The sequence below is a fragment of the Pseudoalteromonas sp. 23_GOM-1509m genome (assembly GCF_000518425.1).
Lineage (GTDB): Bacteria > Pseudomonadota > Gammaproteobacteria > Enterobacterales > Alteromonadaceae > Pseudoalteromonas > Pseudoalteromonas tetraodonis.
Genome location: NZ_JADO01000009.1, coordinates 230686 through 346028, shown reverse-complemented (window position 1 = coordinate 346028; position 115343 = coordinate 230686). Strand labels below are relative to the sequence as shown.

The following is a 115343-nucleotide window of genomic DNA, read 5'->3' as shown; positions in this document are numbered from 1 at the left end:
AGTTAAAGTGTTAATGGTGTCGGTTGAGCGCTTTAAAAACGAACGCTTTAGGGAGTTTATAAGCCAAGTGGCGCTTTCTATGTTGGTTGTTGACGAAGCGCATTGTATATCTGAATGGGGGCATAACTTTAGACCCGATTACTTAAAACTACCTCGTTATCGTGAAGAGCTAAATATTCCGTTAGTGCTACTATTAACCGCTACCGCCACTAAAAAAGTAAAACGCGATATGGCCGAGCGCTTTGCTATTGAGCCACAATGTATTGTGCAAACGGGGTTTTATCGCGCTAATTTAGATTTAAATGTGCTGAGTGTTAAAACGGCGGATAAAAACAATGAGCTTACTAAAATTGTCCGTGCGCAAACCGGCCCCGGTATTGTGTATGTCACGCTGCAGCAAAGTGCTGAGCAAGTGGCCAATATGTTAAGCGCGCAGGGCCTGCAAGCGGTGGCGTATCATGCAGGGCTTGAAGACACCCTACGCGGGCAAATTCAAGACGATTTTATGGCAGGCAAAATAAATGTAGTGGTTGCTACCATTGCCTTTGGTATGGGGGTTGATAAATCAGACATACGCTTTGTAATTCACTACGATTTACCTAAATCAATAGAAAACTACAGCCAAGAAATTGGCCGCGCAGGGCGTGACGGCAACCCATCAAATTGTTATACCCTGGCTAATTTAGATGGCTTAAATACAGTAGAAAACTTTATTTACGGCGATACTCCAGAGCTCAGCGGTATTGAATATGTTATTAACGATATTCGCCAAGCTCAACAGCAATGGGAAATGCAAGAATATAGCCTTTCAAGCGAGAGTAATATTCGCCAACTTGCCCTTAAAACCTTGCTGGTACAGCTTGAAATGCAAGGCGCAATAACCCCGCAGTATGCTTATTATGCCGATTTTAAGTATAAATTTTTGGTTGATAAAAATGAGTTACTTAGCCAGTTTGATGAGCAGCGCCAAGCTTTTTTAACACAAATATTTAGTCATACCGACTTTAAAAAAATATGGGGCACACTTAATTTTGACTCCCTAACGCAAGCCGCGCAGGTTGACCGTAAACGTGTGGTAGCCGCGCTTGACTATTTGGCTGAAAAAAACCTTATCACCCTTGAAACCAAACGTATTACTCACGTGTACAAAGTGCATAGCGAGGTGATTAATAATCCTGCACTTGCCCAGCAGTTACACGATTATTTTACTGATAAAGAGCAAGCGGAAATAAAACGGATTGCTGCTTTAGTACGCTTTTTTGAGCTGCAATCTTGCTTAAGCTATAACTTAGCCCGTTACTTTGATGATGCGAATGCGCCACAGCAGTGTGGACATTGCTCGGTGTGTCGTGGGCATTCAGTTAAGCTTGAATATTCAATTCCCCCTGCAACGATTGATACAGCGCTTATTTATCAAAAGGTCGATGAGTTTTTAGCGCACATGGCAACTAAAGGTGTACACAATGTAGGTATTGAAACCCAATGCCGGTTTTTAGCGGGAATGAGCGTGCCACTGTTTGCGCGTAATAAAGTACGTCAACTAAGTGGTTTTGCACTGTGCGAGCAACAGCGCTACAGCGAAATTAAAGGGACATTGCTATCAAGGTCGATGGCTAAATAATATTAGAAATCAGTATAAAAATAAAAGAGTGTTAATTTTTTGTTTCTTTTTCTTGCTTTACTATACTCAATTTGGCTATGACAGCCATTATAATAATGAGGTGATCAATGAAACTGCAAAAAATTATACTATTGGGAGCATTTATATCAGCAAGTAGTTATGCTGAAATTAATATTTCGGGTTTTGCAAGTATTAATGCAGGTAAGGTACTGAGCGGTACAGGTGTCCCGCAATATGGCGTTGAACCAACATTTCTTGCGGACTATCCAAATGTTAGTGCATACACTGAAGATTTATCCTTTTCGCCAGAGTCTTTGATTGGATTACAGGTATCAGGCGATTTGGGTGAAGGTCTTTCTGTAACAGGTCAGCTAGTTGCCAGAGGAGTCAACGACTTTGAGGCAAACTTTGAATGGGCTTATATTTCTTACGATATTAATGATAATTGGACTATTCAAGCAGGTAAGAAGCGTTTACCACTATTTTACTACTCAGACTTTTTCGATGTAGGTTATGCATATGTATGGATGCGAGCCCCTGCAGATAACTATACATGGCAAGTATTTAACTACGAGGGCGTTAATTTACTCTACTCAGGTTCTATAGGTGACTGGGGAGTGTCTGCGAATATTTATACTGGTAAAGAGGACGATGACGATAACAAGCTATTATCAGACTTCTTCTTTCAAGAGCCAACAAGAGAAATTTGGGAAGATATGTTAGGCGGCGTACTGTTACTAAATCGTGACTGGCTCGAACTAAGAGTGACCCACATGCAATACACCAACAAGCGTTTTCGTGCGGGTGAACCGGTTTTGTGGGACGGCAAAGATAGCAGAGATGGTAAATTTTATGGTTTAGCTGCAAATCTTGATTTTGGTGATTTTTTCGTTTTAAGTGAGCTTAACCGTTTAGACTTAGATGGTAATCTCGACACTTATATGATCAGTGCGGGCTATCGTTTTGATTCAATTACACCTTATGTCATGTTTTCAGACTTCGAACAAGAAGGTGATGGTGATACAGAGCAGCATAATACATTTGCTGTTGGTGTGAGGTGGGACTTTCATCCGTCAGCTGCATTTAAAGTGCAATACGATAGAGTCAAAGATGACTCGTTTGATTTAGCTGTGGCCGGTGATAGTAAAGCTATCACGCTTGGTGTCGATGTTGTATTTTAAGGAGAAGTAAAATGAAAAAATTAATATTAAGTGTAATATTCCTGTTTACGAACTTCGCCTATGCAGATTTTGCTATTATCGTGCATCCTTCAAATGAAAGTAGCTTTGATGAGTCTGTTATCAGCCGAATTTATACAGGAAAAGAAAAGTCATTTAGCAATGGCAATAAGATCATTCCAATATCTCAAGAACCAAGTAGTGCTGCAACCGAGCAATTTAATAGTAAATTACTTAATAAAACGTCTTCTCAGTTAAAAGCATATTGGTCAAAACTAATTTTCACAGGAAAGGGCACACCACCTAAAGAGTTAGAAAATGACAGTGAAGTAATCAAAATGGTCGCAGCTAACCCTGACACCATTGGCTTTGTCTCTTCATCAGCTGTATCGGATAACGTTAAAGTGGTTTTCAATTTTTAATCTTAAATAAGCGTGCAGGTTAATCAGCACGCTTTTTTAGTGATTAGTTAATTACAATATAACGATGTTTAATATCTGACGTTATTTTACTGTCACCCTTGCCTCGCTCGTGTATCCTATAGCTTGTATATCATTTATCAAAAGTCTGTATGCCAAACTCAATCATTGCTGTTGAAAATATCAATACCCAACCAGTCACTTGCGCTAACTGCCAAGCGTGTTGCTGCCAATTAGAAGTGCGTATTGTCACTGATACCGGTGTTCCTTTTCGATATATTGATTACGACAAATGGGGCAGTGAGGTTATGAAGCGCGGCGACGATGGCTGGTGTGAAGCACTCGATCGTAACACGCTAATGTGCTCTATTTACGAAAATCGCCCATTAACGTGTCGAGAATTTGAAATGGCATCGGGTGAGTGTATTACTGAGCGGGAGCTAGCGGGTATTAAAACGCGGGCTGATTAACCCGCGTGAATGTTTGTTAGCCAATAGAGAGTTGCGCGCTTGGGTATCTTAGCTTTTTAGTGCGTGGACTTGCTAAAAAATAGGCGATAGTGAGCGGACCTATTCTGCCCATGAACATTAAAAACATAATAATAAACTCTCCCAGTGGTGATAGCGAGGATGTTAAACCACGTGAAAGCCCTACCGTCCCCAGTGCAGATACCGCTTCAAAAGCAACATCTAAAAAAGGCGCATCTTCGACGACCAGTAAGGTAAAAATAGCTAACCAAGTGACTCCTGCTGAAATAATGGTTAAAGCTAATGCTTTATACACAGATTCTTTGTCTATTTCTCGGCGTAATACAGTGACGCCTTTGTCACGTCTTAGGTAGCTATAGGTTGCTAAAATTAAAACGATAAACGTAACGACTTTAATGCCACTTGCGGTACTTAAAGAGCCGCCACCAATAAACATAAGCATCATAGTTAAAGCGGTGCTGGCATTTTTTAATTCTTCAATAGCAATGGTATTGAATCCCGCAGTACGGGGAGTGACAGCTTGAAACCAAGCAGCTAACCATTTACCTACTTCAGACAGTGGTTGCAGTGTTTTTGGATTATCGTATTCAATCGCGTAAATAAGCAATAATGCAATAACGTTAATAATAACTGTGCTGATCAACATTAATTTACTGTAGGGACTGAGCTTTGCCCAACGCTTTGATTTATATAAATCCATTAATACGGTAAAGCCAAGGCCACCAATAATAAACAAACCGGTAATAGTTAAATTCACAACGGGGTCTTCAACATACTGCATTAAGCTGTTAGGACTCAATGCAAACCCTGCATTGTTGAAAGCGCTAATGGTATAAAAAAGAGCATAAAAAAAGCTTTTCTGTAAACCCATTTCAGGTAGCCAATACAGCGTTAAAATAACAACGCCTATAGATTCTACGATTAGTGCAAACAGCAAAACAGACTTAGCGGTATTGACCAACGTAGATGTATCTGTTTGATTAAAAGCAGCTTTGGTGACTGTTTTTTGAATAAAGCCAACTTTATTACCCAGTGCCATTAAAGTTACAACCGCAAAGGTCATTAACCCCAGACCACCCAGTTGAATTAATAACGCAATAACGCCTTGTCCAAAAGGGGTAAACACTGAACCGGTATCCACTACAACCAGTCCAGTTACAGTCACCGCAGAGGTTGCCGTAAACGCACTTTGTATCCATGAAATAGGCTCATAGGTTGCAAAAGGCAGTTTTAATGCCAATGCTCCTAGCGTTATTAATATTAAAAAACTGCAACATAAAATAAGAGGCGGAGCCGCATTGATTTTTTTATGCCCACTGACTTTGCGCTCAATAGGCGTTTTGAGAGGGTGCCATAAAACCATGATTATAAGAGCCTTGGAGCTAGATAGTTTAATTCGACTCGGCTACCTGATAGCAGTAAGGTGTCGTGGGTATGTAACTCAAAGTCGTCATCAAGTTTGACAAACGTTTGCTTGGCGCGCTTTACCAATAGAGGGTCTACAGTGCCTTTTATTTCTCTGAGTAGATGCCCTAGTTTTGTTTTATGTAGGTGAGCTTTTATACTTACTTCAACAACGTATAAGCCATTGCCTAATGAAATATAGTCGTTCACTATCGGGTAATTAAGCGCTTGTGCAACGCGCACCCCCATTTCTTCCTCAGGGTGAATAATGCGTGTTACACCTAATTTAGAGATAATAGTGTGATGGGCTTTAGTACTCGCTTTTACCCATATTTGCTCAACAGCTAAGTTTTTTAATGCAAGCGTGCACAGAATGCTCGATTGCATATCTTCCCCAATCGCCACTAAAACAGCCTGACTACTCGCTAAATCAAGCTCTTTAAGTGCGGCTTCATCGGTGGAGTCGCAAACGACGGTTTCAGATAAATGCTCAACATACTTTTCGGCGAGTTTTGGGTTACTATCTACGCCAGTCACTGTGTGTCCTAAATGAATTAACTCAAGACTTGCTGCAATGCCGAAGCGACCTAAACCAATCACTGTAAAATGTGCCATATTATTCCTCGTTATTTTTTCCAAAAGCTATGAGTAAAAAGTGCAAAAACAGTAAAATATTCTAACCGGCCTACGATCATAGCGACCGAGAGTATCCAAATACCGGTATCTGAAACGGGTTGAAAGTTAGCGCCAACTTCACCAAACCCAGGGCCAAGTACATTGACGCAAGCAGCTACCGCAGTAAATGCACTCCAAAAATCAAGACCCGTTGCCATAAGTAACATTGTAAACAGTAAGCTTGTACCAACAGCAAAGGTCATAAATGCCATAATTGCATGGCGTACATCTTCTTTAACGGGCGAACCTTGATATTTAAGTGTAAATATCGCTCTTGGATGAAGTAGCTGTTTAATATTGTTATTAATCATTCTGCCAACAATAATGTTACGAATTATTTTATTTCCGCCAGCGGTTGAACCTGCGCAACCACCAAGATAGCCAGCAATAACCAGTAAAAACCCAGCCTCAGCTGGCCAGTCAGTAAAGCCTGCTGCGCCATAACCGGTGCTGGTAATAAAAGAAATAATATGAAATGTGGAGAAACTAAATGCTTCAAGTACATTTGAGTAGCTGTCTTTAAGCAGCAACATGGTGGTTAAAAGAACTGATAAAAACACGACGATATAAATAAAATAACGTGTTTCTTCATCGTGATAATAACTAGTAATGGCTCTTTTGTGCGCCACTTTGAAGTGCAAGGCAAAGTTAATCGCACCTGCAAGCATAAAGACATTAGCTATCCACAGCAGTAAATGGCTGCGGTAATACCACATACTGGCATCATGCGTTGAAAACCCCCCAGTTGAAACTGTGGTAAAGGCATGTGCAATCGCATCGTATAAACTCATTCCACCAGCGTAATAGGCTAAAATACAAAGTAGCGTGATTGCAAAGTAAACACCCCATAAATAATGCGCGGTACTGGCAACGCGCGGAGTTAATTTTTCGTCTTTAATGGGGCCTGGGGTTTCTGCTTTTAATAATTTCATGCCACCAATATTCAGCATAGGTAAAATAGCCACTACAAAAATTACTATGCCTAAACCGCCCATCCATTGTAAAAATTGTCGATACAATAAAAAGCTAGCAGGCATGTTATCGAGCCCTGATAGCACGGTTGCACCAGTAGTAGTTAAGGCGCTAATTGACTCAAATACTGCATCGCTAAAGTTAACGCCAGTGACAACCAAAATGGGAATAGCGCCTAACACACCGGCTATAATCCACGTTACTGTGGCGTAAATGAGTGCATCTCTGAATGTTGCGCCGGTATAATCTGTTTTACGTAAATTGATAAGTAGCGCTAAAGCGACTGAGATCATCGTTGCGCCAGAAATAAGAAACGCACTAATAACGCGATCTTTAAAAATAAATAATGAAAGCGCTGCGAATACTAGTTGCACCACTCCCATCCAAATAATAGGAAAGGCGAGTAGTCTTAAGGTGATTTTCCAATTTATCATCAATACGCCTTATCAAATACCTATTGCAGGTAACACGCAATCACTAAAGTTGAGTTGAATATACGGGATCAAATACTAAAGTCAGCGCTGCACTGCAAAGCTTTATAAAGATTTAACGAACGAGATAAAAAACTTTATAAAAACTTTATAGAGGCAATATCGAAAAGGCAGTAACCTAAGTGCTCAAATGTTAGAGGAATAATTAATGAATCAGGTCGAGGCCAAACCAAGGTGGTATAAAGCATTTTTTTTGGCGGTAATAATGCCATTAATTGTGGTTATGGCCATTTTCCCTGTACGTAATTGGTTTACTACAACCGATATTGTAATGCTTCAGTTATTGTGGGTGACTTTGGTTGCTGTACGTAGTAACCGTCGCCTTGCGATACTGACCACTTTAGTAAGTGTCGCATGTACAGATTGGTTTTTTGTTGCCCCTAATTTTACTTTTCATATTGAAAACATAGAATATTTAGTAACTTTTATTGTTATGCTAATTGTTGGTTTTGTGATCAGTCAATTGGCGGGGGAGCTCAGTACTAAAGTCAGAGATGTGCAATTACACGCAAGTAATAGCCGCACCTTGTATGAACTGGCCAAAGACCTAAATAGCCTAGATACGCTGGACGAACAAAAAAAGTACTTTGTACAGCGGATCGGTAAGCATTTAAATGCATCTTGCACATTTATGCCTGCAGCACCGCGAGGCAACAGTGAATTTATATTACTTAGTGAGGCTAACCCGAGCTGGGGCGGGTTTAATTTTACTAAACGGTTAACGCAAGGGCAAAAAGCTTTTGCTGATACCGCTATCTCGCTGCTTTATCAAGTACATGAAAAAACGTTATTACGCCAGCAGTCGGCTGCTATTTCGGTGCAAGCGGAATTAGAACGCGCTAAAAATGCACTTTTACGTAGTTTGTCACATGATTTACGCACACCATTGGCAACTATTATGGGCGCATCCAGCATGCTTGCAGATGATGAAATTACCCTCAGCGACAGCGTGATAAAAGAGCAAGCGAGTAATATTTATGAGCAAAGTAAAATACTTAATCAACACTTTGATAAAGTCATGGAGTTAAGCCGAGTTAATAAAATGGGTGAAAACCTATGTTGGCAAACAATAAACTTACAAGCATTACTCAGTGAAGCCAAAGCTCGCAGACAGCAGCAACTCACTCATTTTGTTATAGATACCAATATAGACGCTCAGTCAAAATGCATAGGGGATGTGACTTTATTAGAAATTGCGCTAGCTAATATGCTCGAAAATGCATGGCGTTATGGTGATGGGAAGGTGAGCGTTGAATTTACTCAAAGTAGCAATCAGCAAAAGGTATGTTATCAGTTACTTCTCACTAATAACGTGATCACTAAAGCGCAAACAAGTAGCGATGAAGGCGTTGGGCTGGGCAGTATTATTTGTGATGTGGTGGCTAAATTTCACCAAGGTACATTTACATTAACAATTAACAACGAGACACAGATGGCGTACGCAAAATTGATCTGGGAAAAAGACAATGACTAAAATCTTAATATTGGAAGACTCTCCCCCTTTACAAAGCTTTTTAAAAACCTTGTTGCAAGCCAGTGGTTACGAGCTAAGTATTTGTGATAAAGGCTTAGATGGTTTTGCACGTTTAAGTGAGCAAAGTTATGATCTTGTGTTATTAGACTTAGGCTTGTTAGATATGGACGGTCAAGACTGGCTGATTGAGTTTCGACAATGGAGTGCCTTACCTGTTTTGGTGCTGTCAGCGCGAGATGGCGAAGTTGAAAAGGTAACCGCGCTTGATAATGGAGCAAATGACTATATTACCAAACCGTTTAGCGCGAATGAGTTACTCGCCAGAATTCGGGTGTTATTGCGCACCCAAAGTCAGCCGAGTGTGGCGTTTACCTGTGGGAATATAAAAATAGATCCACAAAAGCACATAGTAACCACCTCGGGGAATGAGATAAAACTGACTAAAAAAGAGTACGCAATATTATTATTGCTGTTTCAAAATAAAGATAAAGTACTCACTCATAATGCAATTTTAAGCCATATTTGGGGAGCGCAGTACATAGATCGTCCTGAATATGTGCGGGTACATGTAGCGCAGCTCAGACAAAAACTAGAAGCTAACCCTGCTAGTCCAAAATACATATTAACTGAACCCGCTGTGGGTTATCGGTTGGTCGATTAAACAATAAGAACTTTACAGTCTGCTCTACAACTCAGCGAGTCTGATAAATTATATAAATAACGCTTTTGTTTCCAAGCGATACTCTATTTAACAACCTTGTCTGTTATATAGCGGGTATTTTAATACCCCGCTTCTGCATTAATTTCTACACAATTGATTTGCCTAGAAAGTTTTTATAGTCTAATTTTTAAGCTTAATACTTCAGATCCTCAGGATGTTGGCTTGCTTGTTTAAGCCTAAAATTATGCGACTACCACTCATACACTCTTTGCAAGGAAAGATGCTGCTGTATTTGGCATTGCCCGTCATGCTCATTATTGCCAGTATTTTGAGTTATTGGTATTCAACTAGCCTTAATCAGGCTGTTATACAAGCAAAACTAAATTTAAGCCAGACGGCAGATACGATTGCCGCGAAGGTAAATGAAGAAACGCAATTAGCGGTACGCACTACAGAGATTATGGCCTTAGCACAGCAAAATGGGTTGTTTGGTGATAGAGAAGCAAGTATTAATTTTGTTCGTGCAGTGCTTAAAATGAACCCTTCATTTGTGGGGGCTTCGTTTGGTTATGAGCCTAATGCCGATAATCAAGATCAAGCCTATACTAATGCTCCACCGTTAAAAGAGGGCGTTTATGTAGACCAAACTGGCCGTTTTTTACCTTATTGGCATCGTGATTTTAATGACTCTGAACGTTTGTTACTTGAGCCCTTGGTCGATATGGAATCAAGTCTTTATTATGAGGGAGTACGTCAACAGTTTTTACGTGATGGTAATACCGAGACGATGATCACTGAGCCCTATGTTTACGAGGGAAGAATGCTGGTTGAACAAAGTTCGCCAATTATTATTAATGGCGAATTTGTCGGTATGGCAAGTGTAGATAGAGCACTTGCTGATATAACGGAATTCTTACAAACCATAAAGCAGCAACTAAAAATTGATGTTTTGTTACTCAGCCAACGTGACAACGTGATTGCCACGACATTAAATCATTCAGGACTAAAAACGAAAGCCATTTTAGACACAGATTATGCAAGTATAGCCAAACAGCTAAAATCACAGGGGCAAGCAAGAGAAATATTATCTGCTAACGATCCTTTTGATTCTGGAATATTCTATTTTGATAAAGCCAAGGTTGCCACTGGGCATTGGACAGTGATAGTGCGTCGCTCTGAAACCGATATTATTGGGCCTATTCAAGCGCAATTTAGCCCATTATTGGCAGCGGCTTTTGCAAGTGTATTACTGGTGTTTTTACTCTTTTGGTATTTTATTAACCGAACAACCAAGCGTATTAATATTGCGATTAAATCTGTTGAACAGCTAGCTAATGGAGATTTATCTATTCATGTTCAAAAGTATATGACTCAAAAGGATGAGCTTGGCACCATGTTTAGAAGCTTTGAGCGTTTAATTAAAGCCAGTAAAGATATTGATCAGGTTTGCTCTGCGATTGCAGCTGGGGATTTTTCTCAAACAGTTTCTAAGCGCAGCCCTTATGACAGTTTAACTGATTCTATTAATTTAATGTCGAGTAAACGCCATGAGGCAGAGCAAGCTCTACTTGAGCAAACCATAGAGCTTCGTCGCACTCAGCAGGAACTTGTTGAAGCAGAGAAAATGTCTTCACTTGGAAGTTTAGTCAGTGGTGTGGCACATGAGGTGAATACACCGTTAGGTGTTTGTGTTACAGCGACATCTCATTTGCGAGAAATGTTAATCGAAACTAAAAACAAAGTGGCTTCTGGCACCTTAAGTAAAACAGAGTTTAGTGAGTTTATTAGTGAAGTTGATTTAAGCTGTGACATTTTGCTAAAAAACATGCAACGTGCCGCTGATTTAATAAGCAGTTTTAAACGTGTAGCGGTTGATCAAACAACCGAAGAATTACGTAATTTGTATGTAAGTAGTTATTTTAATGAGGTGCTAAAAAGCCTCTATCATACCCTTAAAGCAACACCGGTTGATATTACCATTAGTGCAACGGAGCCTGAGCCAGAAGTGTATACTGATCCCGGTGCCTTAGCGCAAATTTTCACTAATTTAGTAATGAATTCAATTATTCACGGTTTTCAAAATGGTAGAAAAAAAGGGCAGATAAGTGTTCATATTGAGTACTCAGACTCTGTCTGTATTCATTATCAAGACAGTGGTCAAGGCATGACAGATGAAGTTCAGAAAAAAGTGTTTGACCCGTTTTACACTACAAATAGAGCGGGTGGCGGCAGTGGCTTGGGGATGAATATTGTTTATAACCTCGTAGTTCACCGCCTGAAAGGGCAAATTGCAGTAAAGCAAAAAGAATCCACGGGCGTTTATTTTTTCATTCAATTTCCGGTAACGCCACCGAATTAATTAATAGCAGGGTGTGTTTATGGAGTGGTTACAAGATGATGTAGTGACAGATAAAGCGGTTGCCAACAGCAATGCTAAGCCATGGAAAATCTTAATTGTTGATGACGATGACTCGGTGCATCAGGTAACTCAACTTGCAATGAAGCGCTTTGAATTTGAGCAACGCCCTGTTGAACTACACAGTGTGTACAGTGCAACTGAGGCGAAAGAGAAACTACAAAGCTCAGAACGTTACGCATTAATTTTACTAGATGTCGTAATGGAAACAGAACATGCAGGATTAGATCTTGCGCGATTTATTCGCCAAGACTTACAAAATGGTTATAGTCGAATTATTTTGCGAACAGGTCAGCCTGGGGTTGCGCCTGAGCGCAGTGTTATTCGCGATTATGATATTGATGGCTATAAAGCGAAGAGCCAACTGCAAAGCCAAGATCTTGAATTGATTTTTTATACCTCTTTACGAGCCTACCGCGATATTTGTATGCTACAAACTCACCGCTATAATTTAAAAAGACTAATAAAAGCTATCTCTACCATTACCCAAATTGGTGACTTGGTAGAGTTTACCTCTGTTGTCATGGAAGAGTTAAAACTTGTACTGAATATGAGCTCGGCCAATTTATATATTGATGCGCCTAAAGTATTTGGTATTTGTCAGTTAGATGAAAAGTTGCAAATGATTGAAGGGGAAGTCTCAGGTATACATCTGTTCACGGGAAGTGGTATTGATAGTATTCCGAAAAAGCATCAAGAGTACTTTTTAAGGGCGAAACAAACCAAGCAGAATTTTATTGCAGAAGATCATTATGTTTATTTTCATCATTCACAAAAAGGTCTAGATTCAATACTCGCATTTCAATCATTGCAACCGGTTAAAAAAGAAGCGCAACAGCTTGTTGACTTGTTTTTGGGCAATGTTGTTCTCACATTTGAAAGTTTATTATTAGCTAATTCAATTGAAGAAACCCAGCAGCTGGCTATTTCACTGATGGGAGGTGCCATGGAGTCGCGCTCCAAGGAAACGGGATCTCACGTAATTAGGGTTGGCTTATATGCAAAATTACTCGCGCAGCTGCATAATCAAAATCAAGCGTACTGCGATAAAATTAGTCTAGCTGCGCAATTACATGATGTAGGAAAGGTAGGTGTACCAGATCTCATTTTAAACAAGCCGGCAAAATTAGATGCTGACGAGTGGGAAATTATGAAACAGCATACCACTAAGGGCTGGGAAATTCTCAAAGGGACAGCTAATCCTGTTATTGATATGGCTGCAAACATTGCGATTGATCATCACGAGCGTTGGGATGGAGCCGGTTATCCGCACGCAAAAAAACAGCAAGAAATCAGTTTAGAGGGACGAATTACTGCGATTGCTGATGTGTTTGATGCGTTATGTTGTCGCCGTTGTTATAAAGAGCCTTGGAGTATGGATGACGCAAAAGCGGAAATAATTAAAGGTGCAGGTAATCATTTTGATCCAAACTTAGTTGCACTTTTTGAAGCACATTTTAATGATTTTAAACAAATTTATCTTGATAGACCTGAATAGAAAAGCGGGTATCGCTTTGACTGTGAAACCACAATCAAAGCGAAAGGTAAGTTAGTCGTACTTGGCTTCTAACTCGTTAGCGGTATGAAATTTTTCATGAGATTGTAATTGCTCATCGTATTTAACCAGGTTTTTAAAGTGCTCTAACTGGCCTGCATTTTTAACGATTTCAACAATAAACGACATCATAAAATCGGCACCAGTGAGAGTATCTCCCACTAAATAACGCTTGCCTTCAAGACGGCTGTTAAAATAGCTAATCACTTTAGCGGTTTCTGCATCAGCATAGCCCTCTAAAAACTGGGTTTTAGCACCATCTTTTTGCACAAACATTTTGAGTAAAAGCGGTAAAATTGCTGAGCTTTCTGCAAAATGTAGCCATTGCTGGTAGTCAACGTAATCAGGGGTGCCTGCTTTTGGGGCAAATTTACCTTTGCCATATTTAGTGATCAGGTAATCTGTGATAGCGCCAGACTCGGCAATCACTAAGCCATCATCTTCTATAACTGGCGATTTACCCAGCGGATGCACATTTTTAAGCTCATCAGGGGCTAAAAAAGTCTCAGTGTTACGTTGGTAAGCAACAATTTCGTAATCGACCTCAAGCTCTTCTAGTAACCAAATAATACGTTTAGAGCGAGATTTATTTAAATGGTGTAGTTTAATCATTTTCTTCCTTATTGAGCTGTGTTGAATTACAACACAGCCTGAATGTTATTATAGTGGGCTGTTAATCTTTACTACGGTTTTACCAAAGTTCTTCCCACTGATCATGTCGTTAAATGCACTGATGGTGTTTTCAATGCCTTCTACCAGATGTTCGCGGTATTGAATTTTTCCGTCTTGTAGCCATTTTTGCATGTCTTGTGCAAATTCGTCATAGCGGTGGCCATAATCATCAAAAATAATAAAGCCTTGCATTTTGATGCGCTTAGTTAGTAATTGTCCCATTAACATGCCCATTCGGTCTGGGCCCTCAGGCAAACTGGTCGCATTATATTGCGATACCAAACCACAGATAGGCACGCGCGCTGAGGTATTAAGCAAAGGTAATACGGCGTCAAACACTTTTCCGCCCACATTTTCATAATAAACATCAATGCCTTGGTCACATGCTTTTTCTAATTGCTCGGCAAAGTCATCGGCTTTGTGATCAATACAGGCATCAAAGCCTAGCTTTTCAACGGCATGAGCACATTTTTCGCTGCCACCGGCAACTCCAACCACTTTACAGCCTTTAATTTTAGCAATTTGGCCAACCGTTGCACCAACAGGTCCCGTTGCTGCTGCAACGACCACGGTTTCACCTGCTTTAGGGGCGCCAATATCGAGTAAACCCATGTAGGCGGTAAAGCCAGGCATACCCATAATACCCAATGCGTATGAAGGGTTTGTTGGTTCTTTACCTAATGACATTAAGCCTTCGCCATTTGAGATGGCGTAAGTTTGCCAACCTGTGTACGCTAATACCCATTCGCCTTCGCTAAATTTATCGTTTTTAGATGTTTCTACTTGGCACACCGTTGCACCAACCATTACATCACCAATTTCGACAGGGTCGGCATACGATTTAGCATCGCTCATACGGCCACGCATGTAGGGGTCTAATGATAAGTAAATTGTACGCAACAGTACTTCGCCCTCTTTTAACGATGGAAGCTCTTTGCTTTTAAATTCAAAGTTGTCATTGGTAGGGGCGCCATGTGGGCGCGAGGCTAAAGTAAATTGACGGCTAGTTGTAGACATAAAAATCTCCAAAATAAAGTGAAAAAACCACCTATTACCGAATGTTTAAGCTTTAAAACAATACACGGCTCAACAATAATGCGCGGATAGGCAGATAAAATTTGTACCTTGATACACGAGCTTTGGGCGAGAGGGGGTTAATTCAACCTTTGCAAACATTTAATTAGAATAATTACTCTGTTTTTAGCATGCTAAATATATGGCTATCAAAATAGTGACCATTTTTATAAATTGCTTGTTTTAAAATAGCCTCGGTATTAAAGCCACTTTTAAGCAGCGCCTTTATTGAGCCCGCATTACCAGCAAATACAGCCGCATAAATACGGTTTAAATTAGTACTTTTAAACACTTCTTTAGTAATCAACCCAATGGCTTGGGTGATAATACCTTGCCCCCAATATTGCTGACTAAGCCAATAGCCAATTTCGCCACTGCGGCTATACTCAAATTCACCAGGGGTAATACCGATGCAACCAACGCACAGACCGTCAACTTCGATGGCTTTAATGATGCCACATTTTGCTCCCTCGTTTATCCACCAATTCGCATCTGCCTGCGTATACGGAAATGGAATTTTAGAGGACAAATAGCGAGCTACTTGTTGATTGTTCAAAATGGTTACGATTTGAAAGGTATCGTGTTGCTTGAACTCACGTAAAATCATCATATGGTAAATAAGTTTATTATTATCAACCAATAACCTAGCAAGCTTTAGGCGTTTAAACAATGAAACTATCTTTTTAAAATTAAAGTGTATACAGCTATAACTTTGCTTTAAACTCTTTTAAAATATAATAAAAAGTACCTACACAGAGTCACTATGCACCCACACATTGCCGCCCTTTATAATAGCGCTAAAAAGCCTAGTCGTTTAATTATTGGCCTAATGAGTGGCACCTCTTTAGATGGTTTAGATGTGGCGCTATGTAAAATAACCGGAGCGGGTTTGCATACCCAAATAGAGGTATTAAAATTCACCACGGTTGAGTACAACGACGAGTATAAAACTAAAATAAAACAGGTGTTTGCTAAGCGCGAATGCGATTTAGAATTGCTGACTTTGTTACATCCGTGGGTAGGTAAACTCCATGGTGCTATGGTTAATCAGTGTTTAGCACTGTGGCAAGTAAATCCTGCCGATATTGATGTAATAGCCAGTCACGGGCAAACTATTTATCACTGCCCGCAATCCCAACATAACCACCACGATTTTAAAAATGGCACGCTACAAATTGGCGACAGCGATCAAATAGCGGTTACTACAGGCATTACCACGATAGGTGACTTTAGGCAAAAGCATATTGCTGCTGGTGGTGAAGGCGCACCATTAGCTGTGTATGGAGATTATTTGTTTTTTGCCAGCCCAAATGAAAATCGTATTTTACTCAACATGGGGGGCATTGCTAATTTAACATTTTTACCTAAAAACGGCGATACTGGAGCGGTCTTTAGCTCTGACATTGGCCCTGGCAATACTATTATGGATGCTTATGTACAGCATTATTTTAAAGGGCTCCATTATGATGAGGGAGCTAAACTTGCCAAAGCTGGTAAAGTGAATACAAAGCTTCTTGCTGCGCTTACAGATAACGCGTTTTTTAAATTACCTCTGCCTAAAACAACCGGACCTGAGGTGTTTAATTTAGCTTATTTACGGGCGGCACAAATGCATTCAACGACACAAAGACTAAACCACGAAGATGTTTTAGCGACTTTAAATGCCCTTTCTGCCACTACGATTGCTAAGGCATTAAATGACTGTGCTCAACATACCCAAGACTGTGTAGTGTATGCCAGTGGTGGAGGTATTCATAATCCATTATTAATGGAGCAATTACTGATGCACTGCCCAAACATTAAGGCGTTTAAAAACACCGAGAATTTAGGCGTAAATCCTGATGCCAAAGAGGCCGTGCTGTTTGCTATTTTGGCAAATGAATGTTTGGCAGGGCAACGTCAAGGCTTAAATAATAACAACCAAGGGATTTTAGACATAACTATGGGTAAAGTGAGCTTTGCTGATTGAGTAATAAAAAACCAGTGGAAAATTGTGCGCCAATAACTAAAAAAGCGAAAGTAAAGCTGTTCCCATATTAGCGAAATACTGACGTACCCGATGCGGCCTAGGCGGCGCTATATAAGTTGCAGGTGCAGTATAACCACTACCAAATTGGTTAATATGCATATCAAACTGCAAACTATTTTTTAACGTGCCGTGCTTACCATGCAAAATCATTTGCATCACAAAATCATGACTATGTGCTATTTGACTCAAAGTCAGGTTGACTCGCCCTTGTTCTAAATCAGATAAATTGAGTGTTTTTTCTGTGTAGTATTGAGCCGCTCGTGCATTTGGCTCAGTTGCGCTGAGTGAAATAATATCACTTTCATGAGCAGCCTCAGGTAAAACGCATTGCAGTGTGATTTGATGCTGACTGTTAGCATCCTGCGATAGCGTTTCAAATTCCATGCTGTGGCTCATTGCCGCAGACATAGGATCTTCAAATGACGGAAGTGCAAAGGTAAGTTGCACTATAGATTCGCTCATGAGGGGCTTCAAATGCTATTTTTGATTAATAATGCAGCTATTATTACCGATCATTATTGCAAAATTATGACTAAACAAAACGACTTCATACATGAGCTGGTTTAAATTACATTTTACAACTAAAGCTATTGTTTTAAATCAATATTATATTTAATAAATAAACTACAATGGTCGCTTAATAATATCGTTTATTAAATGCAAGGACACAACGAGGCCTTAGCTTAGCAATAACAATAATGCTTTTATCGAGCTTGCTGGTTGTTAATTAATGTTGCCTTTATTGTTAATTAAAGGTGTTTATTTGTGTGTGTTTTCTTAATTTTGCAATAAAATAGCTTGAAAAAAAACCAAGCTAGCCATAAAGTGCTTTTAAGAGCCCAAATACATAACACACTACCAAACAGGTTGTGGCGGGGTTGTGAGAATTAGATGGCACTAATAAAAAATAATTTATGGAAACTCTTCTGTTTTTTGCTGTTGGGTGGCTTAATTTTATTAAGCGTGCTTTTGGTTTACGAGTGGAAAAACATCAAAAAAGATTACCGCACGAGCTCCCAAAATCGTGTGGAATTTTCTGCGCAAGCACTTAAAAGCACCCTTAGAAATAAAGAGCTGATGCTAGATTTAATTGGTAGAGATATTCTCTCTAATAATAATTTACATGAAAAAACGTCGACAATTAAACTTCTTGATAATATTTTGCTAGAAAATCCCGTGTTATTAGGCTTTGGACTGTTTAATCCGCAAGGCGAGATTATTTATTACAGCTCAAACTTAAACGCTTCAACCATGATCAACCTGAAAGAAAATAAAAATACACGCCAAAGCTTTGCGCAAACCCTCGTATCAGACAAAATGGTATTAGGACAGACTTACTTTAATGAATCTTTACAAGAGTGGGTCATCCCAATAAGAAAAGCATTACGCGATAAGAGCGGCACAGTAATCGCGGTTATGACGGCAGGTATGGCGGTGTCGAGAGGGACTAAGTACTTAAATATTTTGCAAAGTAATCGTGATGATTACATCATGCTAGCAAGAGAAATAGATGGCTTTATTCAATACAGCTCGGTTAGAGATGCAGATATAGCAAGTTATATAAAAACCCAGACTAAAGAGGTATTGGGGTTATCGGGTAATGCTTTGATAGAGCAAACAGGTAAAACAAAGCAAACACTTAAATCTTCCGAGGAAGTGTTTAGCATAGAAACGACGGTAAAAGGCAAACCGTATATCACCTCAGCAAAATTTGATAACCGTTATCAGTTGTGGACTCTGTCACAAATGGCGATGCAACCAATAAAAAATCTGTATTATTGGAAAGTTGGCTTGTATGTCCTAGTTTATGTGTTTATTTGTATGGTGCTATTTTTTGGTTTTAGGCTTATTGCACGTGCTGAAAAAAAGCGTATTGATGAGCTATTCCATCTTTCAAGACATGATGATTTGACCAAACTCCCAAATCGAAAAGCGTTACGAGATAGCTTTGAAGAGAAAAAAGAAACATCGTTTAGCTTAGCAATCATTAACATTACCAACTTGCGTTCTATGAATAATCGCTTTGGCATGGAGTTTGGCGATAAAAACCTTTGCTGGCTTTTTAAAAACAACATTTTTATCACCCTATTTAGTATTTAGAAATAGTGGGAATGAATTTTGTATTATTGCACCTCACACTTTTGATGAGCAAAACAGACGTGCATTCGAGCATATTTTAGAGTCAGCAATCCAGCAATATGAAACCAACAATAGTGAACGATTACTTAATATAAGTGTGGGCATAGCCTGTTATCCAGAGCATGGTATAACAAAGAGTAAGCTCGTACGAAGTGCGCATTTAGCTAACCAGTGGGCAAAAGATACCGGCCAATGGCTGTGTCATTATCATGCTGATATTAAACAAGCTTACTTACGTCGTTTAAAAGTAGAAGAGCGGCTTAATATGGCGTTAAACGAGCAGTCATTGTCTATGGCGTATCAGTGCCAAGTAAATGAACAGGGTAAAATCCATGCTATGGAGGCGCTCATTCGTTGGCAAGATGGTGAGCTTGGTATGGTATCACCCGCTGAGTTTATTGCTATTGCAGAGCAAAGTGATTTAATTTTTAAAATTGGTGACTTTGTTTTAGCGCGATCTATTGGTGAGTTTGCAAAAATGCAGCAACACAGCGATACCCCTCTTGAATTGGCAATAAACATTTCAGTAATGCAATTTCAAAGTAGTGTATTTATTCCTACATTATTACACAGTTTAGAGACGCACAATGTTACTGCGCAAAGTATCATTTTAGAAATAACAGAATCCCTCTTTATGGATAATCTTGAACATGTGATTGATACGATTAAGAGCTTAAAGTCACGTGGAATACGCTTTTCAATGGATGATTTTGGCACAGGCTATTCATCACTGAGTCTTTTGAGACGCTTACCGATAGATGAACTGAAAATAGATAAGAGCTTTGTTGATGATATTTTGGTGGACTCTAAATCAAATAGTATGGTGCAAAGTATTATTGCAATTGCAAACAGCCATAACTTAAGTGTTATAGCTGAAGGCGTGGAAGAACAGGCACAGTTTGATATGTTAGTTGATATTGGCTGTAAACGTTTTCAGGGGTATTACTTTTATAAACCAGTGGCAGCAGCAACGGTTATTGAATACCTAACGGTTAATTAACTTATCCTGCAAATACTGTGGTGGCACGGCTAAGGCGGTCATTCACAGCCCCCCACTCACTGCTTACTGGCGGCTTTTCGATATAAATATTCATCGGTGTTGTCTCATCGATATGATGCAGCGTTTTATACATGTTTTTAGCATACTCAACAGGGCAAGCACTTAGCTTAGTAATGTACTGAGGCGAAATGTGATTAGCTAATAACTGTTGCTCTGCCTTGGTTGAATAGATTAAATAATGTGTTTGCAAATGCGGTGTTTTACTCAAAACACTTGGAAAATCTGCGCTATTAATAAGTATTGCAGGAGCATGTGGCTGGTAATGCGCTTTTACATTGCCAGGCACTGCCTCATTGTGTGAAAGCGGTGTAGTGACATTCAGTCCGGTTTTTTGCAAAATATCTGCAGCGGATATAGGTCCTGGGCGTAAAATGCGAAGCTGCTCAGTGGTGGCATCAACAATCGTTGATTCAATACCCACATCACATTGACCGCCCTCTAATACCGCGCTAATTCGGCCATTTAAATCGCGCATAACATGGGCTGTATTTATTGGGCTTAGTTGTTTGTAGCGATTAGCTGAGGGAGCTGCAAGCCCAGTATTTAATTGTTTTAAAACGGCTAAAAATTGCGGATGTGCTGGTACGCGTAAACCAATGCTATTCAAGCCACCTGTTACAGGGCTATTTAAATTATCTTTTGCATTTAAAATAAGTGTGAGCGGGCCTGGCCAAAAGGCTTCAGCAAGTGTAATCGCTGCCTTATTTACATTTTTTGCCCAGTAGTGCACATGTGATAGTTCAGGAATATGCACAATTAATGGGTGGTTTGTTGGGCGCCCTTTAGCGGCAAATATTTTTGCTACAGCATCACTATTGCTCGCATCGGCAGCAAGGCCATATACAGTTTCTGTGGGTAAGGCAACGCATTCGCCCGCTTTTAATAGTGCCACGGCTTGGTTAATACGCTCTTCAGTATTCAATAATTGAGTGGGTTGTAATGATGTCATAATAACTCTTAAGGATTACAAAACTGGCAATATGTTGCATCAGCAACGCGTTTTTTATTCGTTTCAATGTGGCTAAAGCCGCAACTATCACACACTGAAGTAGTTGATTTCATTTGTTCTGTTGGCATATTACATAGCTCACAGGGCAAGCCTTTTGTAACTTGTTTAGCAACAAAGTTAGGGTTTTGGCACTGTGGGCATGTTGATGATAATCGCCTTGCAAGATCTTGTGCAGCTCGGCTAATAATTACTTGGCGTTGCGGGCTATACATGGCCCTCAGATCAGGCGTGATTGTACCTGTGCTTGGCGTTTTTTCTGTATACAAAGCAATAAGCGCTTCTATGCTAAGCCCTTTATGAAGCGTTTGGGTGTCGTCAAGTATCCAATGTTGGTTTTTATAGCGCTGACATGCAGTAGCGATTGATTCAGCACTGGTTTCACTGCTAATGCTTAAGCTGCTGGGCGAAAATGGCCCACTAGCGTATCCATAAATAGTATTGTTATTGTGTTTATCATAAAAACAAATAACTTCTTCGTCCCAGTTCATTAAACCCGGGTACGGCCCACCCCCAAAACTGCCTTCACTGCCAACCCCAAATTGCTCGCCTGTGAGTTCACATGCGCGCTGAGCTTTTGTCAGTGCCGCTGTATTGGCACTACAATGACGTTGTACTTCGTGACTAAACATCCCAAGTGTATCGGTATCAAATAAATCAGTAGTGAATACCTCAAAACCAAGTGGCTCCAGAGCGGGAGCTACTAAAGGCGCCTTTTTATGTTTCGTGGCAATGACTATCTTTGGCATAGCTTATATTGGCTCATTAGAGGCTGAAATAGTTGAGAAATGTCCATTTTCGAACTGCTCGAGAGTATTATCATCGCCCCAGCGAATGAGAGTGAGCCAATGGTTATCAATCAGCTCCTTCACCATGACATGTTTGTTATAAATTGCCGCGATTGCCGATTGCGGCGCAGCAATATATACATTAAGGCGAATTGGTTCGTGCATCCATTTTTCCCCATTGTGCAGTGACTGCATGGCTAAGCCAATACGAAGGTCACCGCCATTACCTTCAAATAATCCAATATTACCGCCGACTGCATTGTGGAGTATTTTATTACCACTGCCGTATTTATGGTTGTCGGTAACCGAGGCATTATATTGACTATTGATCCAATGGGTTACTATCATGGGTGCGGTCATAATCAGTTCTAATACCGCAAATTCGTTATCGTTTTCCCATTCATAATCATGTAAAAAACAGCGTCCTTGTAAGTTAACACTGCGAGTCCAGGCTCGTGGTGCAACAATAAAGGCGGCGTTATTAGCAAGCCCCCATTCTGGGCGTACTTGCGACCAATCACGGGCACGCTGATGATAAGCATGGTTAATTTCATCCGCGGTTTTATTAACTAACTGCGGGTCGATATTTACTAAGCGTTCTTGCTGAGCGGTTTGCGTGGCAACAGTTAGCCATTTTTTCAGATTGTCATTAAGCTCGGTATCGTAAGCGGTGATGACATCCGTGGTTGTGTTATGAATAGCGGCAATAAATTGCGTGCTCTGTGCCAGTGTTAGCCCTCGCTCTTTAAGCGCTTGGCGCACTTGGGTATCGTTTAGTAAGTTAGCCAGCACGCGTACATTAACTTCGCCACTTTGCCCTCCACAGGCTCCACATTCTAGGCCAGCGCTGTGCAAGTTATTAGTTGTATGGCTGGCGTGGCCCACCAACATAACATGCGGCGCAAACTCTTTTATTCCTATGGTGTTAAGCACTTTTTGAGCTAAGTCGGTTTTGTCTTTTAGGGTCAGTTGTTGCTGATTTTGTGTTAATTGCCAGTCGGTGGTTGCGCACTTTTTAGCTTTACCTTTAGATAAAAAGGTATTTTTTATTAATTTAAATGCATACAGCCAGCCTGCTGATTCAACCATAGAAAACGATGAGGGGGCTGATTTTGACCAACTTTGCCATGTAGCACTATTTTGACGAGATGCTTCAAGCGCCGCGTCTTTGTGTGTTTGTGTGGCATGTATGGCTGGTTTGAGTAGCCCGGGTAGTTGAGGACGAGTAATTGCACTACCATTTTCTTGATATTCTAGTGGCAAGCCAAAAAAACCGGCAAAGCCGAAGGTTTCTATATTTTTACTTTGCGATTCAAGCGCGCGGCGAATAACCTCTGAGCGTACATCAATACAAAACACCGCTTGTAATTGAGCGTTGTTCACTGGGGTTTTAGTGGCGCTTTGCAGTGCATGATTAAGCGGGTATTGATAGCTCAGCTCCAGTGCTTTTGCCCACACCCATAATGGCTTTTGTGCTAATTTGTGTGCATGCAGGCGCTCAACTACGAGTGACTTTTCTTGCTGCCACTGACTTTGTAGTTGTTTAAATGAAGCACTATCATGATCTGCCAGATACTGCCAAATAACCAAGTCCCATGCCATTCGCATGGCCAGTAGCTGTTTCATATCATCTTTGGGTTTAGCGTAAAGTTGGCCTTGGAATCGCAAATACGCCAACCACGATGCCCAACCATTAATATCTAAAAGCAGCGAATGAGCATATAACTCTAACGAGTCGTTATCTATATTAAGGGTTGAGAGTGTTAGTGCAATCAGTTCATCAGCGCAAGTGGGCAGTCGCTTAAAGTAGCCATTTAAATGCTTTTCATCCATTACAATACTAATGCCTTTATCCGCTTGAATAACGGTTAACCAATGGCGATATAAAGGTGATTGTGATGATGTGTCATCACCATGAAGCATAGGGCCAAGCTGCTGATAATGCGCGGCACAAAACTGGCTCAATTGATGGGTAATTTCATCATGCCAAGCCATTTTATGTTTATTGCGCTGCTGGTCGAGTAAATCTGCAATGTTGTGCCAATCCACTAAAGGAACATCAATGTGTAGGGTTTTTATGAGTTGCTCATGCGTAAAGTCACTGTTAAGTAACTTGGCTGCATCGGCTAAGTGGTTATCAGTAATAATGCCGTTGTCGTACTTGTGCTGATAAAAGTCTTTAGGCATGAGCATATTGGCATTACATAAGGTATCAATGCGTGCGCTTACATCTTCAATAGGAAGGTGGCGCATTTCCCAAAATGGGTTAACGGCAATCATCTGATCTAAAGGCCAGTTTGGTGCTATGTAACCGCATACTTTATTAAGTATGTTGTTTTCAGTGTCACTTAACGATAATGCCGTGTGATTTGAATGCGTTTGATTGCTCATTTTGATTCCTCAACGGTGATTCCAGCTGCATGATTTTTTAAATCGGTGTGGCCATTATTAGGTAAATTTATCGGCCATATTTTTAGGGTTAACCGCGTAAACCACTCATCTAAATACAAACCTGCAAATAATAGGGTGGAAAGTGATTTAACCTGTGGTCGCCAAGACTGGTAGCGTAAAAAGTAGCTGGCAATCATTAACGTTAAAATAAGGGCTATTACCCAGCTATCGGCGAGGCTAAATGCAGCTTCGCGCCACTGCTCAAGCTCTAGTGCTAAAGTAAATATATTTTTAGCAACCACATAGCTAAAAACTACTAAGAGTGCAATTAACAACTTTTTACTGCGAGTTTGCACGTTAGAAGCGCCATGTTGATTGGCCAGTAAAATAGTTAAAGCCGATGCTAAAAGTAGCCACACACTGACCGCGCCTTGATAGCCGCTAATGAACCATGCAGCGCCAACTAGGGTAATCGACACCAATGCCCCCGTTAACCAAGCAAAGCACGTGGGTGATTGTTTTGGAATGTGGCGGCGAATCAGATCTTCGTTTACACCGTTGCCTGAGTTTAAAAATGCAAAGGCTTTATAGGTTGAATGAGTAACAAGGTGAAGCAGAGCCAGTTCAAATAATCCCAGCGCACATTCTATGAGCATTAATCCCATTTGCGCACTGGTAGACCAAGCAAGCCTTACTTTAACGCTTATTCTGGTAGTCATTATCAAAGCGCTGATCACCGTAGTTAAACCAGCAATAATTAAAATTAACCACTGTGCAGCCGCAGCTTGAATAAACAAAGGCGCAAATAAAATTAATAAAAAGCCACCTAAATTTATCACCCCAGCATGCAATAAGGCACTGACGGGTGTAGGCACCTCAACCACTTTGATTAGCCAGCCATGCATAGGCAACTGAGCACATTTGATTAAAGCTGCAAAAGCGATTAAAAAGGCCGCGAGTTGTTCAGCCAAAGATAGCGGTAGTGTGGTGGTGTGATAAAAAGTAGTGATATCGCTAATGTATAGGCTATTGTGAGTAACCGATAAAATAATAAATGCGACGAGTAATAAGGATTCGGCTACGCGTGCCACAATAAACTTTTTATGAGCGGCGAGTACCGCACGAGGGCGCTCAGGATAAAACATTAATAGCTTGTGCAGTGCTAAACTAATTGCCACCCAGCCTAGCCAAAATAGCGCTAAGTGATTGCTCATAACTACAATCATCACTGCGGTTACGGTTAATAGCAGCCAGCGCCAAAAGTAGTTTACACGTGGCTCACCTTGCATATAGTGTTTGCAAAACCGAATTAATATTAGCGTTATGAACAGGATTAGTCCTAGCATAATAGCGCGGGTCACTGAGAGCGATAGGAAACTCAGTAAATCAAAGGCATAAATACGATAAAGTGCAACGGCACTGATAAATGCAACACTATTAAATAGCATCACTTTAAACAGTACATTGCCATTTGAGGCACAAGGTTGTCGGCCAATTAGCCACGCTGCTATAAATGTACTCAATGGCATCATTAGTAATAACAACGAAATAATATACTCGCTCATTCAGTGCTCCTTATTTAGTTATTGGAGTATGACAAACTAGATAACTAAATAAAAATAGATATAATGCATATAAACGTTCTATAAAAGAGAACTATAATGAGCCGTTTGAACTACCATCACTTGTATTATTTTTGGTCTGTTGCCCGAATTGGTAACTTAACCCAAGCCGCTAAAGAGCTGCATTTATCGCAGTCAGCGCTCTCCACTCAAATTAAACAGCTAGAGCACACCATTAATATTGAGTTATTTGAACGTAAAGGACGTACCTTGGCATTAACCGATATGGGAAAGCGGGTGCAAATGTACGCTAACGATATATTCACTAAGGGCGAAGAACTGTCGTCTTTTATTCATAAAGGGATGATTTCCCAAACTCAGCATTTATCAATCGGGGTGCTTAATACGCTCTCTCGTAACTTTATCGAGGAATTTATAAACCCTTTAATGAGTAACGACGAAGTACGCTTTTCGCTTACTGCAGGGCGTATGGATGGGCTGTTAAATGGTTTGGCAGAGCACGAACTGGATCTAGTTTTAACTAATAAACCCATCGGGCTTGAGCATTACGATCAACTATGGCAAAGCCAGTTGGTATCTCGCCAGCCATTAGCCATAGTGGGTCCAGCAGATAAAAAAACACGCGGCCAGTTTCCTACCGGTTACACGGATGCACAATGGGTGCTACCCAGTAAAACCTCCGCGATTAGAGACTCATTTAATGCTTTGTGTGCCCGCTGGCAATATCAGCCAAAAATAAAAGCAGAGGCCGACGATATGGCTATGCTGCGATTACTTGCCCGTGATAGTGGTGCACTATCGGTATTGCCCTCAGTCGTCGTAAAAGATGAAATAGAACAAGGCCTATTAGTTGAATACCAACGTTTACCTGATGCATTTGAGCACTTTTATGCCATTACCGCACAGCGCAAATTTGTACCTGATATATTAAAGTCGTTGCTTGCCAAAACCTGTTAATTACTTTTAAATTAACGTTTTTATAAAAATATTTTATGCTTGAATAATAAAAAAAAGAATTAAAGGTTTTAATTAGATGGCCGACAAAGTACTTAATTGTACTGAAGATTAAGGATAATCATGGTTAATAAACTACAAGGAAATTATGCTAACCTAAATGCGTTGCTTGCCCAATCAGTCAATAATTCAAACCACAGCAATGTGTCCACAGGCTTACAATCGAGAGCTCACTTAGCGCCAAGCACGGCAACAATCACTGATGAAATGCTCAGTCAGTTTAGTGACGAACAAGTCGATGAAATACTTAATCAGCAATTATCCTCGTTACTCACGATTTCCAGCGCACCCAGTGGCTCAAATTATAAACTCTCCAGTGAAGAGGTTGCGCTGCGAACGGTGATAAGTTCTCAGCAAGAGGGCTTATTAAAAAACGAACGTAGTGATCAGTTAATTGAGCGTTTAAACAGCTCGGTAAAAAATATTCAGGGCGCTTATGCTAACACTAGCGATATTTTATCAAACTTGGGGCAGCTTGGGTTCAATCAAAAAACGTTTTTAGCGTCTAGTCAGCAGCGTGTTGAACGCTCGCTAGACCCCTTTATGGAAAGTTTTAACCGCGAGCGATTTGAAGACGATGATAACTATGGATTTGAGCTGTCGGTAAAAACCAAAGAAGGTGATGTTATTAAAATCACTTTTCATTCTGCGCAAGGTTACGATGAGGAAACAGGCGAAACCACTGACGAATTTAGCGTAAGTTATGAAGTAGATGGCGACTTATCTGAGGCTGAACACCAAGCATTAACGCAAGTACTTTCTGGTGTTGGCGAAATGGCAGATGAATTTTTTAAGGCTAAACAAAGCGCTTACAGTCGTTACGTACCCGCAAACCAAGCTGATTTAGATTTAAGCTTTCTAAGCAATTTTGATAACAAAGAACTTTCGGGTTTTGATTTGTATTTTTCAACGTCAGAGGGAAATACTGCCGATGTTGATGGAGCGCTCCTTGGAAAAGACAATGAGCTTAATTTAAGTTATACCCTTGATGAAGATTCTGAGCAGCAAATACTCGAGTTTGAATCGGTAAACGGACAAAACAACATTGATTTTTCGCTCGATATGTCAACCATTGGCGCTCAAGATAAAAGCCAAATGCAGCAATATATAAAAGCGCTCGATAAGAGTTTAGAAGATAGCCAGCTCAATAGCTCAGAGAAAAGTACGCGTTCGGCGTTTGGTCACAAAAGTGATGAAGTGATGAAACAAGGGCTCGCTGTTTTTAAAAGTGCGTTTAGCAGTATGTCATCAGCCGCTGAGCGCTATAGTCAAATAGAGTCAGTAGCTACACAGCAGTTTACTAACGGACGCGAGCTAGTAGCTGATTTGGTTGACAATATGATCACCCGTGATCCACGTTATCAAGGACTAGGAAGTAGTGATAAAAATTCCCTAGGCGATGGGATTTCTAAGTTAGCTGATTTTGATGCGAAATTTTCTTTTGCAATGGATCAAGGTGATTACATCGCGACAAGCACCACAAAGCTGAGTCAAAATACTGAATACCAAAAGTCAGCAGGATTAACTGGGGTTACTCAAGATAAAGCGGCGAGCACACGTTTTAATTATGAAGAAGGTAACCGCTCTGACATCCCCCCTGATTATTATGATAAACAAGAAAATTACACTATTGGTACCGCTGTAAAAAATAACGAATTGGTTGCCCTTGATCAGGCCCATGAGGTGGATGTAGATAAAAAAGTGTATCAGTTTAATCCCGAAATATCTCAATACGAACTAAAAAAGGAATTAAAAGAAACAACCACCAGTGAGAGCAATATTCGTGTTATTAACGATATTTGGCTCGAGAAAAATGAAGATATTTATCGTATGGATGAAAGAAAACGACTCAGTGGTGTGGGGGCGACAAACGAGTTTAGAACAACATCGAGTTATTCACATACGCAATTAGTAACATTAATCGGTGATTTAGATAAATTAGAACAAAACAAAGAAGCCAAACGTGAGTACTTAGCGGTTTTATCGCAAGTGAATAATTTTATGGATAAAAGTAAGTAAGTGTATTCACTTAAGCTCGATTATGGGTATAGTAGCTAAAAGCTAGTTAGGTATAGGTTTATGTTAAAACAATTAATTTTACTCTTTATTTTGACTCTCCCACTGGCAGCGAATGCAACGTTCAAACCACACTCAGACGCTGTTACTGCTAAGCGTTTATTAAGCGAGCACGATAAATTTGCTAAGCAATACCAAACATTCTCGCCTACACCCCAAGACGTTGCATTGATGCAAAAATTAGCAGGTAAAGAGTTGTTAGTGCTTTTAGGTAGCTGGTGTCATGACAGTGCTCGCGAAGTACCTCGATTAATAAAGTTACTTGATGAGTCTAAGGTTGAACTTTCGAAAATAACCTTTGTTACTGTAGGTTATGACAAACGTGATGAGGCAGGTATTGCCCTGGCGCATGACTTACAATATACCCCCACTTTTATTGTGAAGCATAACGGGGTTGAAATTAACCGCGTAGTAGAAAAGCCCAGCGGCACACTTGCCCAAGACTTAACCTTGGGCTTGTAACGAGAGTCAGCTAGCCAGTATTATGTTCGAGGTTTTATTATTACACAGGCCAGTCGGCGGCGTCTAAGTCATCTAACTGTGCATCGCAGTGCTCATTCCCTTGCCATTTGGCAATATATTCACCGTGTGGGTCGTATTGCTGGGTTTGTTTTGCTAAATTAAAGTGTCGCCCACCGCGCGGATCGACCCCAACCCCAGCAATATATTGCCAGTTGCCCCAATTAGCGGCTACATCGTAATCAATAAGTTGTTGTTCAAAGTAAGCAGCGCCATAGCGCCAGTCTAGTTGTAGTTCGTTGACCAAACAGCTGGCTGCAATTTGTCGTGAACGGTTAGTGATAAAGCCCGTTGCGTTAAGCTCTTTCATAATAGCGTTAACTAGCGGAAATGGGGTACTGCCTTGGCACCATTTTGCAAAACGGTTCGGGCTAAAAGTGGTAAGTGGCGAGCTTTGTTTTTTACCTTTAAAAGTAAATAACTGATGCTTCACATTAATTGCATGCCACTTAAAATACTCACGCCAGAGCAATTCAAACTTGATCCAGTATGTTGATTCATTTTCCCCATGCTGCGCTTCATAAGCATCTACTGCACAAAAAATTTGCTTGGCACTAATACAACCAAAAGCCAGCCAGCTACTAAATTTAGTTGAGTTATCAAAGCCATCCAGCTCATTACGGGTGATTTTATAGCTGCTTGGTAAAGCTGATGAAAAGTACTGCAGACAATGCGTAAGGCCGGCTTTGTGTCCACCTTGGAGTAAAGAGTTTCCTGTTGGCGGCTCTGATATAGGCTGTTTAGCACATAAAATAATAGGCGGTGGAAGTCTTTTTGCTGAGAACGGCACTGCGGATAAAGTAATACCAGTGGCTTCAATTTTTTTTCTAAAGGGTGTAAAGCCGGTTGGTAAATCAGTAAGTTCAAAGGGCAGTTGCTGCTGTTGATATAAGGTGTCTTGCATCACAGATTTAAATACCACAGTGGCGCATTTCGATTTAAGTGCGGTAATTTGGCGTTGCTCATAAACGCCTATTTGCTCGCTATAAACAACTTCATCAATGCCAAGCTCATTAATACGCTGTGTGAATACCTTTACCGGATCGCCTTCTAAAATATGCAAGGTTTGGCCAAGCCCTAAAACAGACTCCTGTAGCTCGTATAGGCTTTGCATTAGAAAGCGTTGTTTATGTACACCATAGGGTTTTTGTTGATAGTTATTGCTTTTGAACCAAGCAGGGTTAATCACAAAGACCAGGTCCAACTCACATTGTTGTTGTGATAAATCATTGAGTATGGGGTTGTCATCAATGCGCAAATCATTTTGCAGCCAATACAGAATACGTTTTTTCATACTTAAGCTCTGGTTTTTAAGATCATTAACTTTACGAAGCAAAAGCGGGTAGGGATTAGTTTTGAGGTGTTTAATAGGGCTTTAAAAAGAGGCGGTAACAATACCGCCTCTCAATTTGTTCTAGCTTTATTTTAAATAGCTGATTTTTGCTGTGCTATCCAGTCATTAATTACATCTTCAAGTACCGCCATAGGGAGTGAACCTTGACCAATAACGGTATCGTGGAAGCTGCGTATATCAAATTGTGCGCCTAGCTGTTTTTCTGCTTTGGCACGTAGTTCGCGTATTTTAATTTCGCCCATTTTGTATGAAAGCGCTTGGCCTGGCCAAGAAATATAGCGGTCTATTTGATCTTCCACTGCGCTTTGTGGCAAAGCGGTATGATCAGCCAAATAATCAATCGCCTTTTGGCGGCTCCAGCCAAAGGCATGAATACCGGTATCAACCACTAAGCGCACTGCGCGCCACATTTCGTAGCCTAAACGGCCAAAGTCACTGTATGGGCTTTGGTAAAAGCCCGCTTCTTTACCTAAACGCTCTGTATAAAGTGCCCAGCCTTCGCCAAAAGCAGAGTGGCTCAGTGTGCGTCTAAACTCAGGAACGTCTAACTCCATCGCAATGGCGTTTTGTAAATGATGCCCAGGTATGGCCTCGTGTAGGCTAAGTGCTTCTAAATTATATAAAGGCTGCAGTTTTGGAGTTGAGGCTAAAAAGTAAGTACCCGGTGAGCGGTTATCAGCAGGTGGCATATAAAACGCACCGCGACTCGCTGAGCCTTTTATAGTAAAGGTGTTACGCGGCAAATGGCCAAAGTAAGTGGGGAGTTTGCCATACATTTTTTGGGTTATAAAAGCGGTCTTTTCTAGCAAGTCTTGGGCGTCTTTTGCGTAAAATTGCTCATCGGTTGCTAAAAATTTTAAAAAGTCACTGTAGCTGCCTTCAAAACCAACTTTATCAATAATACTTTGCATTTGCGCTTTGATGCGTGCCACTTCTTTAAGGCCAAGCTCATGGATTTGCTTGGGGGTCGCATTTGTTGTGGTGTAATAATTTACTGTATATTTGTAATAATCAAGGCCCCCTTTGATGCTTGCAATACCGGGCTGCGCTCTACAATGTGGCATATATTCGTTTTCAAAAAAGTCATAAAAGTGCTGATAAGCAGGCACGACTTTTGAGGCAATTAACGCTTTAGCTTTATTTTGGTAAGTTTCTTTTTGCGCTGCGCTAAATGTATTAGGGATACGGGTAAATGGCTCATATAAGGCGCTATTCTCAGGTTGTTTAACTATATGGGCGCTAATACTTTGGCCATAATTTTTAAACGTTTCGCAGTAGTGGGTAAAACCAGTTTGAATGCCTTGCTTCATTAAATTAATGTTTTGCTGATTAAAGCGCGGGTAATCACCAAGGCTCACTAAAAAGGCATCGTAATCCTCGGCGGTTAAAAAGGCCATGTTAGCCGGCGCTTCTGCAAAGTAAGTATGCCAGCCACTTAAAAAATTAACCGGAAAGTATTTATCTTGGTAAAGGTAGCTTTGCTGCTCGGTTTCTCGCTCATATTTAAACAAGCGGTAGTTCATTAACTGCTCGCTATTGAGCGTTTTAGGATCAATGCTGGCTAAGTTTTTTAGTACGCTGTTGTTGTAAGCTTGGCGCTTCGCAATGGCTTGCTCGCTCCAATCGGGTAGGGTACCGTTGGGCTTCCAACCATCAGGATCGGTTCTAAAAAATATTTTCTCAGCTTTGGCGTTTTGCCAGTGGTTATCAATAATGGTTTTTAAATCGCTGTTACTGTCGGCTAAGCTTGGCAGCGAGGTGGCTGCTAAGGCAATAGCTAAAATTGTTTTTTTTAGCATGTTGAATTTCACTTTTTAAAATTTTAATTATTATTTATGCGCGCTGATTTTATGATAATAACAAGTTCACTCAATTAATGCGTTGTTTTATAACATTAAGGCGTGTGTTTAATTGCTCTCCTTACTTATTTTATTTATATAAACAATGGAGAAATAATTTTTTAAGAATAATGATTTAAACAGTACATAGACAGCTTACCAAGGCTATGTGGGGCAGCCATACGCTTTGCACTTTGACGTCAAATAACCCTTTTACGATTACTATTACTTTATTTTAGATAAAAAAATAGCGTACTTTTATTGTACGCTATTTAATTTTGACCTAGCACCTAGCACCTAGCACCTAGCACCTAGCACCTAGCTTTTATTGCGGTTTTCTTTACTGAACGCACGAATTTTACGTTTTTGCGACAGGGTTACTTTATTAGTACGCCCTGCAAATGGGTTATCGCCTTCTCTAAATTCAATTTTGATTGGCGTACCCATAATCTTAAGTGCTTTACGGTAGTAGTTCATTAGGTAGCGTTTGTAGCTATCAGGTAAATCATGAACTTGGTTACCATGAATGACGATACGCGGCGGATTATAACCCCCAGCATGCGCATATTTAAGCTTAACACGACGACCGCGAACAAGTGGCGGCTGGTGATCCGCTTGTGCCATGTCCATAATACGACGCAGCATAGCGGTGCTTATACGTTTAGTTGCCGACTCATACGCTTCGTCAACTGATTCAAATAAATGACCAACACCCGTACCATGTAGCGCAGAGATAAAGTGCAAGCGGGCAAAATCAATAAAGCCTAAGCGACGATCAAGCTCAGTTTTAATACGATCTTTAACGTAGTTATCTAGGCCATCCCACTTGTTCACGGCAATCACCAATGAGCGCCCTGAGTTAAGGGCAAAGCCTAATAAGCTTAAATCTTGATCTGAGATACCATCGCGGGCATCAACTACTAATAGCACCACGTTACAATCTTCGATTGCTTGTAGTGTTTTAATGACTGAGAACTTCTCAACCACGTCACTTACTTTTTTGCGTTTACGCACACCGGCTGTATCGATAAGAATATATTCTTTATCATTACGGGTCATCGGAATATAGATAGAGTCGCGCGTTGTACCTGGCATATCGTATACAATAACGCGATCTTCACCCAGTATACGGTTAGTAAGGGTTGACTTACCAACGTTAGGACGACCAATAATAGCCAGCTTTACCGGCTTGTCGGCAAACGCTTGGTGATCTGTGTCATCTTCTTCACCTTCTTGATATAAGTCGATAAGTTCTTCATCGTCATCGGCTACATCTTCATCAAGTGCGGCAAGTTCAGCAATAACTGGCTGAAGTGTTTGCTCAAGCAGTAAAGTTATACCACGACCATGAGCGGCAGCGATATGATGAACTTCACCGAGTGAAAGTTGATAAAACTCAGCACAGTTCGAGTCAGCATCAATGCCGTCTGTTTTATTGGCTACCACGAAGCACTTTTTCTCTTGCTTACGTAAGTGGTTAGCAATAGCTTGGTCAGCCACTGTCATACCTACGCGAGCATCAACTAAAAATAAAACAATATCCGCTTCTTCAATGGCTAGTAATGACTGATCAGCCATTTCGGTTTCGATACCTTCTTCTGAGCCATCAATACCGCCCGTATCTACCACGATAAATTCAAAGCCATCGTAATTTGCTTGGCCATATTTTCTATCACGCGTTAAGCCAGGAAAGTCGGCAACGAGTGCATCACGAGTACGTGTTAAACGGTTAAATAATGTGGATTTGCCCACATTGGGTCGCCCTACAAGAGCGATCACGGGAAGCATAAACTACCTCTTTAAAAAACAACAAAAGGCTTCGCAGTGCGAAGCCTTACAAAAAACTATATGACTATTAGTAAGTTAGTTTGGTATTTTTACCGCGCTAACTTCACCATCACGGGTGTATAAAATCAACTTATCGTCAGCAACAACAGGCTCAACAAAAAAACCTGAGCTGTCAAAGTCTTCACGAGATACTAGCTCGCCAGTGTCCTTATTTAACCAATGCAAATTGCCTTCTTGGTCACCTAACGCTAAATAATTACCGGCAACCGCTGGGCCTGTTAAGTACCAGCCACGAAGAGCGGGTTGGCTCCAACGTTCAATACCTGAATCTTTATCAAGTGCATAAACAACGCCGTTACTATCAACAACGTAAATTGTTTGCAAATCCATGGCAATTTCACGGTAGCTGCTGTATTCACGTTTCCATACAACATTACCAGAACGAATATCTACTGCTGATAAGTTACCATTGTATGCAATAGCATAAGCAAATGGGCCACTAATAAGTGGTTGTGTATCTACATCAACTAAACGCTCAAACTCTGATGCGCCTTTTGCTACAGCAATTTCTGCGCTCCACGCTGAGTAGCCGCTCTCAGAAATTAAAACACTGAGCTTACCTGTTTCAAGGCCAACCAACACACCACCATTAGCGACGGTTGGTGAACTTTGACCGCGTAAGGTAAGTGCTGGCACTTCTTGCTCAAAGCTCCAGCGCTCTTCACCCGTATCAGGATGCAGGGCCAGTAACTTACCTGATGCTAAATTAACAAACACTAAACCATCGCCTGCAGCAGGTTTAGACAGTGATTCGCCTGGCACTTTTTTACGCCATACCTCTTTACCTGTCTCACGATCAAGGGCAATGACATAGCCATGTTCTGAACCTAAATAGATTTTACCATAAGCTTGTAATATTCCGCCTGATAATTTTGCACTATCGTTATCGCTCCAAGGCCAAAACGATAAATCATGACGAACATCGGTTTCCCAAAGCGTATCACCATTGGCAAGTGATAACGCTTCTACTTGGCCTTCGCGACTCGCTACATAGACAGTATCTTTATAAACAGCTGGTGATAGGCGTGAGAAGTAATGCTCTACACCGCTACCTATTGATTCTTGCCAAACAACTTCTGTTTCAAACTGATTGGCTATTTCAGGAAGTACCAGTTCTTCTTCATCATCACTTGATGAACAGCCCATAAGTGTTGCCATACAAAGGGCGAGCGTTGCTGTTGTTATTTTTCTCATGCCTAAAACCTTATGCCGCTGGGCTAGTTACTGCTAGGTCATCTAACTTAATTTGTAATAGAGGATTACTGGTTAATCCACCGGCATCAACCGCAGCTTGGTAGGCTACGCGTGCTTGTTCTTTATTGCCTTGCTGAGTGTAAATATCGCCTTTTAACTCTGCAACATTTGCATTAAATGCCTCTGGCAACGGCGAATTTAACGTGGTTAATGCATCATCGTATTGTTGTTGAGCAATTTGCACACGCGCTAAACGCGTAGTGGCAATGGCTTTTAACTGCGCGTTATCGACATTTGATACAATCCAGCTTAGCTTTTCATTCGCTACATCTAATTTTTGTGCATCTACCGCTTCTTTTGCAGCAACAAATGCCGCTAAAGTTGCGTACTGAGTGTCTTTATTTTCACTGATGAAGGCATCAGCAGAGGCTAATACGTCATCACTTTCAACAAGCTTAGTGTAGGCATCAGATGCTTGCTCTGCTGTTGTTATTTGATTTTGGTTGTAGGCCTTCCAACCGTACAAACCACCTAAGCCAACAATTACACCTAAAGCAAGTGATAGGCCGTTTTCACGAAAAAAGCGTTTAATCGCTTCTGCTTGTTGTTCTTCAGTTGAATAAATTTCCATGCTTACCTCTATTAAAGCGCTTTACTCGCTGCGCTTTATGTAATTTTAACTATTAATTAGTTCTGCAAGTAGCGCTTTAGCTTGTTCTAGTTCTAATGTGACTTGTTCTTTACGCTCACGCAAATACTTTATGGTCACAACGCCTTGCTCTAATTCATCTTCACCGATAATAACCGCGACTAATGCATCGCTTTTATCAGCACGTTTTAATTGTTTTTTAAAGTTACCACCGCCAGCATGCACCATAACGCGTAATCCAGGTACGTCTCGACGTAACGTAGATGCAATAATAGGGGCTTGAATGCTGGCTTTGTCGCCCATGGCTGCTAAATATACATCAGTACTACGGCGTATGTCACCTACACATTCAAGTGCTTGAAGTAGTAAAACTAGGCGCTCTAATCCCATCGCAAAACCAACTGCTGGGGTTGATTTACCGCCTAATTGCTCAACTAAGCCATCATAACGACCACCGGCACATACTGTACCTTGTGCACCTAAGCTATCGGTTACCCATTCAAATACAGTACGGTTGTAATAATCTAAGCCACGAACTAGCTTTTCATTAACCGTGTATTTGACGCCTGCGGCATCTAATCGTTCACATAAATTTTCAAAATGTTCTTTTGATTCAGTATCTAAATGTTCAGATAATTTTGGCGCATCCACTAATATTGCCTGTATATCTGGGTTTTTAGTATCCAAAACGCGCAGCGGGTTAGAGTACATACGACGCTTAGAGTCTTCATCTAGTACATCGGTATGTTGTTCTAAGAAGGCAATTAAGGCATCACGGTACTGCGCGCGAGCTTCATTTGAGCCTAATGAGTTAAGCTCTAAGCGTACATGATCGCTTATGCCAAATGCTTCCCAAAGTTGCGCCGTGAGTAATATAACTTCAGCGTCTATATCGGCGCTGGCAATACCAAAGGTTTCTAAACCAAATTGGTGAAATTGACGGTAACGACCTTTTTGTGGGCGTTCATGGCGAAACATAGGGCCCATGTACCAAAGGCGTTGTTCTTGATTGTATAACAGGCCATTTTCGTTACCTGCACGTACACACACCGCGGTACCCTCAGGGCGCAGAGTTAAATTATCACCGTTACGATCGGCAAAGGTGTACATTTCTTTTTCTACAATATCGGTTACTTCACCAATAGAGCGTTTAAATAGGTCGGTTGATTCTACAATTGGAAAACGAATTTCTTGATAACCAAACGATGATACGGTCTCGCGTAAAATGTGCTCTACTTTCTGCCAAACTTGCGTATCGCCTGGCAGGCAATCGTTCATACCGCGAACTGCCTGAATTTGTTTTGCCACTGATAAATCCTAAATCTGTTTATGTGCAGTCTTAGACTGCAACCACGTAAAACTAAAAAAATCGACCGCGCATTATAACCCTAACTACAAGGTAATTGCGAGTATAGCGGTGTGTATGTAATTTGTACTGCGCTGTGAATGCCGCTACTAAAAAAGTCAATTGAATGCATATTGCTGGCGTTTAAATCACTCTACGATTTTTATATCGATTGGTGTTTGTTGCTGCTTTTGCTCGATAAAATCGCGCACATAGCCTTCGAGCTGATCAACAATATTATTGTTATCAATACGGGCTTTTTGGCGTTCGCCATTTATGTATAAGCCTGAGCGACGGTTTGCACCGGCAAGGCCAATATCACTGACTAGCGCTTCGCCTGGGCCGTTAACAACACAGCCAATGACTGACACTGAAACTGGCTCAATAATATCTTCTAAGCGCTCTTCAAGTTGATTCATGGTGCTTACTACATCAAACTCTTGGCGTGAACAGCTTGGGCAAGCAATAAAGTTAATCCCGCGCGAGCGAATACGCAGTGATTTTAATATATCAAAGCCAACTTTTATTTCTTGTACTGGGTCTGCAGCGAGAGATACGCGCAGCGTATCACCAATGCCTTCTGCTAATAACATCCCTAAACCAACGGCCGATTTAACAGAGCCAGAGCGCATGCCGCCAGCTTCAGTTATTCCTAAATGCAGTGGCTGGTCTATTTCTTTAGCGAGCAAGCGATATGCGCCAACCGCTAAAAATACGTCTGATGCTTTTACTGAAATTTTAAATTGATCAAAGTCTAAACGGCGTAATATATCTACGTGGCGCATAGCCGATTCTAATAGGGCTTCTGGAGTAGGTTCGCCGTATTTCTCTTGTAAATCGCGCTCAAGTGAGCCGCCATTTACCCCTATTCGAATAGGAATGTTATGCTCACGCGCTGAATCAACTACCGCTCTAATGCGCTCTTCACTGCCAATGTTACCTGGGTTGATACGCAAACAATCAACACCGTATTTTGCTACTTTTAATGCAATGCGATAGTCAAAGTGAATATCGGCGACAAGAGGTATCGACACTTGCTCTTTAATACTTTTAAATGCCTCAGCGGCGTCCATGGTAGGTACTGACACGCGAACAATATCTGCACCGGCATCTTGAATAGCTTGAATTTGGGCTACAGTGGCATCAACGTCCATCGTATCTGTGTTGGTCATCGACTGCACGGCAATAGGTGCACCATCACCAATAGGAACATTACCCACATTTATGCGTGTGGATTTTCTGCGTTTTATAGGAGATTCTGAAAACATAGCGACTACTCTGCTAAGGGTAATTTAAATTTAGCTAAACGGTTTTTAGGAAAGGCCGAAATATCAACTGGCTCACCATTTAGGGTAATACGAACAACATCATGCTTGCCTAATACCACTGAAAAAGGCGCTACTCCGGTTAGGGTCATTTCGTAGCCTGCTTTTTTTACACCAAAAGCAATTTTTTCATCATTGGCATCGTGAATTTCTACCCAGCTCTCATCGTTAAACATCATAAAAATGGTGCTTAAATCACTGTTTTTTGGCTCACTGGTGCTCTGTGCATTATTAACTGGCGCAGCTTGAATTGTTTGTTGTTCATTTTGTAATGCAGAATCTACTTCTTCTGTAGATTCAATGTCATTTAATAGTGCCTCGTCGGCGGTTTCAGCTAACAGCTTGGTGTTTTCTTGTTGTTGAGTTATGAGCGAGTTATTAGCATTAATAGTTTTAGTTTGTTCATCAATAGGCATTGCATTTTGCCACCACCACACTGCAGAAGAACCAATAACGATAGCTAAAATTAAGTAACTTACGGTCATAAGTCGGCTGTCATGGGCTTCTTTTTCTGTGCGCCTTGAAAAGCTTTGCATATCGACCGGTTTATCTGATGTGCTAAAAGCCGGCAGCATCGCTAAAATAGCTGTGCTATCGATGTTTAGTGTGCGGCAGTAGTTTTTTATATAGCCTTTAACGAACGTTTTTGCACCGAGTAAATGATACTCGTCGCTTTCAATATGCTCAACTTGTGATTCTGTTAGCTTTAATAGCGAGGCGATTTCAGCAATGCTGATATTTGCATTTTCTCTATGCGATTTTAGTATTTGTCCTACAGAGGGTTCGTCGCTCTGCGGTTGTGTATTATCTTCATTCATAATATGTATGAGTCTGGATCCACGAGTAAAAGTTAATGTTTTGGCTTAATAACCAGAGTAAGACTTTGTTTTTATTTTTTAGTGTTCGTTTATTCTTGCTACTAGAATGCACGCTTTTAAAGGGTATCATCAGCTGCGGTTTTATAAAAACGTTAGTATCGCCCTTTTAAAATTTTTGCTGTTTTTATTTTTAAAGCCCTTTAATGCACCTAACATATAGCAGTTTAGCATTGAATTACACTGAAATGCTAAATTGGTTTACAGTAAAACGAGCGATATCAAGCGATACACTCGTTTTTACTCTTATTTATACTAATTTAAAAAGGTATTTGTGTCTCTGTTGTATTTTATGCAGCTTACTTTACTGAATCATCAGAGTTTACAGCAGATGTTGGGCTTTTTTTACGAATAATTTTTATTTTTGGCTCCACAATAATTTGATTGTTATTACTGCTTTCTTGCAATTCATCAAGTTGTGCTTGACGGTACTTTTCTCGCAGCACTTCAAACTCTGTTTGCCTTAATTGGTTGTCACGAATGGCGTTAGCTTGAACACTATTTGGGTACGTTTGCAAAATGGTAGCTGCAATTTTTTCAGCATCTTCTATTCTACCCATGCGTTGTTTAACCAAGTAGCTGAGTAACAATGCTCGCGAAGAAACCTGTGCAGTATCGTCATAACGTTTTATTAAAGTACTGGCTTTATATAAGTCACTTTTGGCGTAATACAAAGCCGCTAAGCTTATTAATGTAGAGGCGCGTTGCGAGCTGTGGTTTAGCGCTTGTTGAAAGTAGCTTTCTGCATTGGTAAAGTCATTAAATTCAATGGCGCATAAGGCTAAATTTTCATAGCTTTGTGCTACACGAATATAGCTAGGAATTTCAATCGCTTTTAAAAATTGATCGGTCGCGCGATCATACTCATCAATACTACATAAAAACGTACCGTAGTTATTTAGGGTGTTCGGATCGTCAGGCTTAATCGCCAACGCTTTTTGATAGGCTTTGTCGGCTAATGCATTTTCGCCAACTTGTTGGTAGTAATAGGCTAAAGAATAATGAACTTCGGGAAGATTTGGTGCATATTCGCTCGCACGCTCAAGGTTGTATTTTGCTTGGGAATTATTACCGGTGTTTAAATATTGTAATGCCAAAGCAATGCGGGTACGTGCTGCGCCTGCGTTGTTTATTTTATTTTCGACGACGGGTTTGTCACTGCCGTTGTAACTATTTTCAGTCACACAACCGCTTAAAAGTAGTGTTGATAGTGCTAAAGCAAGTAAAGATCGCATTACCTTGTCTCTTTATTTATTTCCATAGCCTCTATCTTACCTCAAAGCCTTTGTGTTGCATCATTTATTTAAAAATAAACAATTTATCACAAAGGCACAGAGTTACTTAGTTAGGCTTGGTGAATATTTACTGCAATTGCATTGTCATCACGCATTTTCTTTTTAGCCATACGTTTTGTTCTATCAACCACATCGCCAGCTAACTGACCACAGGCAGCGTCAATGTCGTCCCCTCGTGTACGACGAACAATACAGGTAATCCCCGCAGCTTGTAATACCTTTGAAAAACGGTCAATTCGGCTGTTGCTTGAACGCGTATACTCATTACCTGGGAACGGGTTAAACGGAATAAGGTTTACCTTAGATGGCGTACCTTTTAGCGTTTTAACCAGTTCATGTGCTTGGTCGGTACTGTCGTTTACGCCATTAAGCATAACGTATTCAATGGTGACATCTTTATTGGCTTTTGAGCCATCAATATAACGACGACAGGCCGCTAAAAATTCTTCAATTGGGTACTTTTTATTGATCGGTACTAAAATATCACGCAGTGCGTTATCTGGCGCATGCAGTGAAATAGCCAGTGCTACGTCGATTTTTTCTTTCAATAAATCAAGGGCAGGTACTACACCCGAGGTACTTAATGTTACGCGGCGCTTTGATAAACCAAAGCCCCAGTCGTCCATCATCAGCTCCATCGCTGGTACTACGTTTTTAACATTCAGTAGCGGCTCGCCCATCCCCATCATAACGACGTTAGTGACAGGGCGCTTTTCGCTGTTTCCATCAAGGCCAATGTCTTTGGCTACACGCCATACTTGGCCAATAATTTCAGACACTTTTAAGTTACGGTTAAAGCCTTGTTGTGCCGTTGAGCAAAAAGTACATTCCAGTGCACAGCCCACTTGCGACGATACACATAATGTGGCGCGATCTTTTTCTGGGATCCAAACAGCTTCTACTTCTTGGCCGCCCTCAAGTACGAGTGCATATTTAATTGTACCGTCGCTGGCTTGCTGGCGAACTGAAATTTCAGGTGCAACAATTTCGCATTCATTTTTAAGCTTTTCTTTTAGCTTTTTGTTTACGTTGCTCATTTCGTCGAAATTATCTACGCCAAAATGATAAATCCATTTCATCACCTGATCGCCACGAAATGGCTTTTCACCGAATGATACAAACAACTCTCGCATTGCATCTCGGTTTAAATCTAATAAGTTAATCTTTTTTTGCTCGGTCATGTAACAACCTCAATCGGTGGCGGTGATGGTAAAAATTTACAAGGGCGAATTGTACACAATTCATCCACTATAATCATTAAGTAAAACATCATAAATAAACGGTTAATACTTTACGTAATGACTAAAAAAGGGCTCGAAAGCCCTTTTCATACTTTGCATCACAGGGTTAGCTGTGAACTCGAATTAACGAGTACGTGGGCAAAGTTCTTCGTCAGCGAAGAAGTACGCGATTTCGCGAGCAGCAGATTCAACAGCGTCAGAACCGTGAACCGCATTTTCGTCGATGCTATCAGCGTAGTCTGCACGTAAAGTCCCCGCTAGTGCTTCAGCTGGGTTAGTAGCACCCATGATTTCACGGTTTTTAAGAACAGCGTTTTCGCCTTCAAGAACGGTAACCATTACTGGGCCAGAAGTCATGAAAGATACTAAAGCACCAAAGAAAGGACGCTCGCTGTGCTCAGCGTAGAAACCTTCAGCTTTCTCTTGTGAAAGGTGAACCATTTTAGCTGCAACGATTTTAAGACCTGCAGTTTCGAAACGGTTGTAGATTGCGCCGATGTGGTTTTTAGCAACTGCATCAGGTTTTACGATTGAAAAAGTACGCTCTAAAGCCATCTTTGTGCTCCAATAATTTAAATAAAAGGTTGAATATTAACGGGCGCGAATTATACGCGTTTTAGTCAAAAAAACCTAATTTATTCTACCTTGCTTGCTTTTTTTAATTTGCTAACCCCGATTTATGAACTAAAAACAATGTTTTTACGTTTACTATGTGTTTATAAACATGAGCTATACTTTTGTTTAAGTGGTGAGACTTTTTATTCATAGTACACTTTTTATAGACTCAATATGCATGCCGATACATTTAAACACTAAGGTAACAATATGTTTTTTAACCAATCTTTAAAAAATCAAATCGCTGATTTACAAAGTAAGCTTTCTGTAAGGGAGCAGGTTAAGCAAAGCTTAGACAGTGAAATGCTGGTGTTAGAGCTTGATAAGCAAGGTGCTATTTTAAGACAAAATAAAAATTTTGAGCGAGAGTTTAACTACTCAAATAACAAAATAATTAATAAAAATATTTTAGACTTCATTCCTGAAAATGCTAGAAATAACGCGGATTTTCATGTCTTTAAAAAAGCGCTAAGTAAAGTAGAACATTTTGCCGGCGCTATCCAAGTATCCCACCCAAACGGACAACGAGATTGGTTACGCTGCATTTTACATCCTATAAAAAACGAGCAAGGTCAGCTTGAGTATTTAACCCTGCATTGCACTGTGCTTACACAAATAATTGAGAGTTCAAGAGAAAACGAAGATTTAATCAAAGCATTGCATCGTTCAACAGCGGTTATTGAGTTTGATACTCAAGGTATGGTGTTACGTGTTAATGACAACTTTTTAAAAAGTATGAGTTATTCAAGACAAGACGTGGTGGGCAAGCATCATGGTATGTTTTGTGACGAACAAGAAGCGAGTAGTAAAGAGTATCAGGCCTTCTGGCAACGTTTGCGTAATGGTGAGTTTATTGCGAGCAGATTTAAACGTATTGATAAACACGGCCATGTAGTTTGGTTAGAGGCTTCATATAATCCGATTTTTAATGAAGCAAATGAGCTCTATAAAGTAGTTAAATTTGCCACAGTGATCACTGACCAAGTAGAAAGAGAACTGGCTACAGAGCAAGCGGCGAGTATTGCGCATGGCACTTCTATCGAAACTGATAATAACGCGGATAAAGGTGCTGAAGCGGTACAAAAAACAGTTCAGGTTATGAACGAACTGTCGGTGCAAATGGAGCAAGCTGCTCAAGAAATTTCAGCATTAGATAAACAGTCGCAACTGATAGCGAGCATAGTGCAGAGCATTAGCAGTATTGCTGATCAAACTAATTTATTGGCACTTAACGCGGCTATTGAGGCCGCGCGTGCAGGCGAGCAAGGCCGTGGATTTGCGGTGGTGGCTGATGAAGTGCGTTTACTTGCCTCCAGAACCAGTAAAGCTACCGAAGAAATCGTGGATGTTGTACAGCAAAACCAAAATTTAACTCAATCAACCGTTGCAGTAATTGAGCAAGGTAAAAATAAAGCGCAACAAGGTCTAGCGCTCTCCAAAGAATCTGGTGATGTAATGAGTGATATTAAAAAAGGCGCGCAACAAGTTGTTGATGCCGTTAGTCAATTCTCGAACCAATTAAGCAGTAAAAAATAACTTAAATTTACAGCTCTTTATTTATTAGCGCAGAAGAGAAATTTTGATGATCTTGATCAAGGTTTCTCTTTTGCCATCTCATTATACTTGCGCGCTTTATTTCCCTTAATTATTCATGCAACCGGCTTGAACCCGGTTCGATGTATGGAGCGCACATGTCAGCTGTTTCTTCTTCAACCTTATTTGTACCTGAATTACTTTGCCCCGCAGGCAGCTTAAAAAACATGCGTTATGCCTTTGCCTATGGTGCCGACGCGGTTTATGCCGGCCAACCGCGTTACAGTTTAAGAGTGCGCAATAACGAATTTGATTTAGATACATTACAAATAGGGATTAACGAAGCACATGCGCTGAATAAAAAGTTTTATGTAGTGTCGAATATTGCCCCGCATAACGCAAAAGTTAAGTCGTATTTACGTGATATAGAGCCGGTGATTGCTATGAAACCGGATGCATTGATCATGTCAGATCCTGGGTTAATTATGCTAGTACGTGAAAAATGGCCTGATATGCCAATTCATTTGTCGGTTCAAGCCAATGCAGTGAACTACGCAAGCGTACAGTTTTGGGCAAAACAAGGTATTGAGCGGGTAATTTTGTCTCGCGAGCTATCGCTTGAAGAAATCAGCGAAATTCGTGCTCTGTGCCCAGAAACAGAACTAGAAGTATTTGTGCATGGCGCACTGTGTATGGCTTATTCAGGGCGTTGTTTACTCTCAGGCTATATTAATAAACGCGATCCCAACCAAGGCACCTGCACCAATGCATGTCGTTGGGAGTATGATGTTAAACCTGGTACAGAAAACGAAACCGGTGAAATGGTACATAAAATTGACCCTAAAACGGTTATACCTACGTTAGGTGAAGGCGCACCAAGTAACGATGTATTTATGCTAGAAGAGCAAGGTCGCCCGGGTGAATATATGCCTGCATTTGAAGACGAGCACGGCACTTATATCATGAACTCAAAAGACTTACGCGCCGTGCAATACGTAGAGCAGCTAACAAAAATGGGGGTGCATAGTCTAAAAATAGAAGGGCGTACTAAGTCATTTTATTATGTTGCGCGTACCGCACAAGTATACCGTAAAGCGATTGACGATGCGGTTGCAGGTAAACCATTCGATGCTGATTTATTTAAAACTCTTGAGAACCTTGCACACCGCGGTTATACCGAAGGTTTTTTAAAACGCCACGCCCATCAAGATTATCAAAATTACGAATACGGTCACTCTGTATCTACCAAGCAGCAATTTGTGGGTGAGGTATTAGGGCGTAATGCTAATGGTTTGGTTGAAATAGATGTAAAAAATAAGTTTTGTGTTGGTCATTCATTAGAGCTAATGACGCCGAAAGGCAATATTAGTTTTCCCCTAGAAAGTATGGAAAATAAAAAAGGCGAAAGCATTACTGATGCTAAAGGCTCAGGCCATATCGTAAAAATTCCACTGCCTGACACTATCGATTTAGAGCACGCTATACTGATGCGCAACTTGGATGAAAACCAAGACACCCGCAATCCGTTTAAGCATGCTGTTTTATAATAGAGAGTTTAATCATGGCTTTATTAATAAACAGCAAATGCATTAACTGTGATATGTGCGATCCAGAGTGCCCAAATGAAGCCATTTATATGGGCGCTAAAATTTATCAAATAGATCCTGCAAAATGCACCGAATGTGTGGGTCATTACGACAAGCCAACGTGCGTGAGCGTATGCCCCATTGATTGTATAAAGCCCGATCCTAATCATCGTGAGAGCTTAGATGAACTGGCGGAAAAGTATGTGAGATTGATGGGTTAAGGGCATCGTTTGGTGTATTAAGTTATGGACAGTACATCAAACTTTCTTAGTTTATAAGTTGAGAAAATAGCCATAAGAGTCGTTAATCCTCTGATTTTGTTGACTCACCCACGTAAAGTATTCTTTATTCTCTAGCAAGCTGGCAGCCTCATTATCGACGATTATTATGGCATTTTGGTGCATTTGTAATATAGATGCTGGGCAGCTGGCTGATAATGGACCGTTTACCATATCTTGTATTGCTTGTGCTTTATTTTTACCGGTGGCAATTAATAACACGTATTTTGCTTCCATGATGGTCGCAATTCCCATGGTCATTGCCATATGTGGTTGCGGTTCTTGGGGTGTAAAAAGTCGGCTGTTATCTTGTATTGTTTGTTTTGCTAAAGATTTAATTCGAGTACGCGAAGCAAAGCTGGATGAAGGTTCGTTAAAGCCAATATGCCCATTGCCACCAATACCGAGTAATTGCAGGTCAATTCCGCCCAGCTCTGTGATTTTTTTTTCAAACACCGTCCCTTGTTGTCTTGGATCTTGATGACGATTACAGGTGGGTAAAAAGGTGTTTTTTGGGTCGATATCTATATGATTAAACAACTGTTCATTCATAAAGTAACGGTAGCTATTGATGCTATTTTCATCAATATCGTAATACTCGTCTAAATTAAAGGTGCTGACTTGGCTAAAATAAACCTCTTTGTTTTTATGCTTTACTATTAGCTGTTTATATAAATCAACAGGCGTACTACCAGTTGCAAGTCCTAGATTGGCATTAGGTTTAGTATTGATTAACTTTTTAATAAGCTCAGCGGCATTGTTGGCAACAGCGGCTTTATCATCAAATATAAGTACTTGCATTTTAGTTCTCGCTTAATTGTTTTTTAGCATAGTGATGAACACCAATAACATCGGCATTGGCACCCGATTTAGGTGCTAGTAAATTGACTTGATAAATCTCGGGTGCGTGTTGAATTTTTGCCGCCACCTTGTTAAAAAATAATGGTGCTAAGCCGACACTGCCCCCAATAACAACATTGCTATTACCAAAAGTAGCTTTCATATTAAATATAAGTTCGGCTACGGCTGCAGCGGCATTGTTAATAATAGGCATAATATCTGGGTGCTCAGCGTAGTCTGTAAATACATCTTTTGCGCTGATCGTTTTGTCTAATGCTTGGCTTGCATATTTTGCAATAGCAGTGCCAGAGGCAATCGCTTCCACACAGTTCTCTCGGCCACAATGGCAAGCGTAGTGTTGATTTGATAAGGTTTTAACTGTGGTGTGACCCAAGTGGGCGCAAAAGCCATCGGCGCAGGTTATTATATCGTTGTTAAAAACAATACCTGCCCCAACACCTGTTGAGACGGTGATATAAATAAAGTTTTTATTATTCAGTTGCTCATTTAATACGTACTCTGCCCAAGCAGCTGCAGAGGCGTCATTAATAATGGTGACAGGCAGACCCGTTAAACTGCGAAACTGAGCCTGTAATGGTAATTGTCGACGCACTGATAAAAAATTAACAGCATCAGGACTCACTTGGCCAGTACAGGCAATATTAATTGAGCGTGCTTGTGCCACCCAATGCTTAATTTGTGCATATACATAGGAAGCTAAATCATCAATATTTGTATGAATGATAGAGTCTACTTTTATAGCGTCGACAATTTGGTCGTTATCAATAAGGGCACACGCTATTTTGGTGCCGCCAATATCAATTGCAATATCCATATTTAAGCATCGTCCTGAGCATTGTTGATACTATTTACAAACCAACTGGTGATATGTTCTACACGGGTAATTGCTGAGCCAACCGTCACACACAGTGCACCCAAGGCTATAGCGTTTGCTGCACGTTCTGGTGAGTTATATCGCCCTTCAGCAATAACATTCACACCCGCACTGACCAACTCAGTGACGAGCTGATAGTCTGGCTCATCGGGTGTTTGTGCTAAATTTAAATACCCCGAGAGAGTGCTTCCAATAAAGGTGCAGCCAGCCTCATGCAGCAGTTTACCGTCAGTAAAATCGGCGCAGTCAGCCATCGCAATACAGCCTTGGTTATGAATTTCAGCTAATAACGTTAATCTATCCACTGGTCGCGGTCTGTCTGTACCGTCAAAAGCAATAATGGTGGCGCCAGCTTGCGCAAGTGCAATTACATCTTCAACATAAGGTGTAATTCGAATTTCAGTATCATCAAGATCACGCTTTACAATACCAACAATCGGAACATGTACTACTTTTGCCACCGCACGTACATTCTCTACCCCTTCTATTCTCAATGCTTTTGCACCTCCTGAAAGTGTTGCTAATGCCATAGCAACAATATGTTCAGGTTTATCCATTGGGCCATTATCTACAGGCTGACATGATGCAATTAAGCTATTTTTTAACTGATTAATTAACTCGTTTTCTAATGCGTAATTTTTCATAACTTTCACTCTTGATATTGCTTAGTCTTTCATCGTAAACAAGGTTAATCGGGTTAAATCTTTATTGTGGGCAGGAAATAGTAAGCTAACAAAGTAGCCAACAATTAAGCAGGTTAGAATGCCAATCGTCCCGTACAAGTAGCCGTTAGCCCAGCCATATTTCCAGGCTGAAATCATTAAGCTCACTCCGCTAATAATGCCAACAATAGCGCCAATCGAATTTGCCTTTTTGGTCAATGCACCGAGTATAAAAATACCGCCAAGTGCCCCCATAAACATACCGATAACTTTAAAGTAAGCTTCCATTAGTGAACGGATTTCAGGGTCAATAAATATAAGCCCGACAAGCGTGCCTAAAACCCCCGATACAAATGTTAAAATTCTCGCTAGGCTCATATAAGCTTTCTCGCTTTTAACGAAGTTAAATGGCCTAACAAAGTCAGTAAGTATTGTGGTTGCAATTGAGTTCATACTAGTTGAAACCGTTGATTGCGCAGCTGCAAAAATACCGGCAATAATTAACCCTGCTACCCCAATAGGGAGCTCATTAGAAATAAAAGTAGGGAAAATTTGGTCTATTTGAATACTCGGATCGAGTTTTTCAGGATTAAGTTGATAGAACGCATACAAGCCCGTACCTATACAGAAAAATAATAAGGCGCCAGGGGCAGCAAGAATAGCATTGGCCCAAATAGATTTTGCAGCAGCAGCTGGATCTTTAGTAACCATGTATCTTTGAACAACGGCTTGATCGGCCGTATAACTTGATAAGTTTTGCCCAATGCCACCCAGAATTATTACCCAAATAGATAAAGTGGTAATACTTTCAAAGCTAAAGTCGGTGTTTACAATGGTAAACTTGTCATCTGCAAAGCCTATTTGAATAAAGCTTGTAAAACCATCATCTAACCCAGCAATAATAACAAAAAAACAGACTACAGCCCCAATAAGTAGTACTACTGTTTGAATCGTATCGGTCCAAATAACCGCTTCTACGCCACCTAAAGTGCAATACAATAAGCACAATACGCCCATAATTAACACGCTCTCAGTTGCACTAATTGGTGTCACTGCTGATAAAGCCAGCGCAGTAAGTGCCATTACAATACCCATTCGACCAATATGAAATAATGTGAATAAACCACTGGCAAAAAGGCGTACTGACATATTGAATCGTTTTGATAAAAATTCGTAGGCGCTAGTGGCATCTAGTTGTCTAAAAAATGGAATAGCAACATAAACGGCTATTGGAGCAACGGCAATTATCATCCAAATGCCAATCAGAAGTATCCAGTTTGTTTGATACACAATGGCGGGCAGTGCTATATAGGTTAATGAGCTTAACATGGTGGCATAGATTGAGCAGGCTGCTGCCCACCAAGGAATAGATTGTCCCCCTCTAAAGTAGTCATCGGTATTTTTGTTTTTAAACATAAAATACAAACCAACCATGACAACAGATAGTAAATAAACTACCAATACCAGCATGTTTTGCCAGCCAAATTCACGAGCTGTATTGTTAATTTTGCCTTCGACAAGTGTTGTTTTAGCAGTATTTGTATCGGTGACTAGAGCATAAGTATGCGCTCTATTAGCCACTATGTTATGAAATGTATAATTTGAGCTTTCATAGCTTGACCAGGCTTTTGTGATGGTATTAAACGATTTAGCGTGACCATTTTTTGTAATAATTAATAAATGAGACTGGCCTAAAGCGGAAGCATAAATTAACGAGTTCGTCTCAACAAGTTGGCTAGCTGTACGATTAACGATGGGTGCCCAAGTATTGGTGTCAGGGTTAAATATATGCATAAATAGCGCTGAGTTAGCGTCATAACTTTTAGATGAATAGTTTTCAGAAATGGCATAAATTCGGTCTTTATTTCCATCATTTTGTATTGCTAACTTTAATTGACGAGTCCTACTTGATGTAAATATATCACTGTTCAGCTGAGTCCAATTACGCTGTTCGCCATCAACTGCAATCTTAAAAAAATACCATTGTTGATCGAAGCCAGCTAAATATAAATTGCCTTCGTATATTTGTGCACTGATCTGCTTGAGTGGACGCGGTAAATTAGTAAACTGAGAGGACACTAATTTTTTAGATGACTCATTCCAATGCAACACATTTACCAAGGTCGATTGAATCGAATCTAACTTCCCCCCTAAAATAAACGTTTTCTTGCCATATTGCAGAGTTATTGCTGCAGCTCTATTACCCTCAGTCGGACTAAGGGGGAGCAGTGAGATAACATTATTGTTTTTCAGATCGAATTTAATCAGATTGTTGTAATGACTATTTGAAATAAATACCGAGTCATTATTTGCGAAGTAAACTGTATTTTTATTTACTGTTAAGTGTTCAGCTCCCCCCTTTATGGGGTCCCAGTTTAACTGTGTTTGCGCAAATGAATGGCTTGATGCTAGAAGCAATAAAAATGTAATTATTTTTCTCATAGTGCAACTGTATACCTGTTTGTAGTGTATACCTGTTATACCACTAGGTTTGGCATAAATCCATTGTTTTAACATTTAAGATACAAAAAAAGGCTAAAATTAGCCTTTTTTTAATTTATAAAGTGTACTTATATCAGCCATAATAATTATCAAAAACATAGTCTATGTGAGCTGAAAGTTGCGCATCTGCGCCCTCGACATCACCATTTTTTATACACTCAAAAATAGCCACGTGATCATCATAACTTTTTTTATTTAATTCCGCGGTATTAATGCGATCTGGACGCGAGTCAATTAGCCAATCCATTAAGGCTTGGTGAACAGCTAAAAAGATGGGGTTACCAGGTATAGAGGCTATCACACGGTGAAAATAAATATCGGTCCGTCTAAATTGACTATCATTTTCGATAGACCTTCCATTTAACTCTAGCGCTTCTTCGAGTTCTTTAATTTGGCTCGGTGTTGCTGATGCTGCTGCATGCCTTACTAAGCTTGACTCAAAAAAACGTCTTAACTGATCAAAATACTTTAAACCATTTGGTTGAGCCAAAAAGTCTTTAGACATCCCTGATAGTTCAGCAATTATTGTATCTGCGGATGGGCGGGTAACCCGGGTTCTTTCGCCACTACTTATTTTTACAAGACCTTTGCGTGCAAGTGCTGCGAGTGCATCCCTAATTGATGGTCTACCAACACCAAAAGCAGCCATAAGCTCTCTTTCTGATGGTAAGGCATCACCCTCTGCGATTTCACCTTGCCTGATCATCCGCTCGAGTTCTTCTTCAACGGTTTCAGATAATTTTTTTCGTTCAACTGGGCGAGTAACTTTTAATGTCATTTAAAAACCTATCAACTATTTGGTTATTTACCTATTGTACCATAGCGCGATTATTTCGCTAACTCTACCTAAAATATACCTATTTAAGGGAAAGTTTAATTAATGCAGTCTTTTATCATTGCTAGCGTTTTTTGTATATATTTTATTCTGGTTGCTAACGATTGTTTATTAGGAAGTAATGATATTTTACAGCCGACAAAGTCTAATTTCTTGCCTGCTTGTAATTGCATACAGCGTTTAACTTGTTCTTCATTTAACACAGAGTCTCGATTATTTATACAATCAAAGTCATTGAATTGAGGTGGCATATGGCTATCTTTCCATACACCATAAACATCAGAAGTGTCGCTGGCACCTGAAAATATAAGCCCAGTTAATAAATCAGCCTTAATACACTGCTTTATGTGTTCTACAGGACCATTACAACTTTTAGCCTCTATTGCCGAGCGTCCCCAGTTGATAGAAATGCCGAGCTTCTGTTTAGCATGCTTATTAACCGTTGTGATAGCATCAATCTCATCTTCAATGCGCATAAACCCCTTTTCACTGTGTTGTGTATTTACTTGAGCATCACAATGTTCAATTACTAGTTTAGCACCATGCCAATCCCATTGTTGTAATTCGTTAAGCGACTTAACTAAGGCGCGAACTGAAGAGGGGACTTGCTCATTAATTGTCGGTGCACTATGGATTAAAACATGGGTAACCATTTGTTTATTAAAATAACTATTGAACTGTTGAATTTGTTGATTCGCTTGTTGGTAAAATTTAATGGCTTTACTTCGGCCTACTTCATTGTCTGAAGCAATACCAAAATAGGGATCTTTACTAAGTTCGGCCATTGTCCCTGGGATACAGGTAATTACACTGCGCCAATTTGAATTTAACTGTGCATAAAACCATTCATTACCAAACCTGTTGAGCTGCCCCGAAAATGGAATTTCCAACCCACTAATAGCGACGTCTTCTTTTAATGTTTTATAGAAAAGTTGCTCGGTTTGCTGATCCCAACTTGAGTCAGCGGGAACAGATGCGTATGCGCCTGAAAGTATGTCCATATTAATTCCTTTAGTTGTAGTAAAGCGGTAGCAGCAGAGCATAATCAATTTTTATTAGCCTAATTATTATTCTGTAGAACTAAGCATTTGATGTATTGTGGTGTAGCTGTTATACCAGTGGTGTATGGTTAACACAACTACTGATTTTTTAAATTAATAGATAGGTTTAAAAGTGAATATATATAAATACGGTGACGATTCGCAGCAATATGGCCAATTAATTAGACCAAAAAACAATCATTATTTACCTGTAGTTATTGTGATTCATGGCGGATATTGGAAAGATAACCACAGCTTAGACACTTACCCAACGAAGCATATTGTTCAGTATTTAAAAGACTTCAATATCGCTATTTGGAATTTAGAATATCGAAGGATGAATAGTCTAGGGGCTAATGTAACAGCGCCATGGCCAAGCATACTGAACGATGTTGGCGAAGGGGTCGATTTCTTATCAAGTTTAGCTGAACAGCATAAACTTGATTTAAGCAACGTGACACTTATTGGCCACTCTGCAGGTGGGCATTTAGCAACGTGGGCAGCATCGAGGGCTATGATTAATCCATGCTCGATTTTGTATAGGCCGAACTATTTAACAGTAAAGTCGGTGATTTCAATTGCTGGAGTCCTAGACTTAAGACGTGCAGAAGACTTAGGACAGCCAGAGCAAGTAAGTAAATTGTTAAACAAAAACAATAATATAAAAACAAGTGTGGCAAACAGTAATCCTGCTCAGCTAGTCGATGCCAATGTTAGGTATATCATCGTTCATGGTGATATGGATAAAGAAGTAAATATAAACCAAGCCTTGAGTTTTATAGAGTGCGCTTGCTTGAGTAAAGTGGTGCTGCACATTTTAAAAGAAGATGATCATTTCACGATGTTTCCTGGTTTTGCAAAAAATCAGCGGAGTTGGGAGCAGCTAAAAGAGATAATTTATACGGAGTTGCAGATAATAAAGGCTGGTAATTTCAAAGCCAGTGTACTTCAAAAGTAATGTGTATTTTACGCATATTTTCATGTCTGATTTAGCATGTAAGCCCCTTACTTAATAAAAAAGGTAAAAATAATCCAAAGATTGACTGTTGAACAATTATTACTCGGCTTATTTTTGAGTAATAAATAAAACGTTTTTGCTGTTATTAAGTGCTTACTTTTATTTTTCATCCAACCAAATTATTTATTTAATGTGATTTAAATGTTAATTAAAATCTTGTTGAAGGTGTACTGGTATGATAGGTTGATTGTATAATATTTATTCACCAGTTATATTTACATCGTCATAATGAGAGAAAACCATGAAAAAAAATAAAGTTCAGCATCACTTATCCGCTTTATCGGTCTGTATTGCAGCCGTATTAAGCTCGCAAGTTATTGCGCAAGAGTCAGAGTCAAAAAAAGATATTGAGCGTATTAACGTTACTGGCTCAAATATTTTTAAAGGCAGTGCCAACTTTAGTTCGTCTTCACCGGTTGTTGAGCTAGGTAAAGAAGCTATTGAAGGGGTGGCTGCTATTTCAATTTCCAATACATTGAGCCGATTACCTTCAGTAACTGCCGGTACTAATGATGCATCGAATAATGGCGATGGCGGTGGCAGTTCAGGTATTAGTACCACGTCATTAAGAAATTTAGGCACAGCGAGAACGCTTGTATTAGTTAATGGGCGTCGATATGTGTCGGGTACATCCGCAGGTGATGGCTATGGTGTTGATTTAAATTCCATTCCCACCTCGATTATTGAACGAGTTGATGTACTAACCGGTGGCCAATCTGCAATTTATGGCTCTGATGCAATTGCAGGTGTAATAAATATTATTACCAAAAAGAATTTTGAAGGTGTTGAGGTTAATGTGTTTGGTGCTGATTCAGATGAAGGTGGCGCAGCTAGACAAAACATAGATTTTACTTATGGCAAAAACTTTGATTCTGGTAATGCATGGTTTTCTGTTGGCCTTGCTAATCAAGATGATTTAATGGCTAGGGACAGAGATTTTTCAAGAAATAGTATTAATGTGCATGATGAAGACGGTGATGGTCTGCGTGAAACATTGCGTGTTAGAAACGGACCAATGCACGTAGATGGTGGCGCATTTCAGTTTGCTGATGTGAGTATTTTTGGTAACGGTGATGAGTTTAGCCAATTTGCGCCAAAAATAACCGCAGATGGGCAGCTTGATGGTGAGAGTGATTTTTATAATCAAACTTTTTATCGAAAAGCGATTGCACCTTATAAGCGACAATATGCAGCAGCAGGCATGACATTTGATATTTCAGATAAAGTATTTGCTGAGCTTGAAATTAATTATTCTGAAGTAAACTCTTCTACCAATATTGAAACTGCACCTTTGAGTATAGTAAATGATGTATTTGCTGTTAACCGAGGGGGAGTGACGGGAATTGATGTTGCTGATAGTCCATTTTTTAATGGTAGCAGTGCGCAAAGTCAATTATTACCGGCTTTACAAGCGTCGGGTGGAACGTCATTAGATCGGGTAAATACTTTTAGACGTTTAGCTGAGTTTGATAATTTAGGCGTAGAAAATCATCGTAGCACTTTTCGCATTGCGGGTAATTTAGATTATGAATTTGATAGTGGTCTCTTATTAAGCACCTCAGCGGTATATGGCACAACTAATCAAGTACAGAAAAACAGTGGCGATGTAAATTTAGTCGCACTTCGCTCGGCTTTGAATATTGAAGAAGATGGCAATGGTGGTTATCAATGTGCAGATGCTACAGATAGATGGCAAGGATGTGTGCCTATTAACCCATTTGGCACAACTGACAGTGAGTTAGGTTTAGCGGGTGTGACAGGTTTTTCTGATGAGGCAGTTGATTATATTGGTATTTCTACTGGTCAAACCGGGGTTATTAAACAGTATGTAGTAAATAGTGTTTTATCTGGTGAGTTACCTTTTACTCTTAATGATGAGTTTATCGGTTTTGCTGCAGGTATTGAATACCGCAAAGAAGAGGGAGCAGAAACGCCTGATGCGTTCCGTCAAGCAGGTATCACTCGAAGACTACAAGTGTTTCCAACAAAAGGCAGCTTTTATTCTTATGAGGCTTTTGGTGAAGTATTATTACCCGTTTATGATTGGCTTAATGTAAGTTTGGCGATGCGGGTTGGTGATTATTCGTCAATTGGCAATACCTCAACGTATCGTTTAGGAATTGATGCACCAATTAATGATTACGTGCGTCTTCGTGCAAGCCTTTCTAGTGCGGTAAGAGCACCTAATGTTAATGACCTTTACGCTGCAGGATCTGCAAGTGCAACTGGTGGTCATGATGTGTGTGATGGGGTAACTGCAAATTCTACAGGTAATGTAGCTGATAACTGTCGCTCAATAGATTCTATTGCACAACGTATCGCATCAGATGGCTCGTTTACACTGGTAGGCTCTGAAAGTCAGAATGAACGCTTCTTAAAAATGGGCTCTGAAGACTTACAAGAAGAAACAGCAGATACATATACCTTAGGTGCGGTATTCACGCCAATTGATTCACTTTCGGTTTCTTTAGATTATTACTCTATTGCAATTGAAGATGCAATTTTAAATGTAGGTGCTGGTGAGATCATTAATCGTTGTTACGATGTGTCGCCAACTGAATTTGACGCATCGTGTAATGGTAATGTGGTGCGTGCTGTTAACGGCCCTATTTTAAATATTACCTCCAAGGCAATTAATGAAAGTGAAGTTAGAACAAGTGGCGTAGACGTTGAAGTTTTTTACACCATGGATAAGTTAGACTTGAGTTTATCTGCATCTTATTTAGATGAGTATGTGACAACAAGTAAATCGGGCGTTGAGCGCGACTATAAGGGCGAAGTACTTTACCCTGAATTTAGATATACCTTTAACACGACTTATAACGTGACTGAAGACTTTAATTTATTTGCTCAAGTTACCTTTCGTGATGAAACACAAAATGATGTAAATAATGATGTTAATCAAACGCTATCTGATGACATAAATACATTGGATTCAGTTTATTACGTAGATTTACGTGCATCATATAGCTTTAATGAGTCATTTAATGTGTATGCAGGAACCAATAACTTGTTTAATGAAGAACCGGATATTATTCCTCGAGGCACTGTAACCGGTTCTGCTGCAGGTACTAACACTGAGCCAAGGGCTTACGACATAATTGGTCGTCAATTCTTTGTTGGTCTTAAATATAAGTTTTAATTCACTTTTTGTAAAAAAACCTAATCGCTTAGATTAGGTTTTTTTCATTTTAATTAAATAGTGAGGATGGTATGCATCGATTAATGATGTGGCTTAGTTGCTTAGTGTTAAGTAGTTTTTTTAGTGTGCCACTTGAGGCTAAAACAGATAGTGTGATTGCTAACTGGTCGAAAGTGGCTTCACTACCACTTTCAACTCAAAAAGGAGAACCGACGGGAATATCAGCAGCCTATATCGGTGTAATTGGTTCATATTTAGTTATAGCGGGAGGGGCTAATTTCCCTTATGGGCACCCTTACTTTGATGGTGCTAGCAAATATTACCATGACACTATTTATGTATACGATATTAGTGACAACCAATTTAAGTTAGTGGCTACCTCTAAGCTGCCTATGGCAATGGGTTATGGCGCAACAGTAACTAAAAACAACCACTTGCTTTTGGTGGGCGGTAAAAATAATCAACAGACGTACGACACGGTTATAGAGTTAACGCTAGATGAAAATCACATACCTCAAACCCAAATAGTCGCTAGACTGCCATTTGTTTGGTCTGATGGTGCAGCCGACATACATGATGGTTTTTTATATCTATTTGCAGGTAATGTAGATGGTAAAATTTCAAATCAGGTCTGTAAATTTTCTTTTGTCAGTGCGCGATGTGACAGTGACATACCTGCATTACCCGCCATTGCGCGTACGCAATTTCCGGCGATAAGTATAAACGATGAGTTTATGTTATTTGGTGGGTTCAATCCGCAAGCAATCTCGCATAATTTTGCACTCACAGACGCTTATGCTTTTGATTACAGCACAGCGAGTTGGCGTGCATTACCCAATACCCAACTGAATAATAAAGACGTCACCCTTGCCGGAGGTAGTGCCCTGCGTTTAACCAAAAATAAAATATTATTTTTAGGCGGTGTAAACAAGCAAATATTTGATAACGCAGTATTAAAATTAACAACATTGCAAGGCCAAGCGTTAGCGCAATTTAAACAACAGTACTTTTCTATGTCAGTAGCTGCATTTAAGTTTAACCGTAAACAAATCGTATTTGATTTAAAAAGCGGTACTTGGTCAGCACTCAAACAGCTTGTCCCCTTTGCTGGTGGTGCCGGGCCCCTCCAAACTGCGCAATATCAAGACACCCTATATTGGGTATCAGGTGAAGTAAAAGCCGTACAGCGTAGCCCTTATATATACAGCGCTAAAGTTTCACCCCTTACTGAAAAATAATCGATATATGGCATTCAACTGCTTATTGATGCTTAAGCACATATTGTTGGGGCATAAAACCACAATTTTGCGAACGTTTTGTTCGTTATAAACCTGTGTAACTAATTAAGCAGTTTAGTTATTAGGATCAAACAGGCTCTTGCAAGTTGAGAGCTTTACTAATACAGAGGAAAGCATAGTGAATATCTTAAGAAAAACTCATAAGCTGTTTTTTCTATTTATATTAATATTTAGTGTTTTTGAATCAAAAGCAACAATATTAAAAGAATGGGATACATCAACTCTTAATTTTAATGGAAGTTCTGAGTATTTATCGCTTGATAATGAGTTCACAGAAGTTAAAAACTTAACAACAGGAACGATTTATACAAAGTTTCAAGCAACGGGTTCAACGGGAACTTTATTTAGTATTTCTAGCTCGCTTTATGGCTCCAGTGAGTTTTCGGTTCTTATTAATGGCGATGGAACTTTAAGAGTACACGCAAGAGAGAAAGGCGTTTTTATAAATGATATCAAAACAAACACCTCTTTTAATGATAATTTAGTTCATAAAGCAGCTGTGGTAATAAGTGCGCAAGGCACTAAATTGTTTGTAGATGGTCAGTTATTGATAATAGCGCCGAGTTCGCATTTTTTTAATAGTGTTTCAGAGTTAAATACCATGAGCATTGGTCGCAATGTTGACCAGCAGGGTGGTCAGTGGTTTTTTAAAGGTAAAATTTACGAAACACAAATTCATGATACCGCACTGGATAATGCCCAAGCCTCAACGTTGACGCGTCCAGACAATGTTATTGCCCACTATTATGCAGACTTAAATATTACACCGGAGCAAGCTGGTTGGGTAGATGATTCTTCAATCCAAGGAACCGGTAATTTGATTGATGATGCTGGACAACAAGCATGGTTTGTTAATGGCAGCAATGGCCGTGCTGAATGGCAAGTAACACCTAGTACGCAAAACAATCTAGATGCAACAACGAACGGATGGACTGTGTCTAGTACATTTAAAGTAAAGTCTGGGTCATATCTAACCAATTATTATGCCAATGGCAGTAAACGATTTTTAGTTAATGTCATGCTTGATAGTAATGGCGACTTAATTGCAGATGTGGAGGGGGATACCCAATATACGCTTGTTCAAGGAGGTGGGGATAAACAGTATCATGACTATCAGATAATATTTAATCCACGCACAAATATGGCTACTTTTACCTTTAATAGTATTGAAGTAACAACTTGGACAGGTTCACAGACGAGTCAAAATGTCATTGTGTTTGGTAACGGTTCTACAGGAATTAGTGGCACAGCAAATTATAAATCAGTTAGTTTTAAAATTAAAAATACTGATGAACCCATAACTCAAAGTACTGTATTTGAAGGAGGAGCAGAAGGTATAAATGGTATGTCTAACTACCGAATTCCCTCTCTTATTCAAAGTGGAGATGGCAGTTTACTTGCTTTTATTGAAGGCCGTCCAAATGGAGCGGATCCAGGTGCTAATGGTTTAATAAATATATCTTTAAAGCGTTCATTGGATAAAGGTAAAACGTGGTTACCAGTACAAATACTAGAAGAAAGCACGCAATATGACTTCTCAGACCCTAGACCTGTTATCGATAAAAGCACCAACACTATTTTTGTTTTTTATACGCAATGGCAAGATTTATGTGCTCAAAATGGTAATTGTGCTGCTCCGGGCGATCCAAACTACTTATTATATAAAATGAGCCAAGATAACGGGGTAACGTGGTCTGATACTATTAATGTTAGTGCTAGTGTTAAAGATTCTACTTGGCGCTCTATTAACGCAGGTCCTGGACACGGAATTCAATTAAATAGGCAAATTGCTGACCAACAAATACTTAATGGTAGAATGATTTTCCCTGCAATTGTACGTGCAGCGGATAGTTTATTTTATGTCGCGAGTATTTATAGTGATGATAATGGCGCCACTTGGTTGCCTGGTGAGTTAACTCCTATTTCAGGCCCTACAGAAGCAGATATAGTTGAATTAGTTGACGGTAAGATTTTACTTAGCGCTCGAAATGATGGCGGCACTTCAGGTACTCGTTATCATTTTTTAAGCACCGATGGTGGTATATCATGGCAGCAGACATCGCACGACCTTAACGTATCTAGGGTCGATATAGGTATTACACGTTTTTCCGCACAAGCAGATGACAAAAATCAAATTTTGGTGTCAGGGCCTATTGGTGATCCTGTTGGCAGTAATCGCCAAAATTTAGGAATTTGGATAAGTGAAGATGAAGGTTTAAATTTTAATACACCATACCAACTGGTTTATGGCTACAGTGCTTATTCAGATATTATTACTTTAGAAGATGGCAGCATTGCTGTTATTTATGAGGCTACAGGTAATACACTGATTAAGTATATTAATTTAGAAGTGACTCAGCTACAGCAGTAAAGTTTAGCTATACCTCAATCAACAATAAATAATAGTTTACATTTATTAAAGAAAGGCAATGCAGTAATTAGTACTGCATTGCCTTTTTGTTTATTGCCAAGCGGTAATTGAAGCGCTTTTATTTAGGCAACTTATAACAAGGTGACTTTAGTTAACATGAAGATATCTATTGAATGAGTTAAGCTTATTAGCTATGAAATAGCCGCATTTATGCGGCTCATAGGGAGGTTTAAATTTATTAGTGACTGCTTACTTAAGTTTAGTATGCAGCGCTTTAATAAGTCTTTATGACGGTTGATGATCCATAAAACCTGCGTGGCTCATTTTGGTCACAACATCTTGTTTTTCTTGCTCGCTTAATGCGCGTATTGGTAGACGAGGGTTACCCACATCAATGCCATGTAGTTGCATAGCGGCTTTACCAGCTGCAACACCGCCGTATTGCACTAGCGGGCGGATAATACTAATTACTTTATCCATCAGGGCAGTGACTGTCTCTTGGTCACCGCGTTTAAAAGCGTCAATAATATCGAGGTAAAGTGGTGCAGCATAATTATAGGTACTGCCTACAGCACCAATCGCGCCGACAGCCAACCCACCGGGTAAAAACTCGTCAACACCAAATGGAATATCGAATTTACCATCGCAAGCGCGTTTACAGCGCTGAAATTCGTACAAATCAACATGGTTAAATTTAATCCCTGCAAGATTAGGAATAACCTTGTCGGCTTTGATTAAAAACTGCTCCATATCAAACATCACGCCCGACATGCCTGAGTGATAATAATAAAAGGCTTTGCTAGGAGCTGCTGCTGCAACGCTCGCGCAGTAATTGACTAAATCATCAACAGAACCAGGTTTGAAGAAGCAAGGCGCAATAATTGATGTCGCAAAAATATCTAGTGTTTCAGCGTGTTTGGTCAGTGCTAGCGTATCTACAATTGAGAGTGCGCCGGTATGAACTGTAATGCTTAATTTACCTTTTGCTGCACTTACCCAACGCTGTGCAATTGCTTTACGTTCGTCAACAGAGCAATTAAGGCCTTCGCCAGTAGTGCCACAAATGTAAACGCCTTTAACGCCTTGTTTAATAATTAATTCTGCTAATTGATCAATAACCGGTAAGTTAACATCTCCATTTTCATCAAACGGGGTATGAGGGGCGGCGATCAGTCCTGTTAATTTATTCATAGTAAGCCTCTGAAATTTTAAAATATTGCTCTGCCGCTGATCCATGTATTTACAACATGTGGCGACGAATGTGTTGAAGAAAGTAGGGTTAAATCGGCATTTGAACCAACAGCTAATTGCCCGTAACAATCGGCAATACCTAAGAATTGGGCAGGGTATAAACTGGCCATCTTAAGCGCATCGATAAATGGGATATTTAGCATTTTTACAGCGTTATTTACTGCAGTGATCATATTTAATGCAGAGCCCGCTAATTGACCGGTATTGCTAGTTAGTTTATCGCCGGTTAAGCTTATTTGATGACCATCAAATTCAAGATGTGTTTGTTCACTACCTATGGTCGACATTGAGTCGGTAACCAACATCATTTTATGTGCAGCTTTAACTTTATAGGCTAATTTGGCTGTGCTTGGATGCACATGATGACCATCGAGAATAAGCCCACACCAGCTCTTCTCATCGAGCAAGGCTGCTCCAACCATATTTGGCTCGCGTGACTCCAGTGCAGACATTGCGTTAAATAAATGAGTAAAGCCGCTAGCACCGGCTGCTAATGCCGCTTGTGTTTGTGCAAACGTTGCATTTGAGTGCCCTAGGCAAACGTGTACATTGCTTGCAACTAAGGTTTTGATAGTCTCACAGTCGACACTTTCAGGTGCGAGAGTAACGACTTTAATACCTAAATCGTCACGACAATAAATATCTAATTCTTGCTGGCTTATACCGCGAATTTGTTGACTACTGTGAATGCCTTTTTTTGGCTCGCTAATATGCGGCCCTTCAAAGTGAACACCAATAATGCCGGGTGTATTTTGTGCTAAAGCAGTGCTTATTAAGTTTGCTGTTTGCTCTATCTTATTAACATCGCTGGTAATTAAGGTAGGGAGCAAGCTACTGGTACCAAATTTAGCATGCGCGTTAGTCATTGCCTTTAAAGTGTGTAAATTGGTGTCTTGATTAAGTAAATAACCGCCGCCACCGTTTACTTGTGTATCAATAAATCCGGCAGTTAATAAACCACTTACTTTATTTTCAATGGCGCCTTTTACGGTATCAAACGCAATGATTTTGCCATCCTCAATACTGATAGGGTGATTTTCATATAGTGTTTTACCATCAAACAGTTGCTCGGCTATTAGTGTGGTTCTCATGAGAGGGCTCTCGGTTTTTGCTGAAGTTGAGAAAAAGGGCTGAAAATTCAGCCCTTCTTAAATTGATACGTTAAATATCAAATTATTGGCTAAGTTACTGTTAAAATTAAAAATTCAACTTAACCCCAGCATAATAAGCGCGGCCGACTAAATCATAAGCGGTGCCATTTGTAAGCGTACCTTGCTGCTGATATTTATGACCTGCGGTTAAGTGAGGAGGTTGCTCGTCAAATAGGTTAGTAATACCAAAGTAAGCGTTAATTTGATTAGTAAGGTTATAACTAAAGCGAACATCGTTATAAACTTGTGAGTCAATAGAGTTAAGCTCTTCAGTGAGAACTGTATTGTCGTTACGGTCTTTAGCTTCATCCCAATAACGTAGTTGCCAATAAACATTGAAGTCATTGATGGTGTATGAAGCATTTATATTAAAGCGTAGCTCTGGAAATAATACTTCACCGGCCAGTTCTTGTTTGTCACCTGTTTCAAGGCCTGTAATACTGTAAGTATCTAAAAAATTTGCAGCAAAACCTACGTATAAGTCACCATCACCTAAGTCGGTTATGTATGACACATCAATATCAAGCCCTTTGGTTTCAATTAAGTTCTCATTGCCTGAGGCTGCGTTTACTTCAAGGGCTGCACCTGATCGTCCGTCACGTCGTACCAAGCCACCACAATTAGCGTCAAAGTTACTTGGATCTGCAGAGTAGCAACGATTTAAAATAACGGTACGGTCAGTTTTTGCAATCGCATCATCTATTTCAATATCGTAATAATCGAGCGACATTTGCAGACCAGGAAATGATTCTGGAGTAAATACGATACCGGCTGTGAACGTATCTGCTTTTTCTTCTTTAACATCGGTAGAGCCGCTTAATAAGCCTGAGGTATTTTGACGTTCTACTTGGGTTAAATTGAATGCGCCGTCGCTATCAATACGGTTTTGGATTGCATTTACTGAGCGACAGTTACTGGCAATATTCCCGTTATCAGCATTAGTAATACCATCACAAGGGTCGGTAACTAGTGCAGCGGTGGCCGTTCCGCCAGCGAATAAATCGCTTACGTTAGGTGCACGTACTGCTGTTGCTAAAGCACCACGTAAACGTATGCTATCTGAAATAGGCGCATCTAATCCTAATGTCCAATTTGTAGTACTGCCTACCGATGAATAATCACCAAAGCGGACAGCTGCTGATAGACTTAGTTTTTCGTGTAACGGAATATGTAATTCACCGAACACATCAACAACGTCAAAAGAGCCTTTTGTTTTGGCAATTGCCGCGCCACGTACAATACCAGCTTGGCGTAATGGATCAGGAGTTTCATGGCCTTTCTCTTCACGATATTCAACACCACCTGCAAAACCGATGTTGTCAACGTTATCACTAATTGCATAATCGAGTGTACCGGCCAAAATCGCGGTAACAACCACTTGCTCTATACTGCCCTCAAGGTTAGTGTCAGCCGCTAAGTACTCGACTGCTTCAGCTGAAATACCATCTAGAGCAAATGGATTAAATACAACACAGCCATTAATTCGTGCAATTTCATCTGCACATTGATAACCACCTGCGCCATCGTCTTCTACATTTAAGGCAAAGCGAGCACGGTCTAGGTTTATATCACCATGGTTAGTTTGTTGTTGATCAGTAACGCCATAGGTGCCACTGACGGTTAAATAAATATCATTAGATATATCGTATTCATATTCACCAGCAACTCTAAATGTGCTTCGAGTATTTTCAGCGCCACGATCACCAAACTCATAAAGACGTCTGAACGTTAAGCTTGCATCATCAAGATTTGTTATACCATCTGCAAGTAAGTTATTGCCAAGTTCTGTTCCAGCAAACCAAGGATGGCTGGCGATATCTATACCCGTAGAGCCTCCTTTAGAGAGCTTAAAAATATCATTTCGTGTATCTAGAGGGATTGGTTCAAAACGTGCACGAGAATCTACACGAGCGTAATTAGCAGTGAAGTTCATACGTGATTTATTACTTAGATCAAGAGATAAACCACTGGCAACAAAATGCCGTGTTAGTGGTGCTATCATTGAACGATAATCATGAAAGTTAAACGCATCAGAGGTGGCCGGATCGTCAGTACGAGTGAATAAGCTGCCATCACCGTTATATTTATCTATACGGCCGCCAAAAACATGCGATGAACCAACGTAAGCAGAGGTATCTCTAATACCATCACCATCAGTATCTACAGCATCTTTGTGTACACGAGAGTAATCACGATCACTTGCCATTAAGCCATCGTCTTCTGAGTAGCCCAAAGATAACCATGCATTGCCGTCATCAAAGTTTTTACCAATAGAAAACTCAATATCAGTGGTGTTCTTATCACCTTCGCTACTTTGTCCTGCCTGTGCTTTAAATGCAACGCCATCAAAATTTTTCTTGAGGATAATATTGACGACACCGGCAACGGCATCAGAGCCATAAGCGGCAGATTGGCCGCCAGTAAGTACTTCAATACTTTGGATCATGGTTGTGGGGATTGTGTTTAAGTCTACACCATAGCCAGACCCTACTGACATACCAGATACATAGCGCTTGCCGTCAACCAATACCAGTGTCCGTGATGAACCTAGATTACGCAACGCGACAGTATTTAAACCAGAGTCTTGCTCACTGATATTAGAGCTTGCTGAGGTGGTGTCTCCAACAACTGAAGGTATTTTAGCCAGTAAATCCCCAACATTGACTGCACCTACGCCTTCGATGTCATCTGCGTCTAAAATTTTAACGGGTGAGGCGGACTCAAAATCACCTTTGCTAATGTGTGAACCAGTAACAATTATTTTTTCAACTTTTGTATTTACTTTGATGTCCTGCTCATCAGCAGCAACTGCAGCGGTAGTTAGAGACGCAATACTTATCGCCAGTAGTGTCTTAGCAAACGTTTTTGATTTCATCATGATATCCCCAAGTAATATTTATATTTTTTATATGTTTATTTTTAATCAGATAAATGAATTACCTTGAAATACTTTAACGCAACAATGATGCAGTTAAAGTATACCATCAACCTGTTATACCAACATACCACTCGGGGATTTATATTGTCAAAGCTAAAATTGTTTTTTTACAACCATCCATTTACATTTTTTGCTAGCGTCTTAATTTTATTAATTTATTTGTATTTAAATATGAGAACCGGATTTGCAATGAGTTAGGGGTAAAAAGGAAATTATGATTGGTTTAATTGTGCCTTTGTGTAACATACCGATTAATTGTATTGATTCGAGTCGTAAAATGTTAAGTATTTCTCTTGGGCCTTTAGTTATTTCCATTTCTCAGTTGATCATTTTTTTAGGGTTAGGTGTTTTTTGGGGGCTTACCTATTTATTAACACGCCAACATCCATTACAAAAAGCGATTTTAGACACTGTTTTTAAAGCAATTGTGGTGGGCTTTTTAGTCTCGCGGTTAGCGTTTGTGTTTACTATGTGGGATGCCTATCAAGGTAACTGGTGGCAGCTTTTTAATATTAGCGATGGCGGCTTTATTGGTTATTATGGCTGGCTCAGCGGTATAGTGGTTTTAGCGTTTTATGCACGTGGTAAAAAAGCGGTAATGAAAAACTACGCTATAGCTGGGTTTGTTGGATTTTGTTCAATGATCATTCCTAACTTTGCGCTGTCTATTTATCAAACGGGTGTGCAGTTACCGCAGTCTGTTGTGCATAATATTCAAGGGCAGCAAGTTAACTTACAAAACTTTAAAGGTAAGCCGGTGGTTATTAACTTTTGGGCGTCGTGGTGTCCGCCGTGTCGAAAAGAAATGCCGGTACTGCAAGCGGCTCAAAAAAATAACCCGAATATCACGGTGGCATTTGTCAATCAAGGCGAAGACTTACACACGGTAAAAGCGTTCCTTGATGAACAGCAACTCGACCTAAATCATGTGTTTTTTGATCAAAGTAGTAATGTGAGTCGCGAATCAGGTGCTGCGGGCTTACCAACCACTTTGTTTTATAATAGCCAAGGTGAGTTAGTTACCAGTCATATGGGAGAACTTTCTCATGCGAGTCTAGGCTATTATATTCAGGCTATTAGTGATAAAAAATAACGGTGTATTGCTTTTTAATCGCGTCATTCCTTTTTTATGCTCTTTTAATAAGCAGCTAAATAGCAATTTTGCTGCTTAACTTCCTACCTTTATTCGAGTTGACTATTTTTTGATAAGTTATTCAGTTACTTATCAGTTTGCATTAACAAACTATTAAGTTTGGTTGTGTAAAATACAGCTACTTTTTTCGTATCAGCTTTAGCCGGTACGCTCATCTTTAAGTATTAACTGTATTTTAAATGGAACTGTTAAAACTATGACCGCTCATCGGATAACCCACGCTGCACATCACTCTCTTCCACTTTTTATTAAATCAACGCTATGCGTGTCTATTCTATCTGTTATCAATCATGCATATGCTGATGAAGCAGAAGATAAAACATTAAAAAGCAAAGATATGGAAGTCATTGAGGTGCGTGGTATTCGTTCCAGTATGGCGGCTAATTTAGATATAAAGCGTTTATCGAGCTCTGTGGTTGATGCCATAACAGCAGAAGATATTGGTAAGTTTCCTGATAAAAATGTCGCTGATTCATTACAACGCGTACCTGGCGTGGTGATTGACCGTGACGGAGGCGAAGGCTCATCGGTAAGTATTAGGGGGTTATCATCTGAGCTAACCTTTTCTCAGCTAAATGGTAATTTTATTGCGTCATCACCAGGTGAGCCGTCTCGCTCATTTGATTATGCATTACTGCCCTCAGCCATGATTGAAAGCGTGGAAGTGTATAAATCGCCAGAAGCGCGTTTAGATGAGGGGGGCGTTGGCGGTACAGTATTAATGCATAGCCGCAAACCGCTGAGCATGGAGGCAAACTCTGGGGTAATTAACATTGAAAGCACCTATGCCGATGTGACTGAAGAGTCTGAGCCGCAGTTAACTGCGCTTTATTCTTGGAAGAATGAGGCTGATACCTTTGGGGTGTTGCTTGGTTATACCTCACAAAAACGCACTAACCGAACTCTCTCAGGAGGCACAGATGCAAACGTATGGCGCTTTGCCGGTGATAACCCGGTAGATACCAATGGCGAGCTGGTTGAAAACAATAATCAGTGGGACTCAATAAGTGATGCTCAGGGTAATAATTATAACGATGTTTGGTTTCCTCAAGTGGTTCGTGGCTCAATTGTAAACGAATTACGTGAGCGAGAAGGGGTGCAATTTAGCACGCAGTGGCGCCCAACAAGCCGTGTTGAAATTGGCTTTAACTATTTTGGATTTTCACTTGATAAAAATAGAACTGAGTCGGTGATTGATATACCTGAATGGTCTTTAAATCCTGACTTTTTAACCGATGTAAGTTTGGATGAGTCGGGCACTATTATCAATGGGATGCAATTTGATGCAGCTGCGAGTGGCGCAGAGAATGATATGCAATTGCCGTGGATGCGAGGCCGTTATGTGCGTGAAGAGTCGACCTCAGACACCTTTGATTTTAATTTAACCTATGAAGGCGATTATTTTAAAGCCCGTTTTGTGGCGGGCAATACGCGCTCTGAAGGCGGGCCAAAGGAGAGTTGGGAAGCGGCGTATAAAAGTTCAAACGCCGGTGAAAATGAAAGCCGTATAGAAAATGCATCGCAAACAGCGGGTTGGCAAATTAATGAAAACGATATTAGTTTAAATATAGACCCTAATACGCTAGCTAACTTATTAAATAGTTTGGGCGGTGGGCGCGATCCAGGCTCGTCAAATTCAAGCTTTGTGCGCAGTGAACTCGAAGAAGATTACTACCAAGCTGACTTTGATATTTATACCGATTGGGGAATTTTAAGAACAATTAAAACCGGCGTAAAGTACCGAGAAGCTACGTTGCATCGCGAAACCGGTAATACCTTCTTTTTAGATCCTAATTTTGATATTGCTGCAGGAGAAGCCAGCGAGGGGGGGATCACACGTTTTGACAGTTATCAGTGGAACAACGGTATGCCACTAGCACAAGACGTGTTTATTAACGAAGGTAACATTGCTGGTGGTTTTAATATAAACCAAATGCCCGGTATTGATTGGCAAAAATATCGTGACATTGTGACCAGTCATTATGTGCCGTATACACGCAAAGAAGATAACTTTATTTATGATATTGAAGAGCAAATAGCGGCGTTTTATCTGCAAGGTGACTTTGAGTTTAATAGCGTGCGCGGTAATTTAGGGGTACGTGTTGTTCGCACGAAAACCATGACATCATCAACCGACCTATATACTTATTTATTAGATCATACTGATGATGACAGCGGCGAGCCGGTAACGGGAGATGATCGATTTGTTGAAGACTATCAACTTATTACTCAAGAGAGTACCGATACTCAAATTCTTCCTAGCTTTAATATTGCGTGGGATATAAGTGATGATGTAGTGGTGCGAGGCGCGGTTGCTAAAGTGATGTCTCGCCCTGATTATGCCGATTTAGGCGCACAACAACGCATCACGTTTGTCTCAGATGAGTGGGCAGACGATAGAGCTGAGTTTAATGAAATTCCGGGTTTTAGTGGCAGTGGCGGTAATAAAAACTTAAAGCCATTTGAGTCGGTGCAAGCTGATTTATCTATTGAATATTACTACAGCGAAGGCTCTGCCATTGGTTTAGCGCTGTTTCATAAAACTGTTGATAATTTTGTTGTACCCTTAGTCATTGATGTACAACAAGATTTTGCTGGTAAAGAGGGCATTGTTGAGGCAGGAAATATTACTATATCGCCATATAGCACAGTAGGTAATGGCACTGATGCCGTATCTAAAGGGGCGGAAGTATTTATACAGCATGCCTTTGATAGTGGTTTTGGTTTTTATGCAAACTACACTTATAACAAAACCAATAAAGCCGATGTAGAAGTGAATGGTAAAGAGTTTGGTAAATCGCCACTAATAGGCAGTGCAAAGTATCAATACAATACCTCGATATATTATGAAGGAGATGCCTTTAATATTCGAGCTTCTTATAATAAACGCGGTGAAACCGTGTTGGGTTTAAACAGCGGCTTAAATGTATACCAAGACCCATACGAGCAAGTTGATGTAAATGCTTCGATTAATTTATTAGAGAATTTGAGCTTGACCGCTGCAGTTATTAATTTAACTAAATCTGAGTCGGTAAAGCGCCTAGGTAATGACACTGAGTCTCGGTTATTAAACTCAAGCTATTCGGGAAGACGTTATTATGCGGGCATAAACTACCGTTTTTAAGCTGAGTGTGTTGAGTTTGGGTAAACAAGCTGTTTTGTTGCTGTTTTAGCTTTTTCTTGTAAGTTATTACTTTATAATGAGCGTTATAAAAATTATAGAATTAATATTAACAGGATTGAAATGAGTGATTTAACGGCAATAGCCAACTTATCTATTTTATTAGTTGAGCCTTCTGAAGTTCAACAAAAGCTAATAAAAAAATCACTGGCTCAGTGCGGTGTTACACAAATTGAAACGGCCAGCACTCAAGAAAACGCGCTGGCTGCTTTATCAAATTATCACCCTGATTTAGTCATTAGCAGCATGTACTTAAGTGATGGCACAGCTGATTCTTTATTACAGGCAATACGCAGTAATAGTAATACCGAGCAACAGGCATTTATGTTGGTATCGAGCGAGCGTAATAAGCGCCATTTAGAGCAACTTAGGCAATCGGGGGTATTAGCGATTTTACCTAAACCGTTTAGTGCCGACGAAATAACCCGAGCGCTTAAAGCGACTTTGGATATTATTAGCGAGCAAGAAGTGGAACTAGAGCACTTTGATGTGACGCTTCTTAGAGTGCTTGTAGTTGATGACAGCCGTTTTGCACGAAAACACATAATACGAGTGCTAGCGGGGATGGGAATTCCAGCACCGGTAGAGGCCGAAGACGGTAAACAAGCAATTGAAATGTTAAACAGCCAATCATTTGATTTAATTGTTACTGACTACAATATGCCAGAAATGGATGGTAAAGAATTAACTGAAACGGTAAGGCAATCGAATGCGTACTCGCATATTCCAATCTTGATGGTGAGCTCAGAAGCTAACGATACCCATTTAGCTAATATTGCTCAAGCGGGTGTGGACGCAATATGTGACAAACCGTTTGAACCCGCTACTGTGCGCGATTTACTCTTTAAAATCATGAGCTAAAACATAACTATAAAAGCACTTTTTAACTAAAGTGCTTTTAAGTAACGCAATGAAAAATTGAGCAGCTTGGCGGCCGGCAAGGGCTTACTTAAATAAAATCCTTGAGCAATATCGCAGTTTAGCTCGTTGAGTAAATCTAGCTGCTCTTTGGTTTCTACCCCCTCAGCCACTACTTTTATTTCTAGGCTGTGTGACATAGCTATGGCCGCTTTCACTAAATTACAGTCTGCCTTGTTATCTGTTATGCCAGTAATAAAGCTGCGGTCAATTTTTAGCACATCAAAAGGGTATTCTCGTAAGTAACTTAATGATGAATACCCTGTGCCAAAGTCGTCCATTGACAGTTTTATGCCCAGCTCATCAATTTGCAATAAGGCATCATGAATTGACGCTTGGCTATTCATCAGCACCCCTTCGGTAATTTCCAGCTCTAAACATTCATTATTAATACTATTTTTATGCAGAGTGTGTTTAATTATATTGACCAGTTCAGGGTCTCTGAATTGGCGCGGTGATAAATTAATCGCCATGGTATAGTTTTGCTTGTTAATTGATTGCCATTCATTTAAAAAGCGTAAGGCTTGTTGAAGAACAAATACACCAATAGGCGTAATTAAGCCGGTTTGCTCTGCAATTGGGATAAACTCATCTGGTGTGATTTCCCCTAACACTATATTATGCCAACGAAGCAAGGCTTCAGCGCCAACGATGGTGTTTGTTTTTACATCTATTTGTGGTTGGTAATAAAGCTCAAATTCATTACGCTCCAGTGCACCATGCATTTGCTCTTCTATTTCAAAGCGGCGGCGCATGGCGACGTTCATTTGTGGGGTGAAAAAAGAGGACGTGTTTCGCCCCATGGTTTTTGCTTGGTACATAGCGGTGTCGGCATTTCGTAACAACACCGAGGCGCAGGTGCCATCCTTAGGGGAAATAGCAATCCCAATACTTAATGTCAGTATTAAGTCTCTACCTACAAGTTTAAAGGGTTTCCTAAATGCTTGAAGTAACCGCTCAGCAATCGCTAAAGCATCGTTTTCATCATTTAAATTGGATATTAAAACAATAAACTCATCGCCGCCTAATCGGCCTATAGTGTCACTTTTTTTTAGTGTTTGCTGTAATCTTGCTGCTGCCGCAATTAATAGTTCATCGCCCACTTCATGGCCTAAAGAGTCATTCACTTTTTTAAAGTCATCAAGATCTAAAAAGAACACCGCGGCTTTTTCGTGGCTCTTTTGTACTTCCAGTAATATTTGTGATAAGCGGTCTAGGGATAAAAAGCGATTAGGTAAATCGGTTAAACTATCAAAGTGGGCCTGATGGCGAATTAGTTCAGCGGAGCGGTGTGGTTCGCTAATATCACGAATAATCACCATAATTTGGTTTTTTTTGGGCAGTAAGCGTAACCTCGCTTCGTAAAAAATTACGCCTTCAGGCATGCTTAATTCGTATTCAAAACTGACCATACTGTCTTGTGCTATCGTTTTTTCTATATGAACCTGAAACTTTTGCGCTACTTTTTCAGGTAATACATCCACCATTTTTTTACCAATAAACTGGTTAGGTGAAATATATAAATCGTTTTCATTATTTGCATGGTAGTCAGTAATAGTGCCATTTTGCTCTAGTACAAAAAATAAATCAGGAATTGCCTCAAATAAAGTTTTGAGCATGGTGGCATTAAATACGGCTTCTGCTTGTGCTTTGTGAACCTCAGACAGATCAATATCAATACAGTACATTTGTTTGGTATTGTACTGATTGGTAAACATAACATGGCTTGAAAATACGGCTACATCATTGCCATTTTTATGGCTGAGTATGAGTTCTGATGCGGGAATTTCAATATCATACTTAATCCAATTACTATGCGCTTTAATAACGGGCTCTCGCATTGGCGCGGGTATAATTAAATCTTCGAGTTTTTTGCCAATGGCTTCTTGGTGTGTATACCCATAAAGTAATTCGCTGCCTTTATTCCAATAAATAACACGTCTTTGCTCATCGTAACCTTGTACTGAAATAGAATCGACAGCATCAAAAAGCTGATGCAACGGGTCATTAGTAACATATTGATGAGCTGGCATATTATTAGTTTTATTGGGAGCCATTAAATGGGTTCCAGTTATTGAATTACTTTCTTTATATAATAGACATAAAGTTGTGATTTAGCATGGTAAGCGGCGTTTCAATAAGTGATTTTTTATTGATTGAATAGATAGTGATTTGAATAAAGCATAGGTAAGCACTTTTATAGTAAAGGCCAATAAACATTGGCCTTTATATTTTATTATTAGTTGGTGGGCATTAAATAGATTTCGCGTACGCTATTACGCTGATTAGCTTCAATGGCAAACAAAACTGCATCGGCCACGTCTTGAGGGTCGAGCTTATCTGGTTTTGCTTCATCAAAAAATGGTGTATTCACCATGCCTGGGGCTATGGTTGTACATCGGCCATGCCAAGGTTTCATTTCTTCTGCGAGGTTTTGACCAAAGCCATGGGCAAACCATTTAGTCGCACCATAAATAGAGCCATCAATGGGTCTTCGTCCTGCTGCAGAGCTGGTTAAAATGAAATGCCCTTGGTTTTCACGTAAATGAGGCAAAGTGAGTTTAGCGGTCCACAGCAATGCTTTAATATTAAGGTCAACCATAGCTGACCACTCTTGAGGATCGCCATTCTCTGTACCAGGTGATGACACACCCATGCCTGCGTTAGCAAATGCCGCGTCTAATCGACCAAATTTTTCAACGCCTTTACTCACTACATTCTCAAGTTCATTAAATGCAGTGGCATCGGCTGAAACGCTAAATGCATTTTCATGGCCTAACTCGTCAACTAGTTTATTGAGTTTATCTTTGCTGCGTGCGGTTAAGATCACTTTGTGGCCATTATTAACTAATGTTTTAGCGGTTGCCTCGCCAATGCCGCTCGATGCGCCGGTAATTAAAATTACTTTCTGTGTCATAGTTCCTCCAAAACAAAAAGCCCGCAGGTGCGGGCTAGAATTTATAAAGTTGATGATTACTGAGCAATATCAAATGTCACTTCGGTATCTTCACCGGCTATAACCGCTACCGGCTTAACTTGATATAGGGTAAACGCTTCATCTTGTAGTTCGGCATCATCAATATGTGCGTTACAGGTATAACCAAGCTGATAATCGCCAGGTGTAATAAATGCCAGTTCAAATTCATATTGGCTAGTTTGTGCGTTTAGTTCCACGTTTGCAGTAGCCAATGGCGCGTCTACAGGGGTTTCATCTTCGTTTACTTCGTAATTATCACGGGGTACTTCTACATCACTGTTATACAAATAAACAGCATGACCAAATGAGCCATCTTCTGCGGCAACATCTATATTATCGGTTTCACAATTGGCGAACAGCGATTCGCTAGTTGTGCCTCTAATATCTTGTGATTCCGCGAGGTTTTCAAGACGTACTCCGCGCGGCTTTAATACTATTTCGTCCCCATTTTGTGGCGCAACTAGTGATTTCTTAAGATCAAACTCAAGTACAAAAGTATTGTCTGTTTGATTAAGGGTAAAACCATCAAGTTGAATTTCGCCTATTCCGTCATTGCCTTTTCTATTTACAATTAACGGTGCAGTGCTGTCATCTTCATAAACGACATGCGAAGTTTCAGTTAGGTTGTTTATATCACCATTTATCACGTCGGCACGTATCCATGAGTATTCACCTGCAGGTACGTCTTCGCCTTCTAGTAAGCCAAAAACATCATCGCCGGTGTACTCTAATAAGTTAACCATTTCAGCTTTGGTTGAATCGCTGGCTTCACGGGTTTCGAAGCTAAAATCTTCGCCACCTTGTGAACGAAGGGTGATAGAGTCAAAAACTACATTAACCGCTTTTAAGCCGGTTACTGGCGCATCTGAAATTCCTAAACTGAACGTTGATTTTTGCGGATCGGTAGGAGTAATAGGGGAGTCATCATTTGATGAACCACAAGCCGTTAATGCTAATAAGACGGCGCTACTGAGTAATGTTGATTTTAAGTTCATGTTAGGTTTCCAAATACTTTAAAGTATCACCAAGTATAGATACAAAAACTTAACCTACATTGAATCAATTTTATTAGGACATTAAGGATGTAGGGTTTGCAGTAAGCTTGCAAACCCTAGTAGCCGAAAGCAATTAAGCTTCTAGTTGAAATGGGTATACCGATCCTAGGCTAAGTAACTGGGTTAACTCATCAAGCGCTTGATAACTTTCGGTTAATAACGCTGGATCGGCAAAATCGTTAGCACCGAGTTTATCGCGGTAATGGCGCGTAGCCCAATCACATAATTGGGTGTACTTTTGCTCATCTAAAATAACCTCAGGATTTACCGCTGCTAATTCTTGGCTATTAAGCGCCACGCGTAAACGCAAACAAGCAGGTCCGCCGCCATTTTGCATGCTTTGGCGTAAATCAAAAAACTGCACTTGATTTATGGGGTTATCGTCAATAATCATTTCTTCAATATACGCTTTTACAGCAGGATTACGCTGGCATTCTTGTGGGGCAACGAGCAACATTTTATCGTCACTAAGGCTAACCAGTTGGCTATTAAATAAATAGCTACTAACGGCATCTTGAATACTCACTTTGCTGGTTGGCACTTCAATAATATAAAGCTGTTTGTTACCTACATAGGCTTCGCGGATATCGTCTAATGCTTGCGTTTGATTTAAAAACGCCTGCTGATGGCATAATAAAACATTAGCGTTACCCACCGCGATTACATCATTATGGAACACCCCTTGGTCAATTACATCAGGGTTTTGTTGTAATAGTATTTGGCTGGTATCTTTTATATTGTGCAATCGACAAATGGCTTCAGACGCTTCCAAAGTTTGCCTTGCAGGGAACTTAACGGGTTTAACAAGCTGACTGTTGAAGGCACTTGCACCAAATACAAATAATTCTAGCCCGGTTTCACCATGGCTGTCGCACAGGCGAGTATGGTTTGCTGCGCCTTCATCACCAAAAAAACCTTGCTCAGGCAAATGTGAATGGTGTGCAAAGTATTGTTCGTTATTAAACATTGCTTTGAGCAAACGTGTAGTGGTGTTTGGCTCTAAAGAGCGATGAAATTTATTATTTAGATTAGCCGCAGTGAAGTGTACTTTGCCGTCGTTAGTATCAGGTGAAGGCGATACGGTGGCTGCATTAGCGGTCCACATGGCTGAGGCAGAGTAACAAGCGCGCAATAAAATAGGATCGGCTTTAAAGGCTTTATTAATGACTTGTGCATCGTTGCCAGTAAACCCTAAACGCCGCAATACATTTAAATCTGGGCGAGCATGAGGCGCAAATACCCCTTGGGTTAAGCCTTTATCGTGCATGGCTTTCATTTTAGCCAAGCCCTGCAATACTGCTTCTTGCGGATTTGAAAAGCTCGCCGCGTTGTTTAACGAGGCAACATTTCCATACGACAAACCTGCGTAGTTGTGAGTAGGGCCGACTAAGCCGTCAAAATTAACTTCTAAAGCATGCATACACGTTCCACTAACCAATTAAATAGTCTTTTACAATACAACGCTATGACTTAGCTTGCAAAGTCTGTTCAAAAATAGTTTTAACGCGAGTAGATACGCTCTTTCTCACTGGTGGTATGCGTATTTGTTGGCTCATTAACTTGCCACACAGTGATATCTAAGCGCCATAAAAAATAAAGAGTGTTGTATAAATTAGACATAATTTTTTTCCTTGGTGTAACTAATGACAATTAAATATAAGGAAGAAGTATGCCAATTGTTTATTGAATATTTTATGAATATAAATCAGATATTTACTATTATTTCTTTAATACCTAGTTTGGTTGAGGCACCAAATTGGGGGAGTAATTATAAAATATGCACTTTTTTGGTGTGATGTTATAAAGCCCTGCATTACATGACAGGGCTAGGGTAATTGCGTTAGGTTATTAACGACCTACTTTACCTTTTACAAGGGGCGTAAACGACATCACTTTAAACTTATTAGGGTTTTGAGTTTTATCATTGCTTAACACCGGCGAGTTGTGCAAATCGTTTACTGTAAAATATATTTTATGATCTGCACCATAACTAAAGCCATCTGGCCAGCTTAGGCGATCATCTTTAAATAACACTTCATAGTCGCCATTTGGTTTTACGACGCCAATTGCACCATTGGTTATATCGGTCACATAGACGTTACCGCCCCCATCCACCGTAATGCCGTCGGAAATGGGTTTAGTGCCGTAGCGCATTACTTTGGCTTCTAGCGCTTTTGCTGAAAGCTGCTCGTTGTTAATTGCGCTGGTGGCAATACGATAAACCGAAGTCCCCGACATTGACCCAAAGTAAAGCCAGTCTTCGTTAGGATCAAGCGTAATTGGGTTAACACCTAAACGCGCAGGTTGTCCGCCCAGGCGCATTGTTCGGCCATTAATAACCATATCAATATTTTCGGCGGTGGTGTATTGGCTATCTTGTAATACTCTTCGCGCTTCACCGGTTTTTAGGTTTACTATAATAATTGCAGCCTGAGTGCCTTGTGCTGTATCGGCAATGTAAATAACGCCGTGTTTATTATCGATAACTAAATCGTTTAAAAACGAGGTATCGGTAATTGTTGGTTTGGCTAGGTAAATAATTTTATGCAGTTGCTCTTGGTTGGTATCCCAACCAACTAATCGCCCCGCATGATCGGGCCCTGAGGTATCAAGCATCCATAGTATGCCGTCGCTTGATACATTAACACCGAGTACCCCGTAAAAGCCCTTACCTTTGTTGTATGCGTAAGCCCATTGCTCATTAGGGTAGGGTTTAGTGGTGCCATCACTTGATAGCTCCATGATTTTTTGATTTTGCCCATAAAAACCATGTATAGATAAAAACTTACGGCCAGATGGCGTAATGGCTATGTTGCCAGGCGGGTGTTGTGCATCAAATGTCGCAACAGTGGTTAATTCACTATTATTGGCAAGTGCTCCATTACTTACCAGTAATGTAATGCTGTAAGTAATAGCAATAAGTCGTTTTTTTAAATGAGTCATTAATTAACGCCTTGTTTGTTAAGTTATAGCTGGGTAAAGCTGGGTTTTTAGTCGGTCAGATCATTGACCACTAAGTCGAGTAACTGCATTAATTGTTGTGCTTGGGTTGTGTCGATACTGTCAAATTTGCAAAAAATCCTTTTTGGGATGTCGGCAGCTTCAAGTTTTAAAGAGTGGCCCGTGTGAGTCAGTTGCACCAAACGCTTACGCTTATCGTGTTCGTCTTTTATAACGTTAAGTAATGACTTGTCGGTCATTTTTTTTAATATTTGAGTAAGCGCGCCACCATCAATTGCGGTTTTATCTATTAGCTCAGCGATGGTTACTTCATCTTGTTCCCACAGCGCCATCATAACAACATACTGAGGATAGGTAAGGTTAAGCTCAGCTAGAGGTTCTCGATAGGCACGGGCTATGCTGTTGGACGCCATATATAAACGATGGCATAACTGATTTTTTAATTTTAACTGTTCAAACGACATCGCTTTATCCTTCATTTCAATACAGAGTATTTTAGTTTGCATGCAAAGTATTTGCAATCGAAATTTAGTTGATCTATTATTTTGCATGCAAAGTAATTAACTTAGAAATTTTAATCTTAGGAGTTCACTATGAATGTATTACAAAATGTAGCTTATACAGCAAAAGCAACGGCAACAGGCGGACGTGAAGGCGTTGCTAAATCGGATGATGGTCGTTTAAATGTTAACTTATCAACACCTAAAGGGTTAGGTGGTGACGATGGACAAGGCACTAATCCAGAGCAATTATTTGCAGCAGGTTATGCTGCCTGTTTTATTGGTGCACTTAAGTTTGTAGCGGGTAGCGAAAAAATTGCGTTACCAAGTGATACTTACATTAACTCTGAAGTGTCTATTGGTGCGATTGATGCCGGTTTTGGTATTGCTGTAAAATTGGCTGTATCACTAGGTGATATGGACAAAGCAGCGGCACAAGCCTTGGTAGAGAAAGCACATCAAGTATGTCCATATTCAAATGCAACTCGTGGCAATATTGAAGTAGAGCTGTCGGTTATTTAATTAACCTCTTTATATTGTTTATAAAAACACGCCATGAGTGATCATTGCGTGTTTTTTATTGGGCACACCTCTAAAAGCCAAACTTGAGTTGACGCGGAAAATAGATAACTTTACCTGAATATATGAAATTTCATATATTCACTATTCCATATGTCTTTCTTTTCATATATTGTTGTTGTATGCAAAACAAGACTACACTGTATGAATCAACTAAATCCTCTGCATTTTTTTAAATGTATCGCTGACGACACCCGCTTAAAGACAATACTGCTTATTGCGCATGAAGATGAGTTATGTGTATGTGAATTAGTGGCGGCACTTGATGTAAGCCAGCCTAAAATTTCACGGCATTTAGCTGTATTACGTCAATGCGGTTTGCTTGCTGATCGTAAGCAAAATCAATGGGTGTTCTATAGCTTAAATAAATCACTACCTGATTGGGCGAAAGATGTAATTACAAAAACATTACATGCCACCCCTACATTTTATGAGCATCAATTACAGCGTTTAAATGTGATGGGCAAGCGTCCTGAGCGAATTTTAAAATGCTGTGACTAACTAAAGGAATTTTATAATGACGATTAAAGTAGGCATAAATGGTTTTGGACGAATCGGACGTTTAACCTTACGAGCGGCAATTGATTGGCCTGAGGTTGAATTTGTACATGTTAATGATGTGGCTGCTGATGCGAAAACACATGCCCATTTATTAGAATTTGACTCGGTTCACGGGCGCCTAAAATATGAGGTGCAAGCCGATGATAATAGTTTTTCTGTAGCAAAGCATACGGTTAAAGTAACAAATAATAAATCGATTGCAGAGACTGACTGGTCACAATGTGATGTGGTGATTGAAGCCAGCGGTAAAATGAAAACAACAGAATTACTTAACGCTTATTTAGCGCAAGGTGTAAAGCGTGTGGTTGTTACTGCCCCAGTTAAAGAAGAAAGTGTTTTAAATGTGGTAATAGGGGTGAACGATCATCTTTATAATCCGCAGTTACATAAAATTGTTACCGCGGCTTCATGCACAACAAATTGTTTAGCGCCTGTGGTAAAAGTATTGCAAGAAAAAGTAGGGATTAAGCATGGATCCATAACAACGATTCATGACATTACCAACACCCAAACCATTATAGATGCACCTCATAAAGATTTACGTCGCGCGCGCTCATGCGGAACAAGTTTAATTCCTACCACTACCGGCAGTGCAACGGCTATTACGCAGATATTCCCTGAGCTCAAAGGAAAATTAAACGGCCATGCGGTTCGAGTCCCCCTAACCAATGCATCAATTACTGATTGCGTGTTTGAACTAGAGCGTGGTGTAACCGAACAAGAAGTGAATGGATGGTTTAAGCAAGCGGCTAATAACGAGCTAAAAGGCATTTTAGGCTATGAAGAAAAGCCATTGGTATCTATTGATTACAAAACAGACCCTCGTAGCACAATTATAGATGCGCTTTCGACAATGGTTATAAACCATACTCAACTTAAACTCTATGCTTGGTATGACAATGAATGGGGTTATGCCAACCGGACTGCTGAGCTGATGCTCAAAGTAGGACAAAGTGATTTAGTAAACTAGTTCAGGGTATTGAAGATGTTTTCGCAAATCGCCAATTTACCATCGGCTTTAAAACAGTATGGTATTATTACGGGTAATTACTGGGCTTTTACACTAACAGATGGCGCACTTCGCATGTTGGTGGTGCTGTATTTTCATCAGTTAGGGTATGGCGCGCTCGCGATTGCCATGCTGTTTGTGTTTTATGAGTTATTTGGGGTTATTACTAACTTAATTGGCGGTTGGTTAGGTGCGCATTTAGGTTTAAATAAAACCATGAACATAGGATTAGGGTTGCAAGTTGTGGCTTTAGCTATGTTGTGTGCACCAAGCGATTGGTTATCGGTAAGTTATGTAATGTTAGCGCAAGCCTTAAGTGGGGTTGCCAAAGATCTCAATAAAATGAGCGCTAAAAGTGCGATTAAATATTTAGTTCCCGAAGGTGACAATCAGCAAAGCCAATTATACAAATGGATTGCTATATTAACGGGCTCTAAAAATGCATTAAAAGGAGTTGGCTTCTTTTTAGGGGGGCTATTACTTACTTTATTAGGATTTGTTGGAGCGTTAGTTGCTTTAATTATGCTTTTAACTATCGCTTGGATCATTAGCTTAGTGTATTTAGAGGGTGATATAGGCAAAGCTAAAAATAAACCAAAATTTAAAGCGTTATTTTCTAAGTCTAGGGCAATTAATTTACTCAGTGCCGCTCGGTTTTGTTTATTTGCTGCTCGTGATGTATGGTTTGTTGTTGCACTGCCTGTTTATTTAGCCTCGCAATTTAATTGGCCACACTGGTGGGTTAGTGGTTTTATGGCACTATGGGTGATTGCTTATGGGGTAGTGCAATCTCAAGCACCAAAAATTACAGGCAAGTCACTTGTCAGTAATGATGCGATAAAGAAAGCGTTTTACTGGGGGGGATTATTGGCGTGTGTTACCTTGTTATTAGCTTGTTTGATGCAGTTGAATATAGCTGTAAACACTACGCTAATTGTTGGGTTATTTATTTTTGGTGCTGCATTTGCTATTAACTCATCATTACACAGTTATTTGATTGTCAGCCTTGCTAAAAGTGATGGTGTTTCTTTGGATGTAGGTTTTTATTACATGGCTAACGCTGCAGGAAGACTGGTCGGGACAGTACTTTCTGGTTTTATGTATAAAGTATATGGGCTGCAGGCCTGTTTGTGGGTAAGCGCTAGCTTACTTTTGCTCGTTTGTTTAATCACTCAACGGTTAACTAAACAAAGTTAGCCGAACACTAAATACTAAAATAAGTCACTAAACGGTATTTCTGAAATATTTTATAGTATGTTCTTTTAATTGGTCTAAACTAAAAAATACATATGTAAGGTAAGGTAATTTTAATGCGGGAAATAGCGTTAGCAAAAAAGTTATTGTGGATAAGTGTTGGAAGTATACTTTTAACGGTTGTACTATTTTCAGGAATATTGTGGTCTAAATTATCATCAAGTAATGCACAAACCTCTTCAGAGGCAGAAGCATTAATTGTCAGTGAAGTAGATGGTCGCTTAACCGCAAATGCAGCCGCATACGGTGAGAAAATCGCGGCATTTATCAATGAAGCTTATCGGATCCCATACTCTCTTGGCAGTATTTTAGAAGACGCCGATAAAACATCCATAAACAGAGAGTCTGTTGTTCTACTAAATCGCTCAATACTAGAAAGCAATGATGTTATTTCTAGTATTTACTCACAGTTTGAAAAAAATGGCTTTGATGGCAAAGATAGTGATTTTACCCAAGGGTACGATCATTCAGTTGCTGGAGCTGGCACACTAGAGGTTTATCTAACGAGAAATTCGAACGGCGTTGTTGAACAACAAGTAGTAGAAGATGCCTCAGAAAAATATGTTGATAAAATTAATGAATTCGGTTTACGTGAAGCCGAATGGTACTTATGTGCAAAAGACAAATTAAAACCCTGCATTATGGAACCCTACCTCTATGAAATAACACCGGGTTATTCTGAAATGATGACCTCTTTAGTGGTACCTATTATTAAATCAGGCCAGTTTGTAGGGGTAACAGGCGCGGATATTACACTACCTGTATTTCAAAAATTGACAGAAGAGCTTTCAAAAGCGCTTTACGATGGTAAAGCAAAAGTAACGTTACTTAGTCATTTAGGTTTAATTGTAGGTACGAGCCACTACAAAGAAAAACTAGGTCGCCCTTTAAAAGAAGCGGTTAGCGCTAAAAGTTATGAGAGTTATAAAGCTCTAAAAGGCACCAAAGGAACAAACAAACAAGGCGCTGAAATAATGGTGTCTTACCCGATTGAAATTAAGCTTGCTGATGTGAAATGGATGCTGCTAATTGAAGTACCCGCTGAACTTGCCTTTGAAGGACCTATTCAATTAACTGCTGGGATGTCTGAGGCTGCAAAAGAGCTGGGTGTGATTATTTTGATCACGGGGACTGTGATTGCGGTATTGGCATTTATAGTAATGAAGCTTGTAGTAGGCAGTGTTGTAGCGCCACTTAAACAAATACAAGAACGTGTAGATAACCTAGCCAGCTCTGAAGGTGATTTAACACAAACACTACATGTTGATACGCATGCTGAGCTTATAGCTTTGGCCGGAGGATTTAATAAGTTTTTATCAAAACTGCGTGAACTTATTAGTGAGCTAAAAGCGGTCTCGGATCAAACCAAGCATCAAGGCGAAGTTACCTCAAATATTGCCGTAGAAACCAAGCATAATGTTCAGGCACAGTTTAAAGAAATTGAAAGTGTTGTGACGGCAATGAACGAAATGAGCGCGACAGCACTTGAAGTGGCAAAAGCTTCTGAGCAATCTGCGCAACAAGCTGATGAAATCAATACCTTAGTGGTTAGCAGCGAGTCGAGTTTATCTTCTGCGATGACCCAAGTTAAAACAATGTCTGAGGAAATCAAAGAAGCCAACCAAGCAGTCGAAAAAGTGGCCTCACGTAGTAATGATATTACGCAAATTTTGGATGTGATCCGAACTATTTCTGAGCAAACAAATTTACTGGCATTGAATGCCGCCATTGAGGCTGCACGTGCAGGTGAACATGGCCGAGGTTTTGCTGTTGTTGCGGATGAAGTTAGGGCTTTAGCGTCTAAAACTCGCTCATCCACCGATGATATTAGCAGCCTAATTGATAGCTTGTTATCAGAAGTAGGAAATGCCTCAACTGTCATTGAAAAAGGCGTTGTACGTGCTGAAAATGCAGTTGATGAAACTTCTACTGCCTTTGATGCACTGCACAGTGTTGTTGTAAAAGTGGATGAAATAACTAACCAAATCACCCATATTGCAACCGCAGCTGAAGAGCAAAGTTTGGTCACTGAAGAAATAAATCGTAATTTAACTATTATTTCTGATGCGGCATCTCAGCTCTCTGATTTATCTGCTCAGGCAGGCGATAGCAGCCAAGAACTCAATAAGTTGGTTGCACAGCAAGACGCTGAGCTGAATAAGTTGAAAACGTAAATTTTTTATTTAGAGTTAAACAAGCGGCTAATTTAATACAGATTAGCCGCTTTTTTATACGCTGAATAATCAAACGGAATATAAAAAGAGTTTATTTAAGCGCAAAGACAAGCACCCAATAGGATTACAGTTTTTTGATTAGTACAAACATTTGGTTGATCATCGGCATCGCCAAATGCTCGACTGCAGGGCGATTAAAGTAACCTCGTAATCCTGTAAATTGCACTTGGAAAAATTGTGCGTATGCAGTTGCAGTTAAATCACCGCTTAGCTCACCATTTTCAATAGCGCGGGTAAACAATGTGGTTAAATAAGATTCAAATTTAGTCAGTAAGCCTGCGCTTAACTCACTTAAAGCCGTGTCTTTTTCAGCAAATTCGGTATTTGCTTTTACTAACATACAAATAGCACTTGGACTGCAGTCCTTGGTTTTAATAATTACATTTTCAACAAATGCCCGCAAACCACCTAAAATCGAATCAGAGTTTGCTATAAAGCCCTCAATTTGGCTTTTCATCTGTACGGTGTAGTCTTTTAAAGATTCGCTGTATAACCCCTCTTTAGAGCCAAATGCAGAGTAAATACTTCCTGGTCGCATATTTATAGCTTCCTGTAAATCGCGGGTAGAAGTAGCATGAAAGCCTTTCTCCCAGAACAGCTGACTTGCCACGCGAACAACATGTTCACGTTCAAATTTAATTTTATTGGCCATAATAGTTTCTATTAATTTGAGCGACTGTTCAATTTTAACTTGAGCGACCGCTCAAAATCAAATAATATGTTTCTCAACACGACTTAATACTATTTATTATATAGGAGCAAACTATGGCTGAATTTACCTTATACACGCAAGAAAATGCATCAGCAGAGGCAAAACCTTTATTAGCAGACTCTGTCGCCGCTTTTGGAATGTTGCCTAATCTTCATGCTGTGATGGCTGAGGCACCAACATTGCTAAAGGGTTATCAAGTACTGCATGAGTTATTTCAAAAAACATCGTTTAATGCACAAGAGTTAACGGTTGTTTGGCAATCAATTAATGTTGAGCACGAGTGCCATTATTGTGTGCCAGTACACAGTGGTATAGCGGCTGCCATGAAAGTTGATGAGAATATTGTGGATGCATTAGTCAATAAAACCCCGCTTGCTGATCCTAAACTTGAGACACTTCGTGAGACAACGCTTGAAATGACACGAGAACGTGGTGTGTTAAGTCAGTCACAGCAGGAAAAGTTTTTTGCAGCAGGGTATACAAAACAACAGCTTCTTGAAATTGTGTTGGGTCTTGCGCAAAAGGTGATGAGTAATTACACCAACCATCTTGCAGATACGCCTGTTGATAATGCGTTTAAAAAATTTATAAAGTAACTTAAGATCAGTGTTCTAGTTCAAAATCGTAATTATTAATGGCTAGAACACTGTTTTTTAAAGAACTAATACGTTTTTAGGTATTACAAGGCAATAAGTAAAACTTATTTAAACTTTACTTCTTTATTGCTGCGATGGTAGGTGCGAATTTGCGGCTTAGTCCATTCACCTTTTTTTAAATAGCTGGTGGAAACAACAAATTGCTCATCCTTGAATTCACTAGTTGATTTAACTTTAGTGATGCCCTCTTGGCTGCCAGTGACGTCTTCATAAGCAACAAATTGTGTTGGGCTCAACACTTTCATGACTCCTTTGGTATAAAAGCCAGCCGTAGTAAAATAATAAAATACTAATGACTGTTTTTTGCGATCATAGAAAATCATTGATTCGCCCCCATACTCACCTTCATTTATAGAATGCGTTGTGCGAATGGCTTTACCATTTAAGGTGCGCTCCCATTTGGTCACATCTTGGGTTGGAAGCGGGTTTTTATCTATATGAAAATCAGCTTGCCAAGTACCTAAGTAAGGAGTGAATACCGCAAGCTCAGGCTCTAGTAAATCCGTTTTATTATTTGCTTGAATACTGAATATACATAGTGAAAACAGCAGCATCGAAGCCTTTAAATATGTCATAATTTAACCTTGGTGTTTCTTTTAATTATCTTCATTATAGGCGATTATTTTTTGATAAAAAGTAGCTTAATTATATTTTCCAGCTTGTTTATAGCCTTATTTTGGTTAGCTTACTTAAATAATGAAGTTGAAATGTACTTACCCATATATGTTTCATCGATCAGCTGTATTACATTTGTATATTACGCATGGGATAAGCGAAAAGCGGTACAATCAAACCATAAAAAGGTGAGTCGTATACCTGAACGACACTTACATCTATTGGCTTTATTTGGAGGATGGCCCGGTGCACTTATTGCGCAGCAAAGTTTACGACATAAGTCACAAAAGCGAGTCTTTATTGCAGTGCTATGGGTATGTATTGTGGTTAATATTAGTATAATTAGTTACGCGTGGTTTGCCTATTACCGTATTTAAAATGCCTTTATTGAGCGTAATAAAGGCATTTTAAATTGATCATTCGCTTATTGCGCAGACTGGCTTAGCTGTTTTTCATCTAGCTCAATAGTTAAGATGGTTTTTTTGTCAACCGTTACCCATTTCCTATAAGTCACATAACCTGCTTTACTTACTTCGATATCATATTTACCTGCATCTAGTTCAATAGCGTCTTGATATACAGGCACTATATTCATAATACGTACTCTAGAGTCAGCAGGGTTAGTAATAACAGTCAGTGATATTGGCGCATTCTCTTCGCTAACTTGAGGCGTTGGCTCAATAACTACTTCCTCTGTTTTGTTTACACTAGAAGTTGTCGAACAACCCGTAAGTATAACGGCTGCAGCTAATAAGCTTAAATTTTTCATAGGTACTCCATTAATTATAAAAAGTCTATATATTTTAAAATCTTGGCGGAGTGTATGATGATGAAAATGCACTCGTCGTCCTTGACTTTATTGTGTATATTTTGGGTTAGTCTAATAGCTAACTAATCTATATTCAATTATATCTGTGTTATTTTTGAGCAATAAATAAGAGTTGTTTAAAGCATATTGTCTAACGATTGCGTGATGGCCTCACTTTTTTCAACCAAACGCTCAGCTGCTTTATACATTCTTTTTTTCATTAAATCGTTCGCTGTACTAATGTAACGTCTCGATAATTCTTTTCTAAGCGATACCAAAAGAGAAAAATCGTTGGGTAGTGCTGTCGATTCGGATTTAATAAACTCTTCAAATTCCATTAAAGCTTTATGATCTTCAATAGTTTCTAATTGTGCAGAAAAGCGTTGAAACTTTGGACCATAAAAAACGACCGCATCGGCACGAGGAAACTCAGCTTGTTCGCCTAAATTAATCTTTTGTTGGTATGCGGTTAGTGCATTAATTGCAGACTCACGCTTCATTAAATTAGCAAGAAGCTCTTCTGCTTTTTTGTTATTTGAAAATACAATTTTACCCACATTTAAAAGTACTTTTTGTGTGATGACATCATCGCTTTCTATGGCTGTGTTTAACGCAACAGTAAAGTTATCAAGATGCAGATCCGTTGGTTGATAACGGTAAGTTTTATCTACTTCTTTTAGATCTTTAACGAGATGAGCAATACTATTGGGCTGGTCTTCGTTGTAGCGTGATTGTTCGAGTAATAAATCTATTCTCGCGGTAATATCAAAAATAATTGATTGGCGCTCCCTCAATACACTTTCTAATTGCATCGAAAGTTTTTCTGAATCGGGATAGTAGTTCAGTGCATTAGAATAGACCGCTATTATTTTATCAAAATCTTTAAATTTACGGCCCGCAATATTATTAAACTGGCTTGCTTCATCATTAAAGCTATCTAATATACTTTGCTGATTTGATCTGAGTAATCCTTGTTTAAGCACCTCATACTGTGGCGGAATTTGTTCTAGTTTGTTTAAAATAGTAGGGCCTTGCCAAGACATCCATGCTTCCACTTGTTGGTTGATTGCCTTGGCGTTATCAAGTTGTGCCTGTAATTGCTTGGTATTATCTGAGCTTGAAAAATAATTTTGAGTGATTAAGGCAATAATTGCCACACTAGCCACACTGGCAAAAATAGCGGGTTTTAAGTTCACTTTTAGCGTTTTTGAAATTTGTTCTAGTGAATCGAGTCTTTGGCTGGCGCTTAAAGATAATGCTTTATGTAAATTTTTCCATAAAAGGAGAGGGCAATTACTTGGTTTTTTTACAGTAGTATTTTTAGGGACTTTATCTGCAGCAATGCGGTTAAATGGGTGCTTACTGCTCAGAAGCTCATAAGCAATACAGGCAAATGAAAATACATCATCTTTAATGGATGCTTCGCCGCCTTTTAGCTGCTCAGGGCTAGCATACGTTGGAGTATAACCACCAATGGTTGCAAACTCACTTTCGTTTTTAACAGCATATTGGTCGTCCAAACTTTTGTGTTTAGCAATACCAAAATCAAGCACTTTGAGGTTACCATTAGAGTCAAAAATAATATTCGAAGGCTTAAGATCATTATGTATTACGCCACGTGAGTGGGCATATATAAGGGCGTCAGTTAATTGCTCTAAAATAATTTTCGCTTTTTTAAACGCTAAACCTGATGGTTTATTTCGCTTAATAATTTGTTCTAGAGTTTCTCCCTCAATGAGCTCCATAGTGACATAATATAAATCGCCATCAGAGTCTGCTGAGTACACTTTTACAATACTAGGGTGAGCAAGTTGTTGTGTTTTTGCTGTTTCATCTTTCAATAATGAAATAGCTTCTTCAGAGTTGGAAAACTCTTCTTGGAGCACTTTTATAGCGACCGATGCTTCAGAGCGACCGCTGTTTTCTAAAAAGGTATCTCGCGCACGATATATATAACACATTCCACCTTGCCCGATGAGCTCTTCAATTAGGTAGCGATCGGATATCTTTTTGCCGAGGAGGTTTTGTTTATGGATGCTTGATGTTTTTTTTGTGCTGGAGTCTAGAGAAGCAATCTGAGTTTTATCGTTGTTATCATTAATATTGCTCATTAAAAAATCCTTTTATTGTGTTTAGTTAAATAATTACAAAGGTAAATAATCTCTACTTACCTATCAATTTTCCCTCTGATATAAGCATGTATTTTACAAAAATATACAATTATAGCAATGCCTGAATAGCATATTGTTACCGGTGAACTCGCTTTATAGTGAATTGAAAAAGTCGGTTTAAAGCCAGAAGATGTCTCTAAAGTGTTTATTTTTGGCCTAGTTAAAAAGCATTAAAAAGAAAAGTAACAAACGCCGTCGATGAGTATATAGGGCGTATTGTTTTAGAGACAAAATCTACAATGCGACATTTTCCTGTGTTAATTTCAATGTTGACAATAGTTTCGCTTCTACTTTATCCTGTTCACAATAATGCTATAGGGACTGACTTATCAAATGGAACTGATACTAAACATCACTAGTTATCACAGACTTTCGCCTGAAATCGAAGCTACCAAAACGGTAAAAGATTCACTCACTTTTGGCCGTTCTGAGGGATGCGATTGGCATCTCCCCGATCCTGAAAAAATTATCTCAAGTAAGCACGGTAGAATTGAAAAAGAAGGCGATTCTTTTTATATATACGATAATTCAACCAATGGTTTGTTTATTAATTTTGCAGTGGCGCCTTTAGGTCAAGGTAATAAACAACGTTTGTCAGATAGTGATGTCTTAACTATTGGTGATTTTCAGGTTGATGTTAGTTTAGCTGATGAGCCACACGCAGATATTAGTAATCCTATTACTTCAAACAGTTCTCAACAAGTAAGTACATTTGCTTCACATAGTAGTCAAACTGCAGAGTCTGCGCCGTTATTCAATGATTCAATTATGAATGAGTCTATGCCTGCGGTATCTGTAATTTCACAACAAGCAACAGTGGATAATCATATTCCAGAAGATTGGGATGAACTAACTCGCCTTATGAATACCGATGAGTTTGATCTTGGTAATGACGAAGTGAATTCTTCAGCGCCAGTTGACACTCCAGCTCCAATAAAAGAAAGTGCGCCGACTAAACGTTATAATGCTGAGCAGCAAGCTGTAAAACAAACAGCGCCTGTAAAAAGCTTTGCTCAAAATGATAAAGTGTTTTGTGATGCCTTTTTAAACGGATTGGGGATTAAGGATGAGCTTAAAAGTGCTCTAGATAATGAAAAGCTGTGGTTTGAGATGGGGCAGGGCTTAAGTTTATTACTGACAGAGCTCATGGAATCTTTACGCCAACGCGCGATTGTAAAGAACAAATTAAGACTGAACCATACAATGTTTCAGACCGAACAGAACAACCCATTGAAGTTTTCTGCCAATATTGATGATGTTATTCAGAACTTGTTCATAAAAAATAGTGCAAGCTTTCTGTCTTCGAATGAATCTATTAAAGAAAGCTTTGTAGATACACGCAAGCACGAGCAAGCACTGCTCGCTGGTGCAGATGGCGTGCTCAAAGGGATGTTATCGCAAGTTTCTCCCGTGCAAATTAATCAACAGGCAAACGATAATTCTAACGTGTTAAAAATTATTCCAGGCCAAATAGAGTCTAAATGCTGGAAGTTATATCAAAGTTTATATGATGATATTTCTCAGGAAGTTAACGCGAAAGGCGCTATGGCTATGTCTGATGATTTTTTAAAAGCATATAACGATCGAATCAAAGAAACGCTCTAGAAAGGAAAGTAAATAATGCATAAAGTTAAGCTCTATTTAATGAGTTTTAGTTTACTATTTTTGGTACTGGGATGTACTACGATGAATAAAATCGTACCTCCTTCTACAGATCTGATCATCAATGTATCTAAAAATGTTAATCCGGATACATCAGAACGCCCTTCTCCGGTGGTGATGAAAATTTTTGAGTTGAGCTCAAGAACAATTTTTGACACGCAGGATTTTTTTAGCTTATACGATACGCCAGAAAAGATATTAGGCCCTGATTTATTAAAAAAGGATGAGTTAGAGCTTCAACCTGATTCAGTACAGCAATATAAAATGAGCCTTAATCGTAATACTCGTTATGTTGGGGTTGTTGTTGCTTACAGAAATATAGACCAAGCAAGGTGGAGAGCGGTTATTGAAGTTGACCCCACCGGTTATGACGACATCAATGTAAATGTAGAAGCGATTGCTACATACATGAGAGAGCAATAAAAAGGATTTTTAAAATGGGTGATAACACTCGTGTTGCTTGGACTGAGGGGATGTTTTTAAGACCTCAGCACTTTCAGCAATCAGATAAATATATTTCAAATGTGATTAAGCAAGTATGCAGTGGAAACCTTGCTGATCCATGGGGAATAATTGATATTAGTATTGATAATGAATTACTTAACAGTGGTCAATTCGCTGTTGATTCATTAACTGCAATCACCCCGGATCTATTGCCAATTGATATGCCTCAGTCAACCTCTTTACCTGAGCCTTTAGTGGTTAATAAAGATGTGTTTGATGAAATTGTTTATTTGGCTATTCCTGCGCTAAAAAATAGTGGCGTTAATATATCGTCAACTGACGATAATATGGTTACTCGCTATAAGCTTAACGATTTGGCAGTGAGTGATGACTTATTGGGAGCGCAGTCTCAAGAAATAATTCAAGTTGCAAAAGTATACAGTAAGTTGATGCTGTCTTCTGATGATCATTCAGGGTATATCGTGTTGCCTTTAGCACGAATAGTGGATGTGAGCAGCGAAGGGCAAATAAAGTTAGATGCAAAGTACATTCCTCCCTCTTTAAAAGTAGGGCAGTGTAAACCTTTATCGGGGCTAGTGAGAGAAATTGGCTCAATGATAAAGCAACGCGCTGAAAGCATTGCTGCTAGGTTGTGCCAAGGTTATGCGGGTAGTACGTCAGTTGCAGATTTTATAATGCTGCAAACACTAAATAAATATGACGCGATATTTAATAATTTGCTCAGCGTTAATAGTTTACATCCGAACGTGTTTTATAGCCGCTTAATTGAACTGGCAGGTGAGTTATCAACCTTTAGCACGGCTAATAAAAGAGTGCCTAAATTACCTAATTATGATCACACAAATTTAGGGCAAGTGTTTAGTGAAGTGGTTAACTTTTTATACCAATCATTAAGCCATGTAATTGAGCAAACCGCGACTGAAATTAAGCTTGAACAAAGTAAGTTTGGTATTTCGTTTGGTGCCTTAAAAGATAAATCTATTTTAAATTCAGCGCAGTTTGTTTTAGCAATTAAAGCAAGCGTTCCGCATGAAGAGTTGAGAAAAATTCTACCTTCGCAAATTAAAATTGGCAGCGTTGAAACCATTCGTGATCTTGTTAACAACCAGATCCCAGGTATTACAATTAGTAACTTGCCAACAGCGCCAAGACAGATCCCTTACCATGCTGGTTTTCATTATTTTGAATTAAATCGCCATGGTGAACATTGGGAAAAACTGCGCTCCAGCGGAGGAATTGCTATCCACCTCTCAGGAAGTTACCCAGAACTCCAATTAAGCCTTTGGGCTATTAGAACTTAACTTTTTAAAAGGAAGAGTTTCAATGGACGAAACCATTATAAAACCACGCCCTGGCCGACTAGGGCGAAATACCCCAAGCAGTGGTGCAACGCAAAATGATGCTGATAAAACCGTTATGTCGGTTGAGCCACCCTCTGCAAAGCCGATGAGCAATAATAAGGTATCAATTTTTAAAAATCCCTTGTTAGAAGCGGCAACAGATTGCTTTTCTCTTGTGATATCCATAAATCAATCGCTTGAAATGAGCAATCTAGCAGCGCTCAAACACCGCTGTGTTGAGGCTATAAAGCGTTTTGAAGTGGAAGTCCGTAACCAGCACCTATCAAAAGAAGTGATTAATAATTCACGCTATTGCCTATGCGCTATTCTTGATGAGTCTGTATTGAATTCAAAGTGGAGCTCAATGGAGTGGGCTGATGAAAGTCTGCTGTCGACTTTTCACAAAGAAACCTTTGGTGGTGAGTATTTTTATACTCTACTTGATGCCGGGTTAGGGCAACCTGAAAAAAACAAACAGTTTTTGGAGTTGCAATACCACTGTTTAAACTTAGGCTTTAAAGGGAAATATCGATTAGATGCCGGCGGCGATACAAAAGTCGAAGAGTATCGTTCACAGCTTTATCATTTACTCAATCAGCTTGATGGCCCGATTAATAATAAACTATCTCCAAACTGGCAACAAAGAGTTGCTGCAGGTGTTGAACTAAGAAATCAAGTGCCACTGTGGGTCATATTTTCTGTGCTGGGGCTGATATTATTGATGATTTATCTATCAATAAATATGAAGCTAAATAACGATGTTTTTGCGATTAATGAAAAACTAGCGGGCATTCATCCGTTAGCTGTTAATCAAACGGTTGATAAAAAAGATCAGCAGCTGCGTGTACTTGAACAGTTACTGCAAACAGAAATTAAAATGGGGATTGTTGCTGTTGCAAAAAATTCCGATGGGATCCGCATAACGATAAACAGTGAAAATTTGTTTAAACAAGGGGATTCTCAACTACTTCCATCATTTCAGCCTATTTTAGAAAAGTTAGCGTTAAGCTTAGAGGGAACTAAAGGGCGAGTGCTTATAACGGGCCACACAGATGACTTACCAATTAGTACAGATAAGTATCCTTCTAATTGGCATCTTTCTTTAGCCAGAGCAACACAGGTTGCTAATTTAATGGCTAAAAGTACCAACTTAAGCGGTCGTTTATGGCCAGAAGGAAAGGGCGCTGCAGAGCCTATCGCCAGCAATTCAGATTCAGCTTCTCGGTCATTAAACCGACGAATTGAAATCGATCTATTATTTTAATGAGGCTGCAATGAGTTTCTCACAAAAATTTAAAAAAATAACCTACGCACTAACATCACGAACCGCTATATTAATTATCGGCTTTTTAGCCTTATCATTATTAATTTGGTTTGGTGGCCCTTTAATCGCAGTGGCAGACTATGTACCGCTTGCAGGTGTAGCATCACGATTATTAACTATTTTATTGGTATTATTAGTTTTTTCAGTGACCAAAATTTATCGTCTTATGCAGCAAAATAAGCGCGATGAAAAAATGGCGGATGAGTTAATTGATAACAATGATGCCAATAGTAGTGAAGTAAACGAAGAAATTACTACTCTTAAAACGAGAATGAATGAAGCTATAGATTTACTAAAAGATGTAAAGCTATTTAAAGGTAAAAATATATACCAGTTACCTTGGTATATTATGATTGGCCCTCCGGGTGCAGGTAAAACAACGGTTATTCATAACTCAGGCCTCGATTATCCATTAAAAGATAAGCTAGGCGTTGACTTAGTTCATGGTGTAGGCGGTACGCGTAATTGTGACTGGTGGTTTACCAATAAAGCGGTATTAATTGATACCGCAGGGCGTTACACAACACAAAGTAGCCACGCAAAACATGACTCAAGAGCATGGGAAGGTTTTTTAGGGTTATTAAGAAAGCATCGTCCGTTACGTCCTATTAATGGCGTGATGATCAGCATGGGTATTTCTGAGCTAATGAGCCAGACCAAAACTGAGCGAAACCTACATGCTCGTGCTATAAAACAGCGTCTTCAAGAATTACAAAACCAACTAGGGATGACATTTCCTGTTTATGTTATTTTTTCTAAAGTTGATTTAATTGAAGGCTTTAGAGAGTTTTTTGCTGAGCTAACTGAAGAAGAATGTGAGCAGGTTTGGGGAATTACCTTTGAACTTGATTTAGATAAAGATACTCAGGTAGATGCGTTCAATAAAGAGTTCCATGCTTTAATTTCTAAGCTTACAGAGATGTTAAATCGTCGGCTTATCAATGAGCGAAACGAAGCTATCCGTGCCAAAATTTTTGAATTCCCTCGACAGTTACGGGTATTGCAGGGCGTAGGTGATGACTTTTTAAAAGAAATTTTCACCCCCAATGCCTATGAAGAATTACCCATGTTCAGAGGGGTGTACTTAACCAGTGCGACGCAAGAAGGGACACCGTCAAGCTTTTTAAATGATGCGAGTGCAGGGAAAACAGATTACATAAATCAATCTAAAAGTTTCTTTATTAAGAATGTTTTAGAAAGTGTTATTTTTCCTGAGCAAAACTTAGCAAGCACTAACAAACATCATGATAAGCAAAACAAATGGCTTCGCGTTGCAAGTATTTCAACTGCGTGTGTTGCTTTATTAGGTTTTTCAGTTTCGTGGTACTTTAGTTTTGCATGGAATAGCAACTTAATAGACGCCACTGATGAGGCAATTACTACTTACCAAGAGCTCGATGCCTCTTCGTTTGATAGAAATAATTTATTGGTGTTGAACGACAGACTAAATGCACTGAGAAATCTACCTGCTACTAACTCTGAGCTTATTAACCCTGAGGATGCTTCATCAGTTGGTTTTAATAAGTTAACCGAAATTAAAGAATCTTCTACTAATGCTTACAAGCGTTCTTTACAAACGTATTTAGAGCCATTTGTTGCTAATACTTTAATTAAGGAAATGGAAGCGCATCCAGAACACCTAAGCTATTTATATGAAACGCTAAAGTGTTACTTAATGTTGTTTAAACCTGAATACTTTGAAAGTGAAGATATTGTGGTGTGGTTCAGTGCTTATTTAGACAGAAACTTACCCGGTGATTTGAATATGCAAACGCGTGGTGAGTTAATGAATCATATTTCAGCTTTACTCAATGAGGGAATCACGCAAACCGAAATAGATAACCAAGCTGTGCGAGTTGCACGTGCAGAGTTAACTAAACTACCGATTGCGGAAAGAGCATACCAGCGTCTTCAAGCTGATTTTCTCGATAGTAGTATTCCGCCTTTCAGACTAACCGATATTATTAGCTTTGAAAGTGCACAAAAGTTTACTTTTCGTAATAACGGCGACTTAACGCGAAGCATTCCAGGGTTATACACTTTTAATGGTTTTCATGGCATTTTTAATATTGAAAAAGGAAAAATGCTTGGCAACTTAATGGCTAGTAGCTGGGTTTACGGGCAAGAAGCCTCAGGAACTTACGATATTTCTAAAGCGGAGATAGAGAAGAAACTAGAGCAGCGCTATTTCCAAGATTACATTTATTATTGGCAGTCATTTTTAGATGACTTGAGTCTTAATCAATACAGCTCACCCGCTGAAGGCGTCAATATTACTGATGTGCTAGCAGGCTCTGAAGCACCGATTAAAAATATCATTAATGCGGTGAAAAAGAATGTTCAGCTTACTAAACTACCAGTATCTGAAAATCAAAAAGTAGCTGGTGATGTGGCAGCCAATGCCGCTAAAGTCGCTATGCAAACTAAAGCAAATCGAATTAAGCGCTTTTTACCTGATGAAGCTCCAAAATTTGAAATTGATCTACCAGGTTACCAAGTAGAAGAAGCCTTTGAAGATATTATTGATATTGATGTTCAGCAACTTGATAATATTCAGAAAAATTTAAGAGAGTTAAATATTTATTTAACCAAGCTTGATAGAGGCGATCAGCTTAAGTACTCCATTAAGGATCAAATAAGCGGTAAGAGTAAACCTAGCTTTATTCGCCAATTAGAGTATCAAAGCAGCGACTTACCTTATCCATTTAATAGTTGGTTACTGGATATTAGTAGAGATACTAGCAACATAACCAAAAATAGTGCTAACAGGCATCTAAATGAAATTTGGAAAAGTAAAGTTTTACGCGAGTATAACGCGGCGATTGTGGGCCGTTACCCATTTGCTCCGCAGGCTGAAAAAGAAGTCAGCATTAAAGACTTTACCCGCTTCTTTGGTCCTAATGGCACCATAGACAACTTTTTCAATAGCTACGTAGCCCCGAGTGTGGACATGAGCTCAACCCCTTGGAAGTTTGAAAAAGATATCGGTATTAGCAACAACACGTTAAAAATGTTCGAGCATGCTTACAAAATTCAAACCGCATTTTTTGACCGTGGTAGTAATACTCCAAGAATTGAGTTTGGCTTGCGTACCTTTAAATTAGACAAAACGGTCTCAAGCTTCATGATTGAAATTGATGGCCAATCTATGATTTATCGTCATGGTCCGCTTAAGGTGACCAATTTTGTTTGGCCTGGTGCAAGTGGTCAAAGCAAAACTCGAGTGGTGTTTACTCCACCAAATGGTGGGCGTTCAATTAACACCACCTACCAAGGTGAGTGGTCACTATACAGAATGTTAGATGAACTGAGTGAAAAGCGAAGTAAAACGCGAGAAGACTTAGAGCTGCATTTCTCACTAATGGGTAACAATGCAAAAGTAGAATTATTGCCGAGTTCAATCAGGCATCCTTTTTGGAATAGCAGTGTAGAGAAGTTCTCATGTCCGACCCGATTGTAGATATTGGTTATCTTGGCAAAGTCCCTTGTTTAGGCGACTTTGTTCAAGATAATGTTACTAAAGAGTTTTCAGAGCATTGGGAGCAATGGCTTCAGGCTGCCATTGCTGTAAGTAAAGAACAGCTTGGTGATGTTTGGCAAGAAAACTATTTAACAGGTCCCGTTTGGCATTTTGCCTTAAGCCCAAATATTGTGGGTGATACTGGCGTTATGGGCACGTTATTGCCAAGTATGGATGCTGTGGGGAGGCATTATCCTCTCACGGTAACGCGAACAACACATATTGCTCCTGTCGATGTGCTTCATTCTGGTGTTTTTTCGTTGGAGTACGAAGATGCAGTACTCAAAGTACTTGATGGCTCCGTTGATTTATTTTCTTGGCGCAAAGAGTTAGCTAATACTTTGAGCGAAATTACTTCAACTAAAAAGCAAGTTAGTTTTGCAAACTCGCTAGATAAGAATAAACAGGCTACAGCATTGGAGTTTTCTGGTACCGAATTAAGTGATCACATTTTACAAGATGCCATGCATGCCATTTTATATAAAAAGTATGGTGATTACAGTGTTTGGTGGACTCATGGCTCATGCAATATTAAGCCTATGGTGTTGATCACTTCGGCTCTACCGCCTGTAAATCAAGTGGCCGCTATGCTAGATGGACGATGGAAACATTGGGAATGGAATTTTACACAGGTAAAAAATAGTGATTAATAATTTAAGCTCAAGTTATGCCATTACCCACCGAGGTGCTGTTAGGCAACTTAACGAAGACGCGCATGTAGAAATTAACAGCCATAATTTATGGGTAGTAGCTGATGGTATGGGAGGACATGAAGCGGGTGAAGTTGCCAGCCAATTAGTTGTTGATGTTATAAGAACCCATGTTGAAAAGTTTAAACTAGAAGATTTAAACGTCAGTGACATTGTTAAAGCCATTGAAGATGCAAATAAACAATTAACTGAATATAGCGCGCACTACTTAAGCAACAAAACAGCGGGCAGCACGGTGACAGCTTTGTTTGTTAAAAATGAGCGCTATTACATTTTATGGGTTGGCGATAGCAGAGCTTATTTGTTGCGCAATAGTAAGTTGACTCAAGTTTCTAGAGATCATAGCCAAGTTAACGACTTAATAGATGAAGGAGTGATTTCTGTTGAAGAAGCTAAAAATCATCCACTATCTAATGTAATTACCCGTGCCGTAGGAGTAATGGATGAAGTAAAAGTTGATGTTGTTGAAGGGGATATAAACACAGGCGATATATTTTTACTGTGCTCAGATGGTCTTACTGGCGAGTTATCAGATGAAGAAATATGTTTGTCATTAGAGCCCTCTAGTATTATTGATTCAGGAATGGCGTTAATGCATTCTTCGTTAGTCAGAGGAGCCAAAGATAACGTGACCTGTATTTTAGTAAAATATGATGATGTGGATGCCAATCAATCGATACAATCTTGCAATTTGCAAGATGAGGCAACGATTCCATTGTTCACTAAGTAGCTGATTAATCCTGTTTTAGTATAATCAAGAAAAAAAGTTGTAAATAAATCAGGAACAAAAAAACTGTTATTTCAATTATTTATAAAATAACATTAGCCAGCTTATCGGCATAATAGCGTCAAGGCTTGTAATTTAATTTAAAGAATGTAATATAATTTCCGCTTTGCTTCTTAGAGCACATGGATAATATTTAGGACAATGGAATGTTTTTATTTGAAGAGTATATTTCCCCTATTTCAGATGCTGAGTTTGCAGGTATTGATCCGCGCTCAGACGTCTCTCCAACGTCTACTTACTATGCCTTAAAAGATTTAAGAAACCAACTTCGTGCGGCTGAAAGAAATGCCTTAGTCGATGAAGAGGGAATTGCTTCACTTTCGCGAGATTGGCTGCCATTACTTGAACAATGCAGTGAGGCAGTTAAAAGCGAAAGCAAGGATATTGAATACCTTGCATGGCTAATTGAAGGTTTATGCCGCGTTCACGGATTTAAAGGAATAGCGTTTGGTTTTCGCGTTGCCAAGTATTTGCTTGAACACCATTTTGAATCCCTTTATCCAACACTTGATGACGGTGATGAAATTTCAGACAAAGTGTCTGCCTTAGTTGGCTTAAATGGTACAGCCGGTGAAGGCACGTTGATCATCCCAATAAAAAGCATTTATATGACAGACAGTGTCAGTATGGATCCTTTTTCTTTTTGGGAGTATCAGCAAGGGTATGATATTTCGCGTTTAAATGATGAAAAGCGCGAAAAGAAAATAGCCCAAGGCGCAGTTGATTTTGAGCAATTAGAAAAAAGTGCCGCTGAGACCAGTACCGAATTTTTTGTGTCTTTAAAAAACGATATTGAAGATGCGATAGAGCAGTTTGCTGCCTTGAGCGAAGTTATGGATGAGGTGACAGGTGAGCCACAACCGACGTCTAACATCAAACAAGCATTAGAAGTGAGCTTAGCGGCGGTAAAACACGTAGCAGCAGATAAGCTTGAAGCAGCGCAAACTGCACTAGATAAAGCTAACGCTGAGCCTGAAGAGGAACTCGTTGAGGATGCGATTCAAGCTGACTCAGAGCAACCTAAAAAGCTTAGCAGTGATGAGATTAATTCAAGAGAAAACGCAATTAAAAAACTTCAAGAAATTGCGACTTTTTTCAGAAAGACTGAACCTCATTCACCGATGTCTTACACGATAGAACAAGTTATTCGATGGAGCGAATTATCGCTACCTGAGTTATTAAATGAGTTAATTACAGATAGTGATGCTAGGACTGGATACTTTAAGTTGTCTGGCATTAAGATCAGCGAAACTGAAACATAGTAAAAGGAGTTCTCAATGAGTATCCATGATAAGTTAAAACGAGTTCGTAAACCTAGAGTACATATCACTTATGATGTGGAAACTGAGGGCGCGGCAGTAAAAAAAGAATTACCCTTTGTAGTGGGTGTAATGGGCGATTTTTCTGGTGATAATACAGAAGCGCTTAAGCCACTAAAAGATAGACGTTTTATTCAAATTGATCGTGATAACTTTAATGATGTTTTAAAGCGTATGAGCCCATCTCTACGTTTAAAAGTAGACAACACATTAACGGATGATGGTTCTCAGTTTGAAGTTAACTTGAACTTCAAATCGATTGACGATTTCGAGCCTGCAGCCGTTGTAAATCAAGTAGAGCCGTTACGCAAATTGATGGAAACGCGTAACAAGCTTCGTGACTTGATGACGAAGATTGACCGCTCAGAAGAACTTGAAAACGTACTAGAAGAAGTTTTAAGTAATACAGCAAGCTTAGACTCGATGGCGAAAGAACTTAACTTAGAGGAGACTGATAAATGAGCACTGAACAATTAGCAACAGAATCAGAATCGGTAGCAGAAGTTAGTTCTTCACTTTTAGAGCAAGCAATTGGTGCGACTAAACAAACAGAGTCAAGCCGTGCTGAAGAGTTACTGAAAACGTTAACTGAAGAAGCATTAAAAGGCACAGTTCAATGGAACAAAAACATGACTGTGACGTTTAATGAAGCAATTCAATTAATCGATCAAAAAATCTCAAAGCAGTTAAGTGTCGTAATGCACACGGATGAGTTTCAAAAACTTGAAGGCTCATGGCGCGGATTACATCACTTAGTGATGAATTCTGAAACTAGCTCAACATTAAAAATTCGTGTTTTAAACATGAAAAAGAAAGAGCTGCATAAAGACTTAAGTAAAGCTGTTGAGTTTGATCAAAGCCAAACCTTTAAGAAAATATATGAGTCAGAATTTGGTACCCCAGGTGGTGAACCGTATGGCACGATTGTAGGTGACTTTGAATTTACGAATCACCCAGAAGATGTTGAAACATTAAGTTTAATGTCTAATGTTGCAGCCGCTGGTTTCTGTCCATTTATTGCCGCATCATCACCGTCGTTATTTGGCTTTGATAATTGGGAAGAATTAACTAAGCCACGTGATTTAGAAAAAGTGTTTGAATCACTAGAATACACTAAATGGCGTTCATTTAGAGACAGCGATGATTCACGCTTTGTATCACTTACTATGCCGCGTTTCCTTTCGCGTTTACCTTATGGTGCAGCGTCAAAACCAGTTGAAGAATTTAACTACGAAGAATTTGAAGTTGAAGCGAAAGATGGCCGTTCAGTCAGCACTGATAATAGTGATTACTGTTGGAGTAATGCCGCATACGCTATGGCAACAAACATGACCGCTGCTTTTTCTCAATATGGTTTCTGTACTGCTATTCGTGGCGCAGAGGGTGGTGGTAAAGTAGAAGGCTTACCAACGCACATATTTACAAGTGATGATGGCGATCCAGATCTTAAATGTCCAACAGAAATTGGCATTACAGACCGTCGTGAGGCCGAGCTAAGCCAGTTAGGTTTCTTGCCTTTATGTCACTATAAAAACACTGATTATGCTGTTTTCTTTGGTGGCCAAAGCTGTCAAAAACCAAAAATCTACTCAACACCTGATGCAACCGCTAATGCTGCCATTTCAGCACGCTTACCTTACTTAATGGCAACTTCTCGTTTTGCTCATTACCTTAAAGTAATGGCGCGCGATAAAATTGGTAGCTTTATGGAAGCCGAAGACGTTGAATCATGGTTAAACCGTTGGATTCTGTCTTATGTAAATGCGACAGAGGGCGGTGGTCAAGATATTAGAGCACGTTACCCTCTTGCTGATGCGAAAGTATCTGTAAAAGAGATCCCAGGACAACCCGGTGCTTATAACGCTGTTGCTTGGCTTAAACCTTGGTTACAAATGGAAGAGCTTACTTCTTCTTTACGCCTTGTAGCTAAAATCCCAGAGATCGGTTAATAATACCGCTCTCTCGCATTAAGGATGATGCAATAGAATGAATCACGAAGAGTTTTCATTTATCAATCAAGACTTCACTTTTCAACAAAAGTCGCAGTCTCGAATAAGTGATAATGACGCTTTACTCGATAGGTTTTTGAACGAAAAAAACCTAGATAAAGCGTTATTATTATGGCTTGAAGGCTCTTCTGATTCTCCACTTTCTTGGAATAAGGAGTCATTGAGTCCTTATTTACAGCGTGTGATCATTGAACTCGATCAACTGATTTCTGCACAACTCAATCATATAATTCATGCAAAAAGCTTTCAAAATTTAGAAGCTAGTTGGCGAAATCTATGGTGGCTATTATTACAAACAGAGCAACAAGACAAAGAAAAAAAAGTAAAAGTTAAATTGCTTAATTGTGACTGGCCAACGCTCTCAAAAGACGTAAATAAAGCGATAGATTTCGATCAAAGTACGTTTTTTCAATTACTCTATCAAAACGAATTTGACAGTGCCGGCGGCGAGCCCTTTGGTATTGTGATTGGTGATTATGAAATTAGTAATGGTTGCTCAGCGGGCACTATTTACAACGATATAGATACGATTAAAGAAGTGTCAAGAACGGCTGCCGCAGCATTTTCTCCTTTTATATGTTCGGCATCGGCTAACTTATTTGGCGCTGATAGCTTTTCAGATTTAGGTTATTACTCTGATTTATTTAATCATTTTGAGCAGCCTGAATATATAAAATGGCAAAGCTTTAGAAAAATGGAAGAAGCTAGATTCATGGGTTTTACACTCCCTCATGTGCTAGTTAGGCCGCCTTATGCTAATGACGGTAAGCGCCATCAAGAATTCTATTTCAAAGAACAAATTATTAATCCAGAAACAGATATGCTGTGGGGAAATGCAGCCTATCAATTTGTATCAACAATAATCAGAGCTTACTGCGATAGCGGCTGGTTTGGGCATATACGTGGTATAGAGCCAGGGAAAGTGTCAAAAGGCTTAGTCACAGGGCTAGCTCGCGATAGTTTTGCTAATGATACTTATCAAAAAGAAGCCAAGCCGCCACTGGATTTGTTAGTAACCAGTAAGTTTGAAAAGCAATTTTCTGAACTCGGTTTTATCCCAGCCTCTTCGGTTACAAATACCGAACATATTGTTTTTTACAGTAATGCGTCGGTTCAAAAGACAAAAAATTACGACTCAAGCGCTGCTAATATCAATGCGCGCTTATCGTCTATGTTGCAATACATTTTATGTGTATCGCGCTTTGCGCACTATTTAAAATTATTGGCCCGAGACCGTGTTGGTTCTTATAGCACAGCACAGGCCTGTGAAAGAGATTTACAAGCGTGGATCAATAACTATACAACCGCGTCAGACTCTGCGTCTGAGCACATTAGAAGTAAATACCCACTCAGTAATGCAAAAATAAAAGTAAGTGAAAACAAGGCTAATCCGGGTCATTACTTTTCGGTTTTGCAGTTACAGCCTCATTTTCAGTTAGACCAAATGGTCTCGAGTATTAAGTTAATAACAGAGCTCAGTCCTCATCATAAAATAAAGGAATAGTAATGAAAAAAATACACAGTTTAATTCGCGAGGGAAAACTTGCTGATGCTTTATTATGTTGCGCTACAGAGTTGCAAGATGAGCCTTTAAATTTTGATATTAGAAGTCTTTATTCTGAATTACTTTGCATTAACGGTGAACTTGAAAAAGCAGATAAACAGCTAGATTTTATGGTGCAAAAGAACCCTGAATTTGCTGTAGGTGCGGTTAATCTTAGGCATTTAATTCGCGCACAACAATCGCGTGTAGATTTTTATCAAGGTAAGGGTATTCCTAAACTCTTTCATGAAGCTAATGAGCTAGACACCTTGTTCTTAAAAATGCACGTAGCCCTACTTGAAGGCGAAACATCTGAAGCGGCAACGCTTGCAAAACAAATGGAAGCACTTCGTCTTGAAAGCGTTGATGATGAGCATTCAGCAATTAGAGATTTAGATGATAGCTTAAGCCCATATTTAGAAGTGCTAGGCACGAATGGCGAGTTTTACCTTGCAAACTTTAATGAAATTGAAACATTAAAAGTAGAACCTGTAACGTCTTTATTAGAGAGCATCTGGTTACGCGTTGAGATCACTATCAAAGACGGTCCGTCAGGCACGGCACACCTACCATTGGTCTATGCAAACTCAAATACTGAGCTGGAAAAGTTAGGTCAGGTTTCTGATTGGGATGAGCTACAAGATGAGTTTATTGTAGGTAAAGGAATGAAAATGTTATTTGTCAACGATGAGGCAATCACCATTCCAAGTCTAAAAATCAACGCCGTTGAAACAGCAGAGTAAGTGCAATAAACGATTATGATTGAACATAAGCAGCAACTCCAAGCATCTATTTTAGATAGGCTCATTGACGATGAGCCTGACTTTCAAGATGCGCCTTCTCGTACTGAGGGGATCAGCATTAGTGAGCTGAGAAAAAATGTGCGTAGAGACATAGAAGCGCTGCTAAATGCTCGAATTCAGTGGCATACCTGGCCATCACAATATGCTGAGTTGTCGACTTCGTGTTTATCATATGGTTTGCCTGACTTTTCGAGTATGTCTGTAAGCTCACACGAAGGGCGTGCACTTTTATGCGAAACTGTAAGAAATACAATTTTAAAATTTGAACCGCGGTTTATTGAAGTAGAAGTGTTTACCGATGATGAAGTACCCGTGAACAGAGTATTAAACCTAAGGATTAACGCCTTGTTGTATGCCGATCCAGAACCTGAATTTATCAGCTTTGATTCTGAAGTTGAGCCGGTTAATTTAGGTATGAAGATTATTGAGGCCTCTTTATGAACGATGAGTTATTAAAGTACTACAACCGCGAACTAGCGTTTGTTCGCCACATGGGTAAAGACTTTTCTGAAAAGTACCCTAAAGTTGCTGGGCGATTAAAGTTAAGCGATGATCATATTGAAGACCCTCATGTATCTAGGCTAATCGAATCGTTCGCATTTTTAACTGCTAATATTAGGCAAAAACTCGATGACAGCTTTCCTGAGCTAACTGATGCTCTATTGGGACAGATGCTGCCAGACTACCAAGCGCCTATCCCTTCTATGTCGGTGGTAAAATTAGAAGCTGAAAATCTGTCCACCACGGGTGTGGTCATTCCAAGAGGCAGTGAAGTAGAAACCAATGTTGAGTCGATGAAGCAATGTAAGTTTCAAACCTGTTACGAAACTTATTTATGGCCGGTTGAGATCACAAGTGCCCAATTTGATAATAGTCCGTTTGTTGCCCCTAAGCCTCGTTGGCATGAAAAAGCTAAGTCAATTTTCAAACTTGAGCTAACCGGTGAATATCCGGGTGTATCATTAGCTGAAACCGGGCTGGAAAAATTACGATTATTTATAAATGGCCAATGGCATCATACGCTTAAAGTGTATGAACTATTATTTAAACACGCTATTGGTATTGCTTTTGATAATGGTGAAGAGGGTATAAAGTACCTTTCTAAAAACCAGTTAAAAGCCGTAGGCTTTGATGCAAATGAAGCGGTGGTGCCCTATTCGCAGCGCTCAAGTGCTGGTTATCGGTTACTGGTGGAAAACTTTACCTTTCCGGAAAAGTTTCGCTTTGTTGAACTTGAAAATATTCGTTCATCACTGCCTAAAAAGTCTAACAAATGCAGTGTGTATATTTACCTTGATTCAGAGTCAACCGAGCTTGAAAAGCAAGTAGACAAAAATATGTTTTTAATGGGATGTACACCCATTATCAATATGTTTGAGCAAGAACTAGAACCGATTCGCCCTGAGCTGAGTGAATACGAATACCAATTAACACCACGCTATATGGACTCTGAAATCTCAGAGGTGATTGGTATCTCAGAAGTTATTGCGTTTGATCACAAAGGGAACAAACAAATAGTGTGTCCTTTTTATGGGCAGACTCATCCACGATACCAAGGCCATGATGATTTATTTTGGCACATCCGCAGAGAAACCGCCTCATGGGCCGGTGGCTATGTTGAGTCAGGTACGGAATCGTTTCTATCATTGGTAGATGCACGATTTGAAAATAGCGCTATGGATTATGCTGAAGGGAACACGGTATTAACAGTACGTGCTAATTGCAGTAATCGAAACCTTCCTGCTAGCATGCCCTTTGGAGATGATGAACTCGGACTTTTAATGCCTGAGCGTGGTGATGTAATAAAAAAAATACGTTGTTTAATCCCATTTACTCATGCAGTTAGACCGATATTAGCCGATGCAACTCGTTGGCAATTAGTTAATCATTTAACCCTTGATGCGTTTAGTGGAGATGATGCATGTAACAAGCTTAAAGAAGTGTTACGGCTGTATGACTTTAGAGCTTCACCGCAAACAAAAGGCCTTATCGATAATATTTACCGCGTGATTGTAGAACCAGCAACGGCGCGTGTTGTACAAAAAGGACGAGTAAGCTTCGCAACGGGAAGCGAAATAGAAATTACCTTTGCCAATGATGATTTCTCGGGAAGTGGTATGTTTTTCTTTGCTTCTATTCTTGATCATTTCTTTGCACAATTTGCGGCAATAAATAGCTTCACGCGTGTTAGTTTAAGGCTCAAAGAACAAGAGCAAGTGTATTATCAATGGCCTGCCCGAGTTGGGGAAAGCCCGTTAATATGATCCAGCATATTATTTCTCAAGCGTCACAAGTTGATTTTTATAAAGCTGTTTTCATTATTGAAAACCAGCTTAAAAAGCATGGCTTAGAATATCGCTATGTAGGGTATGACAGTAGCCCAAAGCAAGAGTTAATTAAATTTACTGCAACACAAAAGTTTGGTTATCCAGGCAATGCCATAACAAAATTAGAGCAAGCTAGCTTTGAAGACGGGTTGCATAAGGTCAACATGCAGGTCTCTTTTATGGGATTAACGGGTTGCTCGGGCGCTTTACCTCAATTTTACAGCGAGCTGGTGATGCAGCGTCTTCGCTATAAAGATACCACCATGCGTGACTTTTACGATATGTTTAATCATCGTTTGGTGTCTTTATATTATCGAGCGTGGAAAAAATATAAGCCGTCTTTAAATCATGTGAACAAAGATAAAAACAAAGACCCATATACACAAATATTGGGACTTTTAAGTGGCGGCTACAATGATCATCAGTTGCACTTTTCAGGCCTTTATAGCCGAAAAATTCGTAACGCTTTTGATTTAAAAAGTGTATTGAGCTCTTACCTTGGTTGTGATGTTGTCATCAAACAAATGGTAGGAAAGTGGCATGATCTGAAACCACAAGAACAAACTTGTTTAGCAAGTGAGCGCCTATATGAGGGACAACATGCTCGCTTAGGCGTTGATACCGTAATAGGTAAAAAGATATGGGATATTTCTTCTAATATTGAGATTCATATCAGCACTACTGATATTGATAAAGCAAAATCCTTGTTACCGAAAGGCAAGTTATTTGAGTTAGCTACAAAGATTGTAAAAGATTATGCGGGCAATGCGATTTCATTTCGACTTATCATCGAATCAGATTTTCAACAACTTGATGCGGTGCAGTTGTCTAAACGGGAATGCAAACTTGGCGCTAATAGCTTTTTAATGGCGAGTAAAAACCCCCCTAAATTTAACCCTATTAAGTTATCGTTTAAAGGATAATTAAAAATTAAAAGGAACAGCGTATGTCAACGATGACATTAAATAAATTAGTTGAAAAACTAAGCCCAGATTGTAGAAAAAGCTTAGAGGCAGCTGTTGCAATATGTAACAGCCGAAGCCACTTTACGGTTGAGTTAGAGCATTGGTTGTTAGCTATGATTGAGCAGCAACTAGACGATGTTAGGCTCATATTCGGTTCTTTCGATATTGATATTGATCAGGTAAAGCAAGATTTAAACCAATCACTAGAGTCATTTAAAACGGGCAGTGATTCATCGCCTAGCCTATCAGTGCATGTGACTACATTATTAAGGCAGTCATGGTTAAGTACCAGTATAGAATTTACTGATGAGCAAATTCGTAGTGCTTACGTTATTTACACGCTCACAAAAGATGATACCTTGTCTAGTTTAGTAACGCGTTGTAGTAAGCTTTTCAATAATATAGAACCTGGACAACTGTTACATGCATGGCCTGAAATTGTTGCCCAATCGCAAGAACGTAATACCAGCACTGCAAGTGCTACAACACCTGCAAATGGTTCATCTAAAACACCAAGCTTAGATCAATTTACAGTTGATTTAACCGCTCAAGCAAAAGCGGGGAAAATAGACCCTATTCTAGGTCGTGATTTTGAAATACGTCAAATGGTTGATATTTTAACTAGACGTCGTCAAAACAACCCAATCTTAACGGGTGAAGCGGGTGTAGGTAAAACCGCTGTGGTTGAAGGACTTGCCCTAAGAATTGCCCAAAAAGACGTACCTGCAGTATTACAAAACGTTAAGTTGCACAGCCTAGATTTGGCTTTGCTGCAAGCAGGTGCGGGCATGAAAGGTGAGTTTGAAAATCGCTTAAAGTCGTTAATTAACGAAGTTAAAAACGCTGTTGACCCTGTGATTCTTTTTATAGATGAAGCTCACACTATGATTGGTAGTGGCGGACAAGCGGGTCAAAACGATGCGGCTAACTTACTAAAACCTGCTTTAGCAAGAGGGGAATTACGTACTATTGCAGCAACAACGTGGGCTGAATATAAAAAGTTTTTTGAAAAAGATGCTGCACTAACACGTCGCTTCCAAGTAGTTAAAGTTGAAGAGCCAACACCAGAAAAAGCGGTTGCTATGCTACGTGGTTTAGTTCCTGTTATGGAAAAGCATCATAAAGTGTTTATTTCAGAGCAAGCACTTGAAAGTGCGGTGCATCTATCGCACAGATACATTACTGCCAGGCAACTTCCCGATAAAGCAGTTGCATTGTTAGATACGGCCTGTGCTCGTGTTGCTATGAGCCAAGCATCGACACCTAATGCGATTGAGCAGTTAATGAATAGACTTAGTGAAATTGAAGCGCAAGTTTTAATGTTAAATCGTGAGCAAAAAACCGGTTTAGATCACAGCGAACATTTATCAGCACTTAAATCTGAACTAGTTGAGATTGAACAGCAACTTGAACCATTAAATGAGCAGTTCAACGTTGAAAAAGGCATCGTTGCAGAATTAAACCAAGCGCTTGAATCGATTAACACCACCGATGCAGACTCTTCTGTTGAAGTACTTGAGCAGTTAAAAGAAAGCAAGCTTAAGCTAGCCTCGTACGAACATAATATGGTGCATTGGCAAGTTGATGAAGAGTTGATTGCACAGGTTATTTCTGATTGGACTGGTATTCCTGTTGGTAAAATGCATGAAGATGAAATTCATGGCATTTTAAATTTAGCTGAGCAAATGAAACAACGCGTAGTTGGCCAAGATCATGCGCTTGAACTTATGGCTAAAGTAGTACAAACCTCCCGTGCTCAGCTTGCAGATGAAAGTCGCCCTAATGGTATATTTATGCTGGCAGGCCCAAGCGGAGTGGGTAAAACAGAGACCGCACTTTCACTAGCACAAGAAGTGTATGGCAGTGAAGATAACGTAACGGTTATCAACATGTCTGAGTTTAAAGAAGAGCATAAAGTGTCATTACTACTTGGCTCACCTCCAGGTTATGTTGGTTATGGCGAAGGCGGTATTTTAACCGAAGCAGTAAGAAGAAAACCATACAGTGTGGTGCTGCTAGATGAAATGGAAAAAGCGCATCCTGGCGTACAAGATATCTTCTATCAAGTATTCGATAAAGGCACCATAAAAGACGGTGAAGGCCGAGACATCGACTTTAAAAACACCATCATCATTATGACCTCAAATGTGGGTACTGATACCACAATGAGCTTATTTGAAGATGAAGAAAGTAAGCCAAGTATTAAAGGCTTATTAAAAGCATTACAAGATGATTTATTAGGGGCATTTAAGCCTGCATTTTTAGGACGAATTAACGTTATTCCATATATTCCGTTAAGTGATGAAATTCTTACCCAGATTGCTGCGTTGCAAATTAGTAAAATAATTAAGCGTGTTAAAAAGCACTATGATGCGCAATTAACGTATAACGATGATGTGATTGAGCATATTATTGCAAATTGTCAAAATGCCGGATCGGGTGCACGAAATATTCACACGATATTACAGAATAAAGTACTACCTCTATTGTCTGAGATCTTGCTTTCAAGCATGGTTGAAGGTGAAAAAGTAACATCTATCTCATTGTTAATTAAAGATAATGAGTTCGATGTTGAATTAACTAAAGTTAATTCAAAATAACTTGTTTTTAAGGTTGTTTCTTTAGTTTTAGGGCATTATAATTCGTGTGTCTTATATAGAAACAAGGAATTTTTGAGACATTGTCTTCATCTAGGGAAAGGAATTCTGAAGACCTTTTCATTGCTGTTTTAAAGATAATGATTTCAAGGAATTTTGGGTAACCAAAGTAAACGAATCCACATAATGGATAATATTGTTTAATAAAAAGGAGCATTATCAAATGCAAGCAAATACATATTTAAAATACGGTTCAATCAAAGGCGAAACTACTGCTGAGTCTTTCAAAGATTTAATTACAGTTTTATCTTTAGATTGGAACGTTAGCCGTGAAATTAGCGCAGCGACTGGTACGGCGATGGATCGTGAATCTAGCTCTACTCGTTTAGGCGATGTGACTATTACTAAACTTCAAGATAAAGCATCTCCGGATCTTTTCAAAGAAGCAACTATTGGTAAAGGTCTACCTGCTGTTTTCCATATCACTAAACAAGGTGATAAAGTTGAAGAAATCATGAAAATCGAACTTACAGATGCCATGATCTCTAGCTACTCAGTATCAGTTCAAAACGACCGTCCAATTGAAACAATCACTATCAGCTACACTGAAATGATGATGACTGTTACACCTACTGACGACCAAAACAACATCACTGCACCACTTGTATATGGTTACAGCGGTGTTAAAGGTCAACAAATGTAATATTTGTTACCCGATTGTAGCTCTGGGCTTTGCCCAGGGCTTTTTTTGATCTTCAGGATGGGAAAAGCAAGGAATGCAAAAAGCAACACAAGATAAAAACGTAATTCAAATTAGTACTCCTGTTGGTAAAGACGCCCTTTATTTAACACGCTTCGTTGCGCAAGAAGCCATGTCAGATTTGTTTGTTATGTCGGTCAATATGTACACCATAGGCCAACAAATTGCACATGAAGATCTGGTTGGCAAGCCTGTTTCTATCAAGGTAAAAAATGCCGAGGGTGGGGGAGAACGTTATTATCACGGTATTGTGAGTCAGCTTGTTTCTAACGGAAGCCGTACGGCGGATGTTGATGAGCAAAAAAATTACATTGATTATCAAGCTACCATTGTGCCTTTTGCCGCTTCTATGCGTAATCGCAAAAACAGTCGCATTTTCCAAAAGAAAACAATTAAAGATATATTTGCTGATTTGTTTGGCCAACACAATGTGGCTTTTTCAGATAAAACCAGTAAAACCTACCCCAAATACGAATACTGTGTGCAATACCAAGAGTCAGATTTTGACTTTATCCAACGCTTATTACAAAGCGAGGGGATTTTTTACTTCTTTGAGCATACAAAAAGTAACCATACATTAGTTTTAGCAGATGATATTACCGCATATGAAATGTGTGGTGAGGCTAAAGTTGTTCATTCAACTGGCCATTTAAGTGAGTCTCATGTTTCGCGTTGGCAGGGCGGATTAAGCTTAGCGCCAGGTAGTTTCAAACGTTTGGGCTACGATTTTAAACAGCCATCACGTTACCCTGATGCAGAGCAAGCAAACGCAGAATTACCGACCCAATCGGTATCAGAAATTTTTGAATATACAGCTGAAGCAGAGTGTCATCCCCGCGCGGCTAATTTGGCATCAGTTCAACTAGAGTCACTGCAAAGAGACATGAAGCTCTCGAGCGGGCGCAGTGACTGCCGCTCATTCTCTGTTGGTAAACTGTTTAGTTTCAAAAAACATGAAGACCCACGCCTTGAAGGTAAAACCTTTGCTATCACCTCGATGATGACGTCGATTGTGGTACCAAACCAATCAGGCGCTGCACAAGCATCAAGTGAAGAAGTGTATTCTAACCACTTTGAATGTGTGCCAAAAGACATTCCATACAGAGCGCAAGTGAGCAAAAAGAAACCGGTTATCAACGGCGTACAAACAGCCATAGTAACGGGTGATAGCGCCGATGAAATTATGATTGACCAATATGGCCGCGTTAAGGTGCAATTTGATTGGGATCGTGAAGGTAAAAAAGACTCTAAAAGTTCATGTTGGATCCGAGTTGCACAAAATTGGGCTGGCAAAAAGTGGGGCGCCTTTTTCTTTCCCCGCGTAGGTCAAGAAGTTCTGGTTGATTTTATTAATGGCGACCCAGATCAACCTATTATAAGCGGTGCTGTTTATAATGCAGACCTAATGCCTCCGTACGCATTACCTGGTGAAAAAACGCAAAGTGGTATTAAGACTCGCTCAACTAAAGAAGGTGGAGCAGATAACTTTAATGAGCTGCGCTTTGAGGATAAAAAAGGCAGCGAGCTTGTGTATATGCAAGCCGAAAAAGATAAACAGCTTTACGTTAAAAACGATCAAAACGAAAAAATAGATAACGACCGTAATGTTGAAATTCTTAATAACGATAATCTCAAAGTCACAGCTAACCGTGTTGCTGAAATGGGTGAAAATGACACCTTAAAAGTCGGTAAAACACTTAATATTGAAGCCGGTGACGAAATAGTGATTAAAACAGGCTCGGCGCAAATTAAAATGAGCAGTAGTGGCAATATTACTATTGAAGGTACAAACATTGATATTAAAGGCAGTAATGTAAAAGTAGATGGCAGTGCCATTACCTTATCTGCTGGTGTAATTAAGTTAAATTAATGATGGAAATAGTCAATAACTTTCAATCAGGGTTTAGAAACGGCATTGCAAATAACGGGCACGTTGTTTACTGCCGTTATGGTTTACCGCATTTAGTGTGTTTACCGATAAACAGGCCAGACGATCCATTACTAAGCCCGGCTTTAAGTCATTTAAAAGCCATGAATGGCTATTATGCACAGCAGTTTTTTATTCATTTAAGTGATGCACTTAATAGTGAAAATGTAATTTCAAACTTATATCAATATGCAACTCAAAGCGCTGTGGCACTTTCTGATCACAGTAAAGATGAGTTAATTGAAGAAATTTCGCTACTGGTAACCAGTAACAAGCTATTAGTTATCCCGCTTTATGAATAGCATTTCATAAACCAACAAAGACACGACAAGGAGTCAAAATGGGTAAACCCGCTGCTACAATTGGTCATATGCATGTATGCCCTAAAGTGACCGCTAAAGTTCCACATGTGGGTGGACCTATAGTTGCTGGCTCTGGCAATGTATTAATAGGTGGCATGCCCGCTGCCCGCAAAGGCGATATGATAGTGTGTGTTGGACCGCCAGACAGTGTGAAAACAGGCTCGGGTAGTGTTCAAATTAATGGTAAACCTGCCGCCAGAATGGGCGATGATAGTGGCCACGGCGGAAAAATCGTTGTGGGCAACCCAACCGTGTTAATTGGTGGTTAACTTTGCTAGCGACCTATTTAAGTGATCATCAAGCACAATTACTACAAATTAGTAACGCTCAACTGTGCCCGTTTACGTGTGTAGGTCATGTTCGCTATTTAAGAAAAACGCTATTAGAAAGCTGTTGGTTAACGGCAAAAAACAATAATCAAAAAAATAACTTTGAATTGCCCACCACTGAGCAACTAGTCGAAATAATAACTAACACCAAAAACGATGAATTAGTTGCCCAAGCATATATTGAAGTTATGGCTAACTTGCCACAAAATAAAAATATTATATTTATAAATGAATTACTTAATGAGCCAGCGCTGAGTGCTTTTTTTAAAATCATTATAAATAAAGTCGTTATCCAACAGCATAGCTTTAACTTAATTCGGCTATTAAATTTAAACACCTTGTTTTTTGCTTACAGTGCTGAGGAAGAGATTGCCCCGCAAACACTGGCAACGATAAATAAAATTACCAAGCTTGCGCAGCACCACGACTCACAGATACTAACGGCTATTTTTGATGCATTAAGTGAGCAAGCCCATCTATCACCCTTAATGTCGTTATTTTTGTTGTCGTTAAATTTTGAGCAAGTAAACAGCTTAAGTAATCATGCCAGTAATACCTTATCGGTTGATCACACATTGCATATTTTATTACAAAGCGGTTTTGTAAAACTAATTGTTTTAGCTAAT

91 protein-coding genes and 2 pseudogenes (2 of these 93 only partly in view) are annotated in these 115343 nt (G+C 39.7%); 52 read left to right on the top strand and 41 right to left on the bottom strand.

Annotated elements, in window-relative coordinates; translation table 11 throughout:
* From N523_RS0103360 to N523_RS0103345, 4 genes are all read left to right on the top strand, one after another.
* On the top strand, positions 1-1621 hold the 3' portion of the coding sequence (locus N523_RS0103360; RefSeq protein ID WP_028834291.1) for a RecQ family ATP-dependent DNA helicase. It extends 320 nt beyond the left edge of the window; only the last 1621 of its 1941 coding nucleotides appear in the window; its start codon lies off the left edge, out of view; it ends in the stop codon at positions 1619-1621.
* A 107-nt stretch (positions 1622-1728) separates the two neighbouring features.
* The gene (locus N523_RS0103355) at positions 1729-2802 is read left to right on the top strand and encodes a porin (RefSeq protein WP_028834290.1); all 1074 of its coding nucleotides are present in this window, start codon (positions 1729-1731) and stop codon (positions 2800-2802) included.
* 11 nt (positions 2803-2813) lie between these two features.
* Positions 2814-3221 carry a substrate-binding domain-containing protein gene (locus N523_RS0103350; protein ID WP_013462898.1) on the top strand — a complete coding sequence of 136 codons (408 nt, stop codon included), beginning with the start codon at positions 2814-2816 and terminating at the stop codon, positions 3219-3221.
* A 149-nt stretch (positions 3222-3370) separates the two neighbouring features.
* Complete coding sequence (locus N523_RS0103345) at positions 3371-3688, top strand: YkgJ family cysteine cluster protein (RefSeq protein ID WP_051440304.1); 318 nt, start codon at positions 3371-3373, stop codon at positions 3686-3688.
* A gap of 16 nt (positions 3689-3704) precedes the next feature.
* On the opposite strand, the gene N523_RS0103340 is transcribed toward N523_RS0103345, so the two are convergent.
* From N523_RS0103340 to N523_RS0103330, 3 genes are read right to left on the bottom strand one after another with little or no spacing between them, the layout of a single operon-like run.
* Positions 3705-5069, bottom strand: coding sequence for a TrkH family potassium uptake protein (locus N523_RS0103340; protein ID WP_028834288.1), 1365 nt, complete (start codon positions 5067-5069; stop codon positions 3705-3707).
* 2 nt (positions 5070-5071) lie between these two features.
* Entirely contained in the window at positions 5072-5725 is a 654-nt protein-coding gene (locus tag N523_RS0103335) for a potassium channel family protein (protein WP_016899132.1), read from the bottom strand.
* 11 nt (positions 5726-5736) lie between these two features.
* Positions 5737-7191 (bottom strand): TrkH family potassium uptake protein, encoded by a 1455-nt coding sequence (locus N523_RS0103330; protein ID WP_028834287.1) that lies wholly within the window; start codon positions 7189-7191, stop codon positions 5737-5739.
* A 205-nt stretch (positions 7192-7396) separates the two neighbouring features.
* Here N523_RS0103330 and N523_RS0103325 point away from each other — a divergent pair, with 205 nt between their 5' ends.
* From N523_RS0103325 to N523_RS0103310, 4 genes are all read left to right on the top strand, one after another.
* Positions 7397-8722: a DUF4118 domain-containing protein gene (locus N523_RS0103325; RefSeq protein ID WP_028834286.1), complete on the top strand. Its 1326-nt coding sequence runs from the start codon at positions 7397-7399 to the stop codon at positions 8720-8722.
* Positions 8715-9383: a response regulator gene (locus N523_RS0103320; RefSeq protein WP_024602614.1), complete on the top strand. Its 669-nt coding sequence runs from the start codon at positions 8715-8717 to the stop codon at positions 9381-9383. The genes N523_RS0103325 and N523_RS0103320 overlap by 8 nt, the downstream gene beginning before the upstream one ends.
* 244 nt (positions 9384-9627) lie before the next feature.
* A complete protein-coding gene (locus N523_RS0103315) occupies positions 9628-11742 on the top strand; it encodes an ATP-binding protein (protein ID WP_231485771.1) in 2115 nt (704 codons plus the stop codon).
* A 19-nt stretch (positions 11743-11761) separates the two neighbouring features.
* Positions 11762-13297: an HD domain-containing phosphohydrolase gene (locus N523_RS0103310; protein WP_028834284.1), complete on the top strand. Its 1536-nt coding sequence runs from the start codon at positions 11762-11764 to the stop codon at positions 13295-13297.
* 51 nt (positions 13298-13348) lie between these two features.
* Here the strand turns inward: N523_RS0103310 and N523_RS0103305 are convergent, their stop codons facing one another.
* From N523_RS0103305 to N523_RS0103295, 3 genes are all read right to left on the bottom strand, one after another.
* Positions 13349-13966, bottom strand: a complete 618-nt coding sequence (locus N523_RS0103305) for a glutathione S-transferase family protein (RefSeq protein WP_028834283.1) — start codon at positions 13964-13966, stop codon at positions 13349-13351.
* Between the two features lie 48 nt (positions 13967-14014).
* Entirely contained in the window at positions 14015-15043 is a 1029-nt protein-coding gene (locus N523_RS0103300) for an NADP-dependent oxidoreductase (protein WP_013462909.1), read from the bottom strand.
* 172 nt (positions 15044-15215) lie between these two features.
* Positions 15216-15710, bottom strand: a complete 495-nt coding sequence (locus N523_RS0103295) for a GNAT family N-acetyltransferase (protein WP_028834282.1) — start codon at positions 15708-15710, stop codon at positions 15216-15218.
* A gap of 153 nt (positions 15711-15863) precedes the next feature.
* On the opposite strand from N523_RS0103295, the gene N523_RS0103290 reads away from it, so the two are divergent.
* Positions 15864-17069 carry an anhydro-N-acetylmuramic acid kinase gene (locus N523_RS0103290; RefSeq protein ID WP_028834281.1) on the top strand — a complete coding sequence of 402 codons (1206 nt, stop codon included), beginning with the start codon at positions 15864-15866 and terminating at the stop codon, positions 17067-17069.
* Positions 17070-17105: 36 nt separating this feature from the next.
* Here N523_RS0103290 and N523_RS0103285 read toward each other — a convergent pair whose 3' ends face one another.
* Complete coding sequence (locus tag N523_RS0103285; protein WP_013462913.1) at positions 17106-17591, bottom strand: hypothetical protein; 486 nt, start codon at positions 17589-17591, stop codon at positions 17106-17108.
* 429 nt (positions 17592-18020) lie between these two features.
* On the opposite strand from N523_RS0103285, the pseudogene N523_RS19620 reads away from it, so the two are divergent.
* Both N523_RS19620 and N523_RS19615 read left to right on the top strand, forming a co-directional pair.
* Positions 18021-19401: pseudogene (locus tag N523_RS19620) on the top strand (sensor domain-containing diguanylate cyclase); the annotation flags it as partial.
* 132 nt (positions 19402-19533) lie between these two features.
* Positions 19534-20268, top strand: a complete 735-nt coding sequence (locus N523_RS19615; protein ID WP_442960085.1) for a putative bifunctional diguanylate cyclase/phosphodiesterase — start codon at positions 19534-19536, stop codon at positions 20266-20268.
* A gap of 1 nt (position 20269) precedes the next feature.
* Here N523_RS19615 and N523_RS0103270 read toward each other — a convergent pair whose 3' ends face one another.
* From N523_RS0103270 to N523_RS0103255, 4 genes are read right to left on the bottom strand one after another with little or no spacing between them, the layout of a single operon-like run.
* Positions 20270-21277, bottom strand: coding sequence for an L-threonylcarbamoyladenylate synthase (locus tag N523_RS0103270; RefSeq protein WP_028834280.1), 1008 nt, complete (start codon positions 21275-21277; stop codon positions 20270-20272).
* 8 nt (positions 21278-21285) lie between these two features.
* Positions 21286-22083 carry a DUF6671 family protein gene (locus N523_RS0103265; protein ID WP_028834279.1) on the bottom strand — a complete coding sequence of 266 codons (798 nt, stop codon included), beginning with the start codon at positions 22081-22083 and terminating at the stop codon, positions 21286-21288.
* Between the two features lie 3 nt (positions 22084-22086).
* On the bottom strand, positions 22087-24513 hold the full coding sequence (locus N523_RS0103260) for a DUF2309 domain-containing protein (RefSeq protein ID WP_028834278.1): 2427 nt from the start codon (positions 24511-24513) through the stop codon (positions 22087-22089).
* Positions 24510-26078 carry an NADH-quinone oxidoreductase subunit L gene (locus N523_RS0103255; RefSeq protein ID WP_028834277.1) on the bottom strand — a complete coding sequence of 523 codons (1569 nt, stop codon included), beginning with the start codon at positions 26076-26078 and terminating at the stop codon, positions 24510-24512. The genes N523_RS0103260 and N523_RS0103255 overlap by 4 nt, the downstream gene beginning before the upstream one ends.
* 96 nt (positions 26079-26174) lie before the next feature.
* On the opposite strand from N523_RS0103255, the gene N523_RS0103250 reads away from it, so the two are divergent.
* From N523_RS0103250 to N523_RS0103240, 3 genes are all read left to right on the top strand, one after another.
* Complete coding sequence (locus N523_RS0103250; protein WP_028834276.1) at positions 26175-27053, top strand: LysR family transcriptional regulator; 879 nt, start codon at positions 26175-26177, stop codon at positions 27051-27053.
* 120 nt (positions 27054-27173) lie between these two features.
* On the top strand, positions 27174-29129 hold the full coding sequence (locus N523_RS0103245; protein ID WP_028834275.1) for a hypothetical protein: 1956 nt from the start codon (positions 27174-27176) through the stop codon (positions 29127-29129).
* A gap of 60 nt (positions 29130-29189) precedes the next feature.
* Entirely contained in the window at positions 29190-29648 is a 459-nt protein-coding gene (locus N523_RS0103240) for a TlpA family protein disulfide reductase (protein WP_028834274.1), read from the top strand.
* A 40-nt stretch (positions 29649-29688) separates the two neighbouring features.
* On the opposite strand, the gene N523_RS0103235 is transcribed toward N523_RS0103240, so the two are convergent.
* From N523_RS0103235 to ndk, 11 genes and pseudogenes are all read right to left on the bottom strand, one after another.
* Positions 29689-30999, bottom strand: a complete 1311-nt coding sequence (locus N523_RS0103235) for a DASH family cryptochrome (protein WP_028834273.1) — start codon at positions 30997-30999, stop codon at positions 29689-29691.
* Between the two features lie 131 nt (positions 31000-31130).
* Entirely contained in the window at positions 31131-32858 is a 1728-nt protein-coding gene (locus N523_RS0103230) for a DUF885 domain-containing protein (RefSeq protein WP_028834272.1), read from the bottom strand.
* 357 nt (positions 32859-33215) lie between these two features.
* The gene (der, locus tag N523_RS0103225) at positions 33216-34685 is read right to left on the bottom strand and encodes a ribosome biogenesis GTPase Der (protein ID WP_010389444.1); all 1470 of its coding nucleotides are present in this window, start codon (positions 34683-34685) and stop codon (positions 33216-33218) included.
* A gap of 75 nt (positions 34686-34760) precedes the next feature.
* Entirely contained in the window at positions 34761-35939 is a 1179-nt protein-coding gene (gene bamB, locus N523_RS0103220) for an outer membrane protein assembly factor BamB (protein WP_028834271.1), read from the bottom strand.
* A 10-nt stretch (positions 35940-35949) separates the two neighbouring features.
* Positions 35950-36570, bottom strand: coding sequence for a YfgM family protein (locus N523_RS0103215; protein WP_028834270.1), 621 nt, complete (start codon positions 36568-36570; stop codon positions 35950-35952).
* A gap of 45 nt (positions 36571-36615) precedes the next feature.
* Positions 36616-37896, bottom strand: coding sequence for a histidine--tRNA ligase (hisS, locus tag N523_RS0103210; protein ID WP_013462929.1), 1281 nt, complete (start codon positions 37894-37896; stop codon positions 36616-36618).
* A 186-nt stretch (positions 37897-38082) separates the two neighbouring features.
* Positions 38083-39201 (bottom strand): flavodoxin-dependent (E)-4-hydroxy-3-methylbut-2-enyl-diphosphate synthase, encoded by a 1119-nt coding sequence (gene ispG / locus N523_RS0103205; protein WP_013462930.1) that lies wholly within the window; start codon positions 39199-39201, stop codon positions 38083-38085.
* A 5-nt stretch (positions 39202-39206) separates the two neighbouring features.
* Positions 39207-40076 (bottom strand): RodZ domain-containing protein, encoded by an 870-nt coding sequence (locus tag N523_RS0103200; protein ID WP_028834269.1) that lies wholly within the window; start codon positions 40074-40076, stop codon positions 39207-39209.
* Between the two features lie 386 nt (positions 40077-40462).
* A pseudogene (gene pilW / locus N523_RS0103195) lies at positions 40463-41368 on the bottom strand (type IV pilus biogenesis/stability protein PilW); the annotation flags it as partial.
* Positions 41369-41478: 110 nt separating this feature from the next.
* Positions 41479-42609: a bifunctional tRNA (adenosine(37)-C2)-methyltransferase TrmG/ribosomal RNA large subunit methyltransferase RlmN gene (locus N523_RS0103190; protein ID WP_010389431.1), complete on the bottom strand. Its 1131-nt coding sequence runs from the start codon at positions 42607-42609 to the stop codon at positions 41479-41481.
* A 183-nt stretch (positions 42610-42792) separates the two neighbouring features.
* Positions 42793-43224 (bottom strand): nucleoside-diphosphate kinase, encoded by a 432-nt coding sequence (ndk, locus tag N523_RS0103185; protein ID WP_008111339.1) that lies wholly within the window; start codon positions 43222-43224, stop codon positions 42793-42795.
* Positions 43225-43494: 270 nt separating this feature from the next.
* On the opposite strand from ndk, the gene N523_RS0103180 reads away from it, so the two are divergent.
* From N523_RS0103180 to N523_RS0103170, 3 genes are all read left to right on the top strand, one after another.
* A complete protein-coding gene (locus tag N523_RS0103180; RefSeq protein WP_028834268.1) occupies positions 43495-44820 on the top strand; it encodes a methyl-accepting chemotaxis protein in 1326 nt (441 codons plus the stop codon).
* A 155-nt stretch (positions 44821-44975) separates the two neighbouring features.
* On the top strand, positions 44976-46364 hold the full coding sequence (gene trhP / locus N523_RS0103175; protein WP_028834267.1) for a prephenate-dependent tRNA uridine(34) hydroxylase TrhP: 1389 nt from the start codon (positions 44976-44978) through the stop codon (positions 46362-46364).
* Positions 46365-46378: 14 nt separating this feature from the next.
* Positions 46379-46624 carry a YfhL family 4Fe-4S dicluster ferredoxin gene (locus tag N523_RS0103170; protein WP_028834266.1) on the top strand — a complete coding sequence of 82 codons (246 nt, stop codon included), beginning with the start codon at positions 46379-46381 and terminating at the stop codon, positions 46622-46624.
* 51 nt (positions 46625-46675) lie between these two features.
* On the opposite strand, the gene nagB is transcribed toward N523_RS0103170, so the two are convergent.
* The 6 genes from nagB to N523_RS0103140 form a co-directional block, all read right to left on the bottom strand.
* Positions 46676-47482, bottom strand: a complete 807-nt coding sequence (gene nagB, locus N523_RS0103165) for a glucosamine-6-phosphate deaminase (protein WP_028834265.1) — start codon at positions 47480-47482, stop codon at positions 46676-46678.
* A 1-nt stretch (position 47483) separates the two neighbouring features.
* Positions 47484-48356, bottom strand: a complete 873-nt coding sequence (locus N523_RS0103160; RefSeq protein WP_028834264.1) for an ROK family protein — start codon at positions 48354-48356, stop codon at positions 47484-47486.
* A gap of 2 nt (positions 48357-48358) precedes the next feature.
* Positions 48359-49060: an N-acetylmannosamine-6-phosphate 2-epimerase gene (locus N523_RS0103155; RefSeq protein ID WP_028834263.1), complete on the bottom strand. Its 702-nt coding sequence runs from the start codon at positions 49058-49060 to the stop codon at positions 48359-48361.
* 21 nt (positions 49061-49081) lie between these two features.
* Positions 49082-51520 carry a sodium:solute symporter gene (locus N523_RS0103150; RefSeq protein WP_231485759.1) on the bottom strand — a complete coding sequence of 813 codons (2439 nt, stop codon included), beginning with the start codon at positions 51518-51520 and terminating at the stop codon, positions 49082-49084.
* 133 nt (positions 51521-51653) lie between these two features.
* Entirely contained in the window at positions 51654-52358 is a 705-nt protein-coding gene (locus N523_RS0103145; protein ID WP_028834261.1) for a transcriptional regulator NanR, read from the bottom strand.
* A 95-nt stretch (positions 52359-52453) separates the two neighbouring features.
* Positions 52454-53416 (bottom strand): DUF4862 family protein, encoded by a 963-nt coding sequence (locus tag N523_RS0103140; protein WP_028834260.1) that lies wholly within the window; start codon positions 53414-53416, stop codon positions 52454-52456.
* 172 nt (positions 53417-53588) lie between these two features.
* Here N523_RS0103140 and N523_RS18870 point away from each other — a divergent pair, with 172 nt between their 5' ends.
* The 4 genes from N523_RS18870 (at position 53589) to N523_RS0103120 (ending at position 61284) form a co-directional block, all read left to right on the top strand.
* On the top strand, positions 53589-54413 hold the full coding sequence (locus N523_RS18870; protein WP_051440303.1) for an alpha/beta hydrolase: 825 nt from the start codon (positions 53589-53591) through the stop codon (positions 54411-54413).
* 301 nt (positions 54414-54714) lie between these two features.
* Positions 54715-57615 (top strand): TonB-dependent receptor domain-containing protein, encoded by a 2901-nt coding sequence (locus N523_RS0103130; protein WP_028834259.1) that lies wholly within the window; start codon positions 54715-54717, stop codon positions 57613-57615.
* A gap of 71 nt (positions 57616-57686) precedes the next feature.
* Positions 57687-58853 carry a kelch repeat-containing protein gene (locus tag N523_RS0103125; protein ID WP_028834258.1) on the top strand — a complete coding sequence of 389 codons (1167 nt, stop codon included), beginning with the start codon at positions 57687-57689 and terminating at the stop codon, positions 58851-58853.
* 178 nt (positions 58854-59031) lie between these two features.
* A complete protein-coding gene (locus N523_RS0103120; RefSeq protein WP_028834257.1) occupies positions 59032-61284 on the top strand; it encodes an exo-alpha-sialidase in 2253 nt (750 codons plus the stop codon).
* Positions 61285-61569: 285 nt separating this feature from the next.
* On the opposite strand, the gene N523_RS0103115 is transcribed toward N523_RS0103120, so the two are convergent.
* The 3 genes from N523_RS0103115 to N523_RS0103105 form a co-directional block, all read right to left on the bottom strand.
* A complete protein-coding gene (locus N523_RS0103115) occupies positions 61570-62475 on the bottom strand; it encodes a dihydrodipicolinate synthase family protein (RefSeq protein ID WP_028834256.1) in 906 nt (301 codons plus the stop codon).
* 17 nt (positions 62476-62492) lie between these two features.
* Positions 62493-63626, bottom strand: a complete 1134-nt coding sequence (nagA, locus tag N523_RS0103110) for an N-acetylglucosamine-6-phosphate deacetylase (RefSeq protein WP_028834255.1) — start codon at positions 63624-63626, stop codon at positions 62493-62495.
* A 106-nt stretch (positions 63627-63732) separates the two neighbouring features.
* Positions 63733-66564 (bottom strand): TonB-dependent receptor plug domain-containing protein, encoded by a 2832-nt coding sequence (locus N523_RS0103105; protein ID WP_036949709.1) that lies wholly within the window; start codon positions 66562-66564, stop codon positions 63733-63735.
* A 274-nt stretch (positions 66565-66838) separates the two neighbouring features.
* Here N523_RS0103105 and N523_RS0103100 point away from each other — a divergent pair, with 274 nt between their 5' ends.
* The 3 genes from N523_RS0103100 to N523_RS0103090 all read left to right on the top strand — a co-directional run bounded on the left by N523_RS0103100 (position 66839) and on the right by N523_RS0103090 (position 71819).
* Positions 66839-67717, top strand: coding sequence for a TlpA disulfide reductase family protein (locus N523_RS0103100; protein ID WP_231485758.1), 879 nt, complete (start codon positions 66839-66841; stop codon positions 67715-67717).
* A gap of 256 nt (positions 67718-67973) precedes the next feature.
* Complete coding sequence (locus tag N523_RS0103095; protein WP_028834252.1) at positions 67974-70901, top strand: TonB-dependent receptor; 2928 nt, start codon at positions 67974-67976, stop codon at positions 70899-70901.
* A 120-nt stretch (positions 70902-71021) separates the two neighbouring features.
* Positions 71022-71819, top strand: a complete 798-nt coding sequence (locus N523_RS0103090; protein ID WP_024602757.1) for a response regulator transcription factor — start codon at positions 71022-71024, stop codon at positions 71817-71819.
* 26 nt (positions 71820-71845) lie between these two features.
* On the opposite strand, the gene N523_RS0103085 is transcribed toward N523_RS0103090, so the two are convergent.
* The 6 genes from N523_RS0103085 to N523_RS0103055 all read right to left on the bottom strand — a co-directional run bounded on the left by N523_RS0103085 (position 71846) and on the right by N523_RS0103055 (position 79333).
* Positions 71846-73933: a bifunctional diguanylate cyclase/phosphodiesterase gene (locus N523_RS0103085; protein WP_028834251.1), complete on the bottom strand. Its 2088-nt coding sequence runs from the start codon at positions 73931-73933 to the stop codon at positions 71846-71848.
* 182 nt (positions 73934-74115) lie between these two features.
* On the bottom strand, positions 74116-74793 hold the full coding sequence (locus N523_RS0103080) for an SDR family oxidoreductase (RefSeq protein WP_028834250.1): 678 nt from the start codon (positions 74791-74793) through the stop codon (positions 74116-74118).
* A 56-nt stretch (positions 74794-74849) separates the two neighbouring features.
* The gene (locus tag N523_RS0103075) at positions 74850-75848 is read right to left on the bottom strand and encodes a DUF4382 domain-containing protein (protein ID WP_028834249.1); all 999 of its coding nucleotides are present in this window, start codon (positions 75846-75848) and stop codon (positions 74850-74852) included.
* 133 nt (positions 75849-75981) lie between these two features.
* Positions 75982-77328, bottom strand: a complete 1347-nt coding sequence (gene astB, locus N523_RS0103070; protein WP_028834248.1) for an N-succinylarginine dihydrolase — start codon at positions 77326-77328, stop codon at positions 75982-75984.
* A 428-nt stretch (positions 77329-77756) separates the two neighbouring features.
* The gene (locus tag N523_RS0103060; protein ID WP_028834247.1) at positions 77757-78851 is read right to left on the bottom strand and encodes an L-dopachrome tautomerase-related protein; all 1095 of its coding nucleotides are present in this window, start codon (positions 78849-78851) and stop codon (positions 77757-77759) included.
* Positions 78852-78898: 47 nt separating this feature from the next.
* Positions 78899-79333: a MarR family winged helix-turn-helix transcriptional regulator gene (locus N523_RS0103055; protein ID WP_024602753.1), complete on the bottom strand. Its 435-nt coding sequence runs from the start codon at positions 79331-79333 to the stop codon at positions 78899-78901.
* Positions 79334-79462: 129 nt separating this feature from the next.
* Here N523_RS0103055 and N523_RS0103050 point away from each other — a divergent pair, with 129 nt between their 5' ends.
* The 5 genes from N523_RS0103050 (at position 79463) to N523_RS0103030 (ending at position 84946) form a co-directional block, all read left to right on the top strand.
* Positions 79463-79891 carry an organic hydroperoxide resistance protein gene (locus N523_RS0103050; protein ID WP_013462947.1) on the top strand — a complete coding sequence of 143 codons (429 nt, stop codon included), beginning with the start codon at positions 79463-79465 and terminating at the stop codon, positions 79889-79891.
* 201 nt (positions 79892-80092) lie between these two features.
* Positions 80093-80449 (top strand): metalloregulator ArsR/SmtB family transcription factor, encoded by a 357-nt coding sequence (locus N523_RS0103045; RefSeq protein WP_013462948.1) that lies wholly within the window; start codon positions 80093-80095, stop codon positions 80447-80449.
* Positions 80450-80465: 16 nt separating this feature from the next.
* Positions 80466-81479, top strand: a complete 1014-nt coding sequence (locus tag N523_RS0103040) for an ArsJ-associated glyceraldehyde-3-phosphate dehydrogenase (RefSeq protein WP_013462949.1) — start codon at positions 80466-80468, stop codon at positions 81477-81479.
* A gap of 15 nt (positions 81480-81494) precedes the next feature.
* Entirely contained in the window at positions 81495-82715 is a 1221-nt protein-coding gene (gene arsJ / locus N523_RS0103035) for an organoarsenical effux MFS transporter ArsJ (RefSeq protein WP_028834246.1), read from the top strand.
* Positions 82716-82828: 113 nt separating this feature from the next.
* On the top strand, positions 82829-84946 hold the full coding sequence (locus N523_RS0103030; RefSeq protein ID WP_028834245.1) for a methyl-accepting chemotaxis protein: 2118 nt from the start codon (positions 82829-82831) through the stop codon (positions 84944-84946).
* 124 nt (positions 84947-85070) lie between these two features.
* Here N523_RS0103030 and N523_RS0103025 read toward each other — a convergent pair whose 3' ends face one another.
* A complete protein-coding gene (locus N523_RS0103025) occupies positions 85071-85658 on the bottom strand; it encodes a TetR/AcrR family transcriptional regulator (protein WP_013462952.1) in 588 nt (195 codons plus the stop codon).
* A gap of 113 nt (positions 85659-85771) precedes the next feature.
* Here N523_RS0103025 and N523_RS0103020 point away from each other — a divergent pair, with 113 nt between their 5' ends.
* On the top strand, positions 85772-86314 hold the full coding sequence (locus N523_RS0103020) for a carboxymuconolactone decarboxylase family protein (RefSeq protein ID WP_028834244.1): 543 nt from the start codon (positions 85772-85774) through the stop codon (positions 86312-86314).
* A gap of 104 nt (positions 86315-86418) precedes the next feature.
* Here N523_RS0103020 and N523_RS0103015 read toward each other — a convergent pair whose 3' ends face one another.
* On the bottom strand, positions 86419-86949 hold the full coding sequence (locus N523_RS0103015) for a hypothetical protein (RefSeq protein WP_013462954.1): 531 nt from the start codon (positions 86947-86949) through the stop codon (positions 86419-86421).
* 51 nt (positions 86950-87000) lie between these two features.
* Between N523_RS0103015 and N523_RS0103010 the strand changes: the two genes are divergently transcribed.
* The gene (locus N523_RS0103010; protein WP_028834243.1) at positions 87001-87366 is read left to right on the top strand and encodes a DUF1294 domain-containing protein; all 366 of its coding nucleotides are present in this window, start codon (positions 87001-87003) and stop codon (positions 87364-87366) included.
* Positions 87367-87413: 47 nt separating this feature from the next.
* Here N523_RS0103010 and N523_RS0103005 read toward each other — a convergent pair whose 3' ends face one another.
* Positions 87414-87758, bottom strand: coding sequence for a PEGA domain-containing protein (locus N523_RS0103005; RefSeq protein WP_028834242.1), 345 nt, complete (start codon positions 87756-87758; stop codon positions 87414-87416).
* Positions 87759-87934: 176 nt separating this feature from the next.
* Entirely contained in the window at positions 87935-89908 is a 1974-nt protein-coding gene (locus N523_RS0103000; protein ID WP_028834241.1) for a serine/threonine-protein kinase, read from the bottom strand.
* Positions 89909-90301: 393 nt separating this feature from the next.
* Between N523_RS0103000 and tagH the strand changes: the two genes are divergently transcribed.
* From tagH to N523_RS0102895, 21 genes are all read left to right on the top strand, one after another.
* Entirely contained in the window at positions 90302-91573 is a 1272-nt protein-coding gene (gene tagH, locus N523_RS0102995) for a type VI secretion system-associated FHA domain protein TagH (RefSeq protein ID WP_028834240.1), read from the top strand.
* A gap of 15 nt (positions 91574-91588) precedes the next feature.
* Complete coding sequence (gene tssJ / locus N523_RS0102990) at positions 91589-92053, top strand: type VI secretion system lipoprotein TssJ (RefSeq protein ID WP_013462959.1); 465 nt, start codon at positions 91589-91591, stop codon at positions 92051-92053.
* Between the two features lie 14 nt (positions 92054-92067).
* Entirely contained in the window at positions 92068-93396 is a 1329-nt protein-coding gene (gene tssK / locus N523_RS0102985; protein ID WP_013462960.1) for a type VI secretion system baseplate subunit TssK, read from the top strand.
* 22 nt (positions 93397-93418) lie between these two features.
* Positions 93419-94699, top strand: a complete 1281-nt coding sequence (gene tssL / locus N523_RS0102980) for a type VI secretion system protein TssL, long form (protein WP_028834239.1) — start codon at positions 93419-93421, stop codon at positions 94697-94699.
* A 10-nt stretch (positions 94700-94709) separates the two neighbouring features.
* Entirely contained in the window at positions 94710-98219 is a 3510-nt protein-coding gene (tssM, locus tag N523_RS0102975; RefSeq protein WP_028834238.1) for a type VI secretion system membrane subunit TssM, read from the top strand.
* Positions 98201-98929: a type VI secretion system-associated protein TagF gene (gene tagF, locus N523_RS0102970; RefSeq protein ID WP_024602748.1), complete on the top strand. Its 729-nt coding sequence runs from the start codon at positions 98201-98203 to the stop codon at positions 98927-98929. Before tssM ends, tagF begins: the two co-directional genes overlap by 19 nt.
* Positions 98922-99719, top strand: coding sequence for a PP2C family protein-serine/threonine phosphatase (locus N523_RS0102965; protein WP_028834237.1), 798 nt, complete (start codon positions 98922-98924; stop codon positions 99717-99719). The genes tagF and N523_RS0102965 overlap by 8 nt, the downstream gene beginning before the upstream one ends.
* A 203-nt stretch (positions 99720-99922) precedes the next feature.
* Entirely contained in the window at positions 99923-101038 is a 1116-nt protein-coding gene (gene tssA, locus N523_RS0102960; protein ID WP_024602746.1) for a type VI secretion system protein TssA, read from the top strand.
* A 15-nt stretch (positions 101039-101053) separates the two neighbouring features.
* Positions 101054-101557, top strand: coding sequence for a type VI secretion system contractile sheath small subunit (gene tssB, locus N523_RS0102955; RefSeq protein WP_010389380.1), 504 nt, complete (start codon positions 101054-101056; stop codon positions 101555-101557).
* Positions 101554-103044, top strand: a complete 1491-nt coding sequence (tssC, locus tag N523_RS0102950) for a type VI secretion system contractile sheath large subunit (RefSeq protein ID WP_013462966.1) — start codon at positions 101554-101556, stop codon at positions 103042-103044. The genes tssB and tssC (N523_RS0102950) overlap by 4 nt, the downstream gene beginning before the upstream one ends.
* A 37-nt stretch (positions 103045-103081) precedes the next feature.
* Positions 103082-104608, top strand: a complete 1527-nt coding sequence (gene tssC / locus N523_RS0102945; RefSeq protein ID WP_028834236.1) for a type VI secretion system contractile sheath large subunit — start codon at positions 103082-103084, stop codon at positions 104606-104608.
* A gap of 2 nt (positions 104609-104610) precedes the next feature.
* Positions 104611-105390: a type VI secretion system accessory protein TagJ gene (locus tag N523_RS0102940; protein WP_028834235.1), complete on the top strand. Its 780-nt coding sequence runs from the start codon at positions 104611-104613 to the stop codon at positions 105388-105390.
* 15 nt (positions 105391-105405) lie between these two features.
* A complete protein-coding gene (gene tssE / locus N523_RS0102935) occupies positions 105406-105891 on the top strand; it encodes a type VI secretion system baseplate subunit TssE (protein ID WP_013462969.1) in 486 nt (161 codons plus the stop codon).
* Positions 105888-107714, top strand: a complete 1827-nt coding sequence (gene tssF / locus N523_RS0102930) for a type VI secretion system baseplate subunit TssF (RefSeq protein ID WP_013462970.1) — start codon at positions 105888-105890, stop codon at positions 107712-107714. The genes tssE and tssF overlap by 4 nt, the downstream gene beginning before the upstream one ends.
* Positions 107711-108700: a type VI secretion system baseplate subunit TssG gene (tssG, locus tag N523_RS0102925; RefSeq protein ID WP_028834234.1), complete on the top strand. Its 990-nt coding sequence runs from the start codon at positions 107711-107713 to the stop codon at positions 108698-108700. Before tssF ends, tssG begins: the two co-directional genes overlap by 4 nt.
* A gap of 23 nt (positions 108701-108723) precedes the next feature.
* Positions 108724-111342: a type VI secretion system ATPase TssH gene (gene tssH, locus N523_RS0102920; protein ID WP_028834233.1), complete on the top strand. Its 2619-nt coding sequence runs from the start codon at positions 108724-108726 to the stop codon at positions 111340-111342.
* 220 nt (positions 111343-111562) lie between these two features.
* Complete coding sequence (locus tag N523_RS0102915) at positions 111563-112042, top strand: Hcp family type VI secretion system effector (protein WP_013462973.1); 480 nt, start codon at positions 111563-111565, stop codon at positions 112040-112042.
* A 73-nt stretch (positions 112043-112115) separates the two neighbouring features.
* Positions 112116-113969: a type VI secretion system tip protein TssI/VgrG gene (gene tssI, locus N523_RS0102910; RefSeq protein WP_024602740.1), complete on the top strand. Its 1854-nt coding sequence runs from the start codon at positions 112116-112118 to the stop codon at positions 113967-113969.
* Positions 113969-114328 (top strand): hypothetical protein, encoded by a 360-nt coding sequence (locus tag N523_RS0102905; RefSeq protein ID WP_016900103.1) that lies wholly within the window; start codon positions 113969-113971, stop codon positions 114326-114328. The genes tssI and N523_RS0102905 overlap by 1 nt, the downstream gene beginning before the upstream one ends.
* 38 nt (positions 114329-114366) lie before the next feature.
* Positions 114367-114657 carry a PAAR domain-containing protein gene (locus tag N523_RS0102900; RefSeq protein ID WP_013462976.1) on the top strand — a complete coding sequence of 97 codons (291 nt, stop codon included), beginning with the start codon at positions 114367-114369 and terminating at the stop codon, positions 114655-114657.
* Positions 114658-114659: 2 nt separating this feature from the next.
* Positions 114660-115343: the 5' portion of a hypothetical protein gene (locus N523_RS0102895; RefSeq protein WP_028834232.1), read on the top strand. The gene runs 342 nt beyond the window's last position; the window shows 684 of its 1026 coding nt (coding positions 1-684); the start codon lies at positions 114660-114662; its stop codon lies beyond the right edge, outside the window.

What these genes read in the sequence shown, in the direction of transcription:
- N523_RS0103355 (WP_028834290.1), top strand. Translation starts at nt 1,729, where the DNA reads ATGAAACTGCAAAAAATTATACTATTGGGAGCATTTATATCAGCAAGT.
- N523_RS0103350 (WP_013462898.1), top strand. Translation starts at nt 2,814, where the DNA reads ATGAAAAAATTAATATTAAGTGTAATATTCCTGTTTACGAACTTCGCC.
- N523_RS0103345 (WP_051440304.1), top strand. Translation starts at nt 3,371, where the DNA reads ATGCCAAACTCAATCATTGCTGTTGAAAATATCAATACCCAACCAGTC.
- N523_RS0103340 (WP_028834288.1), bottom strand. Translation starts at nt 5,069, where the DNA reads ATGGTTTTATGGCACCCTCTCAAAACGCCTATTGAGCGCAAAGTCAGT.
- N523_RS0103335 (WP_016899132.1), bottom strand. Translation starts at nt 5,725, where the DNA reads ATGGCACATTTTACAGTGATTGGTTTAGGTCGCTTCGGCATTGCAGCA.
- N523_RS0103330 (WP_028834287.1), bottom strand. Translation starts at nt 7,191, where the DNA reads ATGATAAATTGGAAAATCACCTTAAGACTACTCGCCTTTCCTATTATT.
- N523_RS0103325 (WP_028834286.1), top strand. Translation starts at nt 7,397, where the DNA reads ATGAATCAGGTCGAGGCCAAACCAAGGTGGTATAAAGCATTTTTTTTG.
- N523_RS0103320 (WP_024602614.1), top strand. Translation starts at nt 8,715, where the DNA reads ATGACTAAAATCTTAATATTGGAAGACTCTCCCCCTTTACAAAGCTTT.
- N523_RS0103315 (WP_231485771.1), top strand. Translation starts at nt 9,628, where the DNA reads ATGCGACTACCACTCATACACTCTTTGCAAGGAAAGATGCTGCTGTAT.
- N523_RS0103310 (WP_028834284.1), top strand. Translation starts at nt 11,762, where the DNA reads ATGGAGTGGTTACAAGATGATGTAGTGACAGATAAAGCGGTTGCCAAC.
- N523_RS0103305 (WP_028834283.1), bottom strand. Translation starts at nt 13,966, where the DNA reads ATGATTAAACTACACCATTTAAATAAATCTCGCTCTAAACGTATTATT.
- N523_RS0103300 (WP_013462909.1), bottom strand. Translation starts at nt 15,043, where the DNA reads ATGTCTACAACTAGCCGTCAATTTACTTTAGCCTCGCGCCCACATGGC.
- N523_RS0103295 (WP_028834282.1), bottom strand. Translation starts at nt 15,710, where the DNA reads ATGATGATTTTACGTGAGTTCAAGCAACACGATACCTTTCAAATCGTA.
- N523_RS0103290 (WP_028834281.1), top strand. Translation starts at nt 15,864, where the DNA reads ATGCACCCACACATTGCCGCCCTTTATAATAGCGCTAAAAAGCCTAGT.
- N523_RS0103285 (WP_013462913.1), bottom strand. Translation starts at nt 17,591, where the DNA reads ATGAGCGAATCTATAGTGCAACTTACCTTTGCACTTCCGTCATTTGAA.
- N523_RS19615 (WP_442960085.1), top strand. Translation starts at nt 19,534, where the DNA reads ATGGCGTTAAACGAGCAGTCATTGTCTATGGCGTATCAGTGCCAAGTA.
- N523_RS0103270 (WP_028834280.1), bottom strand. Translation starts at nt 21,277, where the DNA reads ATGACATCATTACAACCCACTCAATTATTGAATACTGAAGAGCGTATT.
- N523_RS0103265 (WP_028834279.1), bottom strand. Translation starts at nt 22,083, where the DNA reads ATGCCAAAGATAGTCATTGCCACGAAACATAAAAAGGCGCCTTTAGTA.
- N523_RS0103260 (WP_028834278.1), bottom strand. Translation starts at nt 24,513, where the DNA reads ATGAGCAATCAAACGCATTCAAATCACACGGCATTATCGTTAAGTGAC.
- N523_RS0103255 (WP_028834277.1), bottom strand. Translation starts at nt 26,078, where the DNA reads ATGAGCGAGTATATTATTTCGTTGTTATTACTAATGATGCCATTGAGT.
- N523_RS0103250 (WP_028834276.1), top strand. Translation starts at nt 26,175, where the DNA reads ATGAGCCGTTTGAACTACCATCACTTGTATTATTTTTGGTCTGTTGCC.
- N523_RS0103245 (WP_028834275.1), top strand. Translation starts at nt 27,174, where the DNA reads ATGGTTAATAAACTACAAGGAAATTATGCTAACCTAAATGCGTTGCTT.
- N523_RS0103240 (WP_028834274.1), top strand. Translation starts at nt 29,190, where the DNA reads ATGTTAAAACAATTAATTTTACTCTTTATTTTGACTCTCCCACTGGCA.
- N523_RS0103235 (WP_028834273.1), bottom strand. Translation starts at nt 30,999, where the DNA reads ATGAAAAAACGTATTCTGTATTGGCTGCAAAATGATTTGCGCATTGAT.
- N523_RS0103230 (WP_028834272.1), bottom strand. Translation starts at nt 32,858, where the DNA reads ATGCTAAAAAAAACAATTTTAGCTATTGCCTTAGCAGCCACCTCGCTG.
- der (WP_010389444.1), bottom strand. Translation starts at nt 34,685, where the DNA reads ATGCTTCCCGTGATCGCTCTTGTAGGGCGACCCAATGTGGGCAAATCC.
- bamB (WP_028834271.1), bottom strand. Translation starts at nt 35,939, where the DNA reads ATGAGAAAAATAACAACAGCAACGCTCGCCCTTTGTATGGCAACACTT.
- N523_RS0103215 (WP_028834270.1), bottom strand. Translation starts at nt 36,570, where the DNA reads ATGGAAATTTATTCAACTGAAGAACAACAAGCAGAAGCGATTAAACGC.
- ispG (WP_013462930.1), bottom strand. Translation starts at nt 39,201, where the DNA reads ATGTTTTCAGAATCTCCTATAAAACGCAGAAAATCCACACGCATAAAT.
- N523_RS0103200 (WP_028834269.1), bottom strand. Translation starts at nt 40,076, where the DNA reads ATGAATGAAGATAATACACAACCGCAGAGCGACGAACCCTCTGTAGGA.
- N523_RS0103190 (WP_010389431.1), bottom strand. Translation starts at nt 42,609, where the DNA reads ATGACCGAGCAAAAAAAGATTAACTTATTAGATTTAAACCGAGATGCA.
- ndk (WP_008111339.1), bottom strand. Translation starts at nt 43,224, where the DNA reads ATGGCTTTAGAGCGTACTTTTTCAATCGTAAAACCTGATGCAGTTGCT.
- N523_RS0103180 (WP_028834268.1), top strand. Translation starts at nt 43,495, where the DNA reads ATGTTTTTTAACCAATCTTTAAAAAATCAAATCGCTGATTTACAAAGT.
- trhP (WP_028834267.1), top strand. Translation starts at nt 44,976, where the DNA reads ATGTCAGCTGTTTCTTCTTCAACCTTATTTGTACCTGAATTACTTTGC.
- N523_RS0103170 (WP_028834266.1), top strand. Translation starts at nt 46,379, where the DNA reads ATGGCTTTATTAATAAACAGCAAATGCATTAACTGTGATATGTGCGAT.
- nagB (WP_028834265.1), bottom strand. Translation starts at nt 47,482, where the DNA reads ATGCAAGTACTTATATTTGATGATAAAGCCGCTGTTGCCAACAATGCC.
- N523_RS0103160 (WP_028834264.1), bottom strand. Translation starts at nt 48,356, where the DNA reads ATGGATATTGCAATTGATATTGGCGGCACCAAAATAGCGTGTGCCCTT.
- N523_RS0103155 (WP_028834263.1), bottom strand. Translation starts at nt 49,060, where the DNA reads ATGAAAAATTACGCATTAGAAAACGAGTTAATTAATCAGTTAAAAAAT.
- N523_RS0103150 (WP_231485759.1), bottom strand. Translation starts at nt 51,520, where the DNA reads ATGAGAAAAATAATTACATTTTTATTGCTTCTAGCATCAAGCCATTCA.
- N523_RS0103145 (WP_028834261.1), bottom strand. Translation starts at nt 52,358, where the DNA reads ATGACATTAAAAGTTACTCGCCCAGTTGAACGAAAAAAATTATCTGAA.
- N523_RS0103140 (WP_028834260.1), bottom strand. Translation starts at nt 53,416, where the DNA reads ATGGACATACTTTCAGGCGCATACGCATCTGTTCCCGCTGACTCAAGT.
- N523_RS0103130 (WP_028834259.1), top strand. Translation starts at nt 54,715, where the DNA reads ATGAAAAAAAATAAAGTTCAGCATCACTTATCCGCTTTATCGGTCTGT.
- N523_RS0103125 (WP_028834258.1), top strand. Translation starts at nt 57,687, where the DNA reads ATGCATCGATTAATGATGTGGCTTAGTTGCTTAGTGTTAAGTAGTTTT.
- N523_RS0103115 (WP_028834256.1), bottom strand. Translation starts at nt 62,475, where the DNA reads ATGAATAAATTAACAGGACTGATCGCCGCCCCTCATACCCCGTTTGAT.
- nagA (WP_028834255.1), bottom strand. Translation starts at nt 63,626, where the DNA reads ATGAGAACCACACTAATAGCCGAGCAACTGTTTGATGGTAAAACACTA.
- N523_RS0103105 (WP_036949709.1), bottom strand. Translation starts at nt 66,564, where the DNA reads ATGATGAAATCAAAAACGTTTGCTAAGACACTACTGGCGATAAGTATT.
- N523_RS0103100 (WP_231485758.1), top strand. Translation starts at nt 66,839, where the DNA reads ATGATTGGTTTAATTGTGCCTTTGTGTAACATACCGATTAATTGTATT.
- N523_RS0103095 (WP_028834252.1), top strand. Translation starts at nt 67,974, where the DNA reads ATGACCGCTCATCGGATAACCCACGCTGCACATCACTCTCTTCCACTT.
- N523_RS0103090 (WP_024602757.1), top strand. Translation starts at nt 71,022, where the DNA reads ATGAGTGATTTAACGGCAATAGCCAACTTATCTATTTTATTAGTTGAG.
- N523_RS0103085 (WP_028834251.1), bottom strand. Translation starts at nt 73,933, where the DNA reads ATGGCTCCCAATAAAACTAATAATATGCCAGCTCATCAATATGTTACT.
- N523_RS0103080 (WP_028834250.1), bottom strand. Translation starts at nt 74,793, where the DNA reads ATGACACAGAAAGTAATTTTAATTACCGGCGCATCGAGCGGCATTGGC.
- N523_RS0103075 (WP_028834249.1), bottom strand. Translation starts at nt 75,848, where the DNA reads ATGAACTTAAAATCAACATTACTCAGTAGCGCCGTCTTATTAGCATTA.
- astB (WP_028834248.1), bottom strand. Translation starts at nt 77,328, where the DNA reads ATGCATGCTTTAGAAGTTAATTTTGACGGCTTAGTCGGCCCTACTCAC.
- N523_RS0103060 (WP_028834247.1), bottom strand. Translation starts at nt 78,851, where the DNA reads ATGACTCATTTAAAAAAACGACTTATTGCTATTACTTACAGCATTACA.
- N523_RS0103055 (WP_024602753.1), bottom strand. Translation starts at nt 79,333, where the DNA reads ATGTCGTTTGAACAGTTAAAATTAAAAAATCAGTTATGCCATCGTTTA.
- N523_RS0103050 (WP_013462947.1), top strand. Translation starts at nt 79,463, where the DNA reads ATGAATGTATTACAAAATGTAGCTTATACAGCAAAAGCAACGGCAACA.
- N523_RS0103045 (WP_013462948.1), top strand. Translation starts at nt 80,093, where the DNA reads ATGAATCAACTAAATCCTCTGCATTTTTTTAAATGTATCGCTGACGAC.
- N523_RS0103040 (WP_013462949.1), top strand. Translation starts at nt 80,466, where the DNA reads ATGACGATTAAAGTAGGCATAAATGGTTTTGGACGAATCGGACGTTTA.
- arsJ (WP_028834246.1), top strand. Translation starts at nt 81,495, where the DNA reads ATGTTTTCGCAAATCGCCAATTTACCATCGGCTTTAAAACAGTATGGT.
- N523_RS0103030 (WP_028834245.1), top strand. Translation starts at nt 82,829, where the DNA reads ATGCGGGAAATAGCGTTAGCAAAAAAGTTATTGTGGATAAGTGTTGGA.
- N523_RS0103025 (WP_013462952.1), bottom strand. Translation starts at nt 85,658, where the DNA reads ATGGCCAATAAAATTAAATTTGAACGTGAACATGTTGTTCGCGTGGCA.
- N523_RS0103020 (WP_028834244.1), top strand. Translation starts at nt 85,772, where the DNA reads ATGGCTGAATTTACCTTATACACGCAAGAAAATGCATCAGCAGAGGCA.
- N523_RS0103015 (WP_013462954.1), bottom strand. Translation starts at nt 86,949, where the DNA reads ATGACATATTTAAAGGCTTCGATGCTGCTGTTTTCACTATGTATATTC.
- N523_RS0103005 (WP_028834242.1), bottom strand. Translation starts at nt 87,758, where the DNA reads ATGAAAAATTTAAGCTTATTAGCTGCAGCCGTTATACTTACGGGTTGT.
- N523_RS0103000 (WP_028834241.1), bottom strand. Translation starts at nt 89,908, where the DNA reads ATGAGCAATATTAATGATAACAACGATAAAACTCAGATTGCTTCTCTA.
- tagH (WP_028834240.1), top strand. Translation starts at nt 90,302, where the DNA reads ATGGAACTGATACTAAACATCACTAGTTATCACAGACTTTCGCCTGAA.
- tssJ (WP_013462959.1), top strand. Translation starts at nt 91,589, where the DNA reads ATGCATAAAGTTAAGCTCTATTTAATGAGTTTTAGTTTACTATTTTTG.
- tssK (WP_013462960.1), top strand. Translation starts at nt 92,068, where the DNA reads ATGGGTGATAACACTCGTGTTGCTTGGACTGAGGGGATGTTTTTAAGA.
- tssL (WP_028834239.1), top strand. Translation starts at nt 93,419, where the DNA reads ATGGACGAAACCATTATAAAACCACGCCCTGGCCGACTAGGGCGAAAT.
- tssM (WP_028834238.1), top strand. Translation starts at nt 94,710, where the DNA reads ATGAGTTTCTCACAAAAATTTAAAAAAATAACCTACGCACTAACATCA.
- tagF (WP_024602748.1), top strand. Translation starts at nt 98,201, where the DNA reads ATGTCCGACCCGATTGTAGATATTGGTTATCTTGGCAAAGTCCCTTGT.
- tssA (WP_024602746.1), top strand. Translation starts at nt 99,923, where the DNA reads ATGTTTTTATTTGAAGAGTATATTTCCCCTATTTCAGATGCTGAGTTT.
- tssB (WP_010389380.1), top strand. Translation starts at nt 101,054, where the DNA reads ATGAGTATCCATGATAAGTTAAAACGAGTTCGTAAACCTAGAGTACAT.
- tssC (WP_013462966.1), top strand. Translation starts at nt 101,554, where the DNA reads ATGAGCACTGAACAATTAGCAACAGAATCAGAATCGGTAGCAGAAGTT.
- tssC (WP_028834236.1), top strand. Translation starts at nt 103,082, where the DNA reads ATGAATCACGAAGAGTTTTCATTTATCAATCAAGACTTCACTTTTCAA.
- N523_RS0102940 (WP_028834235.1), top strand. Translation starts at nt 104,611, where the DNA reads ATGAAAAAAATACACAGTTTAATTCGCGAGGGAAAACTTGCTGATGCT.
- tssE (WP_013462969.1), top strand. Translation starts at nt 105,406, where the DNA reads ATGATTGAACATAAGCAGCAACTCCAAGCATCTATTTTAGATAGGCTC.
- tssF (WP_013462970.1), top strand. Translation starts at nt 105,888, where the DNA reads ATGAACGATGAGTTATTAAAGTACTACAACCGCGAACTAGCGTTTGTT.
- tssG (WP_028834234.1), top strand. Translation starts at nt 107,711, where the DNA reads ATGATCCAGCATATTATTTCTCAAGCGTCACAAGTTGATTTTTATAAA.
- tssH (WP_028834233.1), top strand. Translation starts at nt 108,724, where the DNA reads ATGTCAACGATGACATTAAATAAATTAGTTGAAAAACTAAGCCCAGAT.
- N523_RS0102915 (WP_013462973.1), top strand. Translation starts at nt 111,563, where the DNA reads ATGCAAGCAAATACATATTTAAAATACGGTTCAATCAAAGGCGAAACT.
- tssI (WP_024602740.1), top strand. Translation starts at nt 112,116, where the DNA reads ATGCAAAAAGCAACACAAGATAAAAACGTAATTCAAATTAGTACTCCT.
- N523_RS0102905 (WP_016900103.1), top strand. Translation starts at nt 113,969, where the DNA reads ATGATGGAAATAGTCAATAACTTTCAATCAGGGTTTAGAAACGGCATT.
- N523_RS0102900 (WP_013462976.1), top strand. Translation starts at nt 114,367, where the DNA reads ATGGGTAAACCCGCTGCTACAATTGGTCATATGCATGTATGCCCTAAA.